Below are 113,759 nucleotides of genomic sequence, written 5' to 3'. Positions count from 1 at the left end.
ATCGCCTCGGGGCGGTTCAGCGTGATCGTCGCGAGCCCGTCGCTCACCTCGTAGAGCACGGTGTCGGCCATGGTGGGTCCCTCCGGAGTCGAGGCGGTGGCGTACCGGTCGGTACGCCCGTGCGTACGAAGGACAGCATGGCGGAGATCACGGACGCCGGACCGGGCGGGACATGTGACCTGCGTCAAAGAAATACAGGGGGTGCGGTCGCGCAGTATCGCAGCCACATCGCCGAATTGGGTGGTTTTGCTCGCGCGCGTTGCCCAAGCGATGCCGACCGATGTTGGTCATCGGGTCCTGGGATGCGGGATAATGGCTTGGAAGCAATGTGTTCGATGCCGGTGTCGCGTGTCCTGGCCCTTTTGCCGGGGACCGCGCGTGCCCTTCAGGGGCCGTCGGCTTTGACGGTGAGCTGGTTTCAGGAAGGGGAACGAGCATGGCGGCCATGAAGCCGCGGACGGGCGACGGCCCGCTCGAGGTGACCAAGGAGGGGCGGGGCATCGTCATGCGCGTTCCGCTCGAAGGCGGCGGTCGACTTGTCGTCGAGCTGACCCCTGACGAGGCCGACGCCCTCGGTGACGCCCTCAAGAAGGTCGTCGGCTGACGCGCGAGCGACCATACTCTTTCAGCCGCCCCGGCATCGTCATCGGTGCCGGGGCCGCTGTTTTGACCGGCCCGGACAGGCGGGTCAGCGCTTGACCGCGCACAGCAGGCCGTCGCCCACCGGCAGCAGCGACGGCACCAGCTCCTGGCTCTCCCGCACCGCCCGCAGCAGCTCCCGGATCCGTATCACCTCGGTCGGCTGCGGCCCCGAGTCGACCGTACGGCCGCTGGCGAAGACGCCCTCGAAGACGACGAGGCCGCCCGGGCGCAGCAGGCGCAACGATTCAGCGAGGTAGTCGAGCAGCTCCAGCCGGTCGCCGTCGCAGAAGACCAGGTCGTACCCGGCGTCCGCGAGCCGGGGCAGCACGTCCAGCGCGCGGCCGGGGATGAAACGGGCCCGGTTGCTGGCGAACCCGGCGGCGCGGAACGCCTGCCGGGCGAACTGCTGGTGCTCCGGCTCGGGGTCCACGGTGGTCAGCACACCGTCCGGGCGCATGCCGTGCAGCAGATGGATGCCGGAGACACCGCAGCCGGTACCGATCTCCGCGACCGCCTTCGCGTCCACGGTGGCGGCGAGCAACCGCAGCGCGGCGCCCGTGCCGGGCGACACCGAACGCAGCCCTGCCTCGCGGGCCCGGTCGCGGGCCCAGCGCAGCGCTTCGTCCTCGGCGACATAGGCGTCGGCGAACGCCCAGTCCGTCTGCCGGTTGCCGGTAATGACCCTCTCCTGTCCCCACGGGTTGCCTCGGCGTGACTGTATCCGTTGGCGCCGGGAACCCGCAGATGGGACCGGGCGTTTAGAGGGGTGGCAGGACGCACGGGGGGACACAGTTGGATCACGACGACGGACGAGACGCCGAGCAAGTGCTGACGCAGCAGTATGAGCTGTATCAGCCCAGATCAAATTCTCGTAAAACCGCTTATCCGGTCCTAACGGGCGAGGTGGCTATGGTAGGGGCTCCACTGGACACCACCAGAGCTGACAGGGGAGGTGCGGCCGCGCCTGGAGACCGGGGAGGAGTGCTGCGGCGCTTCCTCGGGTCGGCGGGCAGGCCGAAATCCGTGAACGACACCGCTGACACCGGCCACGCCGTCGCCCAGGACCGGACCGCGACGTTCTCCACCGACGCGGACGGCCCGGCGTGGACTCCGCCCACGTGGGAGGAGATCGTCAGCACGCACAGCGGCCGGGTGTACCGGCTGGCCTACCGTCTCACCGGCAACCAGCACGACGCCGAGGACCTCACCCAGGAGGTCTTCGTCCGCGTCTTCCGCTCCCTGTCGACCTACACCCCGGGCACCTTCGAGGGCTGGCTGCACCGCATCACCACCAACCTGTTCCTCGACATGGTCCGCCGCAAGCAGCGCATCCGCTTCGACGCCCTCGGCGACGACGCGGCGGAGCGGCTGGCCAGCAAGGAGCCCACGCCGCAGCAGGTGTTCAACGACGCCCACTTCGACGCCGACATCCAGCAGGCGCTGGACACGCTGGCGCCCGAGTTCCGCGCCGCGGTCGTCCTGTGCGACATCGAGGGGCTGTCGTACGAGGAGATCGCCGCGACCCTCGGCGTCAAGCTCGGCACGGTCCGCTCCCGTATCCACCGCGGCCGTTCCCAGCTGCGCAAGGCCCTGGCCCACCGCTCGCCCGACGCCCGTGAGCGCCGCTCGCTGGTCGCGGGGGTGCCGGCTCTGGGGGGAGGGGGCGCGACCGCGTGAGTGGATCACGTCCTGACCCCGCAGAGCAGCACCTGGGAGACCGGCTCTCCGCCCTCGTGGACGGCGAGCTCGGTCATGACGCGCGTGAACGCGTACTGGCGCATGTGGCCACCTGTCCGAAGTGCAAGGCCGAGGTGGACGCCCAGCGCCGGCTGAAGAACGTCTTCGCGGAGGTGGCCCCGCCGCCCCCGTCCGAGAGCTTCCTGGCCCGCCTCCAGGGGCTTCCCGCGGGAGGTGATCCCGAGGGCGGCGGCACGCCGCTCGGCGGGGGAGGAATCGGCGGCTCCCGGCTCGGCGGACCCGGATTCGGGGGCCCGGCGCCCTCCGGACCCACCGCCTTCGGCATGAGACGTCGTGGCGGCGCGGCCGCCTTCGACTTCGACTACACGCCCCTGAACCCGGCCGCCTCCGGTGACCGCGGCTTCCGCATCCACCCCGTCGGCCGGGGCGAGGGCGACCGTCCCGCCTCGCGCGGTCTGCGGTTCGCCTTCGTCGCCGCCGGAGCGGTGTCGCTGGCCGCGCTCGCCCTCGGCGGCATGACCGGCGGCACGCCGGCCGACACCGACGCGCGCGGCACCGGCAGCAGCGTCCTGCCGGCGCGTCCGCAGGGCACCGGGGCCGCCGCGGCCGCCGAGACCCAGCGGCGCCGGGTCGGACCGCTGCTCGCGCAGACCGGCCAGGGCCGGGTGCTCGGGCGGACACCGGCGCCCACGGAGGTGTCCGCGCCGCTGCTGCCGGGCGTCCCCGCGCCGGCGGTGGACCAGGACGTCGTGCACACCCTCACCACACCGGTGATGGCCGGCGCCGCCGCCATGTCCCCGCTCATACGCCCGCTCGAAGTGACCGCCCCCATCCCGCTGGCCGCCTGGTCCGGAACCCCGGCCCTCACCACACCCGGCGTCTCCTCCGCACCCACCTCGCCCTCCTCCCCCTGACCGGCTTCTGCGCCGCGGCCCGCGAACCTGGTTGAATCCAGGTGGGCCGCGCCCGCGGCAGGCAGTCGGGCGCGGAGTGGACGAACCGCGGACACCGCCGACGCAGCCGTGCCGCGGTCAGCTGTGGGGAGAGCATGAACGAGGGGAAGCCCACGCAGGACCCGCCGGCCGACGGCGACTTCGAACTGGAACGCCCGCGTTCCGTGGGCGGCGACGAGGTGACGCTCCCGGGCTCGGCGCCGGACGCCGGTGTCACGCTTCCCGGCCCGACGCGGGACACCGACGCCGAGGGTCCCGGCCCGTCGCCCGACAGCGGCGCCGCGGTCCCGGGCCCGTCGCCCGACGGTGACGCGGTGGCGCCGGACGCGTCGTCCGACAGCGGCGACTTCGTGCTGGAGGGCCCGACCCAGATGGCGCCTGCGACCCCCGCGGGAGCGGCGCCTGCCGTCCCGGCGGCGCCGTCCGCAGGCGGGGAGGCGTCGGCAGCCGTCGCGCCCACCGATGCTGTGCCCACCGCTGCCGCGGACGTCCCGAGCGCTGCTTCGGCGAGGCCGGCTCCGGCTGCTGCGGCGGATGTGCCGGCCGCTGCCGCGGTTTCGGCCCCTGTGGCGGAGGTGTCGCCTGCTGTCATCCCCGCCGGCGGTGCGCCCGTCCCCGCCGATGCGGTGCCGGCCGCTGCCGCGGTGCCGGCCCCTGCGGGGGAGGTCCCGGCCGCCGTCGCGTCTACCGCCGCTGCGCCCGTCCCCGCCGAGGCGGTGCCGACCGCTGCCGCGGTGTCGGCCCCTGCGGGGGAGGTCCCGGCCGCCGTCGCGCCTACCGCTGCTGTGCCCGCTCCCGCCGATGCCGTCCCCCCGGTCGTCCCCGGCGCGGCGGCTCCCGGCGAGCGGCCCGTGCCCCTGCACGACCCCGACCCCTACAACACCCCGCCGTACGGCGAACCGGGCCCCTGGGCGCCCGCGCCGCCCGTTCAGCACCCGGCGGCGACCCCGGCGCACGGTACGGCCGTGCCGCCGCTCGCGCCGGGGCAGGGCGCCGGTGCTCCCACGGGACCGGCGGCCCCCGTCTCTCCCGAGCGTGAGCCGGCCTCCGCCCCTCACCTCACGCCTGCCCCGGTTCCGGCCCCGACCCCCGGCCTGGTCTCGACCCCGGTTCCGACTCCGGCCCCGGTTCCGACTCCGGCTCCGGTTCCGACCCCGGCCCCGGCTGAAGGCCCGGTCCCGGCTGGAGGCCCGGTCCCGGCCGCCGGCCGGCCCCCGGCACCCACGCCGGCCCTGACCTCTGCCCCAGCCCCGACCCCGCCCGCAGCTCCGCTCCCGACGCCAACCCCTGTCCCGGCCCAGGCACAAGGACCCGCCCCGGCCCAGGCACAAGGACCCGCCCCGGCCCCGGCACAAGGACCCGCCCCGGCCCCGGCGCAAGGACCCGCCCCGGCCCCCACCCCCACCCCCACCCCCGACCCCTGGTCCCGCTACGACCCCTGGGCCGTCGCCCGTGCCGGGGCGTTGCAGCACCCCGGCAGCGCGGCGGAGAGCGAGCGGCGGGTGCGGCGTCGGCGGCGGCGGGGTGTCGTCGGCGCGGCGCTCGCGCTCGCGCTGGTGTCCGGCGGCATCGGCGGCGTCGTAGGGACGTATCTGGAGCGCAACGGCGGCGTGGGGGCCGTGGAGCTGCCGCAGGCCGGGAAGGAGCCCCCCGGGCGGGCCCCGGACAGCGTGGCCGGGATCGCCGCCCGCGCCCTGCCCAGCGTCGTCACGCTGCACGTCACCGGCGCCGAGTCGGCCGGCACCGGCACCGGCTTCGTACTCGACACGCTCGGCCACATCCTCACCAACAACCACGTCGTCGAGCCGGCCGGCGGCGACGGCGAGATAACCGTCGTCTTCAACGGCGGCCAGACCGCCAAGGCCGAGGTCGTCGGCCGGGACAGCGGCTACGACCTGGCCGTCGTCAAGGTCACCGGCGTCAAGGGCCTCAAGCCGCTGCCGCTCGGCAACTCCGACAACGTCCAGGTCGGCGACCCGGTCGTGGCCATCGGCGCCCCCTTCGACCTGGAGGGCACCGTCACCTCCGGCATCATCAGCGCCAAGGAACGGCCCATCACCGCGGGCGGCGAGAAGGGCGACGGCAGCGACGTGTCGTACGTCGACGCGCTGCAGACCGACGCGCCCATCAACCCCGGCAACTCCGGCGGCCCGCTGCTGGACACCCGGGGCCGGGTCATCGGCATCAACTCCGCCATCCGCTCCGCCGACAGCGGCTCCGACGCCGACGGCGGCCAGGCCGGCTCCATCGGGCTGGGCTTCGCCATCCCCGTCAACCAGGGCAAGCGCGTCGCCGAGGAGCTGATCAACACCGGCAGGGCCACCCACCCGGTCATCGGCATCACCCTCGACATGGACTACGCCGGCGACGGCGCCCGCGTGGACAGCAGGGGCAGCGGCGGCGGCCCGGCCGTCACCCCCGGCGGCCCCGGCGACCGGGCCGGCATCGAACCCGGCGACGTCATCACCGCCGTGGACGGCCAGCGCGTCCACTCGGGTGAGGAACTGATCGTGAAGACGCGCGCCCACCGCCCCGGCGACCGCCTGGAGCTCACCGTCGAACGCGGCGGCAAGGAACGCAAGGTCTCGCTGGTGCTCGGATCCTCGGGCGGCGGCTGACCCGGCGGACGGCCGCGACTGCCGGAAACGTCACAGACGGGCGTCCCGGGACGGTACCGGTCGGACAGGTACGACAGGTACCGTGGACCCGGCCGAGGACATCGCAAGGAGCTACAGGTGTTCAATGACATAGGACCGCTCGAGCTGGTCACGCTCGTTGTCCTTGCCGTGCTCGTCTTCGGTCCGGACAAGCTCCCGAAGGTCATCCAGGACGTGACCCGCACGATCCGGAAGATCCGCGAGTTCTCGGAGAGCGCCAAGCAGGACATCCGCCAGGAACTGGGCCCGGAGTTCAAGGACTTCGAGTTCGAGGACCTCAACCCCAAGACGTTCATCCGCAAGCAGCTGGAGAACGACGACCTGGGGCTGAAGGAGATCCGCAACGGCTTCGACCTGAAGAAGGAGATGGCGGAGGTCACCGACGCCGTCCACAGCCGCGAGACGGACGCGCCCGCCTCCGGCAGCTCCGGCGGGCGCGTCGACATGACCAAGAAGCCCGAGGACTCCGGCAAGGACGACCGTCCGCCCTTCGACGCCGACGCGACCTGACCCGCAAGCCCCCGCACCCGCCCCGGAGCAGGGCGTACGCCCCGCTCACGTGACGCGATTCATACGTTCGCCCCGCCCCGCACGGCCTGAACGCGCCGCCCGGACGCCCCGCGCGCCGGGCGGTTTCCGTGCTGCCCGGACCAGGGTGGATATGCTGCCGAGTTGTTGTGCGGACCGGACGAGTACGCCCGAAGGGGGGCGGGCCGCTTCCGGACCGACGAGAGCGAGGAGGCGTCCGGGCAGATGGAGACGACGAGTCGGGCAGTCGCGCAGGCGCCGGCCGCGGAGGGCGGACAGCAGGTCCCCTCCGCCCGGCGTACGGTCGACGGCTACCTGCGCGCGCCCTTCCCTTGGTACGGCCTCGACGAGGCCTTCACGGGGCCGCGCTGGCTGATGCAGGTGGGTACGGCGGCCGACGGGGCCGTCGAGCACGGTTCGATCGGGCACGGTGACGAACCGTCCGTGCGGGGCGAGGCGGGCGCCGACGGGGAGCCCCGGGAGAAGTTCGCGGTGGTGGTCACCGTCGCCGCGCAGCCGTCCCGGCGCAGCGCCGACGGTACGGGGCTGCTGGAGGCCACCACGGTGTCCTCGGCGGCCTGGCTGGCCGGGGTGGGGCTGCTGTCCTTCACCTGGCCCGGGCAGATGGACCACAGCCTGCGCGACGACTGGCTGGAGCAGCAGACGGAGACGGCGTGGGCGCTGGCCGACGACCTCGACGGGCCGGACTGGTCGACGCTGTCCCTGCCGGTGGACGGCGTGCCGACGCCGTTCCACTACCGGGAGTCGGAGTTCGGGTGGGTGCTCGCCGGGTCGACCCAGCAGGGCGTGCACGTCGGGGCGTACGGCCGGGGCATGAGCGCGTACGGTCTGGGCTTCGCCCAGATCAAGGACATCGCCTCCTACGCATGACGAAAGGGGCGCCGGTGGACTTCCGGCGCCCCTCTCACCGTAGGGCTCGGGACGTGCTCAGAACTTGTTGCGCGGCGTGATGCCCAGCGACAGGCCCGACAGGCCCCGCTGGCGGCCGCCCAGCTTGCCCGCGATGGCGCGCAGGGCCGCGCCCGCCGGGGAGTCGGGGTCGGTCAGGACGACCGGCTTGCCCTCGTCGCCGCCCTCGCGGAGGCGGACGTCGATGGGGATGTTGCCGAGGACCGGGACCGTCGCGCCGGTGGTGCGGGTCAGGCCGTCGGCGACGAGCTGGCCGCCGCCCGTGCCGAACACGTCCACCATCTCGCCGCAGTGCGGGCAGGGCAGGCCGGACATGTTCTCGACCACGCCGACGATCTTCTGATGGGTCTGCACGGCGATCGAACCGGCCCGCTCGGCCACCTCGGCGGCGGCCTGCTGAGGCGTCGTCACGACCAGGATCTCGGCGTTCGGGACCAGCTGGGCGACGGAGATCGCGATGTCGCCCGTGCCGGGCGGCAGGTCCAGGAGCAGGACGTCCAGGTCGCCCCAGTACACGTCCGCCAGGAACTGCTGGAGCGCGCGGTGCAGCATCGGGCCGCGCCAGACGACCGGCGCGTTGCCCGGGGTGAACATGCCGATGGAGATGACCTTCACGCCGTTCGCGGACGGAGGCATGATCATGTTCTCGACCTGGGTGGGCCGGCCGTCGGCGCCCAGCATGCGCGGCACGCTGTGGCCGTAGATGTCGGCGTCGACGACACCGACCTTCAGGCCGTCGGCCGCCATGGCCGCCGCCAGGTTCACCGTCACCGACGACTTGCCGACGCCGCCCTTGCCGGAGGCGACCGCGTAGACCCGGGTGAGGTTGCCCGGCTTGGCGAAGGGGACCTCGCGCTCGGTCTGGCCGCCGCGCAGCGCCGCCGCCAGCTCCTTGCGCTGCTCGTCGCTCATCACGTCGAGCGTGACGTCGACGCGCGTGACACCCTCGACGCGGGAGACCGCGTCGGTGACACGCTGGGTGATCGTGTCGCGCATCGGGCAGCCCGAGACCGTCAGGTACACGGTGACCGCGACCGCTCCGTCGGCGCCGATCTCCACCGATTTGACCATCCCGAGTTCGGTGATGGGTCGGTTGATCTCGGGGTCGTTCACCGTCGCCAGTGCCTCGCGCACCGCGTCTTCGCTAGCCATAAGGACGATGGTACGGCTCAGTAGCCATGCCGGGGGAAGCCCGTCAGCGGTCGTCTACGTCACGTCCGGGCGACCGGTCCGCCGGGAATACGGCGGGTTCGTGGTGGCCGTTCGTCCGCTCCTCCAGCTCTTTGATCAGGTCCTGCAGCTCGGAGCGGATCCAGTCGCGGGTGGCGACCTCGCCCAGGCCGATGCGCAGCGCGGCGATCTCCCGGGTGAGGTACTCGGTGTCGGCGATGGACCGCTCGTTCTGCTTGCGGTCCTGTTCGAGGTTGACCCGGTCGCGGTCGTCCTGCCGGTTCTGCGCGAGCAGGATCAGCGGTGCCGCGTAGGAGGCCTGCAGGGACAGCATCAGCGTCAGGAAGATGAACGGGTACTCGTCGAACCGCAGATCGTGCGGCGCGGCCACGTTCCACACCACCCACATGATGATGACGACCGTCATCCAGACGATGAACCGACCCGTGCCGAGGAAACGGGCGATCCGCTCCGACAGCCGGCCGAAGGCCTCCGGGTCCCACTCGGGCAGGATCCGCCGCCGTGGCGGGCGCGGCTGGTCGAGCCGGGGCCGGGTGCGGGTGGTGGCGGTGGCCCCGGCGGGGCTGCGGTCGCGGACCGCCTCCCGGCCGCTGTCACGCTCCGGTGCCATGCGGGCCCACCCCCTCCACGCCCTCTTCGAGGTGGAACTCCGTCTCCCGCCAGTCCTCGGGCAGCATGTGGTCCAGTACGTCGTCCACGGTGACCGCGCCGAGCAGCGCCCCCGACTCGTCGACGACGGGCGCCGCGACCATGTCGTACGTGGCGAAGAACCCGGCGACGACGGGCAGCGCCGCGTCCGGGTCGAGCGGCTGCAGGTCCTGGTCGAGCAGCGAGCTGACCAGGGTGTACGGGGGGTCGCGCAGCAGGCGCTGGAAGTGGACGGTGCCCAGGTACTTGCCGGTCGGCGTCTCGTCGGGCGGCCGGCAGACGTAGACCTGCGCGGCGAGCGCGGGGGAGAGGTCGGGGTTGCGGACCCGGGCCAGCGCGTCGGCGACGGTCGCGTCGGGCCGCAGCACGATCGGCTCGGTCGTCATCAGACCGCCCGCGGTGTGCTCCTCGTACGACATCAGGCGCCGCATGTCGGCGGCGTCGGCGGGCTGCATCAGGCTCAGCAGCCGCTCCTGCTCGTCCGTGGGCAGCTCGCCGAGCAGGTCGGCCGCGTCGTCGGGGTCCATGGCCTCCAGGACGTCGGCGGCGCGCTCCTCTTTCAGTTTGCCGAGGATCTCGATCTGGTCGTCCTCCGGCAGCTCCTCCAGGACGTCGGCGAGCCGGTCGTCGTCGAGGGCGGCGGCGACCTCGGCGCGCCGCTTCGGGGACAGGTGGTGCAGCACGTTGGCGAGGTCGGCGGGGCGCAGCTGCTCGAAGGTGGCGAGCAGGTTCTCCGCACCCTGCCCCTGCTCCTCCAGCGAGAACCCGGTGACCTGGGACCACTCGACGGTCAGCGCCTCGCCCTTGGCGCGCCGCAGCGGGCCGCCGCGGCGGCCCTTGCGGACGAAGACGCGGTCGATCTCCCAGTCGCGGCGGGCGGGCAGTTGCTGCACCGACAGGTCGAGCACGGTGACCTCCTCGCCGGTCTCCACGAGGGTGACGCGGCGGTCGAGGAGTTCACCGAAGACGAGGCGTTCGGTGGGCCGCTGCTCGAAGCGGCGGACGTTGAGCACGCCGGTGGTGATGACCTGGCCGGACTCGACGCCGGTGACGCGGGTCATGGGCAGGAAGATGCGGCGGCGGGTGGCGAGTTCGACGACCAGGCCGAGCAGCCGCGGTGGCCGCCGGCCGACGCGGAGCATCACGACGAGGTCCCGTACGCGGCCGACCTGGTCGCCGGTCGGGTCGAAGACGGCGACGCCGGAGAGGTGCGAGACGAAGATCCGCGGGGCGCCGGCTGCCATGGCTGTCGTTCCTTTTCGTACGAGGTGTGCGGTGTTTGCGTTCCTTCTCCCGATTGCCCGCCAGGTCGGGCTTCAGGCTAGCCCGTCCCGATCGGGTCCGCCCTGGTGGGGGGTCCTAACGAGCTGGCTCCGCACCGCCGCGACGACCCCGGTACGCTGCCGTACGCCGTCGTGGACCCCACCAGAAAGGCAGCCTCACCTGTGACTGCGACTTCCCTGGTCCGTACCCGCCGGGTCGCGCTGGCCGGCGCGCTGAGCGTGCTGGCCGTCGCGGGGCTCGCGGGGTGCAGTGAGGATCCGGACGCGGGCACCAACGGGGTCGGCAAGCTGCCCCCGGAGCAGATCCAGAGCCGCACCCAGCGGGCCGCGGCCTCGGTGGCCGCCGTGCACCTGTCGGGGACGGTGGTGGCGGGCGGGGCCACGTACAAGCTGGACATGCGGCTGAAGTCCGGCGGCAGCACCGGTTCCGTCACCGCCGACGGCGCCTCCTTCCAGCTGCTGCGGGTCGGCGAGCAGCTGTACCTGAAGGCCGGCGCGGACTTCTGGACCCACGAGGACGGCAAGGACGGCGACGCCTCCGACACGGCCGCCGCGGACAAGCTGGAGGGCAAGTACGTCAAGGTGCCGCAGGGCGACCCGGCGTACCAGCGCTTCAGCGGCTTCACGGACAAGAACACCCTCCTCGGCAGTCTGCTCACCCTGCACGGCGCCCTCGCCACGGACGGCCACCACGAGCAGGGGGGCGTCCGCACCATCCGCATCACCGGCGACGACGGCTCCGGCGGCACCCTCGACGTGTCCCTGGAGGGGCAGCCGTACCCGCTGCGCCTGGTCCGCGCGGGCGGCGCGGGCACGCTGGTCTTCTCCGACTGGGGCAAGGACTTCGCCGTACAGAAGCCGCCGAAGGGCGAGACCGTCGACTACGGCAAGCAGCTGCCGACGTCCTGAGCCACCGTTACGACCGGGCCCGTTTGCGGCGCTTGAACAGCAGCTTCGGCAGGCCCGCCGGGACCGGCTCGCGCGTCGTCGCCGGCGACGGCAGCGGCGCCTCGGCCAGCGAGCCGTCCGGCAGCGGCAGCGGGGCGCCCGCCGGCTCCAGCCGCAGCACCCGGCACTCCCGCGCCCAGCGCGCCGGCATCGCCTCGCCGTCGGGCGCGTTGAGCCGCTTGCCCTTCAGCTCGGCCACGGCCGCCTGCCACGCCTCGGACTCCGGCGTCAGCTCGGTCACCGTCGCGGTGAAGGTGACCAGCCGGCCCCCCTTGTCCTTGCTGCGGACGGTGACCTCCGCCGAGCCGCCGTCGGCGAGGTGCGCCAGCGGCTGCTCCCCGGGACCGTCGCCGACCAGGCAGGCCGCGCCCTCGTGCCACACATGCCACAGCGCACGCGCGGCGGGGGCACCGGCGCCCCGGACCCAGATGAGACCGGACTTCTTCACGGCCTCCTCGACGAGGGCCTGGTCGAGCAGCTCGCTAGTCATACGCCCAGCCTAACCAGCGGCCCCCGCCACCCCTACAGCCAGCCGTTGCGCTTCAGCGTGCGGTGGATGCCGAGACAGATCACGCCCGTGATCGCCATGATCACCGGGTAGCCGTACTTCCAGTGCGTCTCCGGCATGTAGTCGAAGTTCATGCCGTACACCCCGCACACCATCGTCGGTACGGCGATGATGGCCGCCCACGAGGTGATCTTGCGCATGTCCTCGTTCTGCGCGACGGACGCCTGCGCGAGGTTGGCCTGCAGGATGGAGTTGAGCAGTTCGTCGAAGCCGATGACCTGCTCCTGGACGCGGGCCACGTGGTCGGCGACGTCCCGGAAGTACTTCTGGATGTCGGGGTCGATCAGCCGCATCGGCCGCTCGCTCAGCAGCTGCATCGGCCGCAGCAGCGGCGACACCGCGCGCTTGAACTCCAGGATCTCCCGCTTCAGCTGGTAGATCCGCCCGGCGTCGGTGCCGCGCGGGGTGCCCTTGCGGCCCGGCGAGAACACCTCGGTCTCGACCTCGTCGATGTCGTCCTGCAGCGCGTCGGCGACCGCGATGTAGCCGTCGACGACGTGGTCGGCGATGGCGTGCAGCACCGCCGAGGGGCCCTTGGCGAGCAGCTCGGGGTCGTCCTGGAGGCGGTGGCGCAGCGCCCGCAGGGAGCCCTGTCCGCCGTGCCGGACGGTGATGAAGAAGTCCCGGCCGGTGAAGCACATGACCTCGCCGGTCTCCACGACCTCGCTGCTGGCGGTGAGTTCGTCGTGGTCGACGTAGTGGACCGTCTTGAAGACGGTGAACAGCGAGTCGTCGTAGCGCTCCAGCTTCGGCCGCTGGTGCGCCTGCACGGCGTCCTCCACGGCCAGCGGGTGCAGCCCGAACTCGGCGGCGATCCCGGCGAATTCGGCCTCGGTCGGCTCGTGCAGGCCGATCCACACGAAGCCGCCGTCGCGGCGCACCTCGCGCATCGCCTGCTGCGGGCTGACCGGGCCGGTGCACTCGATGCGGGCGCCGTCGCGGTAGACGGCGCAGTCGACGACGGCGGACGGCCTGCCGGGGGTGCGGGTGCCGGCGTAGGCGCCGGTGTCCTGGGCCGGGCCCCGGCGGGGGTCCTTGCGCAGGGAGACGCGGGCGGGACGGACCACTGCGCGCAGGTCGCGGATCATCGACATGGGCGGGCTCCTTCGCATCGGGCAGCGAAGGCGTCGGTCACCCACGGCGGGTGGAACTACCCGGAATGAGGACGTCCTGGATGCGGATGTTTGGCGCGTCCACAAAGCGGGGAGCACCGCACCGTCGCGGTGGCGAGCTTCGCTACTGATTCAGATCACAGACAGATCAGGCAAGACGAAACGAAGTGCTCTTCCGCGTGAAGACGCGAGCCAGGAGGTCGGCAGGCGAGGCCAGAGCCGGAACAGCTACATCAGCAGCCGGAAGAGCGAGTGGTACTGCACGGTCGACTTCGATCCATGACAGCCCCACCTCCTCCGGCCGGTCCCTCGTAAGGGACGATCCAATCCCGTCAGGGAGTCTTCGGCGTCGGGGCAAAGATCGCGACGCTTCTGCGTGCTGCCCCGAACCACCGGCCCAGAGTATCAGTCGGCCACGGTGTCAAGGTGCGGCTTTGCCTGGTACTGGCGAGTTCTATGCTCGCCGCATGGCAGATGTTCTTCCTCTGGTCGAGGCCCGGTTGCGCACCGCGCTGGGCGAACCGGACGCGCGCGCCGCGGTCACCTTCCTCGGCACCGACCGCATCGAGGTGCTCCGCTTCCACGAGGGGGACGTCGTGCGCTACGCCACCCTCGGCATGTCCGCCCAGCCGATGGCGGACCCCACCGCGATGCTCGCCGACCCCGTGAAGGGGCCGCGCGCCGAGCTGCTGCTGTCGGTGCGCGCCGGGGCCGCCGACACCGACAAGGTGCTCCGCCCGCTCGCCGTGCTGGCCGCGTCCCCGCAGGTGGAGGGCGTGGTCGTGGCGCCCGGCGCCTCGCTGGACGTGGGCGGGCCGCTGTGGCCTGGCGCCCCGTTCACCTCCGTGCTGGTGGCCGAGCCGGGCGGCCTGGTGGAGGACCTGGAGCTGGACGCGCCGCTGGACCCGGTGCGCTTCCTGCCGCTCCTGCCGATGACCCCGAACGAGGCCGCCTGGAAGCGCGTGCACGGCGCGCAGGCCCTCCAGGAGCGGTGGCTGACGCACGGGACGGACCTCCGGGACCCGTCCCGCAGGTCCGTCCCGCTGGAGTGAGCAAGGTCACCAACCGCTCGGCGGCGGGCCCTAGTTGGCGAAGACGCCGACCCCGTCCTCGGTGGCGTGCCGCGGTTCGAGCACCTCGGCCTCGTGCGTGAGGGCCTTCCGCCGTACGACGACCACGAGCGCGCCGACGACCGCGGTGACCGCGGCGACCACGAACGGGATGTGGACGTCGGTCCACTCCTCGATCTTCGGGGCGAAGTAGGGCGCCGCCGCCGCGGCGAACCAGCGCACGAAGTTGTACCCGGCGCTGGCCACCGGGCGCGGCGCGGCGGAGACCCCCAGCGCCAGCTCGGTGTACACGGTGTTGTTCACGCCGATGAACGCGCCCGACAGGATCGTGCAGACGACGGCGGTGGCGTGGTCGCCGTAGCCGAGGACGAGGACGTCCGCCGCGAGCAGCAGCAGCGAGCCGCCGAGCACCGTCAGCGAGCCGAACCCTGCCTGCGCGCGCGGCGCGACGATCACCGAGAACACCGCGAGCAGCACGCCCCAGGCGAAGAACACCGCACCCGACCGGTACGGGGTCATGTCCAGCACGAACGGCGTGAAGGCCAGCACGGTGAAGAACGTGTAGTTGTAGAAGAACGCCGAGACGGCGGCCGAGGCGAGTCCGCCGTGGCCGAGCGCCCTCAGCGGGTCCAGCAGCGAGGTCTTCCGCGCGGGCTTCGGCTGCTCCTTCAGGAACGCCGTGATGCACAGGAACCCGACCGCCATCAGGAACGCCGTGCCGAAGAACGGGTAGCGCCAGCTGGCGTCGCCGAGCAGCGCGCCCAGCAGCGGGCCGCACGCCATGCCGAGGCCGAGGGCGGACTCGTAGAGCAGGATCGCCGCCGCGCTGCCTCCCGCCCGTCGCCCGCCACCACCCTTGTCCGACGCGCTGCGCGCGGCCCCTATGGGATTCGCGGCGCCGACGATGACCGCGAGGGCGGTGGAGACGAACAGGGCGTTGCCGAGGCCCCAGCCGGCCCGGAAGCCGACCAGTTCGCCGACGGAGCCGGAGGTTCCGGCGAGGCCCGCGAAGACCACGACGAGCGCCAGGCCCGCCAGCAGGGTCCTGCGGCCGCCGATGCGGCTGGAGACGAAGCCGGTGACGAGCATCGCGATCGCGGTGATCAGGAAGTACGACGTGAAGAGCAGCGAGACCTGGCTCGGCGTCACCTCCAGGCCCCGGGCGATCGACGGCAGGATCGGGTCGACCAGCCCGATGCCCATGAAGGCGACGACGGACGCGCCGGCGGTGGCCCAGACCGCCTTGGGCTGCCGCAGGATGCCGCCGGCACCCGCGTCGAAGGGATCCAATGTCTTCTCCCGTCAGTCGGTCGGTACACGGTCAGTTAGATGCGCTAATAAATGTAGATTACATCTAAGTGGGTCCGGGGGTCATGGTTCCGTCCAGACGGGTGATCGTCCTTGACGGGACGCGGCAGGGGTAGGACCGTGGAGCCCTATGAGGGGCGAACCCAGTTGCCCGAAGTGTGGTGGCCGGGTCAGGGCTCCCGGCCTCTTCGCCGATTCCTGGCAGTGCGATGTGCACGGCACCGTGTATCCGCTGCAGCCCGTGATCCCGCCCAGCGTCGAGGCCCTCAGCGTGGTGGTGCACCGCACCCGGGTCCCGGTGTGGATGCCGTGGCCGTTGCCGGTCGGCTGGCTGTTCACCGGCGTGGCGTACGCGGGGGACGACCGCAGCGGCGGCCGCGCCACGGTCGTGGCGTGCAGCGGCCCCGGCCCGCTCGGCGGTGTCGGCGAGCTGATCATCGTCGCCGAGGAACTCGGCGTCGGCCTCGGCGCGCGCTACGCCGGGATCGACGGACCCGACCCCGGGCCGTACCTGGACGTCGAGAAACCCGCGCAGACCAAGGTCCTGGCCGCCGGCCGCCCCACTCCGCTCTGGCTCGTCTCCAAGACGCCGGACGACCGCGCGGTGTTCGCGGGGGAGGCGCTCGGGATGTGGCTGTGGGCGGTGGTCTGGCCCCAGCAGTCGGGGCTGCTGCTCTACGACGAGCTGGTGCTGACCGACCTGCGGGACGCGGGGGCGGAGATCGAGCTGGTGCCGTGCGGGGCGCTGTCGCCGCGCCTGCTCAAGCCGTGACGTCCACCGCCCGCGGAACGGCTGTGACGTCCACCCTCCGCGGAACGGCCGTGACGCCCGCCGCCCGCGCCCCCTCGATGTAAGGGGCGCTGCTCTGTGCGGGTGTGACAGAGGGGTCCGGAAATCCGGTTATCCTTGGGTGTCCCTTCCGTACCGTCACCGCTGGAGTCCGCGTCGTGCGCATCGATCTGCACACCCACTCCACCGCGTCCGACGGTACGGACACCCCGGCCGAGCTGGTGCGCAACGCCGCCGCCGCCGGACTGGACGTCGTCGCGCTGACCGACCACGACACCACCCGCGGGCACGCCGAGGCCCAGGCCGCGCTGCCCGAGGGGCTGACACTGGTCACCGGCGCCGAGCTGTCCTGCCGTATCGACGGGATCAGCATGCACATGCTGGCCTACCTCTTCGACCCCGCCGAGCCCGCCCTGCTCGCCGAGCGCGAGCTGGTGCGCGACGACCGGGTGCCGCGGGCCCGGGGCATGGTGGCCAAGCTGAACGAACTGGGCGTGCCGGTCACCTGGGAGCAGGTCGCGCGGATCGCCGGCGACGGCTCCGTGGGGCGGCCGCACGTCGCCACCGCGCTCGTCGAGCTGGGCGTCGTACCGACCGTGAGCGACGCCTTCACGCCCGAGTGGCTGGCCGACGGCGGCCGGGCGTACGTCGAGAAGCACGAGACCGACCCGTTCGAGGCGATCCGGCTGGTCAAGGGCGCGGGCGGGGTCACCGTCTTCGCGCACCCGGGCGCGAGCAAGCGCGGGCGCACGGTGCCGGAGGCCGCGATCGCCGAGATGGCCGCCGCCGGCCTGGACGGCATCGAGGTCGACCACATGGACCACGACGAGCCGACCCGGGCCCGGCTGCGCGGGCTCGCCAAGGAGCTGGGCCTGCTGGTGACGGGCTCCTCCGACTACCACGGCAGCCGCAAGACCTGCGCGCTCGGCGAGTACACCACCGACCCCGAGGTCTACGGCGAGATCACCCGGCGGGCGACCGGCGCGTTCCCCGTCCCCGGCACCGGCGGATTCTGAGGCGCGCCTCCGCACGCCCACGCACGCCGTGGGTGCGCCGCCGCGCGCCCCCGCACGCCGTCCCTTTTCACGCTCTCTTCTCCTGCAAGGCCCTCATGTTCGACGTCGCTGTCTTCGGCTCTCTCTTTTTGACCCTGTTTGTCATCATGGATCCCCCTGGGATCACCCCGATCTTCATCGCCCTGACCGGCGGCCGGCCCGCCCGTGTGCAGAAGCGGATGGCGTTCCAGGCCGTCTGCGTGGCGGGCGGGGTGATCACCGTGTTCGGTCTGCTCGGCCACCAGATCCTGAACTACCTGCACGTCTCCGTGCCCGCGCTGATGATCGCGGGCGGGCTGCTGCTCCTGCTCATCGCGCTCGACCTGCTCACCGGCAAGACCGACGAGCCGAAGCAGACCAAGGACGTCAACGTCGCCCTCGTCCCGCTCGGCATGCCGCTGCTGGCCGGGCCCGGCGCGATCGTGTCCGTGATCCTCGCTGTGCAGAAGGCCGACAGCGCGGCCATGCAGGTGTCGGTGTGGACGGCGATCCTCGCGATCCACGTCGTGCTGTGGCTGGTCATGCGCTACTCGCTGCTGATCATCCGCGTCATCAAGGACGGCGGGGTCGTCCTGGTGACCCGGCTCGCGGGCATGATGCTCTCCGCGATCGCCGTGCAGCAGATCATCAACGGCGTCACCCAGGTGATCCAGGGCAGCTGAGCCCGCGGAAACGGCCCGCGGACACGAACAGGGCCCCGGACGGCAGTGCTGCCGTACGGGGCCCTGAAGCTTCTTCCGGAGATCCGCTGTTACGAGGCCGAGGCCTCGGCCGGACGGATCCACAGCCGCTGTCCGATCGCGGCGGCCTGCTGGACGATCCGGTTGACGGAGGCGGCGTCCACGACGGTGGTGTCCACGGGCGTACCGTCGACGTCGTCGAGTCGCATGATTTCGAAGCGCATGAGTGCTTCCCCCTTCCTCTCGTGTTCCGTATGAGTCAACCGTGGGCGTGTTACAAACATTCCCTACGCTAAAGAAATTTTTCGAACGACTAATTACTAGCGAGTAAGGGGTCCGGGCGTGCACGCTGCGGGACCGAAAGGGACCGGTTGTGTTCGCAGCGTGACCAACGGGACAATGGAGGCGATGAACGACGACCTCGCGGCCCTGGCCGCCCGTATCGACCGCACGAACGAGCTGCTGCAGCGCATGCTCGCCGAGGTGGCCAAGACACCCTCCACCCATGCGATCTTCGTCGACGCGGGCTATCTCTACGCCGCCGCGGGACGTCTCGTCGCCGGCACCGAGGACCGCCGCGCCTTCGACCTGGACGCCGAGGGCCTGATCGAGGCCCTCATCGACCGGGCCCGCACGATCTTCGCGGACAGCAGACTGCTCCGCGTCTACTGGTACGACGGCGCCCGGCGCCGCATCCACACCGCCGAGCAGCAGTCCATCGCCGAACTGCCCGACGTCAAGGTCCGCCTCGGCAACCTCAACGCCAACAACCAGCAGAAGGGCGTCGACTCACTGATCCGCTCCGACCTGGAGTCCCTCGCCCGCCACCGCGCGATCAGCGACGCGGCCCTCCTCGGCGGCGACGAGGACCTGGTGTCGGCGGTGGAGGCGGCCCAGGGGTACGGCGCCCGCGTCCACCTGTGGGGCATCGAGGCGCCGGAGGGCCGCAACCAGGCCGAGCCACTGCTGTGGGAGGTCGACAGCCAGCGCACCTTCGACCTCGACTTCTTCAAGCCGTACGTCTCCCGGCGCACCCCCGCCACCTACGAGGGCGCCACCGCCGCCCGGCCGACCCGCGAGGACGTCCGCTTCGTCGGTGCCCAGATCGCCGCGAAGTGGCTGGCCGCCCGGGGCCGCGAGTCCCTCGGCGACCTGCTGCCCGGCCACCCCTACCTGCCCGGCTCCGTCGACCAGGACCTGCTCGTGGAGGCCGAGGGCATGCTCCAGTACTCACTGCGGGGCCAGGCCGACCTGCGGCGGGCGCTCAGGGACGGGTTCTGGGAGCACCTGGAGACGCGGCTCTAGCAGCAGGCCCGCTCAGCTGACGCTGTCCCAGAAGTCCGCCAGCGCCCGGGCCGTGGGCAGGGGCTGGTCCACGTTGGGGGAGTGCTCCGCACCCGGGACGATCGTCCGGTGCGCCCGCAGCCGCAGCGCCATCTCGTCGAGCAGCGGCACCGGCCAGGCGTCGTCACGGACGCCCGAGAGCACGTGGAACGGCAGCGGTACGGCGGCCAGTTCCGCGACACGGTCCGGCTCGGTGCACAACTGGCGCCCCGTCGCCACGAGTTGCGCGGGCCGCGTGTTCAGGAAGCGGGCCCGCAGCTGGGGCAGGTCACCGATGCCGCGGGCCGGGCCGCCGACCTCCTCCGGCGGGCCCATCGCCAGGATCGCCTCCCACACCTCCTCCATGGACATCACCGCGAGCGCGTCCCGCAGCAGCTTCACCCGCTGCTGCTGCCCGTCGGAGACCTGGGCCGGGCCCGACGCCATCAGGGTGAACGACCGGAACGGGGTGTGGTCCAGCAGCACCGCGGACCGCGTGATCTGCCCGCCCAGCGAATGCCCGAGCAGGTGCACGGGGCCGCCGGCCTCCAGCGCGGCGACCTGGGCGAGCACGTCCAGCGCCAGTTCCCGCCGGGAGTAGGCCGACTCGTCGTCGGCGGGCCCGTCCGACTCGTTCTGCCCGCGCCCGTCCACGGCCACGGTCCGGTACCCGCGGGCCGCGAGCGGGCCCTGCATCAGCCCGAAGTCCTCCTTGCTGCCGGTGAACCCCGGCACCAGCAGCGCGACACCCCGCTCGGGCACCCCGTCGGGCACGGGCATGTCGACGACGGCGAACGCACCGCGGGCCGTGCGCAGCCGGTGGGCGCGGGCGCCCGGGGGCGGGGCGAAGGGGAGTGGGGTGGTCACGGGGTGAGGGTAGCGGGGCCGTCCCGGGTACGCCGAAGACCCGGCCCCCCTGAGGGGACCGGGCCTTCGGGTCATCCGTGAGCCGGGCGGGATCAGCCCTCCGCGGACTCCGTGGCGGCCGCGGCGACCTTGCGGGTCCGGCGCGCCTTCGGCTTGGCCTCGGCGCCGTCGACCGGCTCCGCCGCCGCGGACTTGCGGGTGCGACGCGGCTTGGCCTCCGCGGGCTCCTGCGTGGCCTGGGCCGGGATACCGGCGGTGACCGGCTCGGCGGCGGTGGCCTTGCGGGTGCGGCGGGTTTTCGGCTTGGCCTCGGTGGCGTCGGCGGTGGCCTCGGCCGTGTCGACGGTCGCCGCGGTCTTGCGGGTGCGGCGTGCCTTGGGCTTGGCCTCGGTGGCCTCGGCCGTGTCGGCGGCCGCTTCCGCTGCCGGGGCTGCCTCGGTGGGCGCCGCGGTCTTGCGGGTGCGGCGCGTCTTCGGCTTCGCCTCGGTGGCCTCGGCGGTGTCGACGGCCGTCTCGGCCGCGGCCTCCGCTGCCGGGGCCTTGGCCGCCGTCTTGCGGGTCCGGCGCGGCTTGGCCTCGACGGCCTCGGCGTCGGTCGCCGCCGCCGTCTCGGCGGTCGCCGCGGTCTTGCGGGTGCGGCGCGCCTTGGGCTTCGCCTCGGTGGCCTCGACGGTGTCGACGGCTGCTTCCGCCGCCTCGGCCGTCTCCGTGGTCGCCGCGGTCTTGCGCGTACGGCGGGTCTTCGGCTTGGCCTCGGTCGCCTCCGCCGTGTCGGCGGCCGCCTCGGCGGGGGCCGCCGTCTTGCGGGTGCGGCGCGTCTTCGGCTTGGCCTCGGTGGCGTCCGCGGTGCCCTCGGCCGTGTTCACGGCCGTCTCGCCGGCCTCGGCGGGCGTCTCCGCCGTCGCGGCGGTCTTGCGGGTACGGCGGCGCGGGGCGGCGGCCGGGGCCTCGGGCTCCGCCGGAGCCTCGGGAGCCTGCGCGGCCTCGGTCTGCGGGGCCTCGGGGGCCTCCGCCGACTTGCGGGTGCGGCGGCGGCGCGGCTTGGCCGGGGCCTCCGACGCGGCGTCGGCGTCCAGCGCGGCGCCCTCGGAGGCCGCGACCGCGGTCGCCACGGGCTCCGCGTCGACGGCCGCCGGGCCGGCCTCGGCCTGCGCCGGGGCGGTCTCGGTCACCGGCGTGACGGCCGCCTCGGCGGTCTGCGCCGCCGTGGCCGACGCTCCGCCGCGCGTACGGCGACGGCGGCGCAGGGTGCGCGGAGCCGTGTCCGTCTCGTCCGCGGCGGCGGGTGCCTGCTCGGTGGCGGCGGGCGCCTGCTCGGTGGCCGGCGACGCGTCCAGCGGCGTACCGCCACGGGTACGGCGGCGACGGCGCGGCGTACGGCTGCGCTCGCGCTCCTCCGTACGGGTCCCGGTGCGGGCCTCGGGACGGCCACCGCGACCGCGGCCGCCACGGCCACCGCGTCCGCCGGGCTCGCCCAGGTCCTCCAGCTCCTCGGCGTCCAGGCCGGCCCGGGTGCGCTCGGAGCGCGGCAGGGTGCCCTTCGTGCCCTCGGGGATGCCGAGGTCGGAGAAGAGGTGCGGAGAGCTGGAGTACGTCTCGACCGGGTCGTTGAAGTCCAGCTGCAGCGCCTTGTTGATCAGCTGCCAGCGCGGGATGTCGTCCCAGTCGACGAACGTGATCGCCGTACCCTTGGCGCCCGCGCGGCCGGTGCGGCCGACGCGGTGCAGGTACGTCTTCTCGTCCTCCGGGGACTGGTAGTTGATGACGTGCGTGACGCCCTCGACGTCGATGCCGCGCGCGGCGACATCGGTGCAGACGAGGACGTCCACCTTGCCGTTGCGGAAGGCGCGCAGCGCCTGCTCGCGGGCGCCCTGGCCGAGGTCGCCGTGGACCGCGCCGGCGGCGAACCCGCGGTTCTGGAGCTGCTCGGCGATGTCGGCGGCGGTGCGCTTGGTACGGCAGAAGATCATCGCCAGTCCGCGGCCCTCGGCCTGCAGGATCCGGGCGACCATCTCCGGCTTGTCCATGTTGTGCGCGCGGTAGACGAACTGCTTGATGTTCGCGACCGTGACGCCCTCGTCGTCCGGCGCGGTGGCGCGGATGTGCGTGGGGCGGTTCATGTAGCGGCGGGCGAGACCGATGACCGCGCCCGGCATGGTCGCCGAGAACAGCATGGTCTGGCGCCTGGCCGGCAGCATGTCGATGATCTTCTCGACGTCGGGCAGGAAGCCCAGGTCGAGCATCTCGTCGGCCTCGTCGAGGACGAGGGACTTGATGTGCTTCAGGTTCAGCTTCTTCTGGCCCGCGAGGTCCAGGAGCCGGCCCGGGGTGCCGACGACCACGTCGACGCCCTTCTTCAGGGCCTCGACCTGGGGCTCGTAGGCGCGGCCGCCGTAGATCGCGAGCACGCGCACGTTGCGGACCTTGCCCGCGGTGAGGAGGTCGTTGGTGACCTGCGTGCACAGTTCGCGCGTGGGGACGACGACGAGCGCCTGCGGCGCGTCGGTGAGGTCCTCGGGGGCGGCGCGGCCCGCCTCCACGTCGGCGGGGACGGTCACGCGCTCCAGGAGCGGAAGACCGAAGCCGAGGGTCTTGCCCGTGCCGGTCTTGGCCTGGCCGATGACGTCCGTGCCGGCGAGGGCGACGGGGAGGGTCATCTCCTGGATGGGGAAGGGAGTCGTGATGCCGACGGCCTCCAGGGCCTCGGCGGTCTCGGGCAGGATCCCGAGGTCTCGGAACGTCGTAGTCAGGGTGGATCAGCCTCTTCTGTGTGCGCGGTGCGAGGCGAGCGCGGGGGTCTTTGACGGACCGTGCCGGGGACGTCGGCTGCCTTACGGGCGAACCACCAGGGCAAGCCGTATGACACGGGACCTCTTCCGACGCTCTAGCGCTCGTACCGCTGAGGGTGTCCCCCTCCGGTGTCCGTACGCACTGTGCCGTAGGGCCGGGAGGGCTTGTCGGGTCGGAGCCGATCGGGCCACCGACCGGGCATCCTCATACGTGCGGCCCGTCGACATACTCGGCAGGCGCATTACCACCATACCCCGGATTCCCGCACACGCGATGGCCGAATCGGTCACGTTGTGGGCGCCGCAGTGCTCGGGTATGCCGTCACGTCGTCGTGGTCACACTGATTGACCAGGGACTTCCCAGGGGCGGCGGGCGGGCTATTGTGCGCTTCATGACGACGTCTGACAAGCCTGACAACGACCCCGGGGCGGCCCCGGCCGGGACCACCGGAGCCGCGGGAGCGACCGGAGCGACCGGGTCCACCGGAGTGGCCGCGCGGGACTGGGCGACCGCGTCCGCCGACCCGCAGTACCGGGCCGCGGTCGTGGACCTGCTCGGCGCGCTCGCGTACGGCGAGCTGGCGGCGTTCGAGCGGCTCGCGGAGGACGCCAAGCTGGCGCCGACGCTGGAGGACAAGGCCGAGCTGGCGAAGATGGCGTCGGCCGAGTTCCACCACTTCGAGCGGCTGCGCGACCGGCTCACCGAGATCGGTGAGGACCCCACCCTGGCGATGGAGCCGTTCGTCGCCGCGCTGGACGGCTTCCACAAGCAGACGGCGCCGTCGGACTGGCTGGAGGGCCTGGTCAAGGCGTACGTCGGCGACTCCATCGCCAGCGACTTCTACCGTGAGGTCGCCGCGCGGCTGGACTCCGACACCCGCTCGCTGGTGCTGGCCGTCCTCGACGACACCGGGCACGCCGGCTTCGCCGTGGACCGGGTGCGCGCCGCGATCGACGCCGACCCGCGCGTGGGCGGGCGGCTCGCGCTGTGGGCGCGGCGGCTGATGGGCGAGGCGCTGTCGCAGTCGCAGCGCGTGGTCGCCGACCGGGACGCGCTGTCGACGATGCTCGTCGGCGGCGTCGCCGACGGCTTCGACCTCGCCGAGGTCGGCAAGATGTTCTCCCGCATCACCGAGGCCCACACGAAGCGCATGGCGGCCCTGGGCCTGGCGGCCTGAGGCCACCTGCTCCGACGCCGAACGGGGGACGGGCCTCGCGGGGTTCGCCCGGGGTGCGGGCCTTGCGGGATCTGCTTGGAGGGCGGGCTCGGCGGTCTCCGCCCGGAGTGCGGGCTCGCGGCGTCCGCTCGGGGGCCGGCTGGGCCGCGTCCGCCCAGAGTGCGCGCCTTGCGGCGTGCGCTCGGAGGGCTGGCCGCGCAGGCGTCCGTTCGGAGCACGGGCTCGGCGGCGTCCGCCCCGAGCGCGGGCCTCGCCCGGTCCGGTGCGGCGAGAGGGTCGGCCGCGGCGCGTGGTGGACGGGGACCTTGCGGACGCTGATCAGCGCCATCTGTCCCGGCGCCGCCCGGCTCTTCCTTCGCCCGGCCCACCTGGGGGCTTCACCTCGGTCGGTGGGCTGGGGGGTGTCGCGGTGGGCGGACCGGGCGGTGCGGCGGGTGGTGCCGCAGGTGTGCCCGGGGGAATTGTGACCGCATCGGCCGGACGCTCCGGCGTGGGCGCGCCGCCCGTCGGCGCTGTGCCGGAGGCGTGGGCCGTCGGTGTCGTACCGGAGCCCCGGGCCGTGGGTGCCGTGCCGGAGCCGCCGGCCGTCGGTGTCGTACCGGAGCCCCGGGCGGTCGGTGTCGTACCGGAGGCCCGGGCCGGCTGTCCGCCCGGCGTGCTCGGGGGCGGTGTCGCCGACGCGCCCGGGGGTGTCGTACCGGCGTGTTCTGGTGACTGCTCGCCGGGGCCGTTCGGGGTTACGCCGGGGCCGACCGGCGGAGTCTTCCCGCGGGGCGCAGCAGCAGGGAGAGGGACGCGGAGGAGACGATCGCCGCGCCGACCAGGCTCAGGGCGGCGTTGCCGGGGCCCAGCGCGCTGTGGGTGACGAAGTCGCCGAAGAGCGCTCCGGCGACCCCCGTCGCGAGCACCAGGGGGCGGGCGGGCAGCCGGTGCGCCAGCCGGTGCAGGGCCGCCCAGGACAGGACGAGGCCGAGCACAGCGGAGCCGAGCGCTTCCAAGATCATGTCGGGTCCCTCCCACACGGCCGGACGGTGCGCCGACGCGGCGCCCCGGTCGTAGCCCGTCATACCCGTGACCTGCGGAATGCAATCCTCCCCTGTGGGGGACTTGTGCGCCGTCCGTGGAGAAAACACGCGGAAGGGCCCGGCGGTGTCACGAGGGGTGACACCGCCGGGCCCTTCTCTCTGTCCGCGTGCCTGCTTACAGCGCGCCGAAGCCCACCTTGCGCGGGGCCGGCTCGCCGAGCTCGACGTACGCGAGGCGGTCGGCCGGGACCAGGATCTTGCGGCCGTGCTCGTCCACGAGGCTCAGCAGCGCCGACTTACCGGCCAGTGCCTCGGACACCGCCCGCTCGACCTCCTCGGCAGTCTGACCGCTCTCCAGAACGATCTCGCGGGGCGCGTGCTGCACGCCGATCTTGACCTCCACGGCTATGTCCCTCCGACGGTCAGTGAAGTGCGCGACCTTCCGCGCCGTACCCAGCACACATTAGCCCGGTGAGGGGATGTGCACGCTCCGCGCCAGCACGCCAGGAGCGAACACCGCGCGGGAACAAATGCCCGGCACGCCCCCACGGCCGATCGCGGTCAGTGCTGCTGCTGCTCGTTCCCGTGCAGCGGGAAGCCGGCGATGCCGCGCCAGGCCAGCGACGCCAGCAGCTGCACCGCCTCGTCCCGCGGGACGCTCCGGTCGCTGTGCAGCCACGCGCGCGCCACCACCTGGGCGAGACCGCCGAGGCCGGAGGCGAGCAGCATCGACTCGGCGCGCGAGAGTCCGGTGTCCTCGGCGATGACGTCGCAGATCGCCTCGGCGCACTCGTTGGTGACCTTGTCGACGCGCTCGCGCACCGCGGGCTCGTTCGTCAGGTCCGACTCGAACACCAGACGGAACGCGCCGCCGTCGTCCTCGACGTACGCGAAGTAGGCGTCCATGGTCGCCCGTACGCGCTGCTTGTTGTCGGTCGTCGACGCCAGCGCGTTGCGCACGGACTGGATCAGCGCCTCGCAGTGCTGGTCCAGCAGGGCGAGGTAGAGGTCGAGCTTGCCCGGGAAGTGCTGGTAGAGCACCGGCTTGCTGACGCCGGCGCGCTCGGCGATGTCGTCCATCGCGGCGGCGTGGTAGCCCTGCGCCACGAAGACTTCCTGGGCGGCGCCCAGCAGCTGGTTCCGTCGGGCACGGCGCGGCAGGCGCGTGCCTCGCGGGCGTGCCGCCTCTGTCTGCTCGATGGCTGTCACGCCGCCTCCCAAAGTCGTCCACATGCGGTGTGCGCCGCGCCGCCATCGTACTTTTCGGTAACCCGGCTGCGCGCGGTGCGAGCGCAGAATTTCACGGACCGGACGGTGGCGAAAGTCGTGCGGAGGGTTTGAAAGCGGGGCCAAGCGGGCAAAAGAAGGCCTCTTTCCTGCTCAGCGGGGTGCCGACGGTGATCGCCGGCTCCGACCGCGTCGACCGGGACGCAGCGGCGCCACGGCGGTGACCGCGGCGATGGGCCGACGGCGTCAGCGGTAGTCGTCCTCGTCGAGGGAGACCACGCGCGTCTGTTCGACCAGATCGGCCTCGTTCGCCCGCGCCGGGTCCACGATGTCGAGCGGGTCGTCGCGGTGCGGCGCGACGTCCGCGTGCTGCTCGGCGGCGTCGTTCTCGGGGGCCTCGACGCCGAACTCGGGGGTGTCGCGCTCGTCGAGCTCCTCGAAGGTCTCCGGGTCGGTGGGGTCGATTGCCATGGGTGGGCTCCCTTCCTACGAACGTCCCTGAAGCAGGGGTCACACGCGGGTGCCCTCTTTATGAGCGTAGGAGACACCCGATACGGACGCTATGCCATGCGGCCACGTCCCCGAGGGGCGACGGGCCGGGCTCCCTGGGGGGTTCCCCTCGCCGCTGTCGTACCCCTGTGATGGCGAACACGTGAACCAGTGCGTGATCGTCTCGTAACATTGCCGCATGTCTTCGACCGAGCTGCCGTCCGTGCCGCCCACCGACCTCGCACCGAAGGCGGCGCCCGTCCGGGTCGCGGACGGCGAGCGGCTGACGTCGGTCGGACTGCCGGGCATCACCCTGACGGTGCGGTCGAGGCGCCCCGCGCGCGAGGGGCTGCCGCCCGCGCTGTACGTCCACGGGCTCGCCGGTTCCTCGCAGAACTGGTCCTCCCTGATGGCCGAACTGGACGGTGTCGTCGACAGCGAGGCGCTCGACCTGCCGGGCTTCGGCGACTCCCCGCCCCCGGACGACGGCGACTACTCGATCACCGGGCACGCGCGTGCCGTGATCCGCTACCTGGACGCCTCCGGCCGCGGCCCCGTGCACCTCTTCGGCAACTCCCTCGGCGGCGCCGTGTGCACGCGCGTGGCCGCGCTCCGCCCCGACCTGGTCCGTACGCTCACCCTCGTCTCGCCCGCCCTGCCGGAACTGCGCGTCCAGCGCACCGCCGTACCGACCGCGCTCATCGGCATGCCGGGCGTGGCCGCGCTGTTCACGCGCCTCACCCGGCAGTGGACGGCCGAGCAGCGCGTCCGCGGCAGCATGGCGCTCTGTTACGGCGACCCCTCCCGGGTGACGCCGGAGGCGTTCCGGTACGCGGTGGAGGAGCTGGAGCGGCGGATGCAACTGCCGTACTTCTGGGACGCGATGGTGCGCTCCGCGCGCGGAGTGGTGAACGCCTACACCCTCGGCGGCCAGCACAGTCTGTGGCGGCAGGCCGAGCGCGTCCTCGCCCCGACACTCCTCATCTATGGTGGCCGGGACCGGCTCGTCGGCTTCCGCATGGCCGCGCGGGCCGCCCGCGCCTTCCGGGACAGCCGCCTGCTGGCGCTGCCGGACGCCGGGCACGTGGCCATGATGGAGTATCCCGAGACGGTCGCCATGGCCTTCCGGGACCTGCTGGCGGACACCACCGCCTCCGGCGCCGACCGCGCGGACGGCGTGGCCGAGGCCGCCGAGCCCGTGACCCAGGGGAGCTGAGACACGACGTGGGACGCCACAGCAGGCGTGGGCCCGCTCCGAAGAGCGCGCCAGGGGGCAGTGACGCGGGGGCGGCACGGGGGACGGCGGCACCGTCGCCGTCGGCGAGACCGGCGGAGCCGGCGCCTTATGGCTACGGCGGCCCGGGACCTGCTGCCGGACCCGTACCCGGACCCGTACCGGGTCAGGGCACGCCGCGCTTCCCTGACGGCACGCCGGCGCATGGCGTGCCCCGGGTTCCGGGTGGGGGTTTCCCCGACGGGACTCCGGCTCGGGGTGTGCCGAGGCTTCCGGACGGGACACCGGCGCATGGCGTGCCGCGGGTGTCTGGTGGGGGTTTCCCCGACGGGACTCCGGCTCGGGGTGTGCCGAGGCTTCCGGACGGGACGCCGGCGCATGGCGTGCCGCGGGTGTCTGGTGGGGGTTTCCCCGAGGGGGCTCCGGCTCGGGGTGTGCCGAGGCTTCCCGATGGCACCCCCGCGCACGGCTTCCCGAGCGTCCCCCGTGGGGGTTTCCCTGAAGGCACTCCCGCGCACGGCGTCCCGCGTGTTCCCCGCGCGGGCTTTCCCCAAGGCGCCCCCGCTCAGGGCGTCCCGCGGCTGCCCGACGGCACCCCCGCTCAGGGCATCCCCCGGTTGCCCGACGGCACCCCCGCGCGCGGGGTTCCCCGCGTGCCCGGTGGGGCGTCGGCGCCGGGCGGTGCCCAGGTGCGCGGTGGGCACCCCGAGCAGCGGGAAAACGGCGGCGGCTGGGGCGAGTTGAGGTCCGGAGCCGCAGGGGCCGCAGGGGGCGTGGGAGCCGGTCCCGGGCGGGCGCCCGGCGTGCCCGGGCTGCCCCGGCAGCGGCAGGCGCCGCCCGGCGGGCCCCGGCAGGAGTACATCGACGCCTTCGACCCCGACGCCGCCGACGACGTCTTCACCCCGCCGCGCGCCCAGGGCCCCGCCCCGGCCCGGGACCCGTACGCCTCCGTCACCGACCGGGACACCGCCGCCGCGGGCCCCGGCGCGGACGCCGACGCCGATGACGCGCCGCCGACCGATGAGCCGGTCCGCGCCAAGGGCGGCAAGGGCCGGACCTTCACGGGCATCGCCGCGGCCGCCGTCACCACCGTGCTCGCGGTCGTCGTCGCCGGCCAGGTCGCCGGCGGCCAGGACGACACCGCGCGCTCCGCCTCGGCCACCGACCAGGCGCGGGACGCGCGCGACTCCGCGCCCCTCGCGGACGGTGGGCCGAGCCCGTCGTCCGCGTCGAGCCCGGTGGCGCTGACGTACGACCAGAAGATGGACCGGACGTACCCGCTGAGCGCCACCCTGAAGGGTTCGGGACGCTTCGAGGCGGTGCCCGGCATCGCCAAGGCGCCCGGCGGCGGGCAGAAGTACACCTACCGGGTCGACGTCGAGGAGGGTCTCGGGCTCGACGGCGAACTGTTCGCGCAGGCCGTGCAGAAGACGCTCAACGACGACCGCAGCTGGGCCCATGGCGGCGGCCGTACCTTCGAGCGCGTCTACTCCGGCAAGCCCGACTTCGTCATCACGCTCGCCAGCCCCGGCACGACCGCCGTCTGGTGCGCCAGGTCCGGCCTGGACACCACCGAGGACAACGTCTCCTGCGACTCCGCCGCCACCGAACGCGTGATGATCAACGCCTACCGGTGGGCGCAGGGTTCCCCGACCTACGGCGACCAGATCCACGCGTACCGGCAGATGCTGATCAACCACGAGGTCGGCCACCGCCTCGGTTACGGCCACGTCACCTGCGACAAGGACGGCGAGCTCGCGCCCGTGATGCAGCAGCAGACGAAGTTCCTCGACCACGACGGAATCCACTGCCGGCCCAACCCCTGGCCGTATCCGGGAAGTTGATCCCGGCTTTGACATGCGCAGAAAAGTCGTACTAATTTTCTGCGCATGTCCTCCCGTCACGCCTCCGCACGCGCCGCCATCGAGCTGGCGCTCCTCGGCGTGACCGCGCTCTGCGTGGCCGACATCCACTGTTGCTGACGCCCGCCCTGCGGCGCGCGTCGCTCTTTTTCCCTCCGTGACCCCGTCACGGCTTTTTCGACGACCCGACGCCGGGGCAGACGTCCGTCTTTTTTCGTCTCACCCCTCGTCCATCCGTCTCGCCATGTGAGAGACGACTGGGCGTCCCAACCGAGAGGTCGTCCTTCCGATGCGTCAACCGTCCGTCATCGCGCGCCGCGTGGCCGCGGCATCCGTCAGCCTGGTCCTGGCCGCGGGCGCCGCCGCCTGCGGTCCGGAGGACAACGGCGCCCAGGGCGCCGGCGGCGACTCCGCGCCGCACAAGGGCGGCACGCTCACCGTCCTCAACTCCCAGCCGCAGGAGGACTTCGACCCCGCCCGCCTGTACACCTCCGGCGGCGGCAACGTCCCGTCCCTGGTCTTCCGCACCCTCACCACCCGCAACCGCGAGAACGGCGCGGCCGGCGCCCAGGTCGTGCCGGACCTCGCCACCGACACCGGGCGGCCCAACAAGGACGCGACCGTGTGGACGTACACGCTCAAGGCCGGACTGAAGTACGAGGACGGCACGCCGATCACCTCGGCCGACATCAAGTACGGCATCGAGCGCTCGTTCGCCCCCGAGCTCTCCGGCGGCGCGCCCTACCTGCGGGACTGGCTGGTCGGCGCCGCCGACTACCAGGGCCCCTACAAGGACAAGAAGGGCCTCGACGCGATCGAGACCCCGGACGAGCGGACCATCGTCTTCCACCTGAACAAGCCCGAGGGCGAGTTCCCCTACCTGGCCACCCAGACCCAGTTCACGCCCGTCCCGAAGAGCAAGGACACCGGCACCAAGTACGAGGAGCACCCGGTCTCCTCGGGCCCGTACAAGGTCGTCTCGAACGACAACGACGGTGAGCGCCTCGTCCTCGAACGCAACCCCTACTGGTCCGCGTCGACGGACGCCGAGCGCAAGGCCTACCCCGACCGGATCGACGTACGCTCCGGATTCGACTCCGCCGTGATCAACCAGCGGCTGTCCGCGTCCCAGGGCAAGGACGCCGCCGCCGTCACCACCGACACCAACCTCGGCCCGGCCGAACTCGCCAAGGTGACCGGCGACAAGGAACTCGCCGCGCGCGTCGGCACCGGCCACTTCGGTTACACGAACTACCTGGCGTTCAACCCGACGGCCAAGCCGTTCGACAACGTCAAGGTGCGGCAGGCGATCGCCTACGCCATCGACCGGTCGTCCGTCGTCAACGCGGCCGGCGGCAGCGCGCTCGCCGAGCCCGCCACCACCTTCCTGCCGAACCAGAAGTCCTTCGGCTACACCCCCTACGACCTCTTCCCGGCCGGCCCGAGCGGCGACCCGGCGAAGGCGCGGCAGCTGCTGAAGGAGGCGGGGTACGCCAACGGGCTGACCATCACCCTGACCCACTCCAACAGCAAGGACTTCGAGACCAGCCCGGAGATCGCGACCGCGGTCCAGGACGCGCTCAAGAAGACCGGCATCACGGTCGAGCTGAAGGGCCTGGAGGACAACGACTACAGCAACCGGATCCACGACGTGCGGACGGAGCCCGGTCTCTTCCTCGCCCACTGGGGTGCCGACTGGCCCTCCGGCGGCCCCTTCCTCGCCCCCATCTTCGACGGCCGGCAGATCGTCAAGAAGGGCGCGAACTTCAACACGGGCCTGCTCGACGACAAGTCGGTCAATGCCGAGATCGACGCGATCAACAAGTTGACGGATCTTGACGCGGCGGCCGAGCGATGGGGCGCACTGGACCGGAAGATCGGCGAGAAGGCCCTCGTCGTGCCGCTGTTCCACCCCGTCTACAAGCGGCTGTACGGCAAGGACGTCAAGAACGTGGTGATCAGTGACTGGACGGGTGTCCTCGACATCTCGCAGGTCGCGGTCAAGTAGTTGACGGGTTCGATCAACCAATCATGAGCGAGAGCCTGTTGGCCTCCGCTGCCGCCGGGACGGACACCCCCGTCCCGGCGGCCCCGGGGGCGCGCCCGTTCTGGCGGCGGCTGCGTGCGCAGCGCGCCGCCCTCGTCGCGGCGGTCGTCGTCGCGCTGCTCGTCCTGGTCGCGCTCGGCGCGCCGCTGCTCACCGCCCTGGAGGGCCAGGACCCGACCACCTACCACCCGTCCCTGGTGGACTCCGCGCGCGGCGGCGTGCCCGTCGGACCGCTCGGCGGCGTCAGCGGCGACCACTGGCTGGGACTGGAGCCGCAGACCGGACGGGACCTGTTCGCCCGCCTGGTGTACGGCGCCCGGGTGTCCCTCGGCGTCGCCCTGGCGGCGACGGTCGTGCAGACCTCCCTCGGCGTCCTGGTGGGGGCCGCGGCCGCGCTGGGCAGCCGATGGGTTGATCAAGTGTTGAGCAGATTGACGGACATCATCGTCGCCCTGCCCCTGATGATCATGTCGTTGGCCCTGCTCGCGATCGTCCCGTCGAGCTTCCCGCGCCCCCTGCTGGTCACGCTGGTCATCGGGTTCATCGGGTGGGGCAACCTCGCCAAGATCGTGCGCGCCCAGACCCTCACCCTGAAGGGGCTCGACCACGTCTCCGCCGCCCGGCTCAGCGGCTGGGGCACCTGGCACGTCGCCCGCCGCGAACTGCTGCCGGGCCTCGCCGCCCCCGTCCTCACGTACGCGGCGCTCCTCGTCCCCATGAACATCTCCGCCGAGGCCGCCCTGTCCTTCCTCGGTGTGGGCGTGAAGCCCCCGATCCCGTCCTGGGGACAGATGCTCACCGCCGCCAACGTCTGGTACCAAGCGGCCCCGCAGTACCTGCTGCTGCCCGCGGGCGCCCTCTTCGTCACCGTGCTCGCGCTGACCGTCCTCGGCGACGGCGTCCGCACCGCCCTCGACCCGCGCGCGGGCTCGCGTCTGCGCGTCGGCACCGGCCGCAAGGAGGGCTCCGCGTGAACGGCATCAGCGGCTTCGCCGGATTCGCGCTGCGCCGCGCCCTCGCCACCGTGGTCACCCTGCTCGCCGTCTCGGTGATCGTCTACGTCGTCTTCTACGTCACCCCCGGCAACGTCGCCCAGATCACCTGCGGCCCACGCTGCTCACCCGCCCAGGTGCAGCAGGTCGCGGAGCAACTGCATCTGAACGACCCCCTGTACGTCCGCTACGGCCACTTCCTCCAGGGCATCGTCGCCGGCCAGGACTACTCGACCGGCACCTCCGTGGCGCACTGCCCGGCGCCCTGCCTGGGGCTGTCGTACCAGAGCGACCAGCAGGTCACCGAGCTGATCCTGACCAAGCTGCCGGTCAGCCTCTCGCTGGTGCTCGGCGCCATGGTGCTGTGGCTGCTCCTCGGCGTCGGCACCGGCGTGCTCTCCGCCTGGCGCCGGGGCCGCCTCTCCGAGCGCGTACTGACCGCGATCACCCTCGCCGGCACGGCGACGCCCGTCTTCGTCATCGGCCTGGTCCTGATGATCGTCGTCTGCGGCGAACTGGAACTGCTGCCGTTCCCGCAGTACGTCGCCCTCACCGACGACCCCGAGCAGTGGGCGTGGAACCTGCTCCTGCCATGGCTCTCGCTCGCCCTCATCGAGGCCGCCGCCTTCGCCCGGCTGACCCGCGCCGCGATGCTGGAGACGCTCGCCGAGGACCACATCCGCACCTTCCGCGCCTACGGCGTCACCGAGCGGGCCGTCATCGGACGGCACGCCCTGCGCGGCGCCCTCGCGCCCGTCATCGCGCTCAACGCCAACAACGTCGGCTCCGCCGTCGGCGGCGCGGTGCTCACCGAGACCCTGTTCGGACTGCCCGGCATCGGCCAGGAACTCGTCCACGCCGTCCATGTGGTCGACCTGCCGGTCGTGGTCGGCATGGTGCTGGTCATCGGTTTCTTCGTGGTCCTCGCCAACGCCGTCGCGGACGTCCTGTACGCGGTGGCCGACCGACGGGTGGTGCTCGCATGAGCCTGGTGGAAGTGACCGACCTCGGCGTCGCGTTCGGCGCGGTACGGGCCGTCGACGGGCTGTCGCTGCGCCTGGACCCCGGCGCCTCCCTCGCCCTCGTCGGTGAGTCCGGCTCCGGCAAGTCCACGGTCGCCGCCGCCCTGCTCGGCCTGCACCGCGGCACCGGAGCGCGGGTCACCGGCTCGGTCCGGGTGGCCGGCACCGACGTACAGCGGGCCTCCGAGGAGGAGCTGCGGCGGCTGCGCGGCGCCAAGGCCGCCATGGTCTTCCAGGACCCGCTGTCGTCACTGGACCCGTACTACGCCGTCGGCGACCAGATCGCCGAGGTGTACCGCGTCCACGCGCGCGTGTCGCGACGCGCCGCACGCGCGCGTGCGGTGGAGGTGCTGGACCGGGTCGGCATCCCCGACGCGGTACGGCGCTCGCGGGCCCGTCCGCACGAGTTCAGCGGAGGCATGCGGCAGCGGGCGCTGATCGCCATGGCGCTCGCCTGCGGCCCCGAGCTGCTGATCGCCGACGAGCCGACCACGGCCCTCGACGTGACCGTCCAGGCGCAGATCCTGGACCTGCTGCACACCCTGCGCGCGGAGACCGGCATGGGGCTGCTCCTCGTCACGCACGACGTGGGCGTCGCCGCGGAGAGCGCCGACGACGTGCTCGTCATGCGCCACGGGCGGGTCGTGGAGCGCGGGCCGGTCGCCGAGGTGCTGGGGGCGCCTCGGGAGCCGTACACGCGGGAACTCCTCGGCGCGGTGCCGCGGGTGGATGCCGTGCGCGAGGCTGGTGCTGGTGCTGGTGCTGGTGCTGGTGCTGGTGCTGCGGCTGCCGCTGCCGCTGCCGCTGCGGAGGCGGTGACGGGGACCGAGTCGGGGGCGTCCGGGGCCGGTGGGCTGCCGACGGCCGTCCAGGCGCCCGGGGCCGAAGCCCGGGACGTGGTGCTGGAGGCGCGCGGTCTGCGGCGCGAGTTCGGGCGCGGGAAGCGGGCGTTCACGGCCGTGGACGACGTCTCGGTGACCGTCCGCCGCGGCGAGACCCTAGGCATCGTCGGTGAGAGCGGCAGCGGCAAGACGACCCTCGGCCGGATGCTGGTCGGGCTGCTGGAGCCGACCTCCGGCGAGGTCCGCTTCGAGGGACGCGCGCGGGACGGTGTGCACCCGGCCGTGCAGATGGTCTTCCAGGACCCCGTCTCCTCCCTCAACCCCCGCCGCAGCGTGGGCGAGTCCATCGCCGACCCGCTGCGCGCGCGAGGCGAACGGGACGAGGCGCGCATCCGCGAGCGGGTACGGGAACTGCTGGAGCGCGTGGGCCTCGAAGGCGCGCACCACGACCGCTACCCGCACGAGTTCAGCGGAGGCCAGCGCCAGCGCGTGGGCATCGCCCGGGCCCTCGCGGCCGACCCGCGCGTCATCGTCTGCGACGAGCCGGTCTCCGCGCTCGACGTCACCACCCAGGCCCAGGTGGTCGCCCTGCTCGGCGAACTGCAGCGCGACCTCGGCCTCGCGCTCGTCTTCGTCGCGCACGACCTCGCCGTCGTCCGGCAGGTCAGCGACCGCGTCGCGGTCATGCGGCGCGGCCGGATCGTGGAGGAGGGCCCGGCCGACGAGGTGTACGACGCGCCCCGGGACCCGTACACGCGGCAGCTCCTGGCCGCCGTACCGTCCCTCGACCCGCGCACCGCCGCCGAACGGCGCGCGGCCCGGCGGGACCTGGCCGTGGCGTGACCGGCGGGCCGGCGCCGGCCGCACGAGGCGTCCCGTATGCGAGCGGAGCCGCCACGCGCGCGTGAAGTGACGTTTCGCGGTCGGGTGATCTCTTAGCGCGACCGAACGCGGCCCGCACGGGAAAGTTACGACCGTTCACCCCTTTTGGTGGCGCGACGGACAACCGTCCGTCGCGCGACCGCCATGTCCGCATACGTTCGTCCCGCTGCGAGCCGCCGGACCAACGGCGGCTCCCCATACGGGAGATCGGGGGTGCACTCGTGCGCATCGGACTGCTTACGGAGGGTGGCTATCCGTATGTGAGCGGTGACGCCGGGCTGTGGTGCGACCGGCTCGTGCGCGGGCTCGGGCAGCACGAGTTCGACATCTACGCGCTCAGCCGCAGCGAGCAGCAGGAGGACGAGGGCTGGGTACCGCTGCCGCCGCAGGTCAGCCGGGTGCGGACCGCGCCGCTGTGGCCGGCCGAGGACGACGGGGCGGTGCTGGGCCGCCGCGCGCGCCGGCGCTTCGCCGAGTGCTACGGGGAGCTGGCCCTGGCGCTGTGCGCGGGCGGCCCGGAGGGCGCGGAGGGCGTGCACGCCGCCGAGGCGGACCGTTTCAGCAACGCGCTGTACGGCCTCGCCGAACTCGCCCGCGACGAGGGCGGACTGGTGGGCGCGCTCCGCTCGGAAGGCGCGGTGCGCGCGCTGGAACGCGCCTGCCATGCGCCGGGCGCACTCCGCACGGCGCGCGACGCCCGCGTACCCGACCTGCTCACCGTCGCCACGCACCTCGAAAGCGCCCTGCGCCCCCTCTCCCTCGACTGGTACGAGGAGGACGGGCTCGGCGCGGTCGACGTCTGCCACGCGGCCTCCGGCGGCACGGCGGCCCTGCCCGGCCTCCTCGCCGGCCACTTCTTCGGCGTGCCCCTGGTGGTCACCGAGTACGGGGTGCGGCTGCGCACCCACTACCTGACCTCCGGCGCCGGTACGGCCGCCACGGCCGCCCCCGCCGTACGCGCCCTGCTCGCCGCCTTCCAGAGCCGACTCGCCGCCGAGGTGTACCGCCGGGCCGCCTGCATCACGCCGGGCAACGCCCACGCGCGCCGCTGGCAGGAACGGTGCGGCGCCGACCGCGCCAAGCTCCGCACGGTCTACCCCGGCATGGACGCCACCCGCTTCGCCGAGGTCGGCGAGTCGCCCGAGTGCGGCGACCCCGACACGCTGGTGTGGGTGGGCCGGGTCGAACCGGCCAAGGACCTGGTGTCGCTGCTGCACGCGTTCGCCGAGGTCCGCCGGGAAGAGCCGAAGACCCGCCTGCGCATCGTCGGCACGGCCACGGGGGCCGAGGGCGAGGCCTACCTCGGCCACTGCCGCGCGCTCGCCGCCCAGCTGTTCCCGGACGAGGCCGACGGGCTGCACGCCATGGGCGACAACCCCGTCTCCTTCGAGGAGATCGGCGGCCCGGAGCTGCCCACCCTCGCCGACGCCTACGCCTCCGGCGCGGTGACCGTCCTGTCCAGCGTCGTCGAGGGCTTCCCCGTCGGCCTGGCCGAGGCCATGCTCTGCGGGCGCGCGACCGTCTCGACGGACGTCGGCGCGGTGGTGGAGGTCATCGGCGGCACAGGGCTCGTCGTACCGCCGCGCAACCCCCGGGCGCTCGCCGAGGCGTGCGTGGCCCTGCTGCGCGACCCCGAGCGCCGTGCGCGCCTGGGCGCCGCCGCACGCGCGCGGGCGCTCGAACTGTTCACCGTCGAGCAGAACGTCGCGGCATTTCACGGCATTTACCTGGAGGTCGTCTCCCGCTGCCCGGTCAACCGGGTGGTCCTCGACGACACCGGCGAGCCGCTGCCGTTCGGCGTCCCCGCCGAGGCCCACGTACCCGGCCGCTGGGCCGCCCCCGGCGCCCCGCTGGTCTCCGGAGGCGACCCCGCCTGGACCCCCGGACCCCCGGTCCGCGCGATGCCCGCGGGGGAGGCGGCCCGATGAGCGACCTCGGAGAACTGGACCGCCGGGATGCGGGGGGCGAGGCGGGGGCGCGGTCGGGCGCGGCCGGTTTGGGGGAGCCGGGGTATGGGGCTGGGGCTTCTGGTCCGGGTGAGCCGGGGCACGCGCCCGGCGCTGCCGGTCCGGGGGAGCCGGGGCACGCGCCCGGGGCTTCCCGTCTGGGTGAGTGGGGGTACGCGCCTGGCGCTTCCCGCGTGGGTGAGCCGGGGTACGCGCCCGGGGCCGCCGGTCCGGGGGAGCCGGGGTGCGCGCCCGGCGCTTGCGGTCCGGGTGAGCGGGGGTACGCGCCCAGCGCCTCCGGTCTGTCCGAGCCGGGGCACGCGCCTGGCGCCTCCGGTCTGTCCGAGCCGGGGCAGGCGCCTGACGCCTCCGATCTGGACGAGCCGGGGTACGCGCCCGGCGCGGGCACCCAGTCGCCCGCCCCCGGCGCGGGCACCCAGCCCCGCGCCTCCGGCGCGCCCGGATCGGCGGGCGCCCCCGGCGCCGACCGGAAGCCTCCGGCCCCCCGCCGGGGCGGCGCCGACCCCGTCAAGGCGTTGATGCACCGCCACCGGGACCTGTGCGAACGCGCCGTGGACCCCCTGGAGATCGCCGCGGGCCTGGAGGCGCACGGCGTCACCGACCGCACCGCCGCCCGCTTCCGGCACCGGGACGTCTTCTCCCTCGCCGAGGAGATGTACGCGCGCGTGCCCCGCGGCGGCGACACCGACGCGCCCGAGACCACCGTTCCCGAGGCCGCCCGCCCGCGCGCCGACTGGCTGCTGCTCGCGCTGCTGCCGGGCGCGCTGACCGCGGCCACCCTGGCCGGCCTGCACCTCACCCACGGCCGTACCCGCCTGCTCGTCGCCGCCGCCGGCCTGCTCGCAGTGGCCCTCGGCGTACGCGCGGCACTCACGCGGGGCCCGCTGAGCGGCACACGGCGCACACCGGCCCCCGCGCGCCCCTCCGGCAGCCGGACCTGGACCTGGTGGCTGCTCGCCTACGCCGCCCTCGGCGACGCCCTGCTGCGCGCCGCCGTCCACGGCGGCCCCGACGGCCTGCCCGACGGCACCCCGCACGGCCCCTGGCCCCTGGCCACGGCCCCCACGCTGGCCCTCGCCCTGTCCTGCGTGCCCGCCGCGCTCGCCGCCCACCTGCTCACCGAGGGCGCCCGCCGCAGACTGACCGCCAGCCGCGGTCTGACGGAGTTCGCGGCGGCCGTACGCCCGCTGCTGTGGAGCGCGTTCGCGCTGTACCTCGGCTGCCTGACCGCCCTGCTCGCCGTCTGCGCCGCACTGCTGGGCGAACGCGCCGGGTACGCCCAGGGCCTCACCCTGGGCGCCCTCCTCCTGCTCGCCCGCTTCCTGCACGTCCACGGCTTCACGCACGCCCCCGCGGTCGTCCTCACCGCGGCCGCCGCCGCGGAAGCCGCCGCCACCGCCACGGTCTTCGCGGGCCGCCTGCCCGGCTGCGGCCTGCTCGCCGTACCGGTCGAGGCGCTCGTGGACACCTGGGGCCCCGGCAGCGTGCCGGCCCTGGTGTGCGGGGCGGGCGCCCTGACCCTGCTCGTCCACGCGAGCCGAACCCTGACCCGCGCCTCGGCCCACGTCAGGACCGGCGCGCCGAAGTGACCACCGACCACGCCACCCCCCGGGCCGTATCCACCGCAACACCCAGAAGGAGAAACCCAGATGATCACGTCCCGACCCGAGGACCCGGCCCCGGGAGCCGCACGATGAGGGTCCTGCTGATCGGAGCCAACGGCTACCTCGGGCGCTTCGTCGCCGACCGGCTGCTCGCCGATCCGGCCGTCCAGCTCACCGCACTCGGCCGCGGCGACGACGCCGACGTCCGCTTCGACCTCGCCACCGGCAGCCCCGGCGCGCTCACCCGCTTCCTCGACGCGGTGCACCCCCAGGTCGTCATCAACTGCGCCGGCGCCACCCGCGGCGGTGCCCGCGAACTCACGCGCCACAACACCGTCGCCGTGGCCACCGTCTGCGAGGCCCTGCGGCGCAGCGGCTGCGGGGCCCGCCTGGTGCAGATCGGCTGCGGCGCCGAGTACGGCCCCAGCCAGCCCGGTTCCTCCACCGCCGAGGACGCCGTACCCCGCCCCGGCGGCCCCTACGGCGTCAGCAAGCTCGCCGCCACCGAACTGGTCCTCGGCTCCGGCCTCGACGCCGTCGTGCTGCGCGTGTTCTCGCCCGCCGGACCCGGCACCCCGGCCGGCTCCCCGCTCGGCCGCCTCGCCGAGGCCATGCGCCGCGCCATGCAGTCCGGCGACGGCGAACTCAAGCTCGGCGGCCTCGGCGTCCAGCGCGACTTCGTCGACGTACGCGACGTCGCGCGCGCCGTGCACGCCGCCTCCCTGTCGGCCGCGCAGGGCATCATCAACATCGGCTCCGGGCGTGCCGTACGGCTCCGCGACGCCGCCGCCGTCCTCGCCCGCGTCGCCGGGTACGGCGGCACGCTCCACGAGCTCGACGGTCCTCCCGGCCCGCTGCGCGCGGCCATCGGCCACCCGCGCCCCGACCCGGACCACCCGGCGCCGGTCGCCTACCCCTACCCCGACGGCTGCGGCAGCTGGCAGCAGGCCGATGTGCGCACCGCCCGCGACCGGCTCGGCTGGCGGCCCCGGATCAACCTGGAGGAGTCCCTCGCCGACATCTGGATGGAGGCGGCATGCCGTATCTGACCAGCGCCCGGACGGGCACCGCGAGCACCGACGTCCGCGCCGGCTTCGGCGTCCCCGGCCTGGCCCACCCGCTGCTCGCCCCGGCAGAGTGGGCGGAACTCGCCCGTCCCGGGACGCCCCTGCACTGGGTCGTCCTCGACGTCGCCGGCGGCCCCGGCGCCCGGCCCGACGCGCACTGCCTGGAGGCCGCCGCCCGGCTGCGCACGGTCGGCGTCCGGATCCTCGGCCGCCTCGACACCGGCAGAGGCCTGCGGACCTACGGCGACGTACTGGGCGAGGCGCAGCGTTACGCCGACTGGTATCGCGTCGACGGCTTCCTCCTCGACCGCTGCCCCAACGGCCGCGAGGACCTGCCCGCGGTCCGCCGCACGGTCGCCGCGCTGCGCAGGCTGCGTGACGATGCCCACATCGTCCTCGGCCACGGCACCCATCCGCACCCCGGATACGCCGAGATCGCCGACCAGATGGTGACCTTCTCCGGCAGCTGGAGCGACTACCGCTGGTCGCAGGCGGCCGAGTGGACCGCGGACTTTCCGCCCGACCGTTTCTGCCACTTCGTGCACGGCGTCCCCCGCCCCCACCTGGAGGAAGCCCTGCGCATCGCCCGCTGGCACGGAGCCGCCACCATCTACTTCACCGACCGCACCGACCACGGCGGACGGACCGACCCCTGGGAGACGATGCCCGGCTTCTGGGACGAAATCGTCTCGCGGATCGGAACAGGTGTCTCGGAATGAAAAAGGGCATGGCAGTGTTACGGGGAGAACAACCGTAGTGATTGACCGACCAACGGAGTCCCCGTGTCGTTGCCACCCCTGGTCGAGCCGGCTGCCGAGCTCACCGTAGACGAGGTCCGCAGGTACTCCCGCCACCTGATCATCCCCGATGTGGGGATGGACGGGCAGAAGCGGCTGAAGAACGCCAAGGTGCTCGCCGTGGGCGCCGGCGGCCTGGGCTCGCCGGCGCTGATGTACCTGGCCGCGGCGGGCGTGGGCACGCTCGGCATCGTGGAGTTCGACGAGGTCGACGAGTCGAACCTGCAGCGCCAGATCATCCACAGCCAGTCCGACATCGGCCGCTCCAAGGCCGAGTCCGCGCGTGACACCGTCAAGGGCATCAACCCGTACGTGAACGTGGTCCTGCACGAGGAGCGGCTCGAGGCCGACAACGTGATGGACATCTTCAGCCAGTACGACCTGATCGTCGACGGCACGGACAACTTCGCGACCCGCTACCTGGTCAACGACGCGTGCGTGCTGCTGAACAAGCCGTACGTCTGGGGTTCGATCTACCGCTTCGACGGTCAGGCCTCCGTCTTCTGGTCCGAGCACGGCCCCTGCTACCGCTGCCTGTACCCGGAGCCCCCGCCCCCCGGCATGGTCCCCTCCTGCGCCGAGGGCGGCGTGCTGGGCGTGCTGTGCGCGTCCATCGGCTCCATCCAGGTCAACGAGGCGATCAAGCTCCTCGCCGGCATCGGCGAGCCGCTGGTCGGCCGCCTGATGATCTACGACGCCCTGGAGATGCAGTACCGCACGGTCAAGGTCCGCAAGGACCCCAACTGCGCGGTCTGCGGCGACAACCCGACCGTCACCGAGCTCATCGACTACGAGGCCTTCTGCGGCGTCGTCTCCGAGGAGGCCCAGGCGGCGGCCGCCGACTCCACGATCACTCCCAAGCAGCTCAAGGAGTGGATCGACGACGGCGAGAACATCGAGATCATCGACGTCCGCGAGCCGAACGAGTACGAGATCGTCGCGATCCCCGGCTCGCGCCTGATCCCGAAGAACGAGTTCCTCATGGGCACCGCCCTGGAGACCCTCCCGCAGGACAAGAAGATCGTCTTGAACTGCAAGACGGGCGTCCGCAGTGCGGAAGTCCTCGCGGTCCTGAAGTCCGCCGGCTTCGCCGACGCGGTCCACGTCGGCGGCGGCGTCATCGGCTGGGTCAACCAGATCGAACCGCACAAGCCGGTCTACTGATCCCGGCTCTCGCCGACCAGCGCCCCTGAAGAAGCCCACGGCTCTCTGACCAGCTCAGAGGCCGTGGGCTTTCCCTGTTCGGGGGAAGGGTTCACGCGTCAGTCAAGCGGAACTGGACGATGGCGATCTCATCGGTGGGAGCGATGTCGGGGTAGTGGTACCGCAGCCTGTCGTGCAGTTCTTCTAGGTCGCGGAATCCGTCGGCGACGGCGTCCTCTTCGGTCAGCTCGTCGACCCTTTTGGAGACGACCTGCGTGACGGCACCCTGCAGCACCACCTCCTCGTCCAGCTCGAAGATCATGTCGACCGGCCCGGTGGCGACCGGGTCACGGAAGCGGACGGTTGTCGTCTTTCGTCCGGTGCGGACGGCGTCGAGATAGTTCCGATGGAAGTAGAGGGGCTGCCTCGGCGTTGCGTGGGGGGCCTGCACGACGTGCTCTCTGAAATCGACTGGTTCCATGGCTTCTTCTGTCGGTAAGGCATCCGGTCAGGAGCAGACCTTGCCGTCCTCCGGCACCGTGCCCTCCAGCAGGTACGCGTTCACCGTGGAGTCGACGCAGTCGCTGCCGCTGCCGTACGCGCCATGGCCCTCGCCCTTCCACGTGAGCACCACGCCGACGCCCTTGCCCAGTTCGTCCGCCATCCTGCGGGCGCCCTCGTACGGCGTGGCCGGGTCGCCGGTGTTGCCGACGACCAGGACCGGTGCCGCTCCCGGCGCGCTCACCTCCGGTGTCTCGTGCTGGCCGGCGACCGGCCAGTCGTGGCACCAGCCGGCCGTGTCCCAGCCGAGGAAGGCCCCGAAGACCGGTGAGATCTTCTCGAAGGCCGGCAGCCGCCGCTTCGTCTCCTCCGGCGTCGGGCGTTCCTTGTCGTCCAGGCACGAGATGACCCGCTGGGAGTGGGTCGTCGTGCCGTAGTGCCCGGACGCGTCCCGCTCGTTGTACCCGTCGGCGAGGGCCAGCAGCTCGGAGCCGTCGCCCTCCTGCGCCGCCTCCAGGGCGCTGGTCAGGGTCGGCCAGCTGTCCTTGCTGTACAGCGGCAGGACGATGCCGGTGACGGCGAGCGTCTGGGTCAGCTTCCGGCCGGAGCCGGTCGGCAGTGGCTCGGCGTCCAGGCGCTTCAGCAGGTCCGCTATCTCCTGGCTGCCCTTCTTCGGGTCCTGGCCGGTCGACTTCAGGTAGTCGTCCAGCGCGCGCTGGAAGCCGCGGGCCTGGTTCTCGGCGTGGCCCACCGTGTCGGCGCTCGGGTCGACGACCGCGTCCAGCACCAGCCGGCCCACGTTCTTCGGGAACAGGTGGGCGTAGACGCCGCCGAGTTCGGTGCCGTAGGAGATGCCGAAGTAGTGCGTCTTCGCGTCGCCGAGGACCTGGCGCATCAGGTCCATGTCGCGGGCGGTGTCCGTGGTCGACACGTGCTCCATCAGCTTCCCCGCGGCCTGCCGGCAGCCCTTGCCGAAGTCGGTGGCGTCCTTGAGGTACGCCGTCTCCTCGGCCGGGGAGTCCGGGGTGGCGTCGAGGACCTCCGCGGCCTGGATCTCCTTGTCGCTGCGGCAGCGCACGCCCTGGCTGCCGCCGACCCCGCGCGGGTCCCAGCTGACCAGGTCGTACCGCTCGTGCAGGGCGGAGACCGTGGAGGCGTACGCCGGCATGCCGGACACGCCGGAGCCGCCGGGGCCGCCGAAGTTGAACAGCAGGGAGCCGATGCGGTCGTCGCCGCGCGCCTTGGAGCGGATCAGGGCGAGGCGGATGGTCTTCCCGCCCGGGTCGGACCAGTCCAGGGGCGCCTTGAGCGTCGCGCACTGCCAGTCGCTGCCCGGCGCGGGGGCGTCCGCGGTGGCCCGGCACCGCCCCCAGTCGAGCTTCTGGGACGCCAGCGATGCGGGCAGGTTCGAGGGGGAGCCGGCCGCCGTACTCTCCGTGCCTTTCTTGCCGTCGTCGGACGACGAGCCGCCGCTGCACCCCGCCACCAGCAGTGCCGCGGCGGTGCCGAGCACCGTCCACCGAGCCACACGCGCCATGTGCCTTTCCCCCCTCGTGAGCCGTCCGCATCGGGCATCGGACGGCGGTCAAGCCATAGTAGGCCGACCGCAGCCGCCCCGCCCGAGCCTGTGGATAACCCTCTGAACAGCGGGTTTGCCCCGGTGGCGGAGGCTTCGCGGTGCAGCGCCGCCCGGTGGCGTCAGGTGCAGACGGTCCCGGCCGCCGGCACCTTCCCGTTCAGCAGGTAGCCGTTCACCGCACCCTGCACACACTTGTTCTTGCTGTCGTACGAGCCGTGCCCCTGCCCCTTGTACGTCAGCTCCACCCCGACCCCCTTGCCGAGCGCCTCCACCATCCGGCGCGCCCCCTCGTACGGCGTGGCCGGATCCCCGGTGTTGCCGACCACGAGGATCGGCGCGGCGCCCGGGGCGCTCACGTCGGGGTGGTCGGCGGCACCGGGGACGGCCCAGTCCGTGCAGCTCACCATGCCCCAGGCGAGGAAGTCGCCGAACAGCGGTGAGGCGGCCCGGAACTCCGGCAGCTTCCGCTCGACGTAGTCGGCGTTGTAGCGGGGCCTGTCGTCGGCGCAGTTGATGGAGACATTGGCGGCCGCGATGTTGCTGTACTCGCCGTTGTCGTTGCGGCCGTTCATGGAGTCCGACAGCGACATCAGGATCCTGCCGTCGCCGTCGTAGGCCTCCTGCAGCCCCTCGGTGAGGTACTGCCAGAACTCCTTCGAGTACAGGGCCTGCGCGATGCCGTTGGTCGCGGCGGTCTGGGTCAGCTGGCGGGGGAAGATCCCCGGGATGGGCGTGCGGTCGAGGTCCTTCAGCAACTGGGCGATGCGGTCCTTGACGTCCTGCGGGGAGTCGCCGACGGGGCAGAGCTCCTCCTTCGACGTGCAGTCCTCGGCGAAGTTGTCGAGCGCCAGCTGGAACCCCTTCGCCTGGCCCAGCGAGCCCTGCTCCGGGTTCTGCATCGGGTCGACCACCGCGTCGAAGACGGCCCGGCCGACGTTCTTCGGGAACAGGTGCGCGTAGACGCCGCCGAGTTCGGTGCCGTAGGAGATGCCGAAGTAATACAGCTTGTGGTCGCCGAGGACCTCGCGCATCAGGTCCAGGTCGCGGGCGGCGTCGGTGGTGCGCACATGCGGCAGGATCCGCTTGGAGTTCTTCTCGCAGGCCGCGTTGAACTGGCGGGTGTTGTCCAGCAGCTTGGTGCGCTCGGCGGAGTCGTCCGGGGTGGCGTCCTGCTGGAAGTAGGCGTCGAGCTGCTGGTCGCTCTCGCACTCCACGGGCGCGCTGCGGCCGACGCCGCGCGGGTCGAAGCTGACCAGGTCGTAGCGGGTGCGCAGGGCCGCGTAGTCCTCGCCGAAGGCGGGCAGTGTGGTGACGCCCGAACCGCCGGGCCCGCCGAAGTTGAAGATGAGCGAGCCGATGCGCTTGCTCTCGTCACCGCTGGCCTTCGCCCGGATCAGCGCCAGGTCGATCGTGTCGCCCTTTGGATCGCTCCAGTCCAGTGGCGCCTTCATGGTGGCGCACTGCCAGTCCCCGCCGTTCGGCAGCGGCGACGGCGCCGCACCCCCGCCCTCCGCCGCCGAGGGGGCCGGACAGTCCTCCCAGCTCAGCTTCTGGGCCGTCAGGTCCTCGTCGTCCTTGCCGCCGTCGCCGCATCCCGCCAGGACGGACGACAGCAGGACGGCGGTGGTCAGGGCAGCGGCGCGCAGCCGGGAGGGGTTGGGCATACTCCCATCGTGCGGTCGCGCCCGCTCACGCGCGCGGGACGCGGGCCGTCCGGGCTACGGCGGCCCAGCTCGATGGGAGGCCGCCTAGAGCGCACCCTTGCGGGTCAGCTGGTTGAACGCGAGCCAGCCCGGCAGGACGGGCAGCCACAGCGTCAGCAGCCGGAACAGCAGGACGGCCGGGGCGGCGACCTCCTTGGGCAGTCCGACGGCGATCAGGCCGACGGTCAGGGTCGCCTCGACGGCGCCCACGCCGCCCGGGGTCGGCGCGGCGGATCCGAGCGCGTTGCCCGCGAGGAAGACGACGGCGACGCTGGCGATGCTGATCGACTGGGACGGATCGCCGAAGGCGCGGATGGAGGCGTCCAGGCACATCACGAAGCAGGCCGTCAGCAGCAGCATGCCGCCGATGCCGGTGACCAGCTTCTGCGGCCGCTGGAGCACGTCCAGCATGCGCGGCACGACCCCCGCGAACAGCGAGCGCACGCGCGTGGAGACGAATTTCCGCAGGAACGGCACCGAGGTGACCACCAGCACGAGCACCGCCACCGTCAGCAGACCCGCGATGACCGTGCGGGACGGCGACAGCGACGGTGTCTTCTCGGTGCCGGTGAGGTAGCCGAAGGACAGCAGCATCAGGATGTGGCAGCCGAGCCCGAACAGCTGCGAGGCGCCGACGCTGGCCACCGCGAGCCCGGGGCGTACGCCGGCGCGCTGGAGGAAGCGGGTGTTGAGCGCGACGCCGCCGACCGCGGCGGGCGCCACGATCTTCACGAACGACCCGGCGACCTGGGCGGCGACCGTCCGCGGGAACGGCACCCGCTCCGGCACGAACCCCAGCAGGCTCATCGCCGCGGCGACGTAGCTGAGCGCGGAGAACAGCACCGCGGCCGCGACCCAGCCCCACTCCGCGTTGGCGACGAGCGGGCCGAACTCGATGTGGGTGAGCTGCGTCAGCAGGAAGTAGGCACCGATGGCGCCGGCGATGAAGCTGATCAGCGTGCGCGGACGCACCCGCTCCAGGCGGGCGGGCTCGACCGGGGCCTGCGGGCGGATCCGCAGCACCTCGTGCCGGATCTGCGTCAGCAGATCCTCCTCGCGCGCCTCCTCCACGGCCTCGTCGATGGCCCGCTTCTCAGCCCGCGCCTCGGCCCGTACGGCCTTCTTGTCGGCCTTCTCCGATACGGCGTCCACCTCGCCGTCGGCGGCCTCCACGCGGGCCAGCTTGGCCTGCCGGGAGGCCTCCAGGACCGCTTCTCGCTCCCGCTGGGCGCGTTCCCGGGCCAGTCTGCGCAGCGTCGCGCGCGTGGAGCGGGTCAGCGCGATCGGCTGCAGCATCGGCAGACAGCCGGCGACGGCGTCGGGACCGAGCACGCCGACGGCCGAGGCCACCGCGCGCTCGGCGCCCGCCCGCAGGGCGAGGGTCGTCACCAGCTGGGCGACGTCCATGCGCAGCAGCAGATCACCGGCCGCGATCTCCCCGCCGCGCAGGTCGGTCAGGATCACCTTGCCGGAACGATCCACCAGAATCGCGTCACCGGCCAGCCTGCGGTGCGCGATACGACGCGACTGCAGCGCCCGCACCTGCTCCCAGGTGCTGCGCAGCAGCTCGTCGGTGATCTCCTCGTCCGCCAGCGAGTCCAGGGTGCGTCCGCCGGTGTGCTCGTAGACCAGCATCACGGCGTCCGGGCCCAGCTCGGAGGTGGCGATCAGCTTGGGCGCGTTGGCGCCGGCGGCGATCGCCGCGTAGGCGAGCAGCGCCTCCTGCTCCAGGGCCTGGCGCAGCGACTGCAGGCTGCTGCGGGTGGCGAAGCCGCGCAGGGTGAGATTGCGCCACGCGCGGTAGAAGAACCCCTGGGCCTGCTGCTCACGGTCGACGACGGTCACGTCGAGCGGGGGGCCGTCCTCCAGGGTGACGAAGTAGCGCCGCCCGCGGTCGGTGGTCTCGGCGGCCTCAGCGGCGTCCTCGCGGGCCGCGCTGACCGGGCGGAAGCCGACCGTCCGTAGCCCCGCCATCAGCGTCCGGCCCGTGGGGCGGACGTTGGGCGAGCCGACCGCGTAGAGCGTCCCGTACGCCACCGACCAGCCGATGAGCACCGTGAGGATGATCGAGAACGGGGTCGTGTAGCCGGTGACCAGCATGGAGAAGGCGTCCAGCAGCAGCACGATCCACAGCACGGCCCGCCAGCGCGGTCTGCGCGACATGCCGACGGCCGTCATGTACGCGATCACCGGCGCCAGATAGCCGTGCACCGGGTCGGTCAGCGCGTGGACATCGCCGGGGGAGGGCTGGGTGAGCGCCTCCTGGATCGAGTCGGGGGCGCCCTTGGCCACCCACAGGTCGGTGGCGAGCGTCACTCCGTGGGCGAGGACGGCGGCGAGCACGCCGTCGGCGATGCGCAGCCCGTCCCGCTTGATCAGCCGCTCGATCGCGAACGCCACCGGCACCAGCAGGATGGCGATGCTAGACGCGAGCCCCGCGATCTTGATGAGCAGGTCGGGTGCCTGACCGGTGCCCTTGTTGATGTCCTGTTCGAGACCCGAGGTCGTGCCGTGCGCGAACGCGGCGATGCCCAGGAGCACGACGATGGCCAGCAGCCCCACCAGCAGCCGCATCAGGTCGGACGGGCGGTGCACGCGCGCGGGGAGCAGCGGTTCGTCGCCCTCCACCTCGTCGATGTGGGTCACGTCACGCGCTTCGGTCTCGTCGCGGCCCTGGTCACCGGGGCTGTCCCGGTCGGAGCCGCCCCGGCCGTCGGTGCCCGGGCGCGACGCAGCGTCAGAGGTGCCCTCCGCGTCCCCGGGGTGCACACCCTGCTGCTTCATCGTCTCTTCTTGATCTCGTATCACCGGTCACCGCCCGCACGATGGTGGCATGCCGCACCGACACACGGGGGCATCAGGGTGCAAATGCGGGGGCGCACAGTCTGCCGGAAGCGCCGCGCGAGGGCGAGGGTCACGCACCGTGCCGGGCCCGTCGCAGTGTCGGTGGGGTGGTGCAGGATGGGACGAATGAGCGAGCAGAGCCTTCCGGAGGAGGCCCCCGCGGAGTACGCCGACGCGCTGCCGGAGTACGCCGAGCGGGTGCTGGAGGTCGCCGAAGCCATTCCGCCCGGGCGTGTCCTGACCTACGGGGACGTCGCCGAGTGGCTGGGGGAGGGAGGGCCGCGGCAGGTCGGCCGGGTGATGGCCCTCTACGGCGGTGCCGTGCCGTGGTGGCGTGTCGTCCGCGCGGACGGCGTGCTGCTCCCCGGCCACGAACTGCGCGCCCTCGGTCACTACCGCGAAGAGGGCACGCCCCTGAAGGAGGCCGGACGGGCCACCGAGGGGCATCTGCCGCGGCTGGACATGCGGCGGGCTCGGTGGGACGGCGGCGGGCACGCACAGGGTCACACCTGACAGCTTCCGACATCGTCCGCATCCCTGTGCGACATGTGATCCGGACGGGGGAATCGGGGCACGTGCGGACGATGACGTACGTTCGTGAGGCAAGGGACCGTCGTGGCCGTCGTGGCCCGAGCGCCGGGAGGGAAGAAGAGGAAGCCCTGCTTCCGCACCGACCCCCGGCGTAGCGTCGGCCGCGCACGCCCCCTTCATCCCGCCGCCACCCCTCGGCACGCGCGGCGGAGCTGCCACCAGTACACCCACCAGGACCGGCGAACCACGTGAGCTCCTCTTCCTCCACCAGGCGCCTTCCGCACCCCCAGGTGCGGCAGGGGAACCGTGGCGCTTACCGACTGGTCCGTACCCCGCCGGCCCGTGTGCATCCCCCTCGTCTGGACGCCGCCCAGCGTGCGGTGGTTGACCACACCACCGGCCCCCTGCTCGTCCTCGCAGGTCCGGGCACCGGCAAGACCACCACGCTGGTCGAGTCCGTGGCGGCCCGCATCGCCCGGGGCGGGGATCCCGCGCGGATCCTCGTGCTGACGTTCAGCCGCAAGGCCGCCGTGGAACTGCGCGACCGCATGGCACTGCGCATGGGCGCGGCCCGCGCCCCCCAGGCGACCACCTTCCACTCCTTCTGCTACGCCCTGGTCCGCGCCCACCAGGACAGCACGCTGTTCGCCGAGCCCCTGCGGCTGCTGTCCGGACCCGAGCAGGACGTCACCGTCCGCGAGCTGCTCGCCGGGCAGGTCGACCTGGAGCGGCTCGGCCTCGCGCACGTGCGCTGGCCCGACGAACTGCGTGCCTGCCTGACCACCCGAGGCTTCGCCGACGAGGTGCGCGCCGTCCTCGCCCGCAGCCGCGAGCTGGGCCTCGGCCCGGACGCCCTGGCTGCCTTCGCCCGCCGCATCGGACGGCCCGACTGGGGCGCCGCGGCGGCCTTCCTTGCCGAGTACCTCGACGTCCTCGACCTGCAGGGCGTCCTCGACTACGCCGAACTGGTCCACCGCGCGGTGCTGCTCGCCGGCCGCCCCGAGGCCGCCGCCCGGCTCGCCGAGCAGTACGACGCGGTGTACGTCGACGAGTACCAGGACACCGACCCCGCCCAGGTCCGGCTGCTGCGCGCCCTGGCCGGTGGCGGCCGCACCCTCGTCGCCTTCGGCGACCCCGACCAGTCGATCTACGCCTTCCGCGGCGCCGACGTGAACGGCATCCTCGACTTCCCGCAGACCTTCCCGCGCCCGGACGGCCGCCCCGCCCCCGTCGAGGTCCTGCGCGTCTCGCGGCGCTCCTCCGCCGCCCTGCTCGCCGCCACCCGGCTGCTCACCCAGCGCATGCCGCTGACCCGGCTCCCGGCCGAGAAGGTCCGCGCCCACCGCGACCTCACCCCCGTCCGCGACGGGGGACGCGTCGAGGTGTACACCTACCCGACGCCCGGCACCGAGCTGGACAACATCGCCGACATCCTCCGCCGGGCACACCTGGAGGACGGCGTCCCGTGGAGCGACATGGCCGTCCTGGTGCGCGCCGGCTCCCGCACGATCCCGACGGTCCGTCGCGCGCTCACCGCGGCGGGCGTCCCCCTGGACATCGACGGCGACGACCTGCCACTGCGCCACGAGCCGGCGGTGGCACCGCTGCTGACGGCCCTCCGCGCGGTCGCGACGGCGGAGGCGGCGGAGCGGTCGGGGGACGCCGTCGGGGACGACGCCGAGCTGGACGACGCCGTGCGGGACGACGCGCCGCGGGACGAAGCCGGGCACGACGACGCGCCTCGGGACAGCCACCTGCACGACGCGGTCCGGGACGACGCGCCGGGGGACGAGGCCCGGGACGACGACGCGCCTCGAGGCGACCGCCCGCACGACGCCGTGCGGGACGACGCGCCGGGCGACGGAGCCCGGCACGACGACGCGCCTCGCGAAGACCTCCCGCACGACGACGACACCCCGCCCGACAACCCCGACACCACCCCCTGCTGGCTCGACACCGAAACCGCCCTGACCCTCCTCACCTCCCCCCTTGCCGGCATGGACGCCGCCGATCTGCGGCGTCTCGGGCGGGCCCTGCGCGAGGAGGAGCGGGCCGCCGGCAACCCGCTGCCGGCGCCTTCGGACGAGCTGCTGGCCCGCGCGCTGGCGGAACCGGAGCGGCTGGCGGTGCACGACCCGGCGTACGCGCGCGGTGCGCAGCGTCTCGGCGCGCTGCTGCGCAAGGCCCGGGAGCGCCTCGCGGGCGGCGGCACCGCCGAGGAGGCACTGTGGGACCTGTGGGAGGGCACCCCGTGGCCCGCGCGTCTGGAGCGCGCAGCCCGGCGCGGTGGCGCGGCCGGCCGTAACGCCGACCGCGACCTGGACGCCGTATGCGCCCTGTTCGCGACCGCGGCGCGCGCGGAGGAGCGCACCGGCGGGCGCGGCGCCCTGAACTTCCTCGCCGAGATCGAGGCCGAGGACATCGCCGCCGACACACTCACCCGGCGCGCGGTACGGCCGGACGCCGTCCGCCTGATGACCGCGCACCGCTCCAAGGGCCTGGAGTGGCGGCTCGTCGTCGTCGCGGGCGTCCAGGAGGGCCTGTGGCCCGACCTGCGCCGCCGGGGCTCCCTGCTGGAGGCGGACCGCATCGGCCGCGACGGCCTCGCCCAGCCGCTCACCCCCGGCGCGCTGCTCGCCGAGGAGCGCCGCCTCTTCTACGTCGCCGCCACACGCGCGCGTGAACGCCTCGTCGTCACCGCCGTGAAGGCCCCCGCCGACGACGGCGACCAGCCTTCCCGGTTCCTCACCGAGCTGGGCGTCGAGCCCCGGGACGTCACCGGCCGCCCGCGCCGCCCCCTGTCCGTCGCCGCGCTCGTCGCCGAGCTCCGCGCCACCACCGTGGACCCCCGCGCCTCCGCCGCCCTGCGGGAGGCCGCCGCCCGCCGGCTGGCCCGGCTCGCCGCGCTCACCGACGACGACGGCCGCCCTCTGGTGCCGTCCGCCCACCCCTACCGCTGGTGGGGCATGTGGGACCCGACCGAGTCCAAGGTGCCGCTGCGCGACCGCGACCAGCCCGTCGTGCTCTCCGGCAGCGCCCTCGACCAGCTCGCCAACACCTGCGCCCTGCAGTGGTTCCTGGGCCGCGAGGTCAAGGCCGACGCCCCCGCGACCGCGGCCCAGGGCTTCGGGAACGTCGTCCACGTCCTCGCCGACGAGGTCGCCTCCGGCCACACCCCGGCCGACCTCGACGTGCTCATGGAACGCCTGGACTCCGTGTGGAACGCGCTCGCGTTCGACGCGCCGTGGAAGTCGCAGCAGGAGAAGCAGCACGCGCGCGTGGCGTTGGAGCGCTTCCTGAAGTGGCACGTCATGGACCGCGCCGGCCGCACCCCCGTCGCCAGCGAACACGACTTCGACGTCACCCTGGAGGCCGGCGACTACGCCGTGCGCATCCGCGGCCAGATGGACCGCGTCGAGGCCGACCGCGACGGCCGCGCCTACGTCGTCGACTTCAAGACCGGCAAGCAGGCGCCGAGCACCGCCGAGGTGACGCGCCACCCGCAGCTCGCCGTCTACCAGCTCGCCGTGCGCGAGGGTGCCGTCGACGCGGCCTTCGACGGCATGCGCCCCGAGCCGGGCGGCGCCGAACTGGTCCAGCTGCGGCAGGGTGCCCCCAAGCGCGACGGCGGCGAGACGCTGCCCAAGGTGCAGGCGCAGGAACCGCTGCAGGGGGAGTGGGTGGGCGAGCTGCTCGCCACGGCCGCCGGGAAGGTCCTCGACGAACGGTTCACGCCGAGCGCGGGCCAGCACTGCACCCACTGCGCCTTCCGGGCCTCGTGCAGCGCCCGGCCCGAGGGGCGGCACGTCGTCGAGTGAGCGGCCCCCGGCAGCGGGCGCAGGTGTGATGCACCGCACCACCCGCGTTGACCTGCGCATCTCCCACCCCGACAGGTGACGCGGACCGCCACTGTCAGTGCCCGCCGCTAGCCTCTCCGATGTGTCCGCCCGTATCACCGACCCCGAGCAGCTCAAGGAGCTCCTCGGCATCCCCTTCACCCCGGAGCAGACGGCCTGCATCACCGCGCCGCCCGCCCCGCAGGTGATCGTGGCCGGAGCCGGCTCCGGCAAGACCACAGTGATGGCGGCACGCGTGGTCTGGCTGGTCGGCACCGGCCAGGTCGCCCCCGAACAGGTCCTCGGCCTGACCTTCACCAACAAGGCCGCCGGAGAACTCGCCGACCGCGTCCGCAAGGCACTGGTCAAGGCGGGCGTCACCGACCCCGACGTCATCGACCCGGACAACCCGCCCGGCGAACCGGCGATCTCCACCTACCACGCCTTCGCGGGCCGCCTGCTGACCGACCACGGCCTGCGCATCGGCCTGGAGCCGACCGCCCGCCTCCTCGCCGACGCCAGCCGCTTCCAGCTCGCCGCCCGCGTCCTGCGCGAGGCCCCCGGCCCCTACCCGGCCCTCACCCGCTCCTTCCCCGACCTCGTCAGCGACCTTCTCGCCCTCGACGCAGAGCTGGCCGAACACCTCGTGCGGCCCGAGGCACTGCGCGCGCACGACGCCGAGCTGCTGCTGCGCCTGCAGAGCGCCAAGCTCACCAACGCCGACCTGCGCAAGGTTCCCGAGACGGCCGCCGCCCGCCGCGAACTCGCCGAACTGGTGGTGCGCTACCGGGCCGCCAAGCGCGAGCGCGACCTGCTCGACTTCGGCGACCAGATCGCCCTCGCCGCGCAGCTCGCCCAGCTGCCCGAGGTGGGCCGCATCCTCCGCGACGAGTTCCGCGTCGTCCTCCTCGACGAGTACCAGGACACCTCCGTCGCCCAGCGCATCCTCCTCGCGGGCCTGTTCGGCGGCGGCACCGGCCACCCCGTCACCGCCGTCGGCGACCCCTGCCAGGCCATCTACGGCTGGCGCGGCGCCTCCGTCGCCAACCTCGACGACTTCCCCGAGCACTTCGCGCATGCCGACGGCCGCCCCGCCGCCCGCCAGGCGCTCAGCGAGAACCGCCGCAGCGGCGGCCGCCTCCTCGACCTCGCCAACGGTCTCGCCGAACCGCTGCGCGCCATGCACGCGGGCGTGGAGGCACTGCGCCCCGCCCCCGGCGCCGAACGCGACGGCCTGGTGCGCTGCGCCCTGCTGCCCACCCACGCCGAGGAGATCGACTGGCTCGCCGACTCCATCGCCCACCTGGTCAGCACCGGCACGGCCCCCGGCGAGATCGCCGTGCTGTGCCGCACGGCCACCGACTTCGCCGAGATCCAGGGCGCCCTCGTCGCCCGCGACATCCCTGTCGAGGTCGTCGGCCTGTCCGGCCTGCTCCACCTGCCCGAGGTCGCCGACCTCGTCGCCGTCTGCGAGGTCCTCCAGGACCCCGGCGCCAACGCCTCCCTGGTCCGCCTGCTCACCGGCCCCCGCTGGCGCATCGGCCCCCGCGACCTCGCCCTCCTGGGCCGCCGGGCCCGGCTGCTGGTCTCCCACGCGCGCGTGGACGGCGACGACGACCCCGACCGCCGGCTCGCCGCCGCCGTCGAGGGCGTCGACCCGGCCGAGGTGATCTCGCTCGCCGACGCCCTCGACACCTTCCTGGAGACCCCGCTGGACGGCACCGGGGACGACGACGGGCTGCCGTTCTCGCCCGACGCGCGCGTGCGGTTCGCCCGCCTCGCCGCCGAGCTGCGCGACCTGCGCCGCTCCCTGGCCGACCCGCTCATGGACGTCCTGCACCGCGTCCTCGCCGTCACCGGTCTTGAGGTGGAGCTGTCGGCGTCCCCACACGCCCTGGCCGCCCGCCGCCGCGAGACCCTGTCCAACTTCCTCGACGTCGCCGCCTCCTTCGCCGCGAGCGACAACGAGGCGACCCTGCTGGCCTTCCTCGCCTTCCTGCGCACCGCCGCACAGTACGAGAAGGGCCTCGACAACGCCCTCCCCGGCGGCGAGAACACCGTCAAGGTGCTCACCGCGCACAAGTCCAAGGGCCTGGAGTGGGACGTCGTCGCCGTCCCCGGCCTCGTCACCGGCACCTTCCCCAGCAGCCAGGGCCGCGAGAAGTGGACCGCGCAGGCCAAGGTCCTGCCGCACGGGCTGCGCGGCGACGCCGACACCCTGCCCGACGTCGAGGCCTGGGACTCGCGCGGCCTGAAGGCCTTCCACGAGGCCATGAAGGACCACCAGCACACCGAGGAACTCCGCCTCGGCTACGTCACCTTCACCCGCCCCCGCTCCCTGCTCCTCGGCTCCGGCCACTGGTGGGGCCCCAGCCAGAAGAAGCCGCGCGGCCCGTCCGACTTCCTGCTCGCCCTGTACGACCACTGCGCCGCCGGGTACGGCGAGATCGAGGCCTGGGCCGACGAACCGGAAGAGGGCGAGGAGAACCCCGCCCTGCACCGGGCCGACGCCGACCAGGCCTGGCCGCTGCCCCTGGACGAGGCGGCCCTGGCCCGCCGCCGCGCCGCCGCCGAGACGGTCCTCGCCCACCTGGACGCCCTCGCCGCCGAGCCCCCCGCCGCGCAGGCGCCGGACACCTACGACGACCCGGACTGGCCCACGCCGCCCGAGGACGACGAGCTGCCGTACGACGACGACCCGGCATACGACGCCGACCCGTCGTACGACGACGAGCCGCCGTACGAGGATGACGTGCCGTATCCGGAAGACCCGCCGTACGGCGAGGAATCCGCGTACGCCGACGAGCTCCATCTCTCGGACCAGCTCAGTCCCCGTCCGACCGTCCCGCACCAGGCCCCTGCCCCGGACGACACCGGCACGCGCGCGGAGCGTCCCGCGGCGCACGCACACCCCCGTGCGCCGGAGTCCGATCCGCTCACCCCGGAGGAGGCCCGCACCGTCGCCTCCTGGGACCGTGACCTCGACGCGCTCGCCGGGGAACTGCTGCGCGCCCGGCAGGCGGTCACGGAGGTGCCCCTGCCCGCCTCGCTCAGCGCGTCCCAGCTACTGCGCCTCGCCGCCGACCCGGACGGCTTCGCACAGGAGCTGGCGCGCCCCATGCCGCGCCCCCCGCAGCCCGCCGCGCGCCGCGGCACCCGCTTCCACGCCTGGGTCGAGTCCCGCTTCGAAGCGCTGACGCTGCCCCTGCTGGAACCGGAGGAGCTGCCCGGCAGCGACGCCGAGATCGCCGACGAACGCGATCTGGAAGCCCTCAAGGAGGCCTTCGAGCGCACCGAGTACGCCCGGCGCACCCCGTACCGGGTCGAGGCGCCGTTCCAGATCGACATCGCCGGCCGCGTCGTACGAGGCCGTATCGACGCCGTCTACAAGGAGGGCGACGGCGAGACGGCGACGTACGAGATCGTCGACTGGAAGACCAACCGCACTCGCAGCGCCGACCCGCTCCAGCTCGCCTTGTACCGGCTGGCGTGGGCGGAGCAGCAGGGGGTGCCGCCGGAGTCGGTCACGGCGGCGTTCCTGTACGTCCGCACCGGCGACGTCGTACGCCCCGACGACCTGCCGGACCGGGCCGCGCTGGAGCGGCTGCTGCTCGGCGAGACGCCCGCCGGTGTCCCGTGTGACGAACCGCCCAGCCAGGATGTCACTGAGTGCCGATAGGCTCGTCACCATGAGCCAGACCCCGGACAGCGCCGTCCGTACGTACATCCAGCAGCACCGCGCCGCCTTCCTCGACGACCTGACCGAGTGGCTGCGCATCCCGTCGGTATCGGCCCAGCCCGACCACGCCCCCGATGTGCGCCGCAGCGCCGACTGGCTCGCCGCCAAACTCCGGGAGACCGGCTTCACCACCACCGAGGTCTGGCCGACCGAGGGCGCCCCGGCCGTCTACGCCGAGTGGCCCTCCGGCGACCCGGAGGCGCCCACCGTCCTCGTCTACGGCCACCACGACGTCCAGCCCGCCGCCCGCGAGGACGGCTGGGACAGCGAGCCCTTCGAGCCCGTCGTCCGCGGAAACCGCCTCTACGCGCGCGGGGCGGCCGACGACAAGGGCCAGGTGTTCTTCCACACACTCGGTGTCCGCGCCCACCTCGCCGCCACCGGCCGCACCGCCCCCGCCGTCAACCTCAAGCTGCTGATCGAGGGCGAGGAGGAGTCCGGCTCGCCGCACTTCCGCGCCCTGGTCGAGCAGCACGCCGACCGGCTCGCCGCGGACGCCGTGATCGTCTCCGACACCGGCATGTGGTCCGAGGACACCCCCACGGTGTGCACCGGCATGCGCGGCCTCGCCGAGTGCGAGATCCGCCTGTACGGCCCCGACCAGGACATCCACTCCGGCTCCTTCGGCGGCGCCGTGCCCAACCCGGCAACCGCCGCCGCCCGCCTGGTCGCCGCCCTGCACGACGAGCACGCGCGCGTGGCGATCCCCGGCTTCTACGACGGCATCGTGGAGCTGACCGACCGCGAGCGCGCCCTCTTCGCCGAGCTGCCCTTCGACGAGGAGCGCTGGCTGCGCACCGCAAAGTCGTACGCCACCCACGGCGAGGCCGGGCACACCACCCTGGAGCGCATCTGGGCCCGCCCCACCGCCGAGGTCAACGGCATCGGCGGCGGCTACCAGGGCCCCGGCAGCAAGACGATCATCCCATCCTCGGCCATGGTGAAGCTGTCCTTCCGCCTCGTCGCCGGGCAGGAGCCCAGCCACATCGAGAAGGCCGTCCGCGCCTGGGCCGACGAGCAGGTGCCCGCCGGGATCCGCTGTGAGATCACCTTCAGCGGCGCCACGCGCCCGTGCCTGACACCGCTGGACCACCCGGCGCTGCAGTCCGTCGTCCGCGCCATGGGCCGCGCCTTCGAGCAGCCCGTCCGCTACACCCGCGAGGGCGGCTCCGGCCCCGCCGCCGACCTCCAGGACGTCCTCGGCGCCCCGGTGCTGTTCCTCGGCATCTCCGTCCCGTCCGACGGCTGGCACGCACCCAACGAGAAGGTCGAGCTGGACCTGCTGTTCAAGGGAGTCGAGACCAGCGCGTACCTGTGGGGCGACCTCGCCGGGTCCTGGCGCCATGCGGACTGACGCGTCCGTGCCGCGCGGAGCGCCCCGCGGGCAGGGGCACACTGGAAGAGCCGTCCCGCACCCGCCGAGCAGCGGCCTCCACCCGCCGAGCCGCAGCCCGTACCCGCCGAGCCGTGACCCGCAGCCGCCCGGCCTCACCGCGCGCGTGCCGGGCCCCGCCCGGCCCGGCAGCCTCCCGCCGACCACACCGCCGAACCGCCGCCGAAACCAACCGTTCCACCGGGGGAGTTGGAAGCACCCGTGACCACCTGGACCGATCACACCGCCGACCGACCCATCTCGCTCACCGCGCCCAGCGGCATCGACCGGGCCGCCCACCACCGGCTCGACGAGGCCTGGCTCGCGGCGGCATGGAGCCACCCGACGACCCGCGTCTTCGTGGTCTCCGGCGGCCAGGTCCTGATCGACGAGACAGCCGACGGCCGGACCGAACTCGTCATGACCCCGACCTTCGAGGCCCCCCTCACCGAGGCGCACCGCTACTTCCTCGGCATCGACCAGGACGGCGTGAGCTACTTCGCGCTGCAGAAGGACGCGCTGCCCGGCCGCATGGACCAGTCGGCCCGTCCGGCGGGCCTGCGCGAGGCCGGCCTGCTGCTGTCGCCGCGCGACGCGGGCCTGATGGTGCACGCCGTCGGCCTGGAGAACTGGCAGCGCACCCACCGCTTCTGCTCCCGCTGCGGCGAACGCACGGTGATCGCCGCCGCAGGCCACATCCGCCGCTGCCCGGCCTGTGGCGCCGAGCACTACCCGCGGACCGACCCCGCGGTGATCATGGCCGTCACCGACGAGGCCGACCGCATCCTCCTCGGCCGGCAGGTCCACTGGCCCGAAGGCCGCTTCTCCACGCTGGCCGGCTTCGTCGAACCGGGCGAGTCGATCGAGCAGGCGGTGCGCCGCGAGGTGTTCGAGGAGGCCGGTGTCACCGTCGGGCAGGTCGAGTACGTCGCCAGCCAGCCCTGGCCGTTCCCGTCGAGCCTGATGCTGGGCTTCATGGCCCGCGCCACCTCCACCGAGATCGACGTCGACGGCGACGAGATCCACGAGGCCCGCTGGTTCTCCCGCGACGAACTGGGAGCGGCCTTCGACTCCGGCGAGGTGCTGCCGCCCTACGGCATCTCCATCGCCGCGCGCCTGATCGAGCTGTGGTACGGCAAGCCGCTGCCGACGCGGAGCGTGTGAGCACGACGAAGGGGGCGTTCCCGTGTCGCACCGGACACGGGAACGCCCCCTTCGCTGTTGTCCCGCTTACGCGCCGATCTTCTGCTTCACCTGAGCCAGCGACGGATTCGTGAGCGTGGAGCCGTCCGGGAAGAGCACGGTCGGCACCGTCTGGTTTCCGCCATTCGCCTTCTCCACGAACGCCGCGGACTCCGGGTCCTGCTCGATGTTGATCTCGGTGTACGCGATGCCCTCGCGGTCCAGCTGGCTCTTCAGCCGGCGGCAGTAGCCGCACCACGTGGTGCTGTACATCGTCACAGTGCCCGGCATGTGTCTCGCGCTCCTTAGGCGGTCGGATCGGGTGCTCGCAGTCAGGGGAACATACTTGAAAGCGCCACCATTCCCCGGGGCTGCCCGGCACCGCCATCACGCCGGTCGCACGGCCTGGAAGTGACGTCGGTCGCAGGCGAGAAAGTGACGCCTGCCGCATTAGTACGACTGCGAGCCCCCGCCTGTGGACAACCGCCGCACCCGTCTCCGGCGACCTGGCAGCATGGCCATGTGACAGCAGCAACGCATTCCCCCCTCTTCCCGCAGGTACCGGACTCGGCCGACGCGGTGCTCGAAGGGCTCGACCCCGAGCAGCGCGAGGTGGCCACCGCCCTGCACGGACCGGTATGCGTGCTGGCCGGAGCCGGTACGGGCAAGACCCGGGCCATCACCCACCGCATCGCCTACGGCGTCCGCGCGGGTGTCCTGCAGCCCTCCAGCGTGCTCGCCGTCACCTTCACCAACCGTGCCGCCGGCGAGATGCGCGGCCGCCTGCGCCAGCTCGGGGCGCACGGCGTCCAGGCCCGCACCTTCCACTCCGCCGCACTGCGCCAGCTCCAGTACTTCTGGCCGAAAGCGATCGGTGGCTCCATGCCCCGGATCGTCGACCGCAAGGTCCAGATCGTCGCCGACGCGGCCGCCGCCTGCCGTCTCCGCCTCGACCGGGGCGAGCTGCGGGACGTCACCGCGGAGATCGAGTGGGCCAAGGTCACCCAGACCGTCCCCGCCGACTACGCGCCGGCCGCCGCGAAGGCCGGGCGTGAGGCGCCCCGCGACCCCGCCGAGATCGCCCGGATCTACTCCCTCTACGAGGACCTGAAGCGAGACCGCGCCGTCATCGACTTCGAGGACGTGCTGCTGCTGACCGTCGGCATCCTCCAGGACCGGCAGGACGTCGCGGAACAGGTCCGCGCCCAGTACCAGCACTTCGTCGTCGACGAGTACCAGGACGTCAGCCCCCTCCAGCAGCGCCTGCTGGAGCTGTGGCTCGGCGACCGGGACAACCTGTGCGTGGTCGGCGACGCCAGCCAGACCATCTACTCCTTCACCGGCGCGACCCCCGACCACCTCCTCGACTTCCGCGTCCGCCACCCCGGCGCGACCGTCGTCAAGCTGGTCCGCGACTACCGCTCCACCCCTCAGGTCGTCCATCTCGCCAATGGCCTGCTCGCCCAGGCCCGCGGCCGGGCCGCCGACCACCGCCTCGAACTGGTCTCCCAGCGCCCCGCCGGACCCGAGCCGGTCTTCACCGAGTACACCGACGAGCCCGCCGAGGCCGAGGGCGCCGCCCGCCGCATCCGGGAACTGCTCGACGCGGGCGTCCCGGCCGCCGAGATAGCGGTCCTGTTCCGCACGAACGCGCAGTCGGAGACGTACGAGCAGGCCCTCGCCGACGCCGGCGTGCCCTACCAGTTGCGCGGGGCCGAGCGGTTCTTCGACCGCCCGGAGGTCCGCAAGGCCGGCGTCGCCCTGCGCGCCGCGTCCCGCTTCGGCGGCAACGACGCCCTGCTCGACGACGTCGTCGACCTGCCCTCTCAGGTGCGTGCCGTCCTCTCCGGCGAGGGCTGGACCCCGCAGCCCCCGGCCGGCTCGGGCGCCGTCAGGGAACGATGGGAGTCGCTGGCCGCCCTGGTGAACCTCGCGCAGGACTTCGCCGCCGCCCGGCCCGGGGCGACCCTCGCCGACCTGGTCGCCGAACTCGACGAGCGGGCGAACGCCCAGCACGCGCCCACCGTGCAGGGCGTCACCCTCGCCTCCCTGCACTCGGCCAAGGGTCTGGAGTGGGACGCCGTGTTCCTGGTCGGGATCGCCGAGGGCATGATGCCGATCACCTACGCGCGTACGGACGAGCAGATCGAGGAGGAACGCCGGCTGCTGTACGTCGGCGTCACCCGGGCCCGCGAGCGCCTGTTCCTCTCCTGGGCCCTGTCCCGCTCGCCCGGCGGCCGCCCCAGCCGGCGCCCCAGCCGCTTCCTCGACGGGCTGCGCCGCGGCTCCTCCGCCCCAGGTGCGGGCCGCGGCGGCACGGGCGGTGCCGGCGGGGTCGAGCGGGGGCAGGCCAGAGCGGTCGGTGCGGCGGAGGCCGCCGCGCCGCGCCGGGTACGGCGCACCCCCGCCCGGTGCCGGGTCTGCGGGCGCACCCTCACCGACGCCGGCGAGATGAAGCTGATGCGGTGCGAGGACTGTCCTTCCGACATGGACGAGGGCCTGTACGAGCGGCTGCGCGACTGGCGGGCGGAGCAGGCGCGGCGCAGCGGTCAGCCCGCCTACTGCGTCTTCACCGACCGCACCCTGATCGCGATCGCCGAGGCCGTCCCCGAGGACGAGCGGGAACTCGTCCGCATCCCCGGAGTGGGCGCCCGCAAACTGAACCGGTACGGAGCCGACGTCCTCGCCCTGTGCGCGGGCCGTGACCTCGGCGCGGACGCGGCCGACGCCGCCGACGAGGCCGGAGGAGAGACGTCCGGGCACTGAAACCAACTCGTCGAAAAAATAGTTTGCGCATGCCCCAGCAATCCCCATAGGTTCTTAGGCACGAGAACAGCGGCCTTCTCGGAGGCCCTGATTCCGTGTTGTACTTGCATATCCGCAGGACCGGGTGACCCGGTCCATGAGACGCCGAGAGGAGGCGAGTCCAGTGATCAGCATCAACGCCAGCTTCACCAGCACGGTCAAAATGACCGATCGCTCGGCCGTCTCCACGTGCATGCTCGGCGCCTCGAACCTGGGCACCGGTCTGTCCGGCATTCGTGCCGTCCGTCCGGCGTCCTCCGCTGCCCTCGCGGTCCTTCCCGTCCGCGAGCGCAACGAGCGACCGACCAAGGCACTGGAAGCAGTAGAGGCACAGGCGCAGGCCTATGCCTTTACGGCGGCCGGTGCCGGATTCCGGAAGCAGACGACGCAGCACCACCTGATGTGGGCCTTCCGTGGGCCAGAACCCTGGAGTGATCCAGCCTGATCGTCGATCAGGCCGGCGCCTTCAGGGCCGCGGAACCCCATCCGGGATCCGCGGCCCTTCTGTTTGCCCGCGAACGCGGGCGACAGAGCGAAGGGGCCTCGGGACAAGAAAAGAACCCGGTACCAGCCGCCCCCCGGTCCCACCGGACCGGACCGACCAGACGAGGAAGACGAACCGTGCAACTCGAAGCGCACGCCCCGTCCGTACCGCCTTCCGACACGATCCCCAAGCCCGGCCTCACGGAGGACTCAGCCTTGATCCCGCTCACCGCGCTCACCGCGCTCGACGACGCCATCGAGAACCTCGGCGTACCCGTCCCGTGCCGCTCCTACGACCCGGAGGTCTTCTTCGCCGAGTCGCCCGCGGACGTGGAGTACGCCAAGTCCCTGTGCCGCACCTGCCCGCTGATCGAGGCCTGCCTCGCCGGTGCCAAGGAGCGGCGTGAGCCCTGGGGCGTCTGGGGTGGCGAGCTGTTCGTCCAGGGTGTGGTCGTCGCCCGGAAGCGGCCGCGTGGCCGCCCGCGGAAGAACCCGGTCACGGCATGAACACCGCAGGAACGATCGACCGCCCCCTCACGCACGACCCCAAGAAGCAGGCCCCGATGAAGCCGTCCACCAGCGAGCCCACCGGCTCCGTGATCGAAGACGTCACCACCACCGGCGCGACCGACTCGCGTCAGAACAGGACCCGAGAGATGCAACTCATCCAAGAAGCCCTGGCACGTGCGCATATGCACGACCGGCTGCATGACGCGGAGCGGGAGCGCCGGGCCGTGCGCCTGGCGGCCGCGCGCCGCATGCAGCGCCGAGCGGAGCGCGCGTCGCTGCGCGCCCGCCGGGCGCTCGCCATGGCGGTCATGCAGTAACCGAAGCCGAAGCCGCCGCCTCCCGACGCCGGAGGCGCAAGCTCCCCGCGGGGGCCGGTCCGAACGGACCGGCCCCCGCGGTGCGTGGTGACTGCCGAACCGCAGGCAGCGGCGTTATCGTCGCCGGGTGACGAGTCTTCCCGGAGGCAGTGACAACGGCGCCCGCGCCGACGAACCCCGGCAGCGCCTGGTCTGCGCCCGCTGCGGCACCGAAACCCGGACCCCGCCGCCCACCTGGACCTGCTCCGTGGAGAACGGCAGCCGCCGCTACTTCTGCGACACCTGCTCCCGGGAGAACCTCAGAGCGATCGAGAGCCGCCTGGACTCGGCCTGGTGGTAGCCCCGCCCCGGCCGGGCACCCGCCCGGCGGGGCCCCTCCGGCCGCTCACGCCTCGGCCGCCGACTCCTCCGGCTCGTCGTCCTCCGCCACGAAGCCGGGCAGCCACTCCTCCAGTTCCTCGCGCAGCCGGACCGTCGCACCGAGCTGGCAGAGCACACCGATCGTGCTCAGCGTCACCCGGTGGATCAGGAGGTAGGCCGGCGGGAGGTTGAGCTGCTTGCCGAGCTGGTAGGCGGGGGAGCGGGGGTCCGCGATACGGGCGGCCTGGCTGCGCATCCAGTTCCGGGTGAAGGTGAACTCCGCCAGCTGGGCCGGCTCGATGATCGGCAGCAGGTAGTCGAGGACCGCCTCGGGGTCGAGGTCGATCGACTCCTTGACGAAGCCCTCGGCGCACAGCAGCTCGTACACCGCCTCCGCCTCGCCGTCGAGGGTCATGCGCAGCGACTCGCCGATCGGGGTGGGCAGCCCGCCCGGCAGCCGGTCGACGGTGCCGAAGTCCAGCACGCCCAGTCGCCAGTCCTCCGCATCGTCCGGGCCGCCGGGCAGCAGCCGGAAGTTCCCCGGATGCGGATCGGCGTGGAGCAGGCCGGTGCGGGCCGGGCCGGAGAAGAGGAACCGGGCGAGCAGCTGGCCGGCCCGGTCGCGCTGCTCCTGGGTGCCGTCGGCGATGACCTCCGACAGGGGGATGCCGTCGATCCACTCGGTGACCAGCACCTGCTCGCACTGGTGGACCACCGCCGGGACCAGCACGTCCGGGTCGTCCGCGAACTCCTCGGCGTGGGCCTGCTGGGCCTGCGCCTCCAGCGCGTAGTCCAGCTCCTCCGAGACCCGGTCGCGCAGCTCGGCGATCAGCGGCTTGATGTCCATGCCCGGGATGAGCGGACCCAACAGCCGGGCGAAACGGCTCAGTTGGTTGAGGTCGGACAGCAGCGCCTCACCGGCGCCCGGGTACTGGACCTTGACCGCCACCTCCCGGCCGTCGTGCCACACCCCCCGGTGCACCTGGCCGATGGAGGCCGCCGCGGCCGGCTTGTCCTCGAACTCCAGGAACAGCTCCTGCCAGTCCTCGCCGAGCCGCTCCTTGAGCACCGCGTGCACCGTGCGCGTCGGCATCGGGGGCGCCGCGTCCTGCAGCTTGGTCAGCGCCGCCCGGTAGGGGCCCGCGACCTCCTCGGGCAGCGCCGACTCGAAGACGGACAGCGCCTGCCCGAACTTCATCGCACCGCCCTTCAGCTCGCCGAGCACCTTGAACAGCTGCTCCGCCGTGCGCTGCTGCAGCTCGCGGCCGACGATCTCCGCGGATTCGCCCACGATCCGTTTGCCCAGCCCCCACGTCGCCCGGCCGGCGAAGCCGAGCGGGAGCGCGGCGAGCTTGGCGGTCCGGGTGACCGCCTTCCGGGGAAGATCAGACATGCGCCCTCCAAGTCCCAGCCGGCCGCGCCGCGTGTGCCCTACGGCGTACCTCCGTCGACGACCGTTGCTCAGCCATTGTCTCGTGCGATGCCCCGTCCTCGGAGGCCTGTTCCCCGCTGCCTTTTTCCGCCGCCCCGCAGGAGCACTCCGGATGCGGCCACACCGGTCGCGCGTGCCACTGCAGACCCGGCAGGGAACACTCCCAGCGTGCCCCGGCGCTGGAGGGCAGGCGGCCGTCGAGGAAGGCGAGCGCGTGCGCGGCCGCCAGCCCGGCGACGGTGGTGGCCAGCGCGAGATCGCACGGACGCACCTGCCGCTGCCTCCCGGAACGCCACTGGGCGACCATGCGGGGCCAGGTCGGGTCCCGGTCGGCCCGGGTCCGGTCCAGGCAGCCGGCACAGCCGGTCTCCCCGGGAAGGACGAGTGGCCCGACCATACCGGTTGCCTCCACCACGCCCGCGTACAGGTGCGGGGTGCCGGAGGACAGGAACGGCTCGGCGGTGGCCGGGGCCGGGGCGTGGACGGCGACGTCGTCGCGCGGGGCGAGCACCACCAGGGACCAGCCCGGCTCACCCTCCCCGCCCGCACCGCCCGGGGTGCGGCGGGGCGGCCGGTCCGGCGCGGCCCGGCGGACCACGCGCCGCGCGGCCTCGGCCCGGCGCTCCCCGACCGTGTCGGCGGGCAGCCCGCCCGGGGCGAGGTCCCAGGGCTCGACCTGGCCGCCGTCACACACGTCGACCTCGCCGACCCCCGCACCCGACAGCAGCGCCGCCAGGACGGCTCCGACCCGGCCGGCGCCGCGCACCTGCACGCGCAGCGTGCGGCGGGCCGCCAGCAGGCGCATCGCGTCGCCGGGCTCCGACGTCACGACGGACAGGGACGCCAGATCGGGCCGCAGCCGGTCCAGGACCTCCTTGCGGTCGCGCAGCGCGGCGGCGGCCGGGCCGCCCCCGCGCGCGTCGTCGAGCAGCCCGGACCGGGCCAGCCCCTCGACCAGCTGGTCGACATGCCCCTCGGGCAGGTCCATGCGGCGGCCCTCCTCCCGCAGCAGCGGCAGCCCGCGGGTGCCGTTCAGCAGTTCCAGGAAGCTGCCCGTCGCCGTGTCCATCGGTCCGAGTGTCAGCGCGTGCGCCGGAGTCATCCCGAACTGCACGGTGTTGAGGTCGCGCCAGCCGCGCCGCAGCGCGGGCTTCACCACTGGATGCATGCCGGGCCCCCGTGTGCCGAACATCCCACGCCCCGTCCGTCCCCGTAACGCCGGCGGGGCCGGGGCGTGGGTTCTCGCGCCCCGCCGGCGAAGCCAGCATGCCCCGGCCGCCGCAGTCGCCGCCCAAAGTTGTCCACAGGCGGGCGAGTTAGTCATACAAACCGAGGGATTGGGTGGGCAGAGTCACCCAAATCCGGCATGCCTGGCTGTCGCAGCAAGTCACCCCCATCAGCGGTACATATCGGTCGTACGATTCCCGCGCACGGTGGGGGAACGGCACCGAACCGTCCCGGAGCCGGGACTTCCCCCCGGCGCACCCGGTAACGTCGGGGCGTGTCCGCCGACCCACTGAACCGCGCCGGAACGCCCCAGCGCAGTACGACGAGCCCGCCGCCGAGCGGGTCGGGGGCGAGCGCGATCGAGGTGCGCAGGAGCGCCCGCCGGCGCCGGACGGTCTCCGCCTACCGCGAGGGCGACCGCACCGTCGTGCTCATCCCCGCCCGGATGTCCGAGGCCGAGGAACAACGCTGGGTGAACGTCATGCTGGACAAGCTGGCCGCCCAGGAGAGCAAGCGCTCCCTCGGCGACGCCGAGCTGGCCGAACGGGCGCGACGGCTGTCGGAGCAGTACTTTGCCGGCCGGGCCCGCCCCGCCACGGTGCGCTGGGTCACCAACCAGAACACCCGCTGGGGCTCGTGCACCCCCGCCGAGGGCAGCATCCGCCTGTCGCACCGGCTGCAGGGCATGCCCGAATACGTCGTGGACTACGTCCTCCTCCACGAGCTGGCGCATCTGCTCGTCCCCGGCCACGGCCCCCGCTTCTGGCGGCTGCTGGAGGCCTACCCGCGTACGGAACGCGCGCGTGGCTATCTCGAAGGGGTGGTCGCCGCGGCGCGGCTGCCCCATGTGCCCGGCGCGCGCGACGAGTGACCCCGCCGGGACCGTCCGCCACGGCCGCGCGCGGGTTGTGTACCGGCTCTGTACCGGCTTCCTCCGTTGTCGGAGTTTGCCGTTAGCCTGGCGCGACGCACTCACACTCGGGATGGGGGACGGTCGTAACGCATGCCCAGGGAATTCCAACGCGGCCACAAGGCCAGGATCAGTGACCTCACGACGGGCACCGATCTGTACGTAGGCGTGCAGATCTCCGCCCCCGGGCTGACCTTCGACATCAGCTGCTTCGGTCTGGACGCCGACGAACGGCTCTCCGACGACCGGTACTTCATCTTCTTCAACCAGCCGAAGTCCCCCGAGGAGTCCATCCAGCTGCTGGGTGCGCAGGCCGGTGACACGGAGTCCTTCCGGGTCACGCTGGACCGGATCCCGCCGCAGATCCAGAAGCTGTCCTTCACGGCGACCATCGACGGCGCCGGGCAGATGTCGCAGATCGGTCCCGGCTACCTCCGTATCGTCGCGGGCGGCGAGGAGGTGGCCCGCTACTCGTTCAACGGGTCGGAGTTCACCACCGAGCGGGCCGTCATGCTCGGCGACCTCTACCTGAAGGACGTCTGGCGGTTCGCCGCCGTGGGGCAGGGCTTCGACGGCGGCCTGGAAGCGCTGCTGAAGAACTTCGGCGGCGAGGTCCTGGAGGAGGAGACGCCCGCCGCGCCGCAGCAGCCGCAGCCGCAGCAGCAGCCGCAGTCCGGCGCCGCACCGGGCTTCGCGCCCCCCGCCTTCGCCGCCCCCTCGGCCCCCGTCCCGGCCCCCGCGCCCGCCCCCGCACCGCAGCGCTTCGCACCCCCGCAGGGAGCCACCCCGCCCCCGGCGCCCGCGCCGTCCCTGCACGCCCAGCCGACCATCGTCGCGCCCATGACACCGCCGGGCGGCACGCAGGTCCCCCCGCCGCCGGCCCCGCCCGCCGCCCCCTACGGGGCCCCGCAGCCCCCGCACGGCCCGCACCCCGGCCAGGCGACCGCCCCGCCGCCCCCCGGCTACGCCCAGCCGCAGGCGCCGCAGGCCCCGGCCCCGCCCCCCGGGTACGGGCAGCAGCCCACCGCGCCCCCCGGCTACGGGCAGCAGCCGACCGCGCCCCCCGGGTACGGGCAGCAGCCGACCGCACCTCCCGGCTACGGCCAGCAGCCCCCCTACGGCCAGGTCCCTGGCCAGCAGCCCGCCCCGGCCGCCCCTTACGGCGCCCCGCAGGGCATGCCCCAGGGCGCCGCTTCGCAGGGCCCCGGTGTCGCCGCCGCGCTCCAGCAGTTCCGGGAGACGCCCACCGGGCAGCGCTGGACCCAGCAGAACAAGAAGCTCGTCCGCGTCGACCTCGGCATCGGCGGCCAGCCCGTGCTCGCCCGGCAGGGCAGCATGGTGCTCTACCAGGGCAAGGTCGACTTCAGCTACAAGGGCGCGGGCTTCGCCGGACGCATCGTCGGCAACGCCACCGGCCAGGAGATGCAGCTGATGCGCTGCTCCGGCCAGGGCCAGGTGTTCCTCGCCGAGAACTCCACGATGCTGCACCCCATCGAGCTGCAGGGCGACGGCATCTGCGTCTCCGCCGAGAACGTCCTCGCCTTCGACGAGACCCTCCAGTACGAGGTGCGCCGCATCGAGGGCCACGGCATTCCCGGCGGCGCGCTGTTCACCATGCAGTTCACCGGCGTCGGCACGATCGTGGTGAAGACCCACGGCACGCCCGTCGTGCTGCCGGTCACCCCCACCACCTTCGCCGACTGCAACGCCGTCGTGGCCTGGTCGTCCGCCGCCCAGGTGGTCGTCTCCAGCCAGGTCCGCATGCGCCGCAACGCCTACCCGGGCGACACGGGGGAGAGCGTCAACCTCCAGTTCCGGGGCGCGCCCGGCAACTTCATCGTCGTCCAGCCGTACGAGGTCTGAGGGAGCCCGTCATGAACCAGCCGTTTGCGGGCCACGCCCCCGCACCCGCCGCCGCCCGCATGGAGAACCACGGCAACCACATGCTGAAGGTCGCCATGCAGTCCGGACACGACCTCCTCGCGCGCGTGGGCTCCATGGTCGCCTACGAGGGCTTCATCCAGTACGAGCCCAACCCGCCGGCCGTCCGCCAGATCGCCCGCGACTGGATCACCGGCGAGGGCGCCCCGCTGATGAAGTGCTCCGGCGACGGGCTGCTCTACCTCGCCGACTACGGCGCGAACGTCGTCGTCATCAACCTCAACGGCGACGGCATCTCCGTCAACGCCACCAACCTGCTCGCGTTCGACGCCCACCTGCAGTGGGGTGTCGAACGGGTCAAGGGGCTGGCGAAGTTCGCCGGACAGGGCCTGTGGAACACCAAGATCTCCGGGCAGGGCTGGGTCGCCCTGACCTCCCGGGGCAAGCCCATCGTCGTCGACTGCGGCGGCGGCGAGGACGAGACGTACGTCGACCCCGACGCGCTGGTCGCCTGGTCGCCCAACCTCAAGGTGAAGGGCAAGCGCAGCTTCAAGGCGCAGTCGCTCATCGGCCGGGGCAGCGGCGAGGCCTACCAGATGGCCTTCTCCGGCCAGGGCATCGTCGTCGTCCAGCCCAGCGAGGACAGCACCGACCGCCTCCGGATCCGGGGCTGAGGGGGAGCCAGAACGCCATGCAGAGCCCGCTTTTCGCCTACAACGACCAGCAGACCCAGGAACGCTGGTCCCTGCAGAACAAGCAGATGCTGCGCGTCGCCCTGGAGGGGCACGACGACATCCTCGCCCGCAAGGGCACCATGGTGGCCTACCAGGGGCTCGTCGAGTTCGACGCCGAGTACCAGAACAACCAGCAGTCACGCGCGCGTGCGTACACCGGTGAGGGCCTGGACCTGATGCGCTGCCACGGGCAGGGCACGGTCTACCTCGCCAACCTCGCGCAGCACGTGCACCTGATGGACGTCGAGCAGGACGGGCTGACCGTCGACAGCCAGTACGTCCTCGCCATGGACTCCTCGCTGCACCACGAGGTCATCGCCGTCGACAGCCTGTACGGCATCTCCGGCTCGGGGAAGTACCAGCTGAACATCACCGGCCGCGGCAAGGTCGCCCTGATGACGTCCGGCATGCCGCTGATGCTGCACGTCACCCCGGACAAGTACGTCAACTGCGACGCCGACGCCATCGTCGCCTGGTCCACCGGGCTGCGCGTGCAGATGCAGGCCCAGACGCACTCCTCGGGGGTGTGGCGGCGGCGCGGCAGCACCGGCGAGGGCTGGGAGCTCAGCTTCATGGGCACCGGCTTCGCGCTGGTCCAGCCGAGTGAACTGCTGCCGCCGCAGAACGCGGTCATCGGGCAGGGCCTCGCCGCCCAGTACGGCATGGGCCAGCACGGGGCCCGCGGCCAGAACCAGGGCAACGTCTGGAGCTGACCCCGCACGGCAGACGTAAGGGGCGATCGCCATGGCGACCGCCCCTTACGCATGTCTCAGACCCCGAGCCTCGCGCGCGTGGCGTCCAGCAGCCGGACGACGGACGCGTCGGCGACGTCCGCCACCTCGTCGTAGGCGAACCAGCGCACGTCCAGCGACTCGTCGCTGACCTCGTGCCGGGCGTCCTGCGGGGCCAGCACCGCGTACTGCACGTCGTAGTGGCAGTGGCACGGCGGCGGGATCGGATGCCGGTCCAGGCGGACCGGGCCGCCCGGCAGCAGGGACAGCCCCGCGATCCCGGACTCCTCCGTGGCCTCCCGCAGGGCCGCCGCGGCGAGCGAGGCGTCCTGCGGCTCGCAGTGACCGCCCATCTGCAGCCACATCCGCAGCTTGCGGTGCAGCGTCAGCAGCACCCGGCCCCGCTCCGGATCGATCACCAGCGCGCTGGCCGTGACATGGCCCGCGGTGCAGGCCTTCCACACGCCGTCCGGGTGGGCCGCCAGATGGTCCAGGTAGGCCTGGCGCAGCTCTTCCTGGTCCTCGTACTCCTTCAGGACGAGGACCGCTTCGTCGTGCAGGCTCACTCGGTGTCGTCGCCCTCGCTGTCGTCCCCGGCCTTGCCCTCCTGGGCCTTGTCGTCCGCCGCCCGGTCGCCCTTCTTGTGCAGGTCGGGCTTGCCGGCCGCCTCGCCGAGCATCTTGTCCCACTCGGAGAAGTCGATCTGCTCGCGGTGCACGAAGCCGTCCGGGTCGTCCAGGTCGGTGGCCGTCGGCAGCATGTCCGGGTGCGCCCACAGCGCGTCACGGCCGTCGACACCGCGCGCGTCGGTGAGCGAGGCCCACAGCCGGGAGGCGTCCCGCAGACGGCGCGGGCGCAGCTCCAGACCGATCAGCGTGGCGAACGTCTGCTCGGCCGGGCCGCCCGAGGCGCGCCGGCGGCGCAGCGTCTCGCGCAGCGCGTCGGCGGACGACAGACGCGGCTTGGCGGCCGCGTGGACCACCGCGTCCACCCAGCCCTCCACGAGCGCCAGAGCCGTCTCCAGACGGGCCAGAGCGGCCTTCTGCTCGGGCGTGTCCTCCGGCTGGAACATGCCCTGCTGAAGAGCCTGCTGCAGCTCCTCCGGGTTCTGCGGGTCGAACTGGCCGACCACCTCCTCCAGCTTCGCGGTGTCGACCTTGATCCCGCGCGCATACCCCTCGACCGCGCCGAACAGGTGCGAGCGCAGCCACGGCACGTGCGCGAACAGACGCTGGTGGGCCGCCTCGCGCAGGGCGAGGTACAGCCGCACCTCGTCCTTGGGCACGCCCAGGTCCTTGCCGAACACCTCGACGTTCACCGGCAGCAGCGCCGCCTTGCCGGCCGGGCCGAGCGGCAGGCCGACGTCGGAGGAGCCGACGACCTCACCGGCGAGCACGCCCACGGCCTGGCCGATCTGCGTGCCGAACATGGCGCCGCCCATCGAGCGCATCATGCCGATCAGCGGGCCGGCCATGGCCTGCATCTCCTCCGGCAGGATGTCGCCCATGGCGCCGCCGACCCGCTCGGCGACCGGGTCGACCAGTTCCTTCCAGGCGGGCAGGGTGGCCTCGACCCACTCCGCGCGGCTCCACGCCACGGCGGAGGCCGCGCCGGACGGCAGGGCCGTCACGTCGTCCAGCCACAGGTCCGCCAGACGGACGGCGTCCTCCACGGCCTTGCGGTCGGACGGGCCGACGCTTGCGTCCTTGGTGCCGTCAGCGGTGCCCTGGGACACCGTCTGGCGGGCGATCTGCTTGGCCATGTCCCAGTTCACCGGGCCGCCCTCGTAGGAGAGCATCTGGCCCAGCTGCTGGAACGCGGCGCCCAGGTCGGTGGGGTTCAGCGAACCGAACATGGCAGCGAGCGGATTGTCGGCGCCGGGGCCGCCAAATCCCCCGGCTCCGGGCAGTCCGAAACCGAACGGGTTGGCCGGTCCCTGACCACCACCGCTCTCCTGGTCCTTCTTCTTGCCCTCGTCGCCGTTCTCCGGCTCCTCCGGCGGAAGGCCGAATCCGAATGGGGTGTCACTCACGGGATTCCTCGGCTGGTAAGGCCGCCGGTTCTTTCCGACGGCACGACTGCCCGACAACACCACCCAGCGTAGACACCACAAGCGGTTCGGGCCTCGGTGCTTCGCCGACTGAAGGCCTGCGGCAGGATGGATGCCACCTGGTACGTACGCGTCACTCGCGCTCGTATGAAGACAACCGCTGGAGACGCCCGGTGAGTTCCCCAGATCCGCAGGTTCGCGCAGCGCGAAACCCGTCAACCCCGTCCGCCCTGCGCGGACCCGTCGTCGCGGTCACCGGCGCCGCGTCCGGCGTCGGCGCGCTGCTCACCGAGCGGCTGGCCGCCTCGGAGGAGATCAAGCAGGTCATCGCCATCGACGAGCGGCGCGGCGAGTGCGCGGCGGCGCAGTGGCACATCCTGGACGTACGGGACCCCGCCATCGCCGACAAGCTGCGCGGCGCGGACGTGGTCGTGCATCTCGCCCTCGATCTCGACCTCGGCACCGATCCCGCCGCCCGGACGGCCTACAACGTGCGGGGGACGCAGACCGTGCTGACCGCCGCCGCGGCGGCCGGGGTGCACCGCGTGGTGCTGTGCACCTCCGCGATGGTCTACGGCGCGCTGCCGGACAACGAGCTGCCGCTGTCGGAGGACGCGGAGCTGCGGGCGACGGCGGAGGCGACCGGGGTCGGGGACCTGCTGGAGATCGAACGGCTGGCGCGGCGCGCTCCGCGGGCGCATCCCGGGCTGAACGTCACCGTGGTGCGGCCCGCGGTGCTGGTCGGCGGCACGGATACCGCGCTGACCAGGTACTTCGAGTCCCCTCGGCTGTTGGTGGTGGCCGGGTCGCGGCCGGCCTGGCAGTTCTGCCACGTCGAGGACCTGTGCAGCGCGCTGGAGTACGCCGTGCTGGAGAAGGTCGAGGGGGAGCTGGCCGTCGGCTGCGACGGGTGGCTGGAGCAGGAGGAGGTCGAGGAGCTGAGCGGCATCCGGCGGATGGAGCTGCCGTCGGCGGTCGCGCTCGGCGCGGCGGCCCGGCTGCACCGGATCGGGCTGACGCCGTCTCCGGCGGGGGACCTCGCGTACACGATGTACCCGTGGGTGGTCAGCGGCAGCCGGCTGCACGACGCGGGGTGGCGGCCGCGGTGGACGAACGAGGAGGTGCTGGCCGAGCTGCTGGAGGAGGTGGCCGGGCGGCACACGGTGGCCGGGCGGCGGCTGGGGCGGAAGGACGCGACGGCCGCGGGGGCTGCGGGGGCGACGGTCGCGCTGCTGGGTGCGGCGGCGGTGGTGCGGCGCGCGCGGAAGGCGCGGCGGCGGGTCTGACGTCTCTGTACGGCGGTGCGTGTACGGCGCTGTGGAGGTGCCCGGCGCTGGTGCGGGCCGGGGGTGGGTCGCGCGGCCCGGCGCTGACGGGGTGCCGCTGCGCCCACCCGTGCCGCCCCAGCGGCACGACTGCCCGCAGCTACGCAGGCATGCGGCCCGCCGCCGTCGGGTGGGCGTCGCCCCAGCGGCTCGGGTGCCCGCAGCTACGCCAGAGGGGCGGCCTGGGCTGCCCGTAGCTAGGCCAGAGGGGCGGCCTGGGCACGAATGCCCGCAGCTACGCCAGAGCGGCCAGGGGTCGGCGGATGGCGTCCGTACGTATCTCCAACGGCCACGCGCGTGTGCCGGGTGATGACGCTATTCACGGTGGTCGGCGGGGTGCGGCACGATGGGGGTATGGCACCCACCTTTGATCATCCGGGCGAGCAGGCCGCGCAGGAGCCCATCAAGCTGATCGCCATCCGGGACAGCGCGCTGTCGCTGGACGAGGTCTTCCGGGCCGTCGGGGACGACGCGTCCGGCGGGACGGCGCTGTTCGTGGGGACCGTACGGAACCACGACGGGGGTGCCGACGTCGACGAGCTGGGGTACTCCTGCCATCCCTCCGCCGAGGCGGAGATGCGGCGGATCGCCGAGAAGGTCGTCGCCGAGTACCCCGTCCGGGCGCTGGCCGCCGTCCACCGGGTGGGGGACCTCCGGGTGGGGGACCTGGCCGTCGTCGTGGCGGTGTCCTGCCCGCACCGCGGGGAGGCCTTCGAGGCCTGCCGGAAGCTGATCGACGACCTCAAGCACGAGGTGCCGATCTGGAAGCACCAGAGGTTCTCCGACGGCACCGAGGAGTGGGTCGGCGCCTGCTGACACCCGCCGTACGGCCTCAGGTTGCGTAACCGCCCCCCTGCCGTGAGCGTTGTCACTGCGGATGGTTAATCTGCTGATCAGTCAGTTTCGCGGATGCGGTGGATCGGGAGGTCGGCATGGGGGCGCTCGTCTGGTTGCTGATTCCGCTGGTTGCCGCGGTCGGCGCCGGGCTGTGGGGCAGCTGGGCGAACCGGACGCGCAAGGTCCGCGGCGACGGTCCGGAGCTCGACGGGTACGCCCGCTTCCGCGAGGCCATGGAGAAGTCCACCTCCGGCACCTGACCGGCGGCGCAAGGCACCCGTCCGCACGCCCGGAGGCGGCCCTGACGGTGTGCTGACAGAAGCGTCCCGTACTGTCGTGCCATGCCACGCCGCACCGCGACGATGCTCGCCTCCACTCTGATGCTGATCGCACTCCTGTGCGCGGGAGTGTTCATCAAAGTGCCGTACGCCGAGATGTCCCCGGGCCCCACCGTGAACACGCTCGGCGAACACGACGGCGAGCCGGTGCTGCAGATCTCCGGACGCAAGACGTATCCGACCGACGGCCACCTCAACATGACGACCGTGCGGGTGACCAGCGCGGACTACCGGATGAACCTGGTCGAGGCCATCTACGGCTGGCTCGCGCACGACAACAAGGTCGTCCCGCACGACACCCTCTACCCGGACGGGAAGACGGAGGAGGAGTCCACGCAGGAGAACGCCGAGGAGTTCAGCCAGTCCCAGGAGAGCGCTAAGGTCGCCGCCCTGAAGGAGCTGGGCATCCCGGTGGACTCCTGGGTGATCGTCTCCACGGTGGTCAAGGGCTCGCCGTCCGAGGGCAGGCTGCACGCCGGTGACGTGATCAAGAAGGTCGACGGCAAGGACGTCAAGGAGCCGTCCGACGTCGCCGACCTGGTGACCGAGCACAAGCCCGGCGAGAAGGTCGTCTTCACGATCGTGCCCGCGAAGGAACAGGCCGCCGCCGAGAAGGAGCACCGCGCGGCGACCACGACGAAGAACGTCACGATCACCACGGCGACCTCCGACGACAGCGGCGCCCGGCGGGCCATCGTCGGGATCTCCGCCGGAACCGACCACACGTTCCCGTTCACCATCGACATCAAGCTCGCCGACGTCGGCGGCCCGAGCGCCGGCCTGATGTTCGCGCTCGGCATCTACGACAAGCTCACCCCCGGCAGCCTGACCGGCGGGAAGTTCGTCGCCGGCACCGGCACCATCGACGACGACGGCACGGTCGGCCCGATCGGCGGCGTCGAGATGAAGACCGTGGGGGCGCGCGACAAGGGCGCCCGGTTCTTCCTCACGCCGGCCGACAACTGCGCGGCCGCCGCCAAGGACACCCCCGACGGGCTGACCCTGGTCAAGGTGAACACCATCGCCGACGCGCTCGACGCCCTGAAGGACATCCGCTCCGGAGACACCGCCGGCCTGCCGAAGTGCACGGCCAAGGGCTGACCAGCGGGGCCCGCGAGGGCCCGGCCCCCGGAGCCCCGCCCGGCCCGCTCAGTCCTCGAACGTCGCCGCGAGCGCGTCCGCCAGCCCCGGCACCAGGTCGGGGCCGGTGAGCACCTCCGTCGGCGAGTCCTTCTCGCGCAGCCGGAGCGCCGACTCACGGGCGCCGTCGCGCAGCACCGCGACCGTCATCCGGACCTCCTGACGCTCGGGGTGCTCGGCCACCCACTGCGTCAGCTTCTTGCCGTCCAGACCCTCGGGGACCTGGGCCTCGGCGGACGGCGGCAGCATCAGCCGCTCCACGGTCAGGGCGCAGCCGGCCACCGCGTCGGGCCAGGCGATCGTGGCCAGGAACTCGTCGAGCGGCCTGTCCGTTGCAATCTCGTCCTGCTCGATCGGGGTGAGGCCGGTGGTCACCTGCTCGTCCCCCAGGCCGAGCTGGGCGGCGAGCGAGGGTTCCTGAGCCCGCAGCTGCGCGGTGTCTACGAGGGCGAAGAGGCGGGCGGGCTGGTCCCAGCCGAGGCCGGAGGCGTACTCGTCGATCTCGAGCACGGCCCGGGTGAGCGGGCTCGCCGCCATGGGAGTGTTGGACATGGTCACAATCCTGCCTCGTTCCCGGCCGGAATCGGGAACCGAGTAAACGGTGAGTAAGTTGCATAGGTGTGGGCCCGCGATCACGGGGGGCCACGGGGGGCCGGCGAACACGCGGGCCTGACGGATCGACAGCGAACTTCGAGGTGCGCACCTTGGCTTTCCAGATGCCGGACCGCGGCGGAGGCCCGACGGGGCCACGGATCAGAGTGGGCCGCCCGTCCCGGCGTGTCCGGACCCTGCTCATGACGCTGGGCGTCCTCGCCGTCCTCGGCATGGTCTTCACCATGTTCGCGGGCTTCTGGACGGACTGGCTCTGGTACCGGTCGGTGCACTACTCGTCCGTCTTCACCACCACTCTGTGGACCAAGATCGGGCTGTTCTTCGTCTTCGGCCTGCTGATGGCGCTCGCGGTCGGCTTCAACATCTGGCTGGCCCACCGGCTGCGCCCGCCGCTGAGCGCGATGTCGATGGAGCAGCAGAGCCTCGACCGCTACCGGATGGGCATCGCGCCGTACAAGAAGTGGCTGCTGCTCGGCATCACCGCCCTGGTGGGCCTGATCGCCGGCGCCTCCGCCTCCAGCCAGTGGCGGACCTGGCTGATGTGGGTCAACGGCGTGCCGTTCCACGAGAAGGACCCCCAGTTCCACCTGGACGTCTCCTTCTACGCCTTCGACCTGCCCTGGTACCGGTTCCTGCTCGGCTTCGGCTTCGCCGCCGCCATCCTGTCGCTGATCGCCGCCGCGCTCACGCACTACCTGTACGGCGGGCTCAGGGTCACCTCGCCGGGCGCGCGGGCCACGGCCGCGGCCACCGGGCACCTGTCCGTGCTGCTGGGTGTCTTCGTGACGCTGAAGGCGGTGGCCTACTGGCTCGACCGGTACGGCCTCGCGGTGAAGTCCAGCGACTTCAAGGCCACGGACAACTGGACCGGCCTGCGGTACGTGGACGCCAACGCCTACCTGCCGGCCAAGACGATCCTGTTCTGCATCGCGGTGATCTGCGCGCTGCTGTTCTTCGCGACGCTGTGGCGGCGCACCTGGCAGTTGCCGGTGATCGGCTTCGGCCTGATGGTGCTCTCGGCGATCCTGATCGGCGGGCTGTACCCGGCGATCGTGCAGAAGTTCCAGGTCCAGCCGAACGAGCAGGCGAAGGAAGCGCCGTACGTCCAGAAGAACCTGGAGGCGACGCGCAAGGCCTACGGCATCGACGACGCGCAGGTCAGCGAGTACCCGGGCACCAGCAGCACCAAGGACAAGACGCAGCTGCGGGACGACGTCGACGCCACGGCGAGCCTGCGCATCATGGACCCGAACGTCGTCTCGCCGACGTTCCAGCAGCTCCAGCAGATGCGGAAGTACTACGCGTTCCCGAACAACCTGGACGTCGACCGCTACAACAAGGACGGCAAGGACCAGGACACGGTCATCGGCCTGCGGGAGCTGAACCTGGCCGGCGTCGACAAGCAGAACTGGATCAACACCCACTTCCGCTACACGCACGGCTACGGCGTGGTCGCCGCCAAGGGCACCGAGGCCACCCAGGGCCAGTCGCCCGGCCGCCCGGTCTTCACCGAGTCCAACCTGCCCTCCGAGGGCGACCTCGGCACGTACGAGCAGCGGGTCTACTACGGCGAGAAGACGACGACGTACTCCATCGTCGGCGGCCCGCAGAAGGAGATCGACTACTCCGACGACGAGGGCGAGAAGACCACCAGCTACCAGGGCAAGAGCGGCGTCAACCTGGCCAACACCTTCAACCGGGCCGCGTACGCGGTGGCCTTCGGCGAGCCGCAGATCCTGTACTCCGGCGCGATCGGCGACGGTTCGCGGATCCTGTACAACCGCACGCCCAAGGACCGCGTCGAGGCGGTGGCGCCCTGGCTGACCATCGACGGCGACGCCTACCCGGCGGTGGTGGACGGCCGGATCCTGTGGATCGTGGACGCGTACACGACCACCAACGGCTATCCGTACTCCTCGCGTACGACCCTCGGGGACACGACCGCGGACTCCCTGACCGCGACCAACAACAGCCGCGCGGTGGTGGCCCAGCAGAACCAGGTCAACTACATCCGCAACTCGGTGAAGGCGACCGTCGACGCGTACACCGGCGAGGTCAAGCTCTACGAGTGGGACACCGAGGACCCGGTGCTGAAGACCTGGCGGAAGGCCTTCCCCGGCACGGTCGAGCCCAAGAGCGACATCTCGGCCGACCTGATGGCCCATCTGCGGTACCCGCAGGACCTGTTCAAGGTCCAGCGCGAGCTGCTGACCCGCTACCACGTGCAGGACGCCGACACCTTCCTCAGCGGCAGCGAGGTCTGGCAGGTGCCCGACGACCCGACCAACAAGTCGGGCAACGCGGTGCCGCCGTACTACCTGAGCATGAAGATGCCCGACCAGAAGCAGCAGGCGTTCTCGCTGACGACGACGTTCACGCCGAACGGCCGGGACAACCTCAGCGCGTTCATGGCGGTCGACTCCGAGGCGGGCACCGGGGACTACGGCAAGATCAGAATCCTGAAGGTGCCGACCAGCTCCACGGTCGACGGCCCCAAACAGGTGCAGAGCCAGTTCAACTCCAACTCGCAGCAGAACATCGCCGAGTTCGTCCGGCTGATCAGAGGCGGCGACTCGGAGATCGAGTACGGCAATCTGCTGACCGTGCCGCTGGACGGAGGACTGCTCTACGCGGAGCCGGTCTACGTACGCGGCGGCGGACTCAAGTACCCCCTGCTGCGGAAGGTGTTGGTGACCTACGAGGGCACCACCGCGTTCGAGGACACCCTCGACGCGGCGCTCGACAAGGTCTTCGGCGCGAAGGGCTCGACCACCGAGCCGCCGGACGAGGGCACCAAGCCGCCGCCCGCGTCGAGCAATCCGACGGTCCGGGAGGCGCTGGCCGACGCACAGAAGGCGTTCGACGCCGGGCAGGAAGCCCTGAAGAAGGGCGACTGGCAGGCGTACGGCGAGGCGCAGAAGGATCTTGAGGAGGCGCTGAAGCGGGCCGAGGACGCCCAGGCCAAGGCCGAGAAGGGCAGCGGCGGCAGCAAGACCGACGGCGCTTCGGGCGGTGGCGCGGGCGGCAGCAGTCCCAGCCCGACCCCCACTCCAAGCTCCAGTTGATCAGGCCCACCCCGCGCCGTGATACGGTTGCAGAACAACGGCGCGGGGTGGAGCAGCTCGGTAGCTCGCTGGGCTCATAACCCAGAGGTCGCAGGTTCAAATCCTGTCCCCGCTACTGAATGCCGAAGGCCCGGATCCCTCAGGATCCGGGCCTTCGGCGTGTGCGAACGCATGTGCCGACGAAGGCGACGGCCGTGCCGCGAGGGGGAGTTGGCCGATCTGTGTTTGACTTGTCTCTCTGTGGGCATGTCGACAAAACGCTGAAGTGACCTCACGGGCTGCGGTATACCGGGTGTACCCAGGTTGCAGGTGGTGCGACGATGGACGTTATGGGGGACAAGGCAACTCTGTTCGAGACAGGGCGATTTGTGCAGCCGTCCGGTGATGACGAAGAGGGGGAGATCGTCGCCGAGCAGGCCGCGGAGGAGCTGCGTCAGCGGCTGGCCGCCGAGGCCGGTGACATCGAGGCGATGAGCGTCCTCGGGGCGATGCTGCTGCGCCGTGGCGACCTCGACGGAGCCGAACCCCATCTGCGCGCCGCGACCGCCGCCGGCGACCGGGCCGCAGCCAACAACCTGGGCGTCCTTCTCCACCAGCGCGGATACGCCGACGAGGCCGCCGGATGGTGGCGGATCGCGGCGGTCGCCGGTTCGGCGGCCGCCGCCCACGCGTTGGGCCGGCACCACCGTGAGCGGGGCGACGAACCGGCCGCCGAGTACTGGCTGCGGCAGTCCGCCGAGCAGGGCCACGTCCTGGGCGCGTACGCGCTCGCCGACCTGCTGGAGCACCGCGGGGACCCGGACGCCGAGCGCTGGATGCGCGCCGCGGCCGAGCGGGGACACCGGGAGGCGGCCTACCGGCTGGCCCGGGCGCTCGACCTGCGGGCCGGGCCGGAGCCTGCGGGTGACAACGGTGTCTCGTCGGCCGCGGAGGCCGAGCAGTGGTACCGGCAGGCCGCCGCGCGCGGGCACCGGCGGGCCGCCCTGCACCTCGGGGCGATCCTGGAGAAGCGGGGTGAGCTGAAGGAGGCCGGGCGCTGGTACCTGACCTCCGCCAAGGACGGCGAGCCACGCGCCGCCTGCGCGCTGGGCTTCCTGCTGCGGGACGCCGGGGACAGCGAGAGCGCCGCCGTGTGGTGGCTGCGGGCCGCGCAGGACGGCGACGGAAACGCCGCCAACGCGCTGGGCGCACTGCACGCCGAGCGGGGCGAGACGCAGACCGCCGAGCGGTGGTACCGGGCGGCGATGGACGCCGGCGACGTGAACGGCGCGTACAACCTCGGGCTGCTCTGCGCCGAGCAGGGGCGGACCGCGCAGGCCGAGCAGTGGTACCGGCGCGCCGCCTACGCCGGGCACCGGGAGGCGGCGAACGCGCTGGCCGTCCTGCTGCTCCAGGGCGGCGACGAGGCCGGCGCCGAGCCGTGGTTCTCCAAGGCGGCCGAGGCGGGCAGCGTGGACGCCGCCTTCAACCTCGGGATCCTCTACGCCAAGCGGGGCGAGGACGCGCTCGCCCTGCGCTGGTACGAGCGGGCGGCGGCCGCCGGACACACCGAGGCCGCCCTCCAGGTCGGCATGGCCCGGCTGCGCGACGGCGACGAGCAGGAGGCCGAGCGGCATCTGCGGTGCGCGGCGGGCGGCGGGAGCGCAGAGGCGGCGTACCGGCTGGCCGCGCTGCTCGACGCGCGGCGCCCGCCGGCGTCCGCGCACGAGCTGGGGGAGGCGCTGCACGAGAAGACCGAGTGCGAGGAGTGGTACGAGCGGGCGGCCTCGCTGGGCCACCGGCGGGCGCAGGTGCGGGTCGGGATGCTGGCCGCCGCGCGGGGCGAAGTGGTCGAGGCGGCGCGGTGGTACCGGGCGGCGGCGGAGGCCGGGTCGCGCAACGGCGCGTTCAACCTGGGGCTGCTGCTGGCCCGGGAGGGCAGCGAGCCGGAAGCGGCGGTGTGGTGGACGCGGGCGGCGGACGCCGGCCATGGGCGGGCGGCGTTGCGGCTGGCCCTCGTCTACGCGCGTCGCGGTGAGCTGGCCGAGGGGCAGCGGTGGGCCGACCGGGCCGTGTCGCTCGGACCGGCGGAGGTGGCGGAGCGGGCGGCCCGGCTGCGGGACGCCCTGCGGCAGGAGCTGTCGGCCTGAGCCGCGCTGAGCTGAGCCGGCGGGCCCTGGAGAAGCGATTTGCTCTTGGTGTGTCGTTGACGTAATGTTGCATTCACCGACGCGGGGTGGAGCAGCTCGGTAGCTCGCTGGGCTCATAACCCAGAGGTCGCAGGTTCAAATCCTGTCCCCGCTACTGATGGTCCGAGGGCCGGAATCCGAAAGGGTTCCGGCCCTCGACGCATGTCCGGGGTTTCTTTCGGAGGTGAGGCCCCGGAGGTGCGGCCCCCTGCCTTAAGTGATGCTTAAACGATCCTTAGGGGTTCCGCTTTCCCGTTGGCACGCGCAACCGCTCTGCGTAACGTCTGGCTCGCCGTCAGGGCAACGTTGTCAGCCCCCCACGCGACGCTCCAAGGAGTCACCCCCCATGGCACCTCGCCACCAGCGCAACCTCAGCCGCCGCAAGATGCTCTTCGCCCTCGGTGGCGCCGCGGTCGGCATCCCGGCGATCGCGGCCATAGCTCCGCACGCCCTCGCGGGCCAGAACGAGGGCGCGGCGACCACGGCGACCGGCTCGCTCCCGGTCACCGTGATCAACAACAGCGGTTCGTTCGGCAACGCCTCGGTGCACCTGTACGTCGTCGGCAACGCCGACGGCAGGCAGGTACGGCTCACCCCGGACGGCACCCTCGCCCCCGTCGCGCTCTCGGACAACGGCCCCGACGGCTTCACCGACTACGCGATCCCTCTCGCGGGCAGCGGCGAGACCAGGCTGTCCCTGCCGTACATGTCCGGCCGGATCTATGTCTCGCTCGGCCAGAAGCTCAAGTTCAAGGTCGTCACCGACGGCAACGGCAACGCCGCTCTGCAGTACCCGGCCGGATGGGTCACCTCCGACCCCAACTACGGCGTCCTGCACGACTGCGCCGAGTTCACCCACAACGCGGCCGGCATGTTCTGCAACACCACGATGGTGGACATGTTCAGCGTCCCGATGAGCATCCGCCTCACCGGGGAGAAGGACCAGACGACGGGCACTCTGCGCGCGGGCGGTCGCGCGGCGGCCTTCGCGGCGGTCCGGCAGGTGCCGGAGTTCGCCCCGCTGGTCGTGGACGACACGCGCATCATCGCCCCCGGCCACGGCCTGGACGCGGGCCTCTTCGCCAAGGACTACTTCGCGCCGTACATCGACGAGGTGTGGAGCACCTACACCGGCAAGGACCTCAAGATCACCACGAACGCGGGGACGTTCACCGGTCGTGTCCGCGGGGAGCGCCTCACCTTCGACGGCCCCGCCCCGGTGTCGTTCGCCAAGCCCTCGACGCGGGACGTCCTGTTCTGCGACGGCGCTCTCGCCGCCCCCAACGACGGCACCACCGGGCCCGTGGCGGCGGTCCTCGGCGCGGCCTTCAACCGCTCCACCCTGCTCAGCAACCCCACGCAGCCCGGCACGGACCCGGCGACCTTCTACCAGGGCACGCTGACCAACCACTACGCGCGGGCGGTCCACGCGGCCACGGTCGACGGCAAGGCCTACGGTTTCGCCTTCGACGACGTGGCGGACTTCGCCTCCTACGTCCAGGACACGCGTCCCACGGCCTTCACCCTCACGCTGACGGCGTTCTGAGGCGCCGCAGACCCCATGCGAAAGGGCACCGCACTCCGTCGGGAGTGCGGTGCCCTTTCGTGTACTCGGCCGGGTGGGCGGGGGTTACGCCGCCGCGCAGTTCGGGCACAGGCCGCGGTACGTCACCTCGACGTCCGAGACGGTGAAGCCGAAGCGCTCCGAGTCGGGGAGGTCGGAGAGCGGGTTGCCGGTGGGGTGCACGTCACGGATCGCGCCGCACTGGGCGCAGACCAGGTGATGGTGCGGACGGTGCGCGTTGGGGTCGTACCGCTTGGCGCGCTTGTCCGTGCTGACCTCGATGACCTCACCGAGGGAGACCAGCTCGCCCAGGGTGTTGTAGACGGTCGCCCGGGAGATCTCGGGCAGCTTGGCGACAGCTCTGGCGTGCACCTCGTCGGCCGTCAGGTGGACGTGTTCGCCGTCGAGGACCTCGGCCACCACACGCCGCTGCGCGGTCATCCGCCATCCGCGTCCGCGAAGCCGTTCCAGAAGGTCACTCATGGAACCAGCCTAACAGCAAGCGGACCAGGTTCCGAACAGGTGTGACTTTCGACCTCGCCTTGACTTGGACTTAGTCCAATGTAGGATCGAGGACGGCTTTGGCCAAGGGACAGGAACAGCAAGACGAGGCGCAGGAGGCCACGTGACTCAGGGACCGCTTACGACGGAAGCCGGTGCTCCGGTCGCCGACAACCAGAACAGCGAGACCGCGGGCGTCGGTGGTCCGGTGCTCGTCCAGGACCAGCTGCTGCTGGAGAAGCTGGCCCACTTCAACCGGGAGCGCATTCCGGAGCGGGTCGTGCACGCCCGGGGCGCGGGGGCGTACGGCACCTTCACCGTGACCGCCGACGTCACCCCGTACACGCGGGCCGCCTTCCTCTCCGAGGTCGGCAAGGAGACCGAGGTCTTCCTGCGCTTCTCGACCGTGGCCGGCAACCTCGGTGCCGCCGACGCGGTCCGTGACCCGCGCGGTTTCGCGGTGAAGTTCTACACCGAGGAGGGCAACTACGACCTCGTCGGCAACAACACCCCGGTGTTCTTCATCCGGGACGCGATCAAGTTCCCGGACTTCATCCACACGCAGAAGCGCGACCCGTACACCGGCTCCACGGAAGCCGACAACGTGTGGGACTTCTGGTCGCTGTCGCCGGAGTCGACCCACCAGGTGACCTGGCTGTTCGGCGACCGGGGCATCCCGGCGTCGTACCGGCACATGGACGGGTTCGGCTCGCACACCTTCCAGTGGAACAACGAGGCCGGCGAGGTCTTCTGGGTCAAGTACCACTTCAAGACCGACCAGGGGATCAAGAACCTCACCGCCGAGGAGGCCGACGTCCTCGCGGGCAAGGACCCCGACTCGCACCAGCGCGACCTGCGTGAGGCCATCGAGCGCGGCGAGTTCCCGAGCTGGACCGTGGGCGTGCAGATCATGCCGGCGGCGGACGCGGCGACGTACCGCTTCAACCCGTTCGACCTCACCAAGGTGTGGCCGCACGCGGACTACCCGGTCATCGAGATCGGCAGGCTGGAACTGAACCGCAACCCGCGGAACATCTTCGCCGAGGTCGAGCAGTCGATCTTCTCTCCCGCGCACTTCGTGCCGGGCATCGGACCCTCGCCCGACAAGATGCTCCAGGGCCGGCTCTTCGCGTACGGCGACGCCCACCGCTACCGGGTCGGGATCAACGCCGACCACCTGCCGGTGAACCGCCCGCACGCCACCGAGGCGCGGACCAACTCGCGCGACGGGTACCTCTACGACGGCCGGCACGGCGGCGCGAAGAACTACGAGCCGAACAGCTTCGGCGGGCCGCAGCAGACGGGCCGGCCGCTGTGGCAGCCCTTCGACGGGTTCGCGGGCGGCACGGGCAACCACCCGACGCCCGTGCACGCCGAGGACGACGACTTCGTGCAGGCGGGGAACCTGTACCGGCTGATGGCCGAGGACGAGAAGGAGCGGCTCGTCGGCAATCTGGCCGGTGCCCTCGCGCAGGTCTCGCGCGAGGACATCGTCGAGCGGGCGATCGGCAACTTCCGTAACGCCGACGCCGACTTCGGCAAGCGGCTGGAGGTCGCGGTGCAGGCGCTGCGCGGCTGACGGTCCTGATCTCGCCGCGCCTGGTGGGCCGGTCCCTTCGGGGGCCGGCCCTTTCGCGTGTCGTCAGGCGGGTACGTGGACCTGCTGCCGGGCGGGGGCCCAGCAGCGGATGATGTCGCGGACCGAGACGACGCCGGTGATCTCGCCGTGGTCGAGCACCACGAGGTGGCGGAAGCCGCCGTGCGCCATGGCGCGCGCCGCCTCCTCCAGGGTCCAGGCCGGGGCGGCGAACACGACGTCGGTGGTGGTGTGGTCGTGGGCACGCTCGGTATCCGGGTTCTGGCCCAGGCCCACGGAGTTGAGGATGTCGCGTTCGGTGAGGATGCCGATGCCGCCGGCGTCCGGGTCGTGGACGACTGCCGCGCCGACCCGGCGGGCGGCCATCAGGGCGGCTGCCTGGCGGAGGGTGTGCTGAGGGCCGATGGTGAGGACCACTGTGGTCATGGCGTCGCGGACGAGCATGTCTTGAGCCACCTCCTGGGTGTGCCCCCACTGCTGCTTCCGGGGTCCGATCCCTGCTTGTTCTCGGTTTCACAAGTTCACAAGTGGGGGGACCTTCAGAGTGGCAGGCAAAGAGCGAGTCAACAAGGGGGCGCTCAAGCGTGCGTGGGGGCGCTCGTCCGCCTAGTAGCGGCCGTTGAGGTAGCCCAGCAGCTCGTCGTGGAGGAGGCCGTTGGAGGCCGCGGCGTTGCCGCTGTGCGGGCCGGGGCGGCCGTCGAGGCCGGTGAAGGTGCCGCCGGCCTCCGTGACGACGATGGCGTTGGCGGCCATGTCCCACAGGGACAGCTCCGGCTCCGCGCAGAGGTCGACCGCGCCCTCGGCGACCATCATGTACGGCCAGAAGTCGCCGTACGCGCGCGTGCGCCAGACCTGGCGGGTGAGGTCGAGGAAGCCGTCGAGGCGGCCCTGCTCCTCCCAGCCGGAGAGGGAGGAGTACGCGAACGAGGCGTCCGCGAGGCTGCCGACGCGGGAGACGTGGATGCGGGTCGCGGAGGACAGGCTGCGGCCGGTGTAGGCGCCGTGGCCCTTCGCCGCCCACCAGCGGCGGCCGAGGGCGGGGGCGGAGACGACGCCGACGACGGGCTGGTAGCCGCCCTCGCCCGCCTCCATCAGGGAGATCAGGGTGGCCCAGACGGGGACGCCGCGGACGTAGTTCTTGGTGCCGTCGATGGGGTCGACGACCCAGCGGCGGGGGCCCGTGCCCTCGATGCCGTACTCCTCGCCGAGGATCGCGTCGCGGGGGCGGGCCCGCTGCAGGTGGCCGCGGATGAGTTCCTCCGCGGCCTTGTCCGCCTCGCTGACCGGGGTCATGTCCGGCTTCGTCTCGACCTTGAGGTCGAGGGCCTTGAAGCGGTCCATGGTGGTGGCGTCGGCGGCGTCCGCGAGGACGTGGGCGAAGCGGAGGTCGTCGAGGTAGTCGGGCATGTGGGAACGGTATCCGGCGGGGTCGGTACCGGGCCAGGGGGGCCGGAGTGTGGACAGGGGGGCCGGCTGGGGTGCGGGGCGGGCGGGGGCGTCGGAAGGCTGCCCGCTGCCGGGTGGGCAGCGGCCCAGCGGCACGGCTGCCCGCAGCTATGCAGGCATGCGGCCCGCAGCTCAGGTCGTTCTGACGGCGTGGTGGGTCTTTCGTGCGCCCCTGTGTCGCTTCGCGCACCCTTGACAGGGTATTGGGGGGCGTCAAATCTGGGCGGCAGAGTCTTGTCCCCCGGGGAGGCGATGATGCCTGCAGCGCGGGAGTCCCTGCTGGATGCCGCATTCACGGCGCTGGCGCGCCGGCCCTGGTCCGCCGTGCGGATGGTGGACGTGGCGGCGGCGGCCGGGGTCTCCCGGCAGACGCTGTACAACGAGTTCGGCAGCAAGGAAGGGCTGGCCCGGGCGCTGGTGCGGCGCGAGGCCGACGGGTATCTCGCCGGGGTCGAGCGGGCGCTGGCCGCCCACGGCGACGCCCGGGAGCGGCTCACCGCGACCGCCGAGTGGACCGCCTCCGCCGCCCGCGACAACGCGCTGGTGCGGGCCATGCTCACCGGCTGCTGGAGCGAGCGGCTGCCGTCGCCGGCGCTGTCCGCCGTACCGTCCTCCTCGCCCGTGCCGGCGCAGCGGCGGGCGGACGGCCCGCTGCCCTCGCCCGGCGACTTCGTGACGCTCGTGCGCGACCGTGCCGTGGCGGCCCTGGCGGGACCCGGCGCCGCGAGGGCCGAGAGCGCCGAAGTGGCCCGCTCCTGCGAGCTCGTCGTCCGTCTGGCGCTGTCCTGCGTCGCCGCGCCGCCGGGGGAGGGCGGCGTCGCGGGCCTGGTGCACGGACTGCTCCAGCGTCAGCACGTCTGAGGCACCCGCGCGCCCCTCAGTGCGCCGAGCCCGACAGCTGCAGGCCGATCACCCCGAGGATGACCAGGCTGATCGAGACGATCTTCAGCGTGGAGACCAGGTCGCCGAGGAAGACCATGCCGTAGATGGCGGTGCCCGCCGCGCCGATGCCCGTCCACACCGCGTACGCCGGACCGACGTCCAGCTTCTTCAGCGACAGGGTCAGCAGGCCGAAGCTGCCGAGCGCGAACGAGGCGAACGCGACGGTCGGCCAGAGCCGGGTGAAACCGTGGGAGAGCTTCAGACACACCGCGAAGCCGGTTTCCAGCAGCCCGGCGACGATGACCAGCAGCCACGCCATGTGCTTGTCCTCCCGTACGTCACACGTCCCGCGACCGCTTGGGCGGCGCTCGGTCAGGCTTGGTCAGGCTCTGGTCATCTCTGGGGAACCCGGTTCGGTGCGATTATGCACTTGCCGCGCTCACCTGCCGGCAAACAACGCGGAGGTCAGTCGCCTTCCGTCGGCTCCCGCGTCGCCAGCAGCCGCCGCAGCGAGTACAGCCGGGCCGGGTCCGCGTGCCCCTCGGCCACCCACGCGTCCAGCGCGCAGTCCGGCTCGTCGTGGCTGCACGCGCGCGGGCACCCCTCGGTGCCCGGCTCCAGGTCCGGGAAGGCGTGGATGACCCGGGACGGATCGACGTGGGCAAGTCCGAAGGAGCGCACGCCCGGGGTGTCGATCACCCAGCCGTCCGCCCTCTCCAGCGGCAGCGCCAGCGCCGAGGTCGTGGTGTGCCGGCCACGTCCCGTCACCGCGTTCACATGCCCGGTCAGCCGCCGCCGCTCCTCCGGCACCAGCGCGTTGACCAGCGTGGTCTTGCCGACGCCCGAGTGGCCGACGAACGCGGTGACCCGGCCGTCCAGGAACTCCCGCACCCGGTCCGCCGCATCGCCGTTCTCCAGCTCCTCGCGGCTGGTGACGACGTACGGGATGTCCAGGTCGCCGTACAGCTCCAGCAGCTTGTCCGGCGGGGACAGGTCCGACTTGGTCAGCACCAGCAGCGGCTCCAGGCCGCCGTCGAACGCCGCGACCAGGCAGCGGTCGATCAGCCGGGGGCGCGGCTCCGGGTCGGCGAGAGCGGTGACGATGGCGAGCTGGTCGGCGTTGGCGACGACCACCCGCTCGTACGGGTCGTCGTCGTCGGCCGTGCGGCGCAGCACCGAGGACCGCTCCTCGATGCGCACGATCCGCGCGAGGGTGTCCTTCTTGCCGGACAGGTCGCCGACGAGTGCCACCCGGTCGCCGACCACCGCCGCCTTGCGGCCCAGCTCGCGGGCCTTCATCGCGAGGATCGTGCGGTCCTCGACCAGGCAGGTGAGCCGGCCCCGGTCGACGGTGAGGACCATGCCCTCGGCGGCGTCCTCGTGCTTGGGACGGATGTTGGTACGGGGCCGGGTGCCCCGGCGGCCCGGGCGGCTGCGGATGTCGTCCTCGTCGGTGTGCTTGCCATAGCGGCGCATGACGTGTCCCTGCGTTCCTACGCCCCGAGCATCCCGGTCCACAGTTCGGGGAAGTCCGGCAGGGTCTTCGCCGTCGTCGCCACGTTCTCGATCCGCACGCCCTCGACCGCCAGGCCGATGACCGCGCCGGCCGTCGCCATGCGGTGGTCCTCGTACGTGTGGAAGACGCCGCCGTGCAGCGGGCGCGGGCGGATGTGCAGGCCGTCGGCGGTCTCGGTGACGTCGCCGCCCAGCTCGTTGATCTCCTTGGTGAGCGCGGCCAGCCGGTCCGTCTCGTGCAGCCGCAGATGGGCCACGCCCCGCAGCGTGGAGGGGGAGTCGGCGAGGGCCGCGACCGCCGCGATGCCCGGGGTCAGCTCACCGACCTCGCTCAGGTCCACATCGATACCGTGGATCGCACCCGAACCGGTGAACACCAGGCCGTAGTCGGCCAGTTCGCAGGAACCACCCATCTCGGTGAAGATCTCCCGCAGCCGGTCACCCGGCTGGGTCGTGCGGGCCGGCCAGTCCGGGATGACGACCCGGCCGCCGGTCACCAGCGCCGCCGCGAGGAACGGCTGCGCGTTGGACAGGTCCGGCTCGATCGTCAGGTCGCGGCCGAGCAGCGCGCCCGGCGTGACCCGCCAGACGTTCGGCTCGCCGCCCGACTCGGGCGTGTCCACCTGGGCGCCGACCGCGCGCAGCATGTCGACCGTCATCCGGATGTGCGGCATCGACGGCAGCGTGGAGCCGACGTGCCGCACCTCCACGCCCTGGTTGAAGCGCGGCGCGGACAGCAGCAGGGCGCTGACGAACTGGGACGACGAGGAAGCGTCGATCTCGACCACGCCGCCGTCCAGGGCGCCGCCGCCGTGCACCGTCATCGGCAGCGCGCCGCGGCCGTCGTCGTCGATGCGGGCGCCGAGGGCGCGCAGCGCGTCGATGACGCCGTGCAGGGGACGCTCGTAGGACCGGGGGTCGCCGTCGAAGCGGATGGGGCCGTCGGCCAGCGTGGCGACCGGCGGCAGGAAGCGCATCACCGTGCCGGCGTTGCCGACGTCCACGGTGGCCGGGCCGCGCAGGCCCGTCGGCAGCACCCGCCAGGCCTCGCCCGTGCCGTCGGGGCCCACGCCCTCCTCGATCTCGATGCCCATCGCGCGCAGCGCGCCGGCCATCAGCAGCGTGTCCCGGGACCGCAGCGGGCGGCGCAGCCAGCCGGGCTCGGAGGCGAGGGCGGCGAGCACGAGGGCGCGGTTGGTGACCGACTTGGACCCGGGCACGTGGACCGTCGCGTCGACGGCTCCGCTCGCGTGCGGGGCGGGCCAGAGGGCGGTGGAGGCGGCGTTCGGGACCATGGGGCCACTTTATAAGGAGGCGACGGCCGCCGTTCGTCCGCGGCGCCCGCGAGGAGACCGCCGGCCGGGGCCGCGCGGTGGAGCCGTACGGCCGCGCCCCCGGGCCGGCCGCTCACACCCCCAGCAGCCAGCGCCCCCCGCCCAGCAGCGAGCACAGCGACACCGCGTGGAACAGGAACAGCCACAGCCCCGCCGGGGTGTGCGTCAGCCGGGCCAGCTGGTCGGCGTCCGAGTCGCCCGCGCCCCCGTGCCGGCGCTTGGCCTGCAGCTCGAAGGCCGGCCGTACACCGCCCAGCAGCAGGAACCACACCACCGCGTAGGCGAACGCGGCCTGCACCTGAGGCCCCGTCAGCCAGGAGACCAGCACGAACAGGGTGCCCGTCAGCACCACCGTCAGGGCGCCGTACGCGTTGCGGATCATCACGAGCATGGCCAGCAGCAGGGCCGTCGCCAGCCACAGCAGCAGGGTGATCCGTCCCGCGGCCAGCAGCGCGGCGCCGCCCAGGCCCAGCAGCGGAGGCGCCGTGTAGCCGGCCACCGCGGTGAGGATCATGCCGAGTCCGTACGGCTTGCCGCGGCTGACCGTGAGACCGCTGGTGTCGGAGTGCAGCCGTATGCCGGTCAGCTGGCGCCCGGTGAGCAGCGCGACCAGACCGTGGCCGCCCTCGTGGGCGATGGTGATGGCGTTGCGGGCGACGCGCCACACCGCCTGCGGGACGACCACCGCGAGGGCCGCCACACCGGTCGCGATCACCACCCACAGGTCCGGCTCGGACTGGGTGCCGACGAGTTCGTCCCAGAGCGAGGTCGCTGTGCTGGTGTCCATGTTTCCGGGCTGCTCCCTGTGTTCCGGCGGAGTCTGGCAGTGTGGCACGTATGTGCGGACGGTATGCATCGAGTCGTAGGCCAGAGGATCTCGCAGGAATCTTTGAGATCGAGAAGTGGGAGCCCGAGGAGACCCTGGCGCCCGACTACAACGTGGCCCCGACCAAGGAGGTGTACGCCGTCCTGGACCGCCCCCTGAAGGACGCGGCCGAGCCGCGCCCGGTTCGGCAGCTGCGCAAGCTGAAGTGGGGGCTCGTGCCGTCCTGGGCCAAGACGCCCGAGGGCGGCGCGCGGATGATCAACGCGCGGGCCGAGACCGTGCACGAGAAGCCGTCCTACCGCCGCGCCTTCACCTCCCGGCGCTGCATCCTCCCCGCCGACGGCTACTTCGAGTGGGTCACCGGCGTGCAGGAGCGCGAGCTGGAGGTCGAGGGCCGCAAGAAGCGGCCGCGCAAGCAGCCGTACTTCGTGCTGCCGGCCGACGGGTCGGTGTTCGCGATGGCCGGTGTGTACGAGTTCTGGCGGGACCGGACGCTGCCGGACGACCACCCGCAGGCCTGGTGGGCGACCTGCTCGGTGATCACCACCGAGGCGGAGACGTCGCCGCTGGCCGTCGCCCCCGCCGAGGGCCCCCACTCGCTCGCCGACATCCACCCGCGGATGCCGCTGATGCTCACCCCGGACCGCTGGGACGCCTGGCTCGACCCGGCCCGCACCGACCCCGACGACCTGCGGGAGCTGCTCGCGCCCCCGCCGCCCGGCCTGATGCGGGCCTACCCGGTCTCCACGGCCGTGAGCAACGTCCGCAACAACGGCCCGGAGCTGCTCAAGGAGCTGGAGGCCCCGGAGGAGGGCACACTCTTCTGACGTGACGCACACGACACAGGAGACCGTCGAGACCGAGGCCGGCCCGGCCCGCATCACCTGGCACACGGCCAGGAAGGCCCGTTTGGTGCTGGCCATCAGCCACGGCGCCGGCGGCGGCATCGAGGCCCGTGACCTCCAGGCCCTCGCCCGCGTGCTGCCCGGGCACGGGGTGACCGTGGCGCTCGTCGAGCAGCCCTGGCGGGTGGCCGGCAAGAAGGTGGCGCCCGCGCCGAAGACCCTCGATACCGGCTGGCGCGGCCTGTGGCCCGCGCTCACCCGGCCCGGCCCGCCGGTGATCGCCGGCGGGCGCAGCGCCGGGGCGCGCGTGGCCTGCCGTACCGCCGCGGAGCTGGGCGCCCACGCCGTGCTCGCGCTGAGCTTCCCGCTGCACCCGCCGGGCAGACCGGAGAAGTCCCGCGCCGAGGAGCTGCTCGGCGCCGGGGTGCCCACGCTCGTCGTGCAGGGCGGCAACGACCCCTTCGGCAGGCCGGACGAGTTCCCGGACGGCCCGTACGAGCTGGTCGAGGTGCCGTACGGCGATCATGGCTTCGCGGTGCCGAAACGGGCGCCGATCGGCCAGGACGAGGCCGTGACGGTGATCACCGACGCCGTCGTGAAGTGGACCGGATCACTCGGGTGAACGGCCGGGAATGCCCGGCGCGCACCCGCTGTTGAGGCGGACAGAAGGGCTGGGGCCACCAGCGCCGACGTCACTGGAGAGGAAGTCCGCCGCATGGGTTCGACCTACTGCCCGAGCCGCAGCAGCCGTGCTGACCTGGACTGGACGGTGCTGCACGCGGCCAAGACCGCTCCTATTCGGGCGGCGGGCGGGCCGGATCGTCGTCTATCCTCCGATTCGAGTGGGACCGGTCTCGGTCTCACGACATCGCTGGAGGAGGTGGGTCCGGTTCCCGGTACCGACGCAGGGACCGACAACGGCCAGGCGGAGCTGCCCGAGGGCCCGGGCGTGAGCGCGGACGCGGGTGCGGAGTCGACCGCCGAGCGCAGCGCGCGCTTCGAGCGGGACGCGCTGGAGTTCCTCGACCAGATGTACTCGGCTGCCCTGCGCATGACGCGCAACCCGGCCGACGCCGAGGACCTGGTCCAGGAGACCTACGCCAAGGCGTACGCGTCCTTCCACCAGTTCCGCGAGGGCACCAACCTCAAGGCGTGGCTGTACCGGATCCTGACCAACACCTTCATCAACTCGTACCGCAAGAAGCAGCGCGAACCCCAGCGCAGCGCGGCCGAGGAGATCGAGGACTGGCAGCTGGCGCGCGCCGAGTCGCACATGTCGACGGGTCTGCGCTCGGCGGAGTCGCAGGCGCTCGACCACCTGCCCGACTCGGATGTGAAGGAAGCGCTCCAGGCGATCCCCGAGGAGTTCCGCATCGCCGTCTACCTCGCGGACGTGGAGGGCTTTGCGTACAAGGAGATCGCGGACATCATGGGGACACCCATCGGTACGGTGATGTCCCGGCTGCACCGGGGCCGCCGGCAACTGCGCGGCATGCTCGAGGACTACGCCCGAGAGCGCGGGCTGGTCCCGGCCGGCGCCGGAGAGTCGAACGAAGCGAAAGGCTCGGGCTCATGAGCTGCGGAGAGCCGCACGAGACGGACTGCAGTGAGGTCCTCGACCACCTGTACGAGTTCCTCGACAGCGAGATGCCGGACGTCGATCGCGACAAGTTCCAGCAGCACTTCAAGGAGTGCTCCCCCTGCCTGGAGAAGTACGGGCTGGAGCAGGCCGTGAAGAAGCTGGTCAAGCGGTGCTGCGGGCATGACGACGTGCCCACCGACCTGCGGGCCAAGGTCATGGGGCGGATCGACCTGATCCGCTCCGGGCAGGCCGTCCCCGAGCACGACGTCACGGCCACCCCCCAGGAATCCTGACCGGGACCGCCGTCACCCGAACGTGCTAATCCGCGGGTCATACGCCCGCGGACTCCGCCCGTGCCGTCCTAGGCTCCGAAGCCGGTACGGCACGGTCGAGGGGGATGGTGCGTCATGGAGGCGGTTCCGGCACGGGCACGCGTGTACGTCGCCGGTGTCACCGTCTGCGCCTGCGCGCTCCTGCTGCCTCTGCCGCTGCCCGTGCCCTCCGTCCGGTCGCCCGGCTGGGCCGTCGCGCTGCTGGCCGCGCTCTACGCCGCCGGCGAGCAGTTGGCCCGCCGGCGCCTAGCCGGAACGTTCTACCCCGTCCTCCTCGCCGGTGCCTTCCTGCTGCCCCCGCCCGCCGCGGCGCTCGTCGCGGTACCGGGGGCACTGCTGTCCCACGGCGTGCGCCGGAGCGTGCAGCTGCGGCGCGTGTGGCGGGCCGCCCAGCTCGTCGTCGCCGTGTGGGCCGCCGCCCGCGTCCACGGGGCGCTGGGCGGCCGGGACGCGGTCGTCACCCCCGACTTCCCCTACGTGCTCGGCCCCGCCGGAGCGGCCGTGCTGGTGTTCTGCCTGGTCCTCGCCGTCCTCGACGCGGGTGTCCTGGCACTGGCCGACCACGCCCCCGTGGCGCGCACCTGCCGCGGGGTGTTCGGGCGCTCCCTGGCGCCGGTCGCGGTGCACGGGCTCGCCGGGCTGATGATGGCCGTCCTGTGGCGCAGCCCCTACGGGCCCGTCGCCGCGCTGCTCGTGCTGCTGCCGATGTACGTCTCGTGGTGGGTGTTCGCCCAGTACCACCGCGAGCGCGCCGCCCACCGGGCCACGATCCGGGCGCTCGTGCAGGCCGTCGACATCAAGGACGGGTACACGCGCGGCCACAGCGAGCGCGTCGGCCGGGCCTCGATGATGATCGCCCGCGAGCTGGGCCTGGACGACGAGCGCGTCGAGGTGCTGCGCCTCGCGGGCATCCTGCACGACGTGGGCAAGCTCGGCGTGCCCACTCGGCTGCTGCGCAAGGACGGGCCGCTGACCCCCGAGGAGCGGCGCGTGATCGAGCTGCACCCGGAGTACGGCCATGAGATCACCCGCGGCATCTCCTTCCTCGGCGAGGCCCGCGCGGCGATCCTGCACCACCATGAACGCCTGGACGGCAGCGGCTACCCCTACGGGCTGTCCGGGGCGCAGATCCCCGAGTGCGCCCGCGTGGTCGCCGTCGCCGACGCCTTCGACGCGATGACCTCCACCCGTTCCTACCGGCGGGCCCGGCCGGTGGCCACCGCGCTGGAGGAGCTGAGGCGGTGCGCCGGGGCGCAGTTCGACCCGGACATGGTGGAGGCGTTGACGCGGGCGCTGGCCAGGGAGGGGTGGCATCCGGCCGTGACCGCGGAGGAAGCGGCGGTGCCCCGGCCCCGACGGGACGCTGCGAGCCACGGGCGGCCGGGGGTGCGCCCGTGAGCCGGGCGGGTGCGGCGCGGTCGTGGCCGGTCGCGCGGTTCCCCGCGTCCCTGGGGGGCGTGCCCGCGCTGCTCGTCGTCGTGCGCGGGGCCGCCGGTCTCCTCGTCACCGTCTCCGTCGTGGTGACCCTGCGGACCGGCCCTGTGGAGCGGTCCCTCGCCCTGGCCTTCGGAGCGCTCGTGGCGGTCGGCGAGCTGACCCGCTGGCGCGGCCCCCAGCTGCGGGAGGCCGCCCCGCTCGGTGCCGCCGGGGCGCTGGCGTACGCGCTGCTCGGCGAGGCGGCCGGGCGGCCCACCCACCACGGGACCGCCCAGGTCGTCACCGTCGTGTGCGCGGCCTCGCTGCTCGGCAGCGTGCCGCACATCGCGCGCGGCCAGAGCCCCACCCTGGACCACCTCGCCCGGCGGGTCCTCACCGTGGGCTTCGCGGCCGTCTGCTTCCAGCCGCTGTACAACCGGGGCGTCTTCGACTCCTGGGTCGGTCCCGCCTACGCCCTGCTGCTGGTGGCGCTGCTCACGCTCACCGCCCTGTGCGACGCCGTGCTCGCGGCGGCGCTGGCGCACGCCCGCACCCGGTGGCCGTTCGGGCCGCTGCTGCGGGACGAGCTGCGGGCGCTCGCCGGGATCGGCTCGGCCGTGTGCGCGACCGGCGCGGTGATGGCGCTCGCGGTGGCCGCGGCGGGCCTGTGGGCGCTGCCCGTGTTCTGTGTGCCGCTGCTGCTCACCCAGCTGTCCTTCCGCCGGTACGCGGCCGTCCGCGCCACCTACCGGCAGACCATCGCCTCCCTGGCCCGGGCCACCGAGATCGCCGGGTACACCCCCGCCGGGCACGCCCACCGGGTCGCCGCGCTCGGCCTGGCGGTCGGACGGGACCTGGGGCTGACCGAGCCGGAGCTGACCGTGCTGGAGTACGCGGCCCTGATGCACGACATCGGCCAGCTGAGCCTCGTCGACCCGGTGCCCGCCGGGGCCACCGCCGCGCTGCCGCCCGCCGAGCAGCGCAGGATCGCCCTGCTCGGCGGTGCCGTGGTCCGGCAGACCGGGGTGAACCCGCAGGTCGCGACGGTGGTGGAGCGGCAGGCCGACCCCTATCCCGAGCAGCCGCGGGCGGCGCGGATCGTCCGGGTCGTCAACGCCTACGAGGAGAAGGCCCGCGACGCCGGTCCCGGCGGGGCGCTGGCGGCCCTGGAGGAGCTGCGGCTGGGCGCCGCGGGCGACTACGCCCCCGAGGTGGTGGAGGCACTGGCACGCGTCCTGGCCCGGGGCAGTCTGACTGCCCCCGCGGCTGGGTAACCCATGGGTAATGAGCGCCCCTCCAGCCGTACGTGGTTGGATGCGAGGGAGAGGGTGTCCGGGGGCACAGGCCAGCCCACTTTCCGGAACTGGAACTGGCAGGCGGGAATCGTGAGGATCTTCGGCAAGGGACGGCACCGGCCCTCCGCCTCCTGGCGGCAGGCCACGGACCGCGCGTTCACGCTGATCGGCGACGGCCGGTACGAGGACGCGGGAGCGCTGCTGACCCGCGCCGCCGACCTGGAGCCCTGGCGGTCGGAGTCGTGGTTCAACCTCGCGCTGCTGCACAAGTTCCGGCACGACTGGGAACAGGCGCGGGCGGCGGGGCTGCGCGCGGTGGCGCTGCTGGAGAAGGAGACCGGGGCGCCCGACTGGTGGAACGTCGGCATCGCGGCGACGGCCCTGCAGGACTGGCCGCTGGCCCGGCGGGCCTGGCAGGCCTACGGGCTGCGCGTGCCCGGCGGCGGCTCTCGGTCGCAGGCCGGCGCGGGTGCCGCGGCGTCCGGGGAGCCCGTCGGCATGGACCTGGGCAGCGCGGCCGTACGGCTGTCGCCCGAGGGTGAGGCCGAGGTGGTGTGGGGGCGGCGGCTGGACCCCGCCCGCATCGAGGTGCTGTCGATCCCGCTGCCGTCGTCCGGGCGGCGCTGGGGCGAGGTCGTGCTGCACGACGGGGTGCCGCACGGGGAGCGGACCACCTCCGCCGGGCACTCCTACCCCGTCTTCGACGAGATCGAGCTGTGGGCGCCGTCGCCGGTGCCGACCTGGGTGGTGCTGATCGAGGCGGCCACCGAGGCCGACCGGGACGCGCTGGAGCAGCTCGCCGCGGACGCCGGGTTCGCCGCGGAGGACTGGTCGTCGTCGGTGCGGCTGCTGTGCCGGATGTGCTCGGAGTCGCGGATGCCGGCCGACGAGGGCGACGGCGTCCATCTCGACCCGCACGACCACAGCGAGCCGGGGCATCCGGGACCGCTGGGCCACCGCACCGACGGACAGCTGTGGGTACCGGAGCGGGAGTGCGGGGTCGCCGCGCCGGCCTCGCTGGTGCGGGGCCTGCTGGACGGATGGGTGGCCGACGCCCCGGACTCACGGGACTGGCGGGATCTGGAGGAGGTCTGCTGAGCGCACCGCTCACGCGGACTTAGGCTGTACTGGCAGAATTTTCCAGGCTTGCAGGAAGGCGTACGTCGGTCATGGCGCAGCAGGACACCGATCAGCAGCACGCGGGCGTGCTCCCCGTGGACGACGAGGGTTTCGTCATCGACACCGAGGACTGCGAGGAGCGCGAGCAGGCGTACCGCGAGCGCGGCACGTCCCGGCCCATCACGGTCGTGGGCAACCCGGTGCTGCACAAGGAGTGCAAGGACGTCACCGAGTTCGGCGACGAGCTGCGCAAGCTGGTCGACGACATGTTCGCCTCGCAGCGCACCGCCGAGGGCGTGGGCCTGGCCGCCAACCAGATCGGCGTCGACCTGAAGGTCTTCGTCTACGACTGCCCCGACGACAACGGCGTCCGCCACGTCGGCGTGGTCTGCAACCCCAAGCTGGTCGAACTGCCCGCCGACAAGCGCCGCCTGGACGACAGCAACGAGGGCTGCCTGTCCGTGCCGACCGCGTACATGCCGCTGGCACGTCCCGACTACGCCGAGGTGACCGGGCAGGACGAGCGGGGCAACCCGATCAAGGTGCGCGGCACCGGCTACTTCGCACGGTGTTTGCAGCACGAGACGGACCACCTGTACGGGTACCTCTACATCGACCGGCTCTCCAAGCGCGAACGCAAGGACGCGCTGCGCCAGATGGCCGAGAACGAGCCGCGCTACCCGGTGGTGGCCAACGACTGACGCGCACCGCCCGTCACACAACGCCCGTACGCCCAGCGCCTGTTCAGGTTCCTCATACCTGAACAGGCGCTCTGCTTGGGGGCGTTCGCCTGCTCGTCGCGCGTTCGACCCCCTACGCACATGTGGTGATCCACAACCAGCCACATAGGGGGAGATTCTCGGCGTCAGGGGGTAGTGAATGAAGCAAATCCGTTCCCAGAACGGTCAGTTGTGGTGCTGAATGGGAAGTGCGGGGATACGCAACGGCGCACGCCCGGTACAGCGGGAGGGCGTGTGCCCACTGGCGGCTGAGAGGGGTAGTTCGTGCATGCTTTCCCATACAGCACCACATACGGCACCACGGTGGCGCCGGCCCGGGTGGCGGTCCCGCCGTCGCTCGCTCTTCCGGTGATCGAGGCGGCGTTTCCCCGGCAACTGCATCCGTATTGGCCAAGGCTTCAGGAGAAGACCCGGAGCTGGCTGCTGGAAAAACGGCTGATGCCGGCGGACAAGGTCGAGGAATATGCCGACGGCTTGTGCTACACCGACCTGATGGCGGGCTACTACCTCGGCGCCGACGACGCCGTGCTGCAGGCCATCGCCGACTACAGCACCTGGTTCTTCGTCTGGGACGACCGGCACGACCGGTACGTCGTGCACGGCAGGACCGCCGCCTGGCGCACCCTGCGGCAGGCACTGCACGCGGCCCTGGAGTCCCCGGGGGCCCATCTGCACCACCCGGACCCGCTGGTCGCGGGTCTGGCGGACAGCGTGGCCCGGCTGTTCGCCTTCCTGTCGGACACCTGGAACGCCCGCTTCACCCGGCACTTCCACGCGGTGATCGACGCCTACGACCGTGAGTTCCGCAACCGGACCGAGGGAATCGTGCCCACGGTCGAGGAATACCTGGAACTGCGCCGCCTCACCTTCGCCCACTGGATCTGGACCGATCTGCTGGAGCCGACCGCGGGCCGGGAACTCCCGGACGGGGTGCGGAAACACCCGGCCTATCGCCGGGCCGCACTCCTCAGCCAGGAATTCGCCGCCTGGTACAACGACCTGTGCTCACTGCCCAAGGAAATCGCGGGCGACGAGGTGCACAATCTCGGAATCAGTCTCATCACCCATCACGGACTGACTCTGGAAGAAGCAATCGAAGAGGTCCGGCGGCGCGTCGAGGAATGCATATCCGAATTCCTCGTCGCGGAACAGGAAGCCCTGCGGCTCGCCGACTCGCTCGCCGACGGAACGGTCCACGGAAAAGAACTCGGCGCCGCGGTCCGTGCCTGCGTCGCGAACATGCGGAACTGGTTCAGTTCCGTCTACTGGTTCCACCACGAATCCGGCCGGTACATGGTCGACAGCTGGGAGGACCGGTCCACGCCCCCGTACGTCACCAACGAAGCGGCAGGTGAGAAATGACCGTCGAGCAGGTGAAGCCCGAGACCACCGGCACCCCGGCTCCGGGACTGCTGGAGCCGCCCCTGGCCGGCGGGGGAGTCCCGCTCCTCGGCCACGGCTGGCCGCTGCTGCGCGACCCGCTGGCCTTCATGTCCCGGCTGCGCGACCACGGCGAGGTCGTCCGCCTCAAACTCGGCCCGAAGACGGTGTACGCCGTCACCACCCCGGCCCTCACCGGCGCGCTGGCGCTCAGCCCCGAGTACCACATCGCCGGACCGCTGTGGGAGTCGCTGGAGGGCCTGCTCGGCAAGAAGGGCGTGGCCACGGCCAACGGGCCGCAGCACCGGCGCCAGCGGCGCACCATCCAGCCCGCGTTCCGGCTGGACGCGATCCCGGCCTACGGGCCGATCATGGAGGAGGAGGCGCACGCCCTCACCGAGCGCTGGAAGCCCGGCGAGACCGTCGACTGCACCACCGAGTCCTTCCGCGTCGCCGTCCGCATCGCCGCCCGCTGCCTGCTGCGCGGCGACTACATGGACGAGCGCGCCGAGCGCCTGTGCACCGCCCTCGCCACCGTCTTCCGCGGTATGTACCGCCGGATGGTGGTGCCCCTCGGCCCGCTGTACCGGCTGCCGCTGCCGGCGAACCGCGAATTCAACCGGGCGCTGGCCGATTTGCATCTCCTCGTCGACGAGATCGTCGCCGAGCGGCGGGCATCTGGTCAAAAGCCGGACGATTTGCTGACGGCATTGCTGCAAGCGAAGGACGAAAACGGCGACCCCATCGACGAACAGGAGATCCACGACCAGGTCGTCGCGATCCTCACCCCCGGCAGCGAAACCGTGGCTTCCACGATCATGTGGTTGCTTCAGGCACTTGCCGAACACCCGGAACACGCGGACAAGGTGCGCGATGAAGTCGAATCCGTCACCGGCGGCCGGCCGGTCGCATTCGAGGACGTGCGCAAGCTCCGGCACACCAACAATGTCGTCGTCGAGGCCATGCGTTTGCGTCCGGCCGTATGGATATTGACGCGGCGGGCGGTCACCGACACCGAACTCGGTGGCTATCGCATTCCGGCCGGGGCGGACATCGTATACAGTCCGTACGCGATCCAGCGCGATCCGGAGTCGTACGACCGGAATCTGGAGTTCGACCCGGACCGCTGGCTTCCGGAACGCGTCAAGGACATCCCCAAGTACGCCATGAGCCCCTTCAGCGTCGGCAACCGCAAGTGCCCCAGCGACCACTTCTCCATGGCCCAGCTCACCCTGATCACGGCGGCGCTCGCGACGAAGTACCGCTTCGAGCAGGTGTCCGCCTCCGACGACACCACCCGCGTCGGGATCACGCTGCGCCCGCAGAACCTGCTGCTCAGGCCGGTGGCACGGTAGCGGCGGGGGAGAGGTCAGGCGGCCTGCGGCCCCCGGAACGTGCGCCGGTAGCTCTGGGGCGTGGTGCCCAGCGCGCGCACGAACTGGTGCCGCAGCGCCGCCGCCGTACCGAACCCGGTGCGCCAGGCGATCGCGTCGACCGTCTCGTCCGTCGCCTCCAGCAGTTCCTGGGCCAGCAGCACGCGCTGCCGCAGGATCCAGCGGTAGGGCGTGGTGCCGGTCTCCTGCTGGAAACGGCGGGCGAAGGTGCGCGGCGACATGTGCGCCCGCGCGGCGAGCTGCTCGACGGTGACCTCCTCGTCGAGGTGCTGCTCCATCCAGGCCAGCACCTCGCCGACGGTGTCGCAGGTGCTCTTCGGCAGCGGCCGCTCGATGTACTGCGCCTGCCCGCCGTCCCGGTGCGGCGGCACCACCATCCGCCGGGCGATCTTGTTGGCGACCTCCGGCCCCTGCTCCTTGCGCACCAGGTGCAGACAGGCGTCGATGCCGGCCGCGGTGCCCGCCGAGGTGATCACCGGGTCCTCGTCGACGTACAGCACGTCGGGCTCGACGACCGCCCGCGGGAACTGCCGGGCCAGCTCCCCGGCGTGGTGCCAGTGCACGGCGCAGCGCCGCCCCTCCAGCAGCCCGGCCGCGCCCAGCACGAAGACCCCGGAGCACACGCTGAGCACCCGCGCACCGCGCTCCACGCCCCGCACCAGGGCGTCCAGCAGCTCGGGCGGGTACTCCCGGCGCGCGTACTCGTCGCCCGCCGGGACAGCGATCAGATCAGCCTCTTCCAGCCGCTCCAGGCCGTACGGCGTGGCCAAGGTCAGCCCGCCGACGTGCGTGGTCAGCGCGGAGCCCTCCGCCGAGACGACCGCGAAGTCGTACGTCGGCAGTCCCTCGTCGCTGCGGTCGATCCCGAAGACCTCGCAGACGACACCCAGTTCGAAGGGGTGCACACCGTCCAGCAGGACGGCGGCCACGTTCTTCAGCATGCTGCCAGTGTGCACCGCCATTGGCAGTAAATCGAGGGTGTACGACAGTCCTGCCACTGTCATGAGTGTTCACCAAGTACGACGCTTACTACATGAACACGATCTTCAGCTACGCGACCGTCCTGATCCTCGCCGTCGTCCTCACCGCCCCGGCGCTCGTGGGCTGGCTCCACGAGCGCCGGATCGACCGGCAGCTGGCCGCGGCGGAGGCCGCACGGACCCGTCCGGCTCAGAAGTCCTCGTCGAGGTCGACCGTGCCCTCCACCGCCACCTGGTACGCCGAGGGACGCCGCTCGAAGAAGTTGGTCAGTTCCTGAACACCCTGCAGCTCCATGAACGCGAACGGGTTCTCGGAGCCGTACACCGGGGCGAAGCCGAGGCGCGTCAGGCGCTGGTCGGCGACGCACTCCAGGTACTGCCGCATCGAGTCGGTGTTCATGCCCGGCAGCCCGTCGCCGCACAGGTCCCGCGCGAACTGCAGCTCCGCCTCCACGGCCTCCCGCAGCATGTCGGTGACCTCCTGCTGGAGCCGGTCGTCGAACAGGTCCGGCTCCTCCTTGCGGACGGTGTCCACGACCTCGAACGCGAACGACATGTGCATGGTCTCGTCACGGAACACCCAGTTGGTGCCGGTGGCGAGACCGTGCAGCAGACCCCGGCTGCGGAACCAGTAGACGTACGCGAAGGCGCCGTAGAAGAACAGGCCCTCGATGCACGCGGCGAAGCAGATCAGGTTCAGCAGGAAGCGGCGCCGCTCGGCCCGGGTCTCCAGCCGGTCGATCTTCTCGACCGAGTCCATCCACTTGAAGCAGAACTGCGCCTTCTCACGGATCGACGGGATGTTCTCGATCGCCGCGAACGCCGCGGCCCGCTCCTCCGGGTCGGGGAGGTAGGTGTCCAGCAGCGTCAGATAGAACTGGACGTGCACGGCCTCCTCGAACAGCTGGCGCGAGAGGTACAGGCGCGCCTCGGGGGAGTTGATGTGCTTGTACAGCGTCAGCACCAGGTTGTTCGCGACGATCGAGTCGCCCGTCGCGAAGAACGCCACCAGCCGGCCGATGAGGTGCTGCTCGCCGGGCGTGAGCTTCGCCAGGTCGGCGACGTCCGAGTGGAGGTCGACCTCCTCGACGGTCCAGGTGTTCTTGATGGCGTCCCGGTAGCGCTCGTAGAAGTCCGGGTAGCGCATGGGGCGCAGGGTCAGCTCGAAGCCCGGGTCGAGGAGGTTCTGGTTACGGGGGGACATCACTGGCAGGCCTCGCAGGACTCGGGGTTCTCAAGGGAGCAGGCGACCGCTTCGGGGTCGGCGGCCGGCTGCGCGGGGACGGCGGCGCGCGCGGCGCGGGCGATGCGGGTCGCCGGGCGCGAGCGCAGGTAGTACGTCGTCTTCAGCCCGGACTTCCAGGCGTAGGCGTACATCGAGGAGAGCTTGCCGATGGTCGGCGTCTCCAGGAACAGGTTCAGCGACTGCGACTGGTCCAGGAACGGCGTGCGGGCGGCGGCCATGTCGATCAGGCCGCGCTGCGGGATCTCCCACGCCGTGCGGTACAGCCGGCGCACGTCCTCGGGGATCCACGCGAAGTCCTGCACCGAGCCGTTCGCCTCGCGCAGCGCCTCCCGGGTGCGCGCGTCCCACACGCCCAGCTCCTTGAGGTCCTGCACCAGATAGGAGTTGACCTGGAGGAACTCCCCGGACAGCGTCTCGCGCTTGAACAGGTTGGACACCTGCGGCTCGATGCACTCGTAGACGCCCGCGATGGAGGCGATGGTGGCCGTCGGCGCGATGGCCAGCAGCAGGCTGTTGCGCAGGCCGACGCGGGCGATCCGCTCGCGCAGCGCCGCCCACCGCTCGGGCCAGGTCCGGTCGACGTCGTAGTGGTCGGGGTGCAGCACCCCGCGCGCGGTACGGGTCTTCTCCCAGGCCGGGAGCGGGCCGTTGCGCTCGGCGAGGTCGGCGGAGGCCTCGTACGCGGCCAGCATGATCCGCTCGGCGATCCGCGTCGACAGGGCCTTCGCCTCGGGGGAGTCGAAGGGCAGGCGCAGCTTGAAGAAGACGTCCTGCAGGCCCATCGCGCCGAGGCCGACCGGCCGCCAGCGGGCGTTGGAGCGGCCCGCCTGCTCGGTCGGGTAGAAGTTGATGTCGACGACCCGGTCGAGGAAGGTGACGGCGGTGCGGACGGTGGCGTCCAGCCGCTCCCAGTCGATGTCCCGGCCGTCCACGAAGGCGCCGAGGTTGATTGAGCCCAGGTTGCAGACCGCGGTCTCGCCGTCGTTCGTGACCTCCAGGATCTCCGTGCAGAGGTTGGAGGAGTGGACGACGTGGCCCGGCTCGGCCGTCTGGTTGGCGGTGCGGTTGGCGGCGTCCTTGAAGGTCATCCAGCCGTTGCCGGTCTGCGCCAGGGTGCGCATCATCCGGCCGTACAGCTCGCGCGCCGGCAGGGTCTTCCGCGCCAGGCCCTTGCGCTCGGCCTCGCGGTAGGCCGCGTCGAACTCCTCGCCCCACAGGTCGACCAGCTCGGGCACGTCGGCCGGGGAGAACAGGCTCCACTGCCCGTCGGCCTCGACCCGGCGCATGAACTCGTCGGGGATCCAGTGCGCGAGGTTCAGGTTGTGGGTGCGGCGGGCGTCCTCGCCGGTGTTGTCCCGCAGCTCCAGGAACTCCTCGATGTCGGAGTGCCAGGTCTCCAGGTAGACCGCCGCGGCGCCCTTGCGCCGGCCGCCCTGGTTCACGGCGGCCACCGACGCGTCGAGCGTCTTCAGGAACGGCACGATGCCGTTGGAGTGCCCGTTGGTGCCGCGGATCAGCGAACCCCGGGAGCGGATCCGGGAGTACGACAGACCGATGCCGCCGGCGTGCTTCGACAGCCGGGCCACCTGGTGGTAGCGGTCGTAGATCGAGTCCAGCTCGTCCAGCGGGGAGTCCAGCAGATAGCAGGACGACATCTGCGGGTGCCGGGTGCCGGAGTTGAAGAGCGTGGGGGAGGAGGGCAGGTAGTCCAGGCGGCTCATCAGGCCGTACAGGTCGGCGACCTCGTCCAGCGCCCGGGTGGTGTCGTCCTCGGCGAGTCCGGCGGCGACGCGCAGCAGGAAGTGCTGCGGGGTCTCGATCACCTTGCGGGTGAGCGGGTGGCGCAGCAGGTAGCGGGAGTGCAGGGTGCGCAGCCCGAAGTAGCCGAAGCGGTCGTCGGCGGCCGGGTCGGCCAGCGCGTCCAGCCGCTCGGCGTGCAGCCGGACGAACTCCGCCGTGCGGTCGGCGATCAGGCCCTCGCGGTGGCCGACGGCGACCGACTCGGTGAACGTCGTGACGCCCTGGGAGGCGGCCTCGGCGCGGATGGTGCGGGTGAGCAGCCGGGCGGCCAGCCGGGAGTAGGCGGGGTCCTCGGAGATCAGACCGGCGGCGGCCTCCGTGGCCAGCTCGCGCAGCTCCGCCTCGTCGGCCCGGGCGGACCGGCCCCGCAGGGCGGCGGCGGCGACCCGGCCGGGGTCGGCGTCGGGCAGGTCGGCGGTCAGCTCGGTCAGGGTCCGCAGCAGCGCGGTTCCGGGACCGTCGGTCTCCTCGGCCGCCGGGATCGCTGAAGCCGGGTCGGCTGGCGCGATGGTCACGTGGGGCACTCCCTCGCTCGGCACGGGGCCTCGGCGAGGGCAGGGGGCAGCACGAGCGCACGGGGGCGTCGCGTCCACCGGCCCATTCCGCGAGGCCCGGACGTCGGGCACACCGGCCGGACGACCGGGTGCGCTGTCGGCAGGTCCTCGGACTGAACAGGCGTGCAGACGCACACAAGTACACCGTTGCGGGACAGTTCCGGATTCGCACCGGATTCCCCTGCGGCGACAGCGAGCATGAGCATACATCTTGTGCCCGGCTGTCGTGCCACCCCCAGATGTTGTGTCCGGGTGGTGTCAGAGCGTCAACTCGTACGTGTGGAGCATGATGTCGTCGAGCTCCGGCACGGGATTCCAGTCCCGCTCGGGGGTGCGGACGAAGCCCAGGCGTTCGTAGATCCGGTGGGCGGCGTGCATGGTGCGCTGGGTGGACAGCACGACGGCCCGGCAGCCCCGCGTGGCCCGCGCGCGCTCGACACAGGCCCGCACGAGCGCCTCCCCGGCGCCCCGGCCGCGCGCCGCGTGGTCCACCGCGAGCATGCGGATCTCCGCCTCGCCGGGGCGGGCGATGTCGGCCATGGGACCGCCGGACGGGACGAAGGTGACGCCGCCGAGCAGCCGGTCGCCGTCGACGGCGACCAGCACCTCCGCGGCGGCGGCGCGCTTCGCGACGTCCCTCAGCTCCCCGAGGTACGGGTCGTCCGCGCCGAAGTCCAGCAGACCGTCTCCGAGATAGGCCTGCGCGGTGATCTCGCCGAGGGCGGCGTGTTCGGTGGGGTCGGCGGGCCGGATAAGGATGTCCATGGGGGGAGTGTGGACGACAACGGGCCGCCGAAGCAGCTGCTTTCGGCGGCCCGCTGGGAGTGGAGAGGGGTCAGTGCGCGCTTCCCGCGGTGGCCGGCGGAAGTTCCACCTGGACGCCGGGGTCGCCCGCGTCGGCCGTGTAGTCCTCCGGCTTCGTCTCGTCGGCGCCCTCGGGGGCCTTCACGGCCTTCAGGACGAAGGTCAGCACCACCGTCACCGCGACGTTCAGCACGAACGCCGTCAGACCGATGTAGCCGATTTCGCCGATGCCCGGGATCTCCTTCGCCGAGCCGCCGAAGTGCTTCTGCGTCGGCGAGGCGACGCCGTACGCGGCCATCGTGCCGTAGACCATGCCGACCGCCCAGCCGGCGAGCAGCGCCCAGCGGTGGAACCACCGCGTGAACAGGCCGCCGACCAGCGCCGGGAAGGTCTGCAGGATCCAGATGCCGCCGAGCAGCTGGAAGTTGATGGCGACCGTCTTGTCCATGGTGAGGACGAAGACCAGCGCGCCGACCTTCACCAGCAGCGACACGATCTTGGAGACGGCGGTCTCCTGCTGGGCCGTGGCGTCCGGCTTGATGAAGTCCTTGTAGATGTTGCGGGTGAAGAGGTTCGCCGCCGCGATCGACATGATCGCCGCCGGGACCAGCGCGCCGATGCCGATCGCCGCGAACGCGATGCCCGCGAACCAGTCCGGGAACATCGTCTCGAACAGCTGCGGGATGGCCAGCTGGCCGTTCTGCACCTTCACCCCGGCCGCGATCGCCATGAAGCCGAGCAGCGCGAGCAGGCCCAGCATCAGGGAGTACAGCGGCAGGATCGTGGTGTTGCGGCGGATCACCTCACGGCTGCGCGAGGACAGCGTCGCGGTGATCGAGTGCGGGTACATGAACAGCGCGAGCGCCGAGCCCAGCGCCAGCGTGGCGTACGTCCACTGGCCGGCCTCCGCCGGCGCGAGGGCGCCCTTCGGCTTGCCGGTGGCCGGGTTGGTCTGCGAGAACGCCTCGCCGGCCTTGGCGAAGATGTCGTCGAAGCCGCCCAGCTTGATCGGGATGTAGATGATCGCCACCGCGATGACGATGTAGATCAGCGTGTCCTTCACGAAGGCGATGAGCGCCGGGGCGCGCAGACCCGAGGAGTAGGTGTACGCCGCGAGCACGCCGAACGCGATCAGCAGCGGCAGGTCCTTCACGAACCAGTTGGTGTCCTCGCCGCCGCCGACGCCCATCACGTCCAGCACCGCCTGGATGCCGACGAGCTGGAGCGCGATGTACGGCATCGTCGCCAGGATGCCGGTCACCGCCACCGCCAGCGACAGGCCCTTGGAGCCGAACCGGCCGCGCACGAAGTCCGAGGTCGTCACATAGCCGTGCTTGTGCGACACCGACCACAGCCGCGGCAGGAACGTGAAGATCAGCGGGTAGACGAGGATGGTGTACGGCACCGCGAAGAAGCCGGACGCGCCCGCCGCGTAGATCGCCGCAGGCACGGCGACGAACGTGTACGCCGTGTAGAGGTCGCCGCCGAGCAGGAACCAGGTGATCCAGGTGCCGAACGACCGTCCGCCCAGGCCCCATTCGTCCAGGCTGTGCTCGTTCTCGGCCTTGCGCCACCGTGCGGCCAGGAAGCCCAGGACGGTGACGAGGAGGAAGAAGAAGATGAAGACGCCGAGCGCGACGCCGTTCACGCCGTCCTTCACTGCTCCGCACCACCCTTCCGGGACGCGCGGGCGCGCTGGTCACGCCGCCACAGCTGGTAAGCGATCATGGTCAGCGCGGTGGAGATGACCACCCACAGCATCTGGTACCAGTAGAAGAACGGGATCCCGATGAAGGCCGGGTCCGTCTTGGCGTACGAACCGACCCACAGCATCGCCACGAAGGGCGCGATCAGGCAGAGGCCGATGACGACGCGCACAGGCGTCACCACCGGCCCTCTGGAAACTTCTGGGGCTTGCGACATCAGGCGGCTCCGTCCCCTAACCGATCACCTGCGAAACAGGGACGCAATGTAGGTGACGGATAAAGGACTTAGGAAGACCCCGTCCGCATATCGGTCCGCAAAGTCCGGGAAGGCCGCCCGGTGAGCGGCGTCGGAGGCCTTCTCACGGGGCGTCAGTCCTGGGGCCTCTTCAACCTCGCCACGAACTTGTACCTGTCCCCGCGGTAGACCGACCGCACCCATTCGACCGGATTGCCGTCCTTGTCCAGGGAGTGCCGGGACAGCATCAGCATCGGCAGGCCCACGTCGGTGCCGAGCAGGCCCGCCTCGCGCGGGGTGGCGAGGGAGGTCTCGATGGTCTCCTCGGCCTCGGCGAGATGGACGTCGTAGACCTCGGCGAGGGCGGTGTACAGGGAGGTGTACTTGGCCAGCGACCGGCGCAGCGCCGGGAAGCGCTTGGCGGACAGGTGGGTGGTCTCGATGGCCATCGGCTCGCCGTTGGCCATGCGCAGCCGCTCGATGCGCAGCACCCGCCCGCCCGCGGTGATGTCGAGCAGGCCGGCGAGCCGGTCGTCCGCGGTGATGTAGCCGATGTCCAGCAGCTGCGAGGTGGGCTCCAGGCCCTGCGCGCGCATGTCCTCGGTGTACGAGGTGAGCTGCAGCGCCTGGGAGACCTTCGGCTTGGCGACGAACGTGCCCTTGCCCTGGATGCGCTCCAGGCGGCCCTCGACGACCAGTTCCTGCAGGGCCTGCCGGACGGTCGTGCGGGAGGTGTCGAACTCGGCGGCCAGCGTGCGCTCGGGTGGCACCGGTGTGCCGGGCGCCTGCGTCTCCGTCATGTCGAGCAGGTGCTTCTTCAAGCGGTAGTACTTGGGCACACGCGCGGTACGGACGGTCGCCCCACCCTCGTTCTCCGCACTGCTGACCTCGGTGCTCATGCTCTGCCTTCCCGGCCCTCGGTGCCGAAGCGGCCGACACACCATCGGCCGCCCGCGCGTTCCGTGATCTCCTCTGTATACCCTCGGCCGCTGTTTTGGTCTAGTCCATCGCTGCCAAGTGGTCTACCTGGAGTGTGCCGCAAGTCGGCGTCTTTTCGCGGGGTTCTTACTTAAAGGTTCCTGCATATGTAGGTCGCATAACGGCTGGTCGGAGCGGATTCGCGCACCCTTGACACACCCTTTGGTCTGGGCCAAGCTCCCCGTACTGGTCTACACCATTGGTCCAGTCCCGGCCCCATGGGCGGTTCGCGTTCGACGTTCACCGCGGGGAGGCAGGGGGGTTCGTGTGCATCCCTGAGGAGGGTGGCGTGAAGCGCAAGCTGATAGCCGCGATCGGTATCGCGGGCATGATGGTCTCCATCGCGGCGTGCGGGGACAGCGACAGCAAGGGCGGCTCCGACAAGGGCGCCGACGCCAAGGAACTGACGGTGTGGCTCACCGTCGACGCGCAGAACAACTGGCCGGAGCTGGTGAAGGCCGCCGACGACGCGGTGCAGAAGAAGCACCCCGGCATCAAGATCAACCACGAGTACTACGGCTGGCCGGACAAGAACGCCAAGCTCGACGCCGTCCTCGCCACCGACAAGGCGCCCGACGTGGTCGAGATGGGCAACACCGAGATGCTGCCCTACATGGTCAAGGGCGCCTTCGCCCCGCTGGACCCCGCCAAGTTCGAGAACTCCGCGGCCTGGCTGGACGGCCTGAAGGCCTCGGTGACCTACGAGGACAAGACCTACGGCGTGCCGTACTACGCCGGTGGCCGCGTCGCCAACTGGCGCAAGGACCTCTTCGCCTCGGTGGGCGTCAAGTCCGCGCCGAAGACCTGGCAGGAGCTGACCGCCGCGCTCGACAAGGTGCAGCAGAAGCAGGGCGGCAAGTTCAGCGCCTGGTACCAGCCCACCCGTGACTGGTACGCCGCCATGTCCTTCGTCTTCGACGCCGGCGGCGCCATCGCCAAGGAGGAGGGCGGCCAGTGGAAGGCCAGCCTCTCCTCGCCCGAGTCGATCAAGGGCCTGACCGAGTTCAAGAACGTCGTCGACAAGTACATGCACGGCGACAAGACCAAGGACGAGTCCGACCGGTACATCGTCTACGGCCAGGGCAACTCCGGCATGATCTTCGCCCCGGCGTGGGAGGGCGCGACCGCCGCCGACCCGAAGAACGACAAGACCGGCAAGCTCAAGGGCAACGTCGAGAACTTCGTCGCGCCCGGCCCGTCCGGCAAGAACCTCCCGGTCTTCCTCGGCGGCTCCGACCTCGCCGTCCCGGTGAAGTCCGACGCGCAGGACGTCGCCGCCGAGTGGATCAACGCCCTCACCGGCGCCGCCGGCCAGAAGGGCCTGATGGCCAAGGGCAACCTGCCCAACAACAAGACCGACCTCGCCACCCTGAAGAACGACCCGGCGACGGCGGTCCCGGCCACCGCGGCCGAGTCCAACTGGTTCGTCCCGATGGCGCCCGGCTGGGGCCAGGTCGAGAAGGCCCAGGTCCTGCAGACGATGCTCCAGAACATCGGCACCGGCAAGAAGTCGGTCGAGGACGCCGCCAAGGAGGCGGACGCCGCGATCGACAAGGTCATCAACACCAAGTGACCTTCCCGGCGGGGCTCCCGGCACCCGGGGGCCCCGCCGCCGTTACGACCTCTGAAGGACCGCTGAGGAGCGCGCGATGAGTGCCGCAGACACGACCACCCCTGCCAAGGTGCCGCCGCCGCGGCAGGCACCGCCGCCCGCGCCGAAGCGACCCGGGGGCAAACGCACCTCCGGCGGGGCCGCGACCCCGTGGCTGCTGCTCGCGCCCTGTCTGCTGGTGCTCGTCCTGGTGATGGGCTATCCGCTGCTGCGGCTGGTCACCCTGTCCTTCCAGAAGTTCGGGCAGTCCCAGCTGTGGGGCTTCCAGCCCGCCGAGTCGGTCGGCTTCGACAACTTCACCGACGTGCTGGGCGACGACGAGTTCTGGACGGTCGTGGTGCGCACGATCGTCTTCGCGGGGGGCGCCGTCGTCCTCACCATGGTCATCGGCATGCTGATCGCGCTGCTGCTGCAGAAGGTCTCCGGCTGGCTCAAGACCCTCATCAACATCGTCCTGGTGGCCAGCTGGGGCATGCCCGTCATCGTCGCCACGACCGTCTTCAAGTGGCTCTTCGACTCCGACTACGGCGTCTTCAACGCCCTGCTCAGCAAGCTGCCCGGCGTCGACATGATCGGCCACAACTGGTTCGCCAGCGGTCCGCAGGGCCTGGCCGTGATCATGCTGCTGGTGGTGTGGGGCGCGGTGCCCTTCGTGGTCATCACCCTCAGCGCCGGTCTCACCCAGGTCCCCAAGGAACTGGAGGAGGCCGCCCGGCTGGACGGCGCCGGCGCCTGGGGCGTCTTCCGGTTCGTCACCCTGCCGATCCTCAAGCCGATCATCGTGATGCTCACGACCCTGTCGGTCATCTGGGACATGGGCGTCTTCCCGCAGGTGTTCGTCATGCGCAACGGCCACCCCGAGGCCGAGTTCCAGGTCCTCAACACCTACTCCTACGACCGCGCCTTCGTGGTCAACGACTACGCGCAGGGCTCGGCGATCGCCCTGCTGACCGTGCTGCTCCTGCTCGGCGTGGTCGCCGTGTACATGCGCCAGATGCTGAAGATCGGAGAGGTCGAATGAGCACCGCCACGGTCGCCACAACGGACGGCGCCGCACCGGCCGCCGCCCGCCGCCCGTCCCGCCTCGGCTGGAACCTGCTCGGCCTGCTGGTCTTCCTCGTCGCCGGCTTCCCGCTCTACTGGATGCTGAACACGGCCTTCAAGCCGGCCAAGGACGCCATCGACCCGGACCCGAGCCTGCTGCCGACCGGCATCACCTTCGACAACTTCGACCGGGCCCTGAACATCGCCGACTTCTGGGGCCCCGTCGGCCGCAGCCTCATCGTGTCGCTGTCGGTCGTCCTCGTCGGCATCGTCGTCGGCACCCTGGCCGCGCTCGCCATCAGCCGCTTCGCCTTCCGCGGCCGGAAGATCGTGATCGTCGGCATCCTCGCGGTCCAGATGGTCCCGCTCGTCGCCATGATCATCCCGGTCTTCCTGCTGCTG

101 protein-coding genes, 2 tRNA genes and 1 riboswitch (2 of these 104 only partly in view) are annotated in these 113,759 nt (G+C 72.4%); of the genes, 64 read left to right on the top strand and 39 right to left on the bottom strand.

The window, feature by feature from the left end; genetic code table 11:
- Positions 1-71 carry the 5' portion of a 2-cyclohexenylcarbonyl CoA isomerase gene (chcB, locus tag IE308_RS17665; RefSeq protein WP_190218659.1) on the bottom strand. Its footprint begins 733 nt before the window's first position, so 71 of the gene's 804 nt are visible here — the first part of the coding sequence; its start codon is at positions 69-71; the stop codon falls past the left edge of the window.
- A gap of 365 nt (positions 72-436) precedes the next feature.
- On the opposite strand from chcB, the gene IE308_RS17660 reads away from it, so the two are divergent.
- A complete protein-coding gene (locus IE308_RS17660; protein ID WP_003966491.1) occupies positions 437-604 on the top strand; it encodes a DUF3117 domain-containing protein in 168 nt (55 codons plus the stop codon).
- Between the two features lie 84 nt (positions 605-688).
- On the opposite strand, the gene IE308_RS17655 is transcribed toward IE308_RS17660, so the two are convergent.
- Positions 689-1,363, bottom strand: coding sequence for an O-methyltransferase (locus tag IE308_RS17655; protein WP_110637059.1), 675 nt, complete (start codon positions 1,361-1,363; stop codon positions 689-691).
- Positions 1,364-1,623: 260 nt separating this feature from the next.
- Between IE308_RS17655 and sigE the strand changes: the two genes are divergently transcribed.
- The 5 genes from sigE to IE308_RS17630 all read left to right on the top strand — a co-directional run bounded on the left by sigE (position 1,624) and on the right by IE308_RS17630 (position 7,369).
- The gene (sigE, locus tag IE308_RS17650; protein ID WP_110630256.1) at positions 1,624-2,319 is read left to right on the top strand and encodes an RNA polymerase sigma factor SigE; all 696 of its coding nucleotides are present in this window, start codon (positions 1,624-1,626) and stop codon (positions 2,317-2,319) included.
- Complete coding sequence (locus tag IE308_RS17645; protein ID WP_190218658.1) at positions 2,316-3,254, top strand: anti-sigma factor family protein; 939 nt, start codon at positions 2,316-2,318, stop codon at positions 3,252-3,254. Before sigE ends, IE308_RS17645 begins: the two co-directional genes overlap by 4 nt.
- Before the next feature lie 1,004 nt (positions 3,255-4,258).
- On the top strand, positions 4,259-5,911 hold the full coding sequence (locus tag IE308_RS17640; RefSeq protein WP_444545358.1) for a S1C family serine protease: 1,653 nt from the start codon (positions 4,259-4,261) through the stop codon (positions 5,909-5,911).
- A 117-nt stretch (positions 5,912-6,028) separates the two neighbouring features.
- Positions 6,029-6,460, top strand: coding sequence for a sec-independent translocase (locus IE308_RS17635; RefSeq protein WP_110630263.1), 432 nt, complete (start codon positions 6,029-6,031; stop codon positions 6,458-6,460).
- Between the two features lie 243 nt (positions 6,461-6,703).
- The gene (locus IE308_RS17630; protein ID WP_110630265.1) at positions 6,704-7,369 is read left to right on the top strand and encodes a hypothetical protein; all 666 of its coding nucleotides are present in this window, start codon (positions 6,704-6,706) and stop codon (positions 7,367-7,369) included.
- Positions 7,370-7,426: 57 nt separating this feature from the next.
- Here the strand turns inward: IE308_RS17630 and IE308_RS17625 are convergent, their stop codons facing one another.
- From IE308_RS17625 to IE308_RS17615, 3 genes are read right to left on the bottom strand one after another with little or no spacing between them, the layout of a single operon-like run.
- Positions 7,427-8,560 (bottom strand): Mrp/NBP35 family ATP-binding protein, encoded by a 1,134-nt coding sequence (locus IE308_RS17625; RefSeq protein WP_110630267.1) that lies wholly within the window; start codon positions 8,558-8,560, stop codon positions 7,427-7,429.
- A gap of 43 nt (positions 8,561-8,603) precedes the next feature.
- Entirely contained in the window at positions 8,604-9,209 is a 606-nt protein-coding gene (locus IE308_RS17620) for a DUF1003 domain-containing protein (protein ID WP_110630269.1), read from the bottom strand.
- Complete coding sequence (locus IE308_RS17615; protein ID WP_190218657.1) at positions 9,193-10,491, bottom strand: magnesium transporter MgtE N-terminal domain-containing protein; 1,299 nt, start codon at positions 10,489-10,491, stop codon at positions 9,193-9,195. Before IE308_RS17615 ends, IE308_RS17620 begins: the two co-directional genes overlap by 17 nt.
- Positions 10,492-10,692: 201 nt before the next feature.
- Here IE308_RS17615 and IE308_RS17610 point away from each other — a divergent pair, with 201 nt between their 5' ends.
- Complete coding sequence (locus IE308_RS17610; RefSeq protein WP_373314513.1) at positions 10,693-11,439, top strand: hypothetical protein; 747 nt, start codon at positions 10,693-10,695, stop codon at positions 11,437-11,439.
- A gap of 7 nt (positions 11,440-11,446) precedes the next feature.
- Here the strand turns inward: IE308_RS17610 and IE308_RS17605 are convergent, their stop codons facing one another.
- Both IE308_RS17605 and IE308_RS17600 read right to left on the bottom strand, forming a co-directional pair.
- Positions 11,447-11,968, bottom strand: coding sequence for a hypothetical protein (locus tag IE308_RS17605; protein WP_190218656.1), 522 nt, complete (start codon positions 11,966-11,968; stop codon positions 11,447-11,449).
- Between the two features lie 32 nt (positions 11,969-12,000).
- Positions 12,001-13,140, bottom strand: coding sequence for a magnesium and cobalt transport protein CorA (locus tag IE308_RS17600; RefSeq protein ID WP_110630275.1), 1,140 nt, complete (start codon positions 13,138-13,140; stop codon positions 12,001-12,003).
- A gap of 485 nt (positions 13,141-13,625) precedes the next feature.
- Here IE308_RS17600 and IE308_RS17595 point away from each other — a divergent pair, with 485 nt between their 5' ends.
- Complete coding sequence (locus IE308_RS17595; protein ID WP_190218655.1) at positions 13,626-14,210, top strand: suppressor of fused domain protein; 585 nt, start codon at positions 13,626-13,628, stop codon at positions 14,208-14,210.
- 30 nt (positions 14,211-14,240) lie between these two features.
- Here IE308_RS17595 and IE308_RS17590 read toward each other — a convergent pair whose 3' ends face one another.
- Positions 14,241-15,518 carry an MFS transporter gene (locus IE308_RS17590; RefSeq protein WP_190218654.1) on the bottom strand — a complete coding sequence of 426 codons (1,278 nt, stop codon included), beginning with the start codon at positions 15,516-15,518 and terminating at the stop codon, positions 14,241-14,243.
- A gap of 148 nt (positions 15,519-15,666) precedes the next feature.
- Between IE308_RS17590 and IE308_RS17585 the strand changes: the two genes are divergently transcribed.
- From IE308_RS17585 to IE308_RS17575, 3 genes are all read left to right on the top strand, one after another.
- Positions 15,667-16,308, top strand: a complete 642-nt coding sequence (locus IE308_RS17585; protein ID WP_110630281.1) for a DUF6758 family protein — start codon at positions 15,667-15,669, stop codon at positions 16,306-16,308.
- Between the two features lie 176 nt (positions 16,309-16,484).
- Entirely contained in the window at positions 16,485-17,342 is an 858-nt protein-coding gene (locus IE308_RS17580) for a PHP domain-containing protein (RefSeq protein WP_110630283.1), read from the top strand.
- 95 nt (positions 17,343-17,437) lie between these two features.
- Complete coding sequence (locus IE308_RS17575) at positions 17,438-18,043, top strand: MarC family protein (RefSeq protein WP_110630286.1); 606 nt, start codon at positions 17,438-17,440, stop codon at positions 18,041-18,043.
- An 89-nt stretch (positions 18,044-18,132) separates the two neighbouring features.
- Here the strand turns inward: IE308_RS17575 and IE308_RS17570 are convergent, their stop codons facing one another.
- Positions 18,133-18,285 carry a DUF8834 family protein gene (locus IE308_RS17570; protein WP_110630288.1) on the bottom strand — a complete coding sequence of 51 codons (153 nt, stop codon included), beginning with the start codon at positions 18,283-18,285 and terminating at the stop codon, positions 18,133-18,135.
- 184 nt (positions 18,286-18,469) lie between these two features.
- Between IE308_RS17570 and IE308_RS17565 the strand changes: the two genes are divergently transcribed.
- On the top strand, positions 18,470-19,366 hold the full coding sequence (locus IE308_RS17565) for an NYN domain-containing protein (protein WP_110630290.1): 897 nt from the start codon (positions 18,470-18,472) through the stop codon (positions 19,364-19,366).
- A 12-nt stretch (positions 19,367-19,378) separates the two neighbouring features.
- Here the strand turns inward: IE308_RS17565 and IE308_RS17560 are convergent, their stop codons facing one another.
- Together IE308_RS17560 and IE308_RS17555 are read right to left on the bottom strand one after the other, a co-directional pair.
- A complete protein-coding gene (locus tag IE308_RS17560) occupies positions 19,379-20,251 on the bottom strand; it encodes an alpha/beta fold hydrolase (RefSeq protein WP_229908909.1) in 873 nt (290 codons plus the stop codon).
- A gap of 92 nt (positions 20,252-20,343) precedes the next feature.
- The gene (locus IE308_RS17555; protein ID WP_190218652.1) at positions 20,344-22,908 is read right to left on the bottom strand and encodes a DEAD/DEAH box helicase; all 2,565 of its coding nucleotides are present in this window, start codon (positions 22,906-22,908) and stop codon (positions 20,344-20,346) included.
- A gap of 524 nt (positions 22,909-23,432) precedes the next feature.
- On the opposite strand from IE308_RS17555, the gene IE308_RS17550 reads away from it, so the two are divergent.
- Entirely contained in the window at positions 23,433-24,218 is a 786-nt protein-coding gene (locus IE308_RS17550) for a ferritin-like fold-containing protein (protein WP_190218651.1), read from the top strand.
- Positions 24,219-24,955: 737 nt separating this feature from the next.
- Here the strand turns inward: IE308_RS17550 and IE308_RS17545 are convergent.
- The 4 genes from IE308_RS17545 to IE308_RS17530 form a co-directional block, all read right to left on the bottom strand.
- On the bottom strand, positions 24,956-25,222 hold the full coding sequence (locus IE308_RS17545; RefSeq protein WP_110637069.1) for a hypothetical protein: 267 nt from the start codon (positions 25,220-25,222) through the stop codon (positions 24,956-24,958).
- Positions 25,223-25,418: 196 nt separating this feature from the next.
- The gene (locus tag IE308_RS17540; RefSeq protein WP_110630296.1) at positions 25,419-25,646 is read right to left on the bottom strand and encodes a DUF3107 domain-containing protein; all 228 of its coding nucleotides are present in this window, start codon (positions 25,644-25,646) and stop codon (positions 25,419-25,421) included.
- 158 nt (positions 25,647-25,804) lie between these two features.
- Positions 25,805-26,452 (bottom strand): TetR/AcrR family transcriptional regulator, encoded by a 648-nt coding sequence (locus tag IE308_RS17535; RefSeq protein ID WP_110630298.1) that lies wholly within the window; start codon positions 26,450-26,452, stop codon positions 25,805-25,807.
- A gap of 264 nt (positions 26,453-26,716) precedes the next feature.
- Positions 26,717-26,941 (bottom strand): Rv3202a family protein, encoded by a 225-nt coding sequence (locus IE308_RS17530; protein WP_110630300.1) that lies wholly within the window; start codon positions 26,939-26,941, stop codon positions 26,717-26,719.
- A 217-nt stretch (positions 26,942-27,158) separates the two neighbouring features.
- Between IE308_RS17530 and IE308_RS17525 the strand changes: the two genes are divergently transcribed.
- From IE308_RS17525 to moeZ, 12 genes are all read left to right on the top strand, one after another.
- Positions 27,159-28,175 (top strand): alpha/beta fold hydrolase, encoded by a 1,017-nt coding sequence (locus IE308_RS17525; protein ID WP_110630302.1) that lies wholly within the window; start codon positions 27,159-27,161, stop codon positions 28,173-28,175.
- 365 nt (positions 28,176-28,540) lie between these two features.
- A complete protein-coding gene (locus IE308_RS17520) occupies positions 28,541-30,037 on the top strand; it encodes a DUF3152 domain-containing protein (RefSeq protein WP_444545355.1) in 1,497 nt (498 codons plus the stop codon).
- Positions 30,038-30,082: 45 nt separating this feature from the next.
- Complete coding sequence (locus tag IE308_RS37465) at positions 30,083-30,175, top strand: Ms4533A family Cys-rich leader peptide (protein ID WP_343234091.1); 93 nt, start codon at positions 30,083-30,085, stop codon at positions 30,173-30,175.
- 169 nt (positions 30,176-30,344) lie between these two features.
- Entirely contained in the window at positions 30,345-32,063 is a 1,719-nt protein-coding gene (locus tag IE308_RS17515) for an ABC transporter substrate-binding protein (protein ID WP_190218649.1), read from the top strand.
- 23 nt (positions 32,064-32,086) lie between these two features.
- A complete protein-coding gene (locus tag IE308_RS17510; RefSeq protein WP_190218648.1) occupies positions 32,087-33,076 on the top strand; it encodes an ABC transporter permease in 990 nt (329 codons plus the stop codon).
- Positions 33,077-33,081: 5 nt separating this feature from the next.
- Positions 33,082-34,080 (top strand): ABC transporter permease, encoded by a 999-nt coding sequence (locus IE308_RS17505; protein ID WP_190218839.1) that lies wholly within the window; start codon positions 33,082-33,084, stop codon positions 34,078-34,080.
- A complete protein-coding gene (locus IE308_RS17500; protein ID WP_190218647.1) occupies positions 34,077-35,801 on the top strand; it encodes a dipeptide ABC transporter ATP-binding protein in 1,725 nt (574 codons plus the stop codon). The genes IE308_RS17505 and IE308_RS17500 overlap by 4 nt, the downstream gene beginning before the upstream one ends.
- 260 nt (positions 35,802-36,061) lie before the next feature.
- Positions 36,062-37,768 carry a DUF3492 domain-containing protein gene (locus IE308_RS17495; protein ID WP_190218646.1) on the top strand — a complete coding sequence of 569 codons (1,707 nt, stop codon included), beginning with the start codon at positions 36,062-36,064 and terminating at the stop codon, positions 37,766-37,768.
- 212 nt (positions 37,769-37,980) lie between these two features.
- Positions 37,981-39,396, top strand: a complete 1,416-nt coding sequence (locus tag IE308_RS17490) for a hypothetical protein (protein WP_229908907.1) — start codon at positions 37,981-37,983, stop codon at positions 39,394-39,396.
- A 104-nt stretch (positions 39,397-39,500) separates the two neighbouring features.
- A complete protein-coding gene (locus tag IE308_RS17485) occupies positions 39,501-40,460 on the top strand; it encodes an NAD-dependent epimerase/dehydratase family protein (protein WP_110630314.1) in 960 nt (319 codons plus the stop codon).
- Positions 40,448-41,197, top strand: a complete 750-nt coding sequence (locus IE308_RS17480; RefSeq protein WP_190218645.1) for a spherulation-specific family 4 protein — start codon at positions 40,448-40,450, stop codon at positions 41,195-41,197. Before IE308_RS17485 ends, IE308_RS17480 begins: the two co-directional genes overlap by 13 nt.
- A gap of 63 nt (positions 41,198-41,260) precedes the next feature.
- Complete coding sequence (gene moeZ / locus IE308_RS17475) at positions 41,261-42,439, top strand: adenylyltransferase/sulfurtransferase MoeZ (protein ID WP_110630318.1); 1,179 nt, start codon at positions 41,261-41,263, stop codon at positions 42,437-42,439.
- Between the two features lie 91 nt (positions 42,440-42,530).
- On the opposite strand, the gene IE308_RS17470 is transcribed toward moeZ, so the two are convergent.
- From IE308_RS17470 to IE308_RS17455, 4 genes are all read right to left on the bottom strand, one after another.
- Complete coding sequence (locus IE308_RS17470; RefSeq protein WP_190218644.1) at positions 42,531-42,899, bottom strand: ASCH domain-containing protein; 369 nt, start codon at positions 42,897-42,899, stop codon at positions 42,531-42,533.
- A 27-nt stretch (positions 42,900-42,926) separates the two neighbouring features.
- Complete coding sequence (locus IE308_RS17465; protein ID WP_190218643.1) at positions 42,927-44,456, bottom strand: alpha/beta hydrolase; 1,530 nt, start codon at positions 44,454-44,456, stop codon at positions 42,927-42,929.
- 161 nt (positions 44,457-44,617) lie between these two features.
- Entirely contained in the window at positions 44,618-46,162 is a 1,545-nt protein-coding gene (locus IE308_RS17460) for an alpha/beta hydrolase (protein ID WP_190218642.1), read from the bottom strand.
- An 84-nt stretch (positions 46,163-46,246) separates the two neighbouring features.
- The gene (locus IE308_RS17455) at positions 46,247-48,985 is read right to left on the bottom strand and encodes a lysylphosphatidylglycerol synthase domain-containing protein (RefSeq protein WP_190218641.1); all 2,739 of its coding nucleotides are present in this window, start codon (positions 48,983-48,985) and stop codon (positions 46,247-46,249) included.
- Positions 48,986-49,171: 186 nt separating this feature from the next.
- Between IE308_RS17455 and IE308_RS17450 the strand changes: the two genes are divergently transcribed.
- The 5 genes from IE308_RS17450 to nudC all read left to right on the top strand — a co-directional run bounded on the left by IE308_RS17450 (position 49,172) and on the right by nudC (position 59,687).
- A complete protein-coding gene (locus tag IE308_RS17450) occupies positions 49,172-49,558 on the top strand; it encodes an MGMT family protein (RefSeq protein WP_110630334.1) in 387 nt (128 codons plus the stop codon).
- A 266-nt stretch (positions 49,559-49,824) separates the two neighbouring features.
- Entirely contained in the window at positions 49,825-53,394 is a 3,570-nt protein-coding gene (locus IE308_RS17445; protein WP_190218640.1) for an ATP-dependent helicase, read from the top strand.
- Between the two features lie 121 nt (positions 53,395-53,515).
- Entirely contained in the window at positions 53,516-57,091 is a 3,576-nt protein-coding gene (locus IE308_RS17440) for an ATP-dependent helicase (protein WP_190218639.1), read from the top strand.
- A 10-nt stretch (positions 57,092-57,101) separates the two neighbouring features.
- Positions 57,102-58,505: a dipeptidase gene (locus IE308_RS17435; RefSeq protein ID WP_190218638.1), complete on the top strand. Its 1,404-nt coding sequence runs from the start codon at positions 57,102-57,104 to the stop codon at positions 58,503-58,505.
- A gap of 240 nt (positions 58,506-58,745) precedes the next feature.
- Complete coding sequence (gene nudC / locus IE308_RS17430) at positions 58,746-59,687, top strand: NAD(+) diphosphatase (protein WP_110630342.1); 942 nt, start codon at positions 58,746-58,748, stop codon at positions 59,685-59,687.
- Between the two features lie 66 nt (positions 59,688-59,753).
- Here the strand turns inward: nudC and IE308_RS17425 are convergent, their stop codons facing one another.
- Positions 59,754-59,996, bottom strand: coding sequence for a mycoredoxin (locus tag IE308_RS17425; protein ID WP_110630344.1), 243 nt, complete (start codon positions 59,994-59,996; stop codon positions 59,754-59,756).
- A gap of 231 nt (positions 59,997-60,227) precedes the next feature.
- On the opposite strand from IE308_RS17425, the gene IE308_RS17420 reads away from it, so the two are divergent.
- The 5 genes from IE308_RS17420 to IE308_RS17400 all read left to right on the top strand — a co-directional run bounded on the left by IE308_RS17420 (position 60,228) and on the right by IE308_RS17400 (position 64,160).
- Positions 60,228-62,471 carry an ATP-dependent DNA helicase UvrD2 gene (locus tag IE308_RS17420; protein ID WP_190218637.1) on the top strand — a complete coding sequence of 748 codons (2,244 nt, stop codon included), beginning with the start codon at positions 60,228-60,230 and terminating at the stop codon, positions 62,469-62,471.
- A gap of 163 nt (positions 62,472-62,634) precedes the next feature.
- On the top strand, positions 62,635-62,955 hold the full coding sequence (locus IE308_RS17415) for a hypothetical protein (RefSeq protein WP_190218636.1): 321 nt from the start codon (positions 62,635-62,637) through the stop codon (positions 62,953-62,955).
- A gap of 176 nt (positions 62,956-63,131) precedes the next feature.
- The gene (locus tag IE308_RS17410; RefSeq protein WP_110630349.1) at positions 63,132-63,500 is read left to right on the top strand and encodes a WhiB family transcriptional regulator; all 369 of its coding nucleotides are present in this window, start codon (positions 63,132-63,134) and stop codon (positions 63,498-63,500) included.
- Complete coding sequence (locus tag IE308_RS17405; RefSeq protein WP_110630351.1) at positions 63,497-63,820, top strand: putative WhiB-interacting protein; 324 nt, start codon at positions 63,497-63,499, stop codon at positions 63,818-63,820. The genes IE308_RS17410 and IE308_RS17405 overlap by 4 nt, the downstream gene beginning before the upstream one ends.
- A 127-nt stretch (positions 63,821-63,947) precedes the next feature.
- Complete coding sequence (locus IE308_RS17400; protein WP_190218635.1) at positions 63,948-64,160, top strand: hypothetical protein; 213 nt, start codon at positions 63,948-63,950, stop codon at positions 64,158-64,160.
- A 45-nt stretch (positions 64,161-64,205) separates the two neighbouring features.
- Here IE308_RS17400 and IE308_RS17395 read toward each other — a convergent pair whose 3' ends face one another.
- Positions 64,206-65,573: an ABC1 kinase family protein gene (locus IE308_RS17395; RefSeq protein ID WP_110630355.1), complete on the bottom strand. Its 1,368-nt coding sequence runs from the start codon at positions 65,571-65,573 to the stop codon at positions 64,206-64,208.
- Positions 65,566-66,780 carry a TOMM precursor leader peptide-binding protein gene (locus IE308_RS17390; protein WP_190218634.1) on the bottom strand — a complete coding sequence of 405 codons (1,215 nt, stop codon included), beginning with the start codon at positions 66,778-66,780 and terminating at the stop codon, positions 65,566-65,568. Before IE308_RS17390 ends, IE308_RS17395 begins: the two co-directional genes overlap by 8 nt.
- 333 nt (positions 66,781-67,113) lie before the next feature.
- On the opposite strand from IE308_RS17390, the gene IE308_RS17385 reads away from it, so the two are divergent.
- The 4 genes from IE308_RS17385 to IE308_RS17370 all read left to right on the top strand — a co-directional run bounded on the left by IE308_RS17385 (position 67,114) and on the right by IE308_RS17370 (position 71,077).
- Positions 67,114-67,710, top strand: coding sequence for a M48 metallopeptidase family protein (locus tag IE308_RS17385; RefSeq protein WP_190218633.1), 597 nt, complete (start codon positions 67,114-67,116; stop codon positions 67,708-67,710).
- A gap of 132 nt (positions 67,711-67,842) precedes the next feature.
- Complete coding sequence (locus IE308_RS17380; RefSeq protein ID WP_190218632.1) at positions 67,843-69,612, top strand: TerD family protein; 1,770 nt, start codon at positions 67,843-67,845, stop codon at positions 69,610-69,612.
- An 11-nt stretch (positions 69,613-69,623) separates the two neighbouring features.
- Positions 69,624-70,304, top strand: a complete 681-nt coding sequence (locus tag IE308_RS17375; protein WP_110630359.1) for an AIM24 family protein — start codon at positions 69,624-69,626, stop codon at positions 70,302-70,304.
- Between the two features lie 17 nt (positions 70,305-70,321).
- Positions 70,322-71,077 (top strand): AIM24 family protein, encoded by a 756-nt coding sequence (locus IE308_RS17370; RefSeq protein WP_110630361.1) that lies wholly within the window; start codon positions 70,322-70,324, stop codon positions 71,075-71,077.
- 56 nt (positions 71,078-71,133) lie between these two features.
- Here the strand turns inward: IE308_RS17370 and IE308_RS17365 are convergent, their stop codons facing one another.
- Positions 71,134-71,661, bottom strand: a complete 528-nt coding sequence (locus IE308_RS17365) for an NUDIX hydrolase (RefSeq protein ID WP_190218631.1) — start codon at positions 71,659-71,661, stop codon at positions 71,134-71,136.
- Positions 71,658-73,127: a zinc-dependent metalloprotease gene (locus IE308_RS17360; protein ID WP_190218630.1), complete on the bottom strand. Its 1,470-nt coding sequence runs from the start codon at positions 73,125-73,127 to the stop codon at positions 71,658-71,660. Before IE308_RS17360 ends, IE308_RS17365 begins: the two co-directional genes overlap by 4 nt.
- 191 nt (positions 73,128-73,318) lie before the next feature.
- On the opposite strand from IE308_RS17360, the gene IE308_RS17355 reads away from it, so the two are divergent.
- From IE308_RS17355 to IE308_RS17340, 4 genes are all read left to right on the top strand, one after another.
- On the top strand, positions 73,319-74,431 hold the full coding sequence (locus IE308_RS17355; RefSeq protein ID WP_110630367.1) for an SDR family oxidoreductase: 1,113 nt from the start codon (positions 73,319-73,321) through the stop codon (positions 74,429-74,431).
- A 393-nt stretch (positions 74,432-74,824) separates the two neighbouring features.
- Positions 74,825-75,286, top strand: coding sequence for a molybdenum cofactor biosynthesis protein MoaE (locus IE308_RS17350; protein WP_190218629.1), 462 nt, complete (start codon positions 74,825-74,827; stop codon positions 75,284-75,286).
- A gap of 116 nt (positions 75,287-75,402) precedes the next feature.
- Positions 75,403-75,567, top strand: a complete 165-nt coding sequence (locus IE308_RS17345; RefSeq protein WP_190218628.1) for a hypothetical protein — start codon at positions 75,403-75,405, stop codon at positions 75,565-75,567.
- An 81-nt stretch (positions 75,568-75,648) separates the two neighbouring features.
- On the top strand, positions 75,649-76,746 hold the full coding sequence (locus IE308_RS17340) for a YlbL family protein (protein ID WP_110630370.1): 1,098 nt from the start codon (positions 75,649-75,651) through the stop codon (positions 76,744-76,746).
- 48 nt (positions 76,747-76,794) lie between these two features.
- On the opposite strand, the gene IE308_RS17335 is transcribed toward IE308_RS17340, so the two are convergent.
- Positions 76,795-77,337, bottom strand: coding sequence for a PPA1309 family protein (locus tag IE308_RS17335; RefSeq protein ID WP_162655601.1), 543 nt, complete (start codon positions 77,335-77,337; stop codon positions 76,795-76,797).
- 164 nt (positions 77,338-77,501) lie between these two features.
- Here IE308_RS17335 and IE308_RS17330 point away from each other — a divergent pair, with 164 nt between their 5' ends.
- From IE308_RS17330 to IE308_RS17310, 5 genes are all read left to right on the top strand, one after another.
- Complete coding sequence (locus IE308_RS17330) at positions 77,502-80,462, top strand: UPF0182 family membrane protein (RefSeq protein WP_110630372.1); 2,961 nt, start codon at positions 77,502-77,504, stop codon at positions 80,460-80,462.
- Between the two features lie 41 nt (positions 80,463-80,503).
- Positions 80,504-80,577: transfer RNA gene (locus IE308_RS17325), tRNA-Met, on the top strand.
- Positions 80,578-80,782: 205 nt separating this feature from the next.
- Positions 80,783-82,591: a tetratricopeptide repeat protein gene (locus tag IE308_RS17320; protein ID WP_190218626.1), complete on the top strand. Its 1,809-nt coding sequence runs from the start codon at positions 80,783-80,785 to the stop codon at positions 82,589-82,591.
- A gap of 80 nt (positions 82,592-82,671) precedes the next feature.
- Positions 82,672-82,745: transfer RNA gene (locus IE308_RS17315), tRNA-Met, on the top strand.
- 231 nt (positions 82,746-82,976) lie between these two features.
- The gene (locus IE308_RS17310) at positions 82,977-84,176 is read left to right on the top strand and encodes a glycoside hydrolase family 64 protein (RefSeq protein ID WP_190218625.1); all 1,200 of its coding nucleotides are present in this window, start codon (positions 82,977-82,979) and stop codon (positions 84,174-84,176) included.
- Between the two features lie 84 nt (positions 84,177-84,260).
- Here the strand turns inward: IE308_RS17310 and IE308_RS17305 are convergent, their stop codons facing one another.
- Complete coding sequence (locus tag IE308_RS17305; protein WP_110630379.1) at positions 84,261-84,677, bottom strand: Fur family transcriptional regulator; 417 nt, start codon at positions 84,675-84,677, stop codon at positions 84,261-84,263.
- Positions 84,678-84,819: 142 nt separating this feature from the next.
- Here IE308_RS17305 and IE308_RS17300 point away from each other — a divergent pair, with 142 nt between their 5' ends.
- Positions 84,820-86,274 carry a catalase gene (locus tag IE308_RS17300; RefSeq protein WP_190218624.1) on the top strand — a complete coding sequence of 485 codons (1,455 nt, stop codon included), beginning with the start codon at positions 84,820-84,822 and terminating at the stop codon, positions 86,272-86,274.
- 63 nt (positions 86,275-86,337) lie between these two features.
- On the opposite strand, the gene IE308_RS17295 is transcribed toward IE308_RS17300, so the two are convergent.
- Positions 86,338-86,736 carry a CBS domain-containing protein gene (locus IE308_RS17295; protein ID WP_110630383.1) on the bottom strand — a complete coding sequence of 133 codons (399 nt, stop codon included), beginning with the start codon at positions 86,734-86,736 and terminating at the stop codon, positions 86,338-86,340.
- Positions 86,737-86,898: 162 nt separating this feature from the next.
- Positions 86,899-87,699 carry a histidinol-phosphatase gene (gene hisN / locus IE308_RS17290; protein WP_110630385.1) on the bottom strand — a complete coding sequence of 267 codons (801 nt, stop codon included), beginning with the start codon at positions 87,697-87,699 and terminating at the stop codon, positions 86,899-86,901.
- Between the two features lie 291 nt (positions 87,700-87,990).
- Between hisN and IE308_RS17285 the strand changes: the two genes are divergently transcribed.
- Entirely contained in the window at positions 87,991-88,599 is a 609-nt protein-coding gene (locus tag IE308_RS17285) for a TetR/AcrR family transcriptional regulator (protein WP_190218623.1), read from the top strand.
- A gap of 16 nt (positions 88,600-88,615) precedes the next feature.
- Here IE308_RS17285 and IE308_RS17280 read toward each other — a convergent pair whose 3' ends face one another.
- The 4 genes from IE308_RS17280 to IE308_RS17265 form a co-directional block, all read right to left on the bottom strand.
- Positions 88,616-88,939, bottom strand: a complete 324-nt coding sequence (locus IE308_RS17280) for a DMT family transporter (RefSeq protein WP_110630391.1) — start codon at positions 88,937-88,939, stop codon at positions 88,616-88,618.
- Between the two features lie 146 nt (positions 88,940-89,085).
- The gene (gene rsgA, locus IE308_RS17275; RefSeq protein ID WP_110630393.1) at positions 89,086-90,096 is read right to left on the bottom strand and encodes a ribosome small subunit-dependent GTPase A; all 1,011 of its coding nucleotides are present in this window, start codon (positions 90,094-90,096) and stop codon (positions 89,086-89,088) included.
- A gap of 17 nt (positions 90,097-90,113) precedes the next feature.
- Complete coding sequence (aroA, locus tag IE308_RS17270) at positions 90,114-91,430, bottom strand: 3-phosphoshikimate 1-carboxyvinyltransferase (protein ID WP_110630394.1); 1,317 nt, start codon at positions 91,428-91,430, stop codon at positions 90,114-90,116.
- A 112-nt stretch (positions 91,431-91,542) separates the two neighbouring features.
- On the bottom strand, positions 91,543-92,256 hold the full coding sequence (locus IE308_RS17265; RefSeq protein WP_190218622.1) for a M50 family metallopeptidase: 714 nt from the start codon (positions 92,254-92,256) through the stop codon (positions 91,543-91,545).
- A gap of 50 nt (positions 92,257-92,306) precedes the next feature.
- Between IE308_RS17265 and IE308_RS17260 the strand changes: the two genes are divergently transcribed.
- From IE308_RS17260 to IE308_RS17215, 10 genes are all read left to right on the top strand, one after another.
- A complete protein-coding gene (locus IE308_RS17260) occupies positions 92,307-93,122 on the top strand; it encodes an SOS response-associated peptidase (RefSeq protein WP_190218621.1) in 816 nt (271 codons plus the stop codon).
- A 1-nt stretch (position 93,123) separates the two neighbouring features.
- Positions 93,124-93,762 carry an alpha/beta hydrolase family protein gene (locus IE308_RS17255; protein WP_190218620.1) on the top strand — a complete coding sequence of 213 codons (639 nt, stop codon included), beginning with the start codon at positions 93,124-93,126 and terminating at the stop codon, positions 93,760-93,762.
- A 258-nt stretch (positions 93,763-94,020) separates the two neighbouring features.
- Complete coding sequence (gene sigR, locus IE308_RS17250; protein ID WP_190218619.1) at positions 94,021-94,716, top strand: RNA polymerase sigma factor SigR; 696 nt, start codon at positions 94,021-94,023, stop codon at positions 94,714-94,716.
- On the top strand, positions 94,713-95,015 hold the full coding sequence (gene rsrA / locus IE308_RS17245) for a mycothiol system anti-sigma-R factor (RefSeq protein ID WP_110630404.1): 303 nt from the start codon (positions 94,713-94,715) through the stop codon (positions 95,013-95,015). The genes sigR and rsrA overlap by 4 nt, the downstream gene beginning before the upstream one ends.
- 114 nt (positions 95,016-95,129) lie before the next feature.
- Positions 95,130-96,452 carry an HD-GYP domain-containing protein gene (locus IE308_RS17240; protein WP_190218618.1) on the top strand — a complete coding sequence of 441 codons (1,323 nt, stop codon included), beginning with the start codon at positions 95,130-95,132 and terminating at the stop codon, positions 96,450-96,452.
- 50 nt (positions 96,453-96,502) lie between these two features.
- Positions 96,503-97,744: an HD-GYP domain-containing protein gene (locus IE308_RS17235; protein WP_190218837.1), complete on the top strand. Its 1,242-nt coding sequence runs from the start codon at positions 96,503-96,505 to the stop codon at positions 97,742-97,744.
- Between the two features lie 111 nt (positions 97,745-97,855).
- On the top strand, positions 97,856-98,863 hold the full coding sequence (locus IE308_RS17230) for a tetratricopeptide repeat protein (RefSeq protein WP_190218617.1): 1,008 nt from the start codon (positions 97,856-97,858) through the stop codon (positions 98,861-98,863).
- 71 nt (positions 98,864-98,934) lie between these two features.
- Positions 98,935-99,585, top strand: coding sequence for a peptide deformylase (gene def, locus IE308_RS17225; protein ID WP_110630410.1), 651 nt, complete (start codon positions 98,935-98,937; stop codon positions 99,583-99,585).
- Positions 99,586-99,888: 303 nt separating this feature from the next.
- Positions 99,889-100,986, top strand: a complete 1,098-nt coding sequence (gene cyc1 / locus IE308_RS17220) for an epi-isozizaene synthase (protein ID WP_190218616.1) — start codon at positions 99,889-99,891, stop codon at positions 100,984-100,986.
- A complete protein-coding gene (locus IE308_RS17215) occupies positions 100,983-102,359 on the top strand; it encodes a bifunctional albaflavenone monooxygenase/terpene synthase (protein WP_110630414.1) in 1,377 nt (458 codons plus the stop codon). Before cyc1 ends, IE308_RS17215 begins: the two co-directional genes overlap by 4 nt.
- 14 nt (positions 102,360-102,373) lie before the next feature.
- Here the strand turns inward: IE308_RS17215 and IE308_RS17210 are convergent, their stop codons facing one another.
- Positions 102,374-103,339, bottom strand: coding sequence for a GlxA family transcriptional regulator (locus IE308_RS17210; RefSeq protein ID WP_110637088.1), 966 nt, complete (start codon positions 103,337-103,339; stop codon positions 102,374-102,376).
- Between the two features lie 92 nt (positions 103,340-103,431).
- Between IE308_RS17210 and IE308_RS17205 the strand changes: the two genes are divergently transcribed.
- Positions 103,432-103,656 carry a hypothetical protein gene (locus IE308_RS17205; RefSeq protein ID WP_190218615.1) on the top strand — a complete coding sequence of 75 codons (225 nt, stop codon included), beginning with the start codon at positions 103,432-103,434 and terminating at the stop codon, positions 103,654-103,656.
- On the opposite strand, the gene IE308_RS17200 is transcribed toward IE308_RS17205, so the two are convergent.
- The 6 genes from IE308_RS17200 to IE308_RS17175 form a co-directional block, all read right to left on the bottom strand.
- Positions 103,569-104,582: a ribonucleotide-diphosphate reductase subunit beta gene (locus IE308_RS17200; protein WP_190218614.1), complete on the bottom strand. Its 1,014-nt coding sequence runs from the start codon at positions 104,580-104,582 to the stop codon at positions 103,569-103,571. The two genes, IE308_RS17205 and IE308_RS17200, sit on opposite strands and share 88 nt — an antisense overlap.
- Positions 104,582-106,939 carry a ribonucleoside-diphosphate reductase subunit alpha gene (locus tag IE308_RS17195; RefSeq protein WP_190218613.1) on the bottom strand — a complete coding sequence of 786 codons (2,358 nt, stop codon included), beginning with the start codon at positions 106,937-106,939 and terminating at the stop codon, positions 104,582-104,584. The genes IE308_RS17200 and IE308_RS17195 overlap by 1 nt, the downstream gene beginning before the upstream one ends.
- Before the next feature lie 121 nt (positions 106,940-107,060).
- Positions 107,061-107,184: riboswitch (cobalamin riboswitch) on the bottom strand.
- A gap of 52 nt (positions 107,185-107,236) precedes the next feature.
- Positions 107,237-107,743, bottom strand: a complete 507-nt coding sequence (locus IE308_RS17190; RefSeq protein ID WP_190218612.1) for a GNAT family N-acetyltransferase — start codon at positions 107,741-107,743, stop codon at positions 107,237-107,239.
- Positions 107,744-107,813: 70 nt separating this feature from the next.
- Positions 107,814-109,442: a monocarboxylate uptake permease MctP gene (gene mctP, locus IE308_RS17185; protein ID WP_190218611.1), complete on the bottom strand. Its 1,629-nt coding sequence runs from the start codon at positions 109,440-109,442 to the stop codon at positions 107,814-107,816.
- Positions 109,439-109,705: a DUF3311 domain-containing protein gene (locus IE308_RS17180; protein WP_110630426.1), complete on the bottom strand. Its 267-nt coding sequence runs from the start codon at positions 109,703-109,705 to the stop codon at positions 109,439-109,441. The genes mctP and IE308_RS17180 overlap by 4 nt, the downstream gene beginning before the upstream one ends.
- A gap of 152 nt (positions 109,706-109,857) precedes the next feature.
- Positions 109,858-110,622, bottom strand: coding sequence for a GntR family transcriptional regulator (locus tag IE308_RS17175; RefSeq protein WP_190218610.1), 765 nt, complete (start codon positions 110,620-110,622; stop codon positions 109,858-109,860).
- 368 nt (positions 110,623-110,990) lie between these two features.
- On the opposite strand from IE308_RS17175, the gene IE308_RS17170 reads away from it, so the two are divergent.
- The 3 genes from IE308_RS17170 to IE308_RS17160 form a co-directional block, all read left to right on the top strand.
- Positions 110,991-112,274 (top strand): extracellular solute-binding protein, encoded by a 1,284-nt coding sequence (locus tag IE308_RS17170; RefSeq protein WP_110630429.1) that lies wholly within the window; start codon positions 110,991-110,993, stop codon positions 112,272-112,274.
- Positions 112,275-112,350: 76 nt separating this feature from the next.
- The gene (locus tag IE308_RS17165; protein WP_110630431.1) at positions 112,351-113,334 is read left to right on the top strand and encodes a carbohydrate ABC transporter permease; all 984 of its coding nucleotides are present in this window, start codon (positions 112,351-112,353) and stop codon (positions 113,332-113,334) included.
- Positions 113,331-113,759 carry the 5' portion of a carbohydrate ABC transporter permease gene (locus IE308_RS17160; RefSeq protein ID WP_110630433.1) on the top strand. It continues 441 nt past the right edge of the window, so only the first 429 of its 870 coding nucleotides appear in the window; the start codon lies at positions 113,331-113,333; the stop codon falls past the right edge of the window. The genes IE308_RS17165 and IE308_RS17160 overlap by 4 nt, the downstream gene beginning before the upstream one ends.

This window comes from Streptomyces griseosporeus (assembly GCF_014656055.1).
Taxonomy (GTDB): domain Bacteria; phylum Actinomycetota; class Actinomycetes; order Streptomycetales; family Streptomycetaceae; genus Streptomyces; species Streptomyces griseosporeus.
Note: the sequence above shows the minus strand (reverse complement) of the source record. Positions and strands in the feature narration are given on the sequence as shown.

What these genes read in the sequence shown, in the direction of transcription:
- IE308_RS17660 (WP_003966491.1), top strand. Translation starts at nt 437, where the DNA reads ATGGCGGCCATGAAGCCGCGGACGGGCGACGGCCCGCTCGAGGTGACC.
- IE308_RS17630 (WP_110630265.1), top strand. Translation starts at nt 6,704, where the DNA reads ATGGAGACGACGAGTCGGGCAGTCGCGCAGGCGCCGGCCGCGGAGGGC.
- IE308_RS17625 (WP_110630267.1), bottom strand. Translation starts at nt 8,560, where the DNA reads ATGGCTAGCGAAGACGCGGTGCGCGAGGCACTGGCGACGGTGAACGAC.
- IE308_RS17620 (WP_110630269.1), bottom strand. Translation starts at nt 9,209, where the DNA reads ATGGCACCGGAGCGTGACAGCGGCCGGGAGGCGGTCCGCGACCGCAGC.
- IE308_RS17615 (WP_190218657.1), bottom strand. Translation starts at nt 10,491, where the DNA reads ATGGCAGCCGGCGCCCCGCGGATCTTCGTCTCGCACCTCTCCGGCGTC.
- IE308_RS17605 (WP_190218656.1), bottom strand. Translation starts at nt 11,968, where the DNA reads ATGACTAGCGAGCTGCTCGACCAGGCCCTCGTCGAGGAGGCCGTGAAG.
- IE308_RS17600 (WP_110630275.1), bottom strand. Translation starts at nt 13,140, where the DNA reads ATGTCGATGATCCGCGACCTGCGCGCAGTGGTCCGTCCCGCCCGCGTC.
- IE308_RS17595 (WP_190218655.1), top strand. Translation starts at nt 13,626, where the DNA reads ATGGCAGATGTTCTTCCTCTGGTCGAGGCCCGGTTGCGCACCGCGCTG.
- IE308_RS17585 (WP_110630281.1), top strand. Translation starts at nt 15,667, where the DNA reads ATGAGGGGCGAACCCAGTTGCCCGAAGTGTGGTGGCCGGGTCAGGGCT.
- IE308_RS17575 (WP_110630286.1), top strand. Translation starts at nt 17,438, where the DNA reads ATGTTCGACGTCGCTGTCTTCGGCTCTCTCTTTTTGACCCTGTTTGTC.
- IE308_RS17570 (WP_110630288.1), bottom strand. Translation starts at nt 18,285, where the DNA reads ATGCGCTTCGAAATCATGCGACTCGACGACGTCGACGGTACGCCCGTG.
- IE308_RS17565 (WP_110630290.1), top strand. Translation starts at nt 18,470, where the DNA reads ATGAACGACGACCTCGCGGCCCTGGCCGCCCGTATCGACCGCACGAAC.
- IE308_RS17555 (WP_190218652.1), bottom strand. Translation starts at nt 22,908, where the DNA reads ATGACCCTCCCCGTCGCCCTCGCCGGCACGGACGTCATCGGCCAGGCC.
- IE308_RS17550 (WP_190218651.1), top strand. Translation starts at nt 23,433, where the DNA reads ATGACGACGTCTGACAAGCCTGACAACGACCCCGGGGCGGCCCCGGCC.
- IE308_RS17545 (WP_110637069.1), bottom strand. Translation starts at nt 25,222, where the DNA reads ATGATCTTGGAAGCGCTCGGCTCCGCTGTGCTCGGCCTCGTCCTGTCC.
- IE308_RS17530 (WP_110630300.1), bottom strand. Translation starts at nt 26,941, where the DNA reads ATGGCAATCGACCCCACCGACCCGGAGACCTTCGAGGAGCTCGACGAG.
- IE308_RS17525 (WP_110630302.1), top strand. Translation starts at nt 27,159, where the DNA reads ATGTCTTCGACCGAGCTGCCGTCCGTGCCGCCCACCGACCTCGCACCG.
- IE308_RS37465 (WP_343234091.1), top strand. Translation starts at nt 30,083, where the DNA reads ATGTCCTCCCGTCACGCCTCCGCACGCGCCGCCATCGAGCTGGCGCTC.
- IE308_RS17515 (WP_190218649.1), top strand. Translation starts at nt 30,345, where the DNA reads ATGCGTCAACCGTCCGTCATCGCGCGCCGCGTGGCCGCGGCATCCGTC.
- IE308_RS17510 (WP_190218648.1), top strand. Translation starts at nt 32,087, where the DNA reads ATGAGCGAGAGCCTGTTGGCCTCCGCTGCCGCCGGGACGGACACCCCC.
- IE308_RS17500 (WP_190218647.1), top strand. Translation starts at nt 34,077, where the DNA reads ATGAGCCTGGTGGAAGTGACCGACCTCGGCGTCGCGTTCGGCGCGGTA.
- IE308_RS17485 (WP_110630314.1), top strand. Translation starts at nt 39,501, where the DNA reads ATGAGGGTCCTGCTGATCGGAGCCAACGGCTACCTCGGGCGCTTCGTC.
- IE308_RS17480 (WP_190218645.1), top strand. Translation starts at nt 40,448, where the DNA reads ATGCCGTATCTGACCAGCGCCCGGACGGGCACCGCGAGCACCGACGTC.
- IE308_RS17470 (WP_190218644.1), bottom strand. Translation starts at nt 42,899, where the DNA reads ATGGAACCAGTCGATTTCAGAGAGCACGTCGTGCAGGCCCCCCACGCA.
- IE308_RS17465 (WP_190218643.1), bottom strand. Translation starts at nt 44,456, where the DNA reads ATGGCGCGTGTGGCTCGGTGGACGGTGCTCGGCACCGCCGCGGCACTG.
- IE308_RS17460 (WP_190218642.1), bottom strand. Translation starts at nt 46,162, where the DNA reads ATGCCCAACCCCTCCCGGCTGCGCGCCGCTGCCCTGACCACCGCCGTC.
- IE308_RS17455 (WP_190218641.1), bottom strand. Translation starts at nt 48,985, where the DNA reads ATGAAGCAGCAGGGTGTGCACCCCGGGGACGCGGAGGGCACCTCTGAC.
- IE308_RS17450 (WP_110630334.1), top strand. Translation starts at nt 49,172, where the DNA reads ATGAGCGAGCAGAGCCTTCCGGAGGAGGCCCCCGCGGAGTACGCCGAC.
- IE308_RS17435 (WP_190218638.1), top strand. Translation starts at nt 57,102, where the DNA reads ATGAGCCAGACCCCGGACAGCGCCGTCCGTACGTACATCCAGCAGCAC.
- IE308_RS17425 (WP_110630344.1), bottom strand. Translation starts at nt 59,996, where the DNA reads ATGCCGGGCACTGTGACGATGTACAGCACCACGTGGTGCGGCTACTGC.
- IE308_RS17405 (WP_110630351.1), top strand. Translation starts at nt 63,497, where the DNA reads ATGAACACCGCAGGAACGATCGACCGCCCCCTCACGCACGACCCCAAG.
- IE308_RS17395 (WP_110630355.1), bottom strand. Translation starts at nt 65,573, where the DNA reads ATGTCTGATCTTCCCCGGAAGGCGGTCACCCGGACCGCCAAGCTCGCC.
- IE308_RS17390 (WP_190218634.1), bottom strand. Translation starts at nt 66,780, where the DNA reads ATGCATCCAGTGGTGAAGCCCGCGCTGCGGCGCGGCTGGCGCGACCTC.
- IE308_RS17380 (WP_190218632.1), top strand. Translation starts at nt 67,843, where the DNA reads ATGCCCAGGGAATTCCAACGCGGCCACAAGGCCAGGATCAGTGACCTC.
- IE308_RS17375 (WP_110630359.1), top strand. Translation starts at nt 69,624, where the DNA reads ATGAACCAGCCGTTTGCGGGCCACGCCCCCGCACCCGCCGCCGCCCGC.
- IE308_RS17370 (WP_110630361.1), top strand. Translation starts at nt 70,322, where the DNA reads ATGCAGAGCCCGCTTTTCGCCTACAACGACCAGCAGACCCAGGAACGC.
- IE308_RS17350 (WP_190218629.1), top strand. Translation starts at nt 74,825, where the DNA reads ATGGCACCCACCTTTGATCATCCGGGCGAGCAGGCCGCGCAGGAGCCC.
- IE308_RS17345 (WP_190218628.1), top strand. Translation starts at nt 75,403, where the DNA reads ATGGGGGCGCTCGTCTGGTTGCTGATTCCGCTGGTTGCCGCGGTCGGC.
- IE308_RS17340 (WP_110630370.1), top strand. Translation starts at nt 75,649, where the DNA reads ATGCCACGCCGCACCGCGACGATGCTCGCCTCCACTCTGATGCTGATC.
- IE308_RS17335 (WP_162655601.1), bottom strand. Translation starts at nt 77,337, where the DNA reads ATGTCCAACACTCCCATGGCGGCGAGCCCGCTCACCCGGGCCGTGCTC.
- IE308_RS17330 (WP_110630372.1), top strand. Translation starts at nt 77,502, where the DNA reads ATGCCGGACCGCGGCGGAGGCCCGACGGGGCCACGGATCAGAGTGGGC.
- IE308_RS17320 (WP_190218626.1), top strand. Translation starts at nt 80,783, where the DNA reads ATGGACGTTATGGGGGACAAGGCAACTCTGTTCGAGACAGGGCGATTT.
- IE308_RS17310 (WP_190218625.1), top strand. Translation starts at nt 82,977, where the DNA reads ATGGCACCTCGCCACCAGCGCAACCTCAGCCGCCGCAAGATGCTCTTC.
- IE308_RS17305 (WP_110630379.1), bottom strand. Translation starts at nt 84,677, where the DNA reads ATGAGTGACCTTCTGGAACGGCTTCGCGGACGCGGATGGCGGATGACC.
- IE308_RS17295 (WP_110630383.1), bottom strand. Translation starts at nt 86,736, where the DNA reads ATGCTCGTCCGCGACGCCATGACCACAGTGGTCCTCACCATCGGCCCT.
- hisN (WP_110630385.1), bottom strand. Translation starts at nt 87,699, where the DNA reads ATGCCCGACTACCTCGACGACCTCCGCTTCGCCCACGTCCTCGCGGAC.
- IE308_RS17285 (WP_190218623.1), top strand. Translation starts at nt 87,991, where the DNA reads ATGATGCCTGCAGCGCGGGAGTCCCTGCTGGATGCCGCATTCACGGCG.
- IE308_RS17280 (WP_110630391.1), bottom strand. Translation starts at nt 88,939, where the DNA reads ATGGCGTGGCTGCTGGTCATCGTCGCCGGGCTGCTGGAAACCGGCTTC.
- rsgA (WP_110630393.1), bottom strand. Translation starts at nt 90,096, where the DNA reads ATGCGCCGCTATGGCAAGCACACCGACGAGGACGACATCCGCAGCCGC.
- aroA (WP_110630394.1), bottom strand. Translation starts at nt 91,430, where the DNA reads ATGGTCCCGAACGCCGCCTCCACCGCCCTCTGGCCCGCCCCGCACGCG.
- IE308_RS17265 (WP_190218622.1), bottom strand. Translation starts at nt 92,256, where the DNA reads ATGGACACCAGCACAGCGACCTCGCTCTGGGACGAACTCGTCGGCACC.
- IE308_RS17260 (WP_190218621.1), top strand. Translation starts at nt 92,307, where the DNA reads ATGTGCGGACGGTATGCATCGAGTCGTAGGCCAGAGGATCTCGCAGGA.
- rsrA (WP_110630404.1), top strand. Translation starts at nt 94,713, where the DNA reads ATGAGCTGCGGAGAGCCGCACGAGACGGACTGCAGTGAGGTCCTCGAC.
- IE308_RS17240 (WP_190218618.1), top strand. Translation starts at nt 95,130, where the DNA reads ATGGAGGCGGTTCCGGCACGGGCACGCGTGTACGTCGCCGGTGTCACC.
- def (WP_110630410.1), top strand. Translation starts at nt 98,935, where the DNA reads ATGGCGCAGCAGGACACCGATCAGCAGCACGCGGGCGTGCTCCCCGTG.
- IE308_RS17215 (WP_110630414.1), top strand. Translation starts at nt 100,983, where the DNA reads ATGACCGTCGAGCAGGTGAAGCCCGAGACCACCGGCACCCCGGCTCCG.
- IE308_RS17210 (WP_110637088.1), bottom strand. Translation starts at nt 103,339, where the DNA reads ATGCTGAAGAACGTGGCCGCCGTCCTGCTGGACGGTGTGCACCCCTTC.
- IE308_RS17205 (WP_190218615.1), top strand. Translation starts at nt 103,432, where the DNA reads ATGAACACGATCTTCAGCTACGCGACCGTCCTGATCCTCGCCGTCGTC.
- IE308_RS17200 (WP_190218614.1), bottom strand. Translation starts at nt 104,582, where the DNA reads ATGTCCCCCCGTAACCAGAACCTCCTCGACCCGGGCTTCGAGCTGACC.
- IE308_RS17190 (WP_190218612.1), bottom strand. Translation starts at nt 107,743, where the DNA reads ATGGACATCCTTATCCGGCCCGCCGACCCCACCGAACACGCCGCCCTC.
- IE308_RS17180 (WP_110630426.1), bottom strand. Translation starts at nt 109,705, where the DNA reads ATGTCGCAAGCCCCAGAAGTTTCCAGAGGGCCGGTGGTGACGCCTGTG.
- IE308_RS17175 (WP_190218610.1), bottom strand. Translation starts at nt 110,622, where the DNA reads ATGAGCACCGAGGTCAGCAGTGCGGAGAACGAGGGTGGGGCGACCGTC.
- IE308_RS17165 (WP_110630431.1), top strand. Translation starts at nt 112,351, where the DNA reads ATGAGTGCCGCAGACACGACCACCCCTGCCAAGGTGCCGCCGCCGCGG.